At 66.6% G+C, this 115,343-nt stretch carries 84 protein-coding genes, 1 other RNA gene and 1 pseudogene (2 of these 86 running past the window's edge); 22 read left to right on the top strand and 64 right to left on the bottom strand.

What is annotated here, in order from left to right; all coding sequences use genetic code 11:
- The 7 genes from pflB to AC1AZA_RS03530 form a co-directional block, all read right to left on the bottom strand.
- Positions 1–1,947: the 5' portion of a formate C-acetyltransferase gene (gene pflB / locus AC1AZA_RS03560; protein WP_476513365.1), read on the bottom strand. 429 nt of this gene lie to the left of the window's left edge; 1,947 of the gene's 2,376 nt are visible here — the first part of the coding sequence; the start codon lies at positions 1,945–1,947; its stop codon lies beyond the left edge, outside the window.
- Positions 1,948–2,120: 173 nt separating this feature from the next.
- Entirely contained in the window at positions 2,121–2,366 is a 246-nt protein-coding gene (locus AC1AZA_RS03555; RefSeq protein ID WP_476513364.1) for a hypothetical protein, read from the bottom strand.
- A gap of 101 nt (positions 2,367–2,467) precedes the next feature.
- A complete protein-coding gene (locus AC1AZA_RS03550; protein WP_476513363.1) occupies positions 2,468–4,216 on the bottom strand; it encodes an NAD+ synthase in 1,749 nt (582 codons plus the stop codon).
- 48 nt (positions 4,217–4,264) lie between these two features.
- Positions 4,265–5,461, bottom strand: coding sequence for a M20 metallopeptidase family protein (locus tag AC1AZA_RS03545; protein WP_476513362.1), 1,197 nt, complete (start codon positions 5,459–5,461; stop codon positions 4,265–4,267).
- A gap of 135 nt (positions 5,462–5,596) precedes the next feature.
- On the bottom strand, positions 5,597–6,286 hold the full coding sequence (locus AC1AZA_RS03540; RefSeq protein ID WP_476513361.1) for a methionine ABC transporter permease: 690 nt from the start codon (positions 6,284–6,286) through the stop codon (positions 5,597–5,599).
- Positions 6,283–7,455, bottom strand: a complete 1,173-nt coding sequence (locus tag AC1AZA_RS03535) for a methionine ABC transporter ATP-binding protein (RefSeq protein ID WP_476513360.1) — start codon at positions 7,453–7,455, stop codon at positions 6,283–6,285. The genes AC1AZA_RS03540 and AC1AZA_RS03535 overlap by 4 nt, the downstream gene beginning before the upstream one ends.
- Positions 7,456–7,562: 107 nt before the next feature.
- Positions 7,563–8,528 (bottom strand): MetQ/NlpA family ABC transporter substrate-binding protein, encoded by a 966-nt coding sequence (locus AC1AZA_RS03530; RefSeq protein ID WP_476513359.1) that lies wholly within the window; start codon positions 8,526–8,528, stop codon positions 7,563–7,565.
- Positions 8,529–8,841: 313 nt separating this feature from the next.
- On the opposite strand from AC1AZA_RS03530, the gene AC1AZA_RS03525 reads away from it, so the two are divergent.
- The 4 genes from AC1AZA_RS03525 to AC1AZA_RS03510 all read left to right on the top strand — a co-directional run bounded on the left by AC1AZA_RS03525 (position 8,842) and on the right by AC1AZA_RS03510 (position 13,417).
- On the top strand, positions 8,842–10,401 hold the full coding sequence (locus AC1AZA_RS03525) for an MFS transporter (RefSeq protein WP_476513358.1): 1,560 nt from the start codon (positions 8,842–8,844) through the stop codon (positions 10,399–10,401).
- 402 nt (positions 10,402–10,803) lie between these two features.
- Complete coding sequence (locus AC1AZA_RS03520; protein ID WP_476513357.1) at positions 10,804–11,640, top strand: Cof-type HAD-IIB family hydrolase; 837 nt, start codon at positions 10,804–10,806, stop codon at positions 11,638–11,640.
- 111 nt (positions 11,641–11,751) lie between these two features.
- A complete protein-coding gene (locus AC1AZA_RS03515) occupies positions 11,752–12,291 on the top strand; it encodes a peptidylprolyl isomerase (RefSeq protein WP_476513356.1) in 540 nt (179 codons plus the stop codon).
- Positions 12,292–12,403: 112 nt separating this feature from the next.
- Entirely contained in the window at positions 12,404–13,417 is a 1,014-nt protein-coding gene (locus AC1AZA_RS03510) for a Gfo/Idh/MocA family protein (protein ID WP_476513355.1), read from the top strand.
- An 18-nt stretch (positions 13,418–13,435) separates the two neighbouring features.
- Here AC1AZA_RS03510 and AC1AZA_RS03505 read toward each other — a convergent pair whose 3' ends face one another.
- From AC1AZA_RS03505 to AC1AZA_RS03480, 6 genes are all read right to left on the bottom strand, one after another.
- Positions 13,436–14,452 carry a D-2-hydroxyacid dehydrogenase gene (locus AC1AZA_RS03505; RefSeq protein ID WP_476513354.1) on the bottom strand — a complete coding sequence of 339 codons (1,017 nt, stop codon included), beginning with the start codon at positions 14,450–14,452 and terminating at the stop codon, positions 13,436–13,438.
- A gap of 96 nt (positions 14,453–14,548) precedes the next feature.
- Positions 14,549–15,724: an aminotransferase class I/II-fold pyridoxal phosphate-dependent enzyme gene (locus tag AC1AZA_RS03500; protein ID WP_476513495.1), complete on the bottom strand. Its 1,176-nt coding sequence runs from the start codon at positions 15,722–15,724 to the stop codon at positions 14,549–14,551.
- A gap of 92 nt (positions 15,725–15,816) precedes the next feature.
- Positions 15,817–16,395, bottom strand: coding sequence for a haloacid dehalogenase-like hydrolase (locus AC1AZA_RS03495; RefSeq protein WP_476513353.1), 579 nt, complete (start codon positions 16,393–16,395; stop codon positions 15,817–15,819).
- Positions 16,396–16,882: 487 nt separating this feature from the next.
- Positions 16,883–17,395 (bottom strand): very short patch repair endonuclease, encoded by a 513-nt coding sequence (locus tag AC1AZA_RS03490; protein ID WP_476513352.1) that lies wholly within the window; start codon positions 17,393–17,395, stop codon positions 16,883–16,885.
- A gap of 50 nt (positions 17,396–17,445) precedes the next feature.
- On the bottom strand, positions 17,446–18,921 hold the full coding sequence (locus AC1AZA_RS03485; RefSeq protein ID WP_476513351.1) for an MFS transporter: 1,476 nt from the start codon (positions 18,919–18,921) through the stop codon (positions 17,446–17,448).
- Between the two features lie 117 nt (positions 18,922–19,038).
- Positions 19,039–20,436 carry a replication-associated recombination protein A gene (locus AC1AZA_RS03480; RefSeq protein ID WP_476513350.1) on the bottom strand — a complete coding sequence of 466 codons (1,398 nt, stop codon included), beginning with the start codon at positions 20,434–20,436 and terminating at the stop codon, positions 19,039–19,041.
- Between the two features lie 87 nt (positions 20,437–20,523).
- Here AC1AZA_RS03480 and AC1AZA_RS03475 point away from each other — a divergent pair, with 87 nt between their 5' ends.
- Positions 20,524–23,109 carry a DEAD/DEAH box helicase gene (locus tag AC1AZA_RS03475; RefSeq protein WP_476513349.1) on the top strand — a complete coding sequence of 862 codons (2,586 nt, stop codon included), beginning with the start codon at positions 20,524–20,526 and terminating at the stop codon, positions 23,107–23,109.
- Between the two features lie 179 nt (positions 23,110–23,288).
- Here AC1AZA_RS03475 and AC1AZA_RS03470 read toward each other — a convergent pair whose 3' ends face one another.
- Entirely contained in the window at positions 23,289–24,326 is a 1,038-nt protein-coding gene (locus tag AC1AZA_RS03470) for a PPK2 family polyphosphate kinase (RefSeq protein WP_476513348.1), read from the bottom strand.
- A gap of 115 nt (positions 24,327–24,441) precedes the next feature.
- Between AC1AZA_RS03470 and AC1AZA_RS03465 the strand changes: the two genes are divergently transcribed.
- Positions 24,442–25,500, top strand: coding sequence for a LacI family DNA-binding transcriptional regulator (locus AC1AZA_RS03465; protein ID WP_476513347.1), 1,059 nt, complete (start codon positions 24,442–24,444; stop codon positions 25,498–25,500).
- Positions 25,501–25,572: 72 nt separating this feature from the next.
- On the opposite strand, the gene AC1AZA_RS03460 is transcribed toward AC1AZA_RS03465, so the two are convergent.
- The 8 genes from AC1AZA_RS03460 to hisS all read right to left on the bottom strand — a co-directional run bounded on the left by AC1AZA_RS03460 (position 25,573) and on the right by hisS (position 37,491).
- Entirely contained in the window at positions 25,573–27,729 is a 2,157-nt protein-coding gene (locus AC1AZA_RS03460; protein ID WP_476513346.1) for a glycosyl hydrolase 115 family protein, read from the bottom strand.
- A gap of 46 nt (positions 27,730–27,775) precedes the next feature.
- Entirely contained in the window at positions 27,776–28,501 is a 726-nt protein-coding gene (locus AC1AZA_RS03455) for an SGNH/GDSL hydrolase family protein (protein WP_476513345.1), read from the bottom strand.
- Between the two features lie 156 nt (positions 28,502–28,657).
- Positions 28,658–29,974 carry an ABC transporter substrate-binding protein gene (locus AC1AZA_RS03450; protein WP_476513344.1) on the bottom strand — a complete coding sequence of 439 codons (1,317 nt, stop codon included), beginning with the start codon at positions 29,972–29,974 and terminating at the stop codon, positions 28,658–28,660.
- 258 nt (positions 29,975–30,232) lie between these two features.
- Positions 30,233–31,177 (bottom strand): carbohydrate ABC transporter permease, encoded by a 945-nt coding sequence (locus tag AC1AZA_RS03445; RefSeq protein ID WP_476513343.1) that lies wholly within the window; start codon positions 31,175–31,177, stop codon positions 30,233–30,235.
- A gap of 40 nt (positions 31,178–31,217) precedes the next feature.
- A complete protein-coding gene (locus AC1AZA_RS03440; RefSeq protein WP_476513342.1) occupies positions 31,218–32,147 on the bottom strand; it encodes a carbohydrate ABC transporter permease in 930 nt (309 codons plus the stop codon).
- Between the two features lie 1,190 nt (positions 32,148–33,337).
- Positions 33,338–33,889, bottom strand: a complete 552-nt coding sequence (locus tag AC1AZA_RS03435) for a YbaK/EbsC family protein (protein WP_476513341.1) — start codon at positions 33,887–33,889, stop codon at positions 33,338–33,340.
- Positions 33,890–34,261: 372 nt separating this feature from the next.
- On the bottom strand, positions 34,262–36,055 hold the full coding sequence (gene aspS, locus AC1AZA_RS03430; protein ID WP_476513340.1) for an aspartate--tRNA ligase: 1,794 nt from the start codon (positions 36,053–36,055) through the stop codon (positions 34,262–34,264).
- Positions 36,056–36,105: 50 nt separating this feature from the next.
- Positions 36,106–37,491 (bottom strand): histidine--tRNA ligase, encoded by a 1,386-nt coding sequence (gene hisS / locus AC1AZA_RS03425; protein WP_476513339.1) that lies wholly within the window; start codon positions 37,489–37,491, stop codon positions 36,106–36,108.
- A gap of 85 nt (positions 37,492–37,576) precedes the next feature.
- On the opposite strand from hisS, the gene AC1AZA_RS03420 reads away from it, so the two are divergent.
- Complete coding sequence (locus AC1AZA_RS03420) at positions 37,577–39,091, top strand: DUF349 domain-containing protein (protein ID WP_476513338.1); 1,515 nt, start codon at positions 37,577–37,579, stop codon at positions 39,089–39,091.
- A 604-nt stretch (positions 39,092–39,695) separates the two neighbouring features.
- Here AC1AZA_RS03420 and AC1AZA_RS03415 read toward each other — a convergent pair.
- The 3 genes from AC1AZA_RS03415 to AC1AZA_RS03405 all read right to left on the bottom strand — a co-directional run bounded on the left by AC1AZA_RS03415 (position 39,696) and on the right by AC1AZA_RS03405 (position 42,916).
- Positions 39,696–42,017, bottom strand: coding sequence for a RelA/SpoT family protein (locus AC1AZA_RS03415; protein WP_476513494.1), 2,322 nt, complete (start codon positions 42,015–42,017; stop codon positions 39,696–39,698).
- 127 nt (positions 42,018–42,144) lie between these two features.
- Positions 42,145–42,621 (bottom strand): dUTP diphosphatase, encoded by a 477-nt coding sequence (gene dut, locus AC1AZA_RS03410; protein ID WP_476513337.1) that lies wholly within the window; start codon positions 42,619–42,621, stop codon positions 42,145–42,147.
- Position 42,622: 1 nt separating this feature from the next.
- Complete coding sequence (locus AC1AZA_RS03405) at positions 42,623–42,916, bottom strand: DUF4193 domain-containing protein (RefSeq protein WP_476513336.1); 294 nt, start codon at positions 42,914–42,916, stop codon at positions 42,623–42,625.
- Between the two features lie 213 nt (positions 42,917–43,129).
- Between AC1AZA_RS03405 and sepH the strand changes: the two genes are divergently transcribed.
- Positions 43,130–44,524, top strand: a complete 1,395-nt coding sequence (gene sepH, locus AC1AZA_RS03400; RefSeq protein WP_476513335.1) for a septation protein SepH — start codon at positions 43,130–43,132, stop codon at positions 44,522–44,524.
- Positions 44,525–44,584: 60 nt separating this feature from the next.
- On the opposite strand, the gene AC1AZA_RS03395 is transcribed toward sepH, so the two are convergent.
- Positions 44,585–45,889 carry an alkaline phosphatase family protein gene (locus AC1AZA_RS03395; protein ID WP_476513334.1) on the bottom strand — a complete coding sequence of 435 codons (1,305 nt, stop codon included), beginning with the start codon at positions 45,887–45,889 and terminating at the stop codon, positions 44,585–44,587.
- Positions 45,890–46,029: 140 nt separating this feature from the next.
- On the opposite strand from AC1AZA_RS03395, the gene AC1AZA_RS03390 reads away from it, so the two are divergent.
- Positions 46,030–48,684 (top strand): DNA gyrase/topoisomerase IV subunit A, encoded by a 2,655-nt coding sequence (locus tag AC1AZA_RS03390; RefSeq protein WP_476513333.1) that lies wholly within the window; start codon positions 46,030–46,032, stop codon positions 48,682–48,684.
- 57 nt (positions 48,685–48,741) lie between these two features.
- Here the strand turns inward: AC1AZA_RS03390 and AC1AZA_RS03385 are convergent, their stop codons facing one another.
- Together AC1AZA_RS03385 and AC1AZA_RS03380 are read right to left on the bottom strand one after the other, a co-directional pair.
- Complete coding sequence (locus tag AC1AZA_RS03385; protein ID WP_476513332.1) at positions 48,742–53,736, bottom strand: DEAD/DEAH box helicase; 4,995 nt, start codon at positions 53,734–53,736, stop codon at positions 48,742–48,744.
- Positions 53,737–53,858: 122 nt separating this feature from the next.
- The gene (locus AC1AZA_RS03380; protein WP_476513331.1) at positions 53,859–55,073 is read right to left on the bottom strand and encodes an MFS transporter; all 1,215 of its coding nucleotides are present in this window, start codon (positions 55,071–55,073) and stop codon (positions 53,859–53,861) included.
- A gap of 169 nt (positions 55,074–55,242) precedes the next feature.
- Between AC1AZA_RS03380 and AC1AZA_RS03375 the strand changes: the two genes are divergently transcribed.
- Positions 55,243–56,685, top strand: a complete 1,443-nt coding sequence (locus AC1AZA_RS03375) for an aspartate ammonia-lyase (protein WP_476513330.1) — start codon at positions 55,243–55,245, stop codon at positions 56,683–56,685.
- On the opposite strand, the gene AC1AZA_RS03370 is transcribed toward AC1AZA_RS03375, so the two are convergent.
- Together AC1AZA_RS03370 and AC1AZA_RS03365 are read right to left on the bottom strand one after the other, a co-directional pair.
- A complete protein-coding gene (locus AC1AZA_RS03370) occupies positions 56,682–56,900 on the bottom strand; it encodes a helix-turn-helix domain-containing protein (protein WP_476513329.1) in 219 nt (72 codons plus the stop codon). The two genes, AC1AZA_RS03375 and AC1AZA_RS03370, sit on opposite strands and share 4 nt — an antisense overlap.
- Complete coding sequence (locus AC1AZA_RS03365) at positions 56,901–57,431, bottom strand: DUF2975 domain-containing protein (protein WP_476513328.1); 531 nt, start codon at positions 57,429–57,431, stop codon at positions 56,901–56,903.
- Between the two features lie 145 nt (positions 57,432–57,576).
- Between AC1AZA_RS03365 and AC1AZA_RS03360 the strand changes: the two genes are divergently transcribed.
- On the top strand, positions 57,577–59,013 hold the full coding sequence (locus tag AC1AZA_RS03360) for a DUF4153 domain-containing protein (protein WP_476513327.1): 1,437 nt from the start codon (positions 57,577–57,579) through the stop codon (positions 59,011–59,013).
- Positions 59,014–59,238: 225 nt separating this feature from the next.
- Here AC1AZA_RS03360 and AC1AZA_RS03355 read toward each other — a convergent pair whose 3' ends face one another.
- From AC1AZA_RS03355 to AC1AZA_RS03345, 3 genes are all read right to left on the bottom strand, one after another.
- Positions 59,239–61,578: a DNA gyrase/topoisomerase IV subunit B gene (locus AC1AZA_RS03355; RefSeq protein WP_476513326.1), complete on the bottom strand. Its 2,340-nt coding sequence runs from the start codon at positions 61,576–61,578 to the stop codon at positions 59,239–59,241.
- Positions 61,579–61,725: 147 nt separating this feature from the next.
- Positions 61,726–63,213, bottom strand: coding sequence for an RNA polymerase sigma factor (locus AC1AZA_RS03350; RefSeq protein WP_476513325.1), 1,488 nt, complete (start codon positions 63,211–63,213; stop codon positions 61,726–61,728).
- 113 nt (positions 63,214–63,326) lie between these two features.
- The gene (locus AC1AZA_RS03345; protein ID WP_476513324.1) at positions 63,327–64,064 is read right to left on the bottom strand and encodes a DUF4192 domain-containing protein; all 738 of its coding nucleotides are present in this window, start codon (positions 64,062–64,064) and stop codon (positions 63,327–63,329) included.
- Positions 64,065–64,290: 226 nt separating this feature from the next.
- Between AC1AZA_RS03345 and AC1AZA_RS03340 the strand changes: the two genes are divergently transcribed.
- Together AC1AZA_RS03340 and AC1AZA_RS03335 are read left to right on the top strand one after the other, a co-directional pair.
- Positions 64,291–65,439: a polyprenyl synthetase family protein gene (locus AC1AZA_RS03340; protein ID WP_476513323.1), complete on the top strand. Its 1,149-nt coding sequence runs from the start codon at positions 64,291–64,293 to the stop codon at positions 65,437–65,439.
- 114 nt (positions 65,440–65,553) lie between these two features.
- A complete protein-coding gene (locus AC1AZA_RS03335) occupies positions 65,554–67,794 on the top strand; it encodes a protein kinase domain-containing protein (RefSeq protein WP_476513322.1) in 2,241 nt (746 codons plus the stop codon).
- Between the two features lie 58 nt (positions 67,795–67,852).
- Here AC1AZA_RS03335 and AC1AZA_RS03330 read toward each other — a convergent pair whose 3' ends face one another.
- Positions 67,853–68,563 carry a lysophospholipid acyltransferase family protein gene (locus AC1AZA_RS03330; protein WP_476513321.1) on the bottom strand — a complete coding sequence of 237 codons (711 nt, stop codon included), beginning with the start codon at positions 68,561–68,563 and terminating at the stop codon, positions 67,853–67,855.
- Positions 68,564–68,602: 39 nt separating this feature from the next.
- On the opposite strand from AC1AZA_RS03330, the gene AC1AZA_RS03325 reads away from it, so the two are divergent.
- Positions 68,603–69,145 (top strand): hypothetical protein, encoded by a 543-nt coding sequence (locus AC1AZA_RS03325; RefSeq protein ID WP_476513320.1) that lies wholly within the window; start codon positions 68,603–68,605, stop codon positions 69,143–69,145.
- Positions 69,146–69,170: 25 nt separating this feature from the next.
- Here the strand turns inward: AC1AZA_RS03325 and trpD are convergent, their stop codons facing one another.
- The 3 genes from trpD to hpf all read right to left on the bottom strand — a co-directional run bounded on the left by trpD (position 69,171) and on the right by hpf (position 74,184).
- Positions 69,171–70,232: an anthranilate phosphoribosyltransferase gene (gene trpD / locus AC1AZA_RS03320; RefSeq protein WP_476513319.1), complete on the bottom strand. Its 1,062-nt coding sequence runs from the start codon at positions 70,230–70,232 to the stop codon at positions 69,171–69,173.
- A gap of 197 nt (positions 70,233–70,429) precedes the next feature.
- Positions 70,430–73,366, bottom strand: coding sequence for a preprotein translocase subunit SecA (secA, locus tag AC1AZA_RS03315; protein ID WP_476513318.1), 2,937 nt, complete (start codon positions 73,364–73,366; stop codon positions 70,430–70,432).
- Between the two features lie 149 nt (positions 73,367–73,515).
- The gene (gene hpf / locus AC1AZA_RS03310) at positions 73,516–74,184 is read right to left on the bottom strand and encodes a ribosome hibernation-promoting factor, HPF/YfiA family (RefSeq protein WP_476513317.1); all 669 of its coding nucleotides are present in this window, start codon (positions 74,182–74,184) and stop codon (positions 73,516–73,518) included.
- Positions 74,185–74,362: 178 nt separating this feature from the next.
- Here hpf and rnpB point away from each other — a divergent pair.
- Positions 74,363–74,732: RNase P RNA component class A (rnpB, locus tag AC1AZA_RS03305), an RNA gene on the top strand.
- Positions 74,733–74,862: 130 nt separating this feature from the next.
- On the opposite strand, the gene AC1AZA_RS03300 is transcribed toward rnpB, so the two are convergent.
- The 9 genes from AC1AZA_RS03300 to miaB form a co-directional block, all read right to left on the bottom strand.
- Positions 74,863–75,606 (bottom strand): regulatory protein RecX, encoded by a 744-nt coding sequence (locus tag AC1AZA_RS03300; RefSeq protein WP_476513493.1) that lies wholly within the window; start codon positions 75,604–75,606, stop codon positions 74,863–74,865.
- A 114-nt stretch (positions 75,607–75,720) separates the two neighbouring features.
- Complete coding sequence (gene recA, locus AC1AZA_RS03295) at positions 75,721–76,902, bottom strand: recombinase RecA (RefSeq protein ID WP_476513316.1); 1,182 nt, start codon at positions 76,900–76,902, stop codon at positions 75,721–75,723.
- Between the two features lie 256 nt (positions 76,903–77,158).
- Positions 77,159–77,407, bottom strand: coding sequence for a DUF3046 domain-containing protein (locus tag AC1AZA_RS03290; RefSeq protein ID WP_476513315.1), 249 nt, complete (start codon positions 77,405–77,407; stop codon positions 77,159–77,161).
- A 109-nt stretch (positions 77,408–77,516) separates the two neighbouring features.
- Positions 77,517–78,029: a helix-turn-helix domain-containing protein gene (locus AC1AZA_RS03285; protein ID WP_476513492.1), complete on the bottom strand. Its 513-nt coding sequence runs from the start codon at positions 78,027–78,029 to the stop codon at positions 77,517–77,519.
- A gap of 142 nt (positions 78,030–78,171) precedes the next feature.
- Positions 78,172–78,729, bottom strand: a complete 558-nt coding sequence (locus tag AC1AZA_RS03280) for a CinA family protein (protein WP_476513314.1) — start codon at positions 78,727–78,729, stop codon at positions 78,172–78,174.
- On the bottom strand, positions 78,729–79,433 hold the full coding sequence (pgsA, locus tag AC1AZA_RS03275) for a CDP-diacylglycerol--glycerol-3-phosphate 3-phosphatidyltransferase (protein WP_476513313.1): 705 nt from the start codon (positions 79,431–79,433) through the stop codon (positions 78,729–78,731). Before pgsA ends, AC1AZA_RS03280 begins: the two co-directional genes overlap by 1 nt.
- Before the next feature lie 116 nt (positions 79,434–79,549).
- A complete protein-coding gene (locus AC1AZA_RS03270) occupies positions 79,550–82,468 on the bottom strand; it encodes a DNA translocase FtsK (protein ID WP_476513312.1) in 2,919 nt (972 codons plus the stop codon).
- Positions 82,469–82,573: 105 nt separating this feature from the next.
- Positions 82,574–83,587 carry a tRNA (adenosine(37)-N6)-dimethylallyltransferase MiaA gene (gene miaA / locus AC1AZA_RS03265; RefSeq protein WP_476513311.1) on the bottom strand — a complete coding sequence of 338 codons (1,014 nt, stop codon included), beginning with the start codon at positions 83,585–83,587 and terminating at the stop codon, positions 82,574–82,576.
- On the bottom strand, positions 83,571–85,025 hold the full coding sequence (gene miaB, locus AC1AZA_RS03260) for a tRNA (N6-isopentenyl adenosine(37)-C2)-methylthiotransferase MiaB (RefSeq protein WP_476513310.1): 1,455 nt from the start codon (positions 85,023–85,025) through the stop codon (positions 83,571–83,573). The genes miaA and miaB overlap by 17 nt, the downstream gene beginning before the upstream one ends.
- Before the next feature lie 115 nt (positions 85,026–85,140).
- Between miaB and AC1AZA_RS03255 the strand changes: the two genes are divergently transcribed.
- Complete coding sequence (locus AC1AZA_RS03255; protein ID WP_476513309.1) at positions 85,141–85,875, top strand: GTP pyrophosphokinase; 735 nt, start codon at positions 85,141–85,143, stop codon at positions 85,873–85,875.
- Positions 85,876–85,914: 39 nt separating this feature from the next.
- Here AC1AZA_RS03255 and AC1AZA_RS03250 read toward each other — a convergent pair whose 3' ends face one another.
- The gene (locus tag AC1AZA_RS03250) at positions 85,915–86,757 is read right to left on the bottom strand and encodes an aldo/keto reductase (protein WP_476513308.1); all 843 of its coding nucleotides are present in this window, start codon (positions 86,755–86,757) and stop codon (positions 85,915–85,917) included.
- Positions 86,758–86,938: 181 nt separating this feature from the next.
- Here AC1AZA_RS03250 and AC1AZA_RS03245 point away from each other — a divergent pair, with 181 nt between their 5' ends.
- The 3 genes and pseudogenes from AC1AZA_RS03245 (at position 86,939) to dtd (ending at position 89,593) form a co-directional block, all read left to right on the top strand.
- Positions 86,939–87,805, top strand: a complete 867-nt coding sequence (locus AC1AZA_RS03245; protein WP_476513307.1) for a Bax inhibitor-1/YccA family protein — start codon at positions 86,939–86,941, stop codon at positions 87,803–87,805.
- Positions 87,806–88,043: 238 nt separating this feature from the next.
- A pseudogene (locus AC1AZA_RS03240) lies at positions 88,044–88,940 on the top strand (DMT family transporter); the annotation flags it as partial.
- Positions 88,941–89,116: 176 nt separating this feature from the next.
- The gene (gene dtd, locus AC1AZA_RS03235; protein ID WP_476513306.1) at positions 89,117–89,593 is read left to right on the top strand and encodes a D-aminoacyl-tRNA deacylase; all 477 of its coding nucleotides are present in this window, start codon (positions 89,117–89,119) and stop codon (positions 89,591–89,593) included.
- Between the two features lie 160 nt (positions 89,594–89,753).
- Here the strand turns inward: dtd and AC1AZA_RS03230 are convergent, their stop codons facing one another.
- From AC1AZA_RS03230 to mraZ, 12 genes are all read right to left on the bottom strand, one after another.
- Positions 89,754–91,235 (bottom strand): cell division protein FtsQ/DivIB, encoded by a 1,482-nt coding sequence (locus tag AC1AZA_RS03230; RefSeq protein WP_476513305.1) that lies wholly within the window; start codon positions 91,233–91,235, stop codon positions 89,754–89,756.
- Positions 91,232–92,827: a UDP-N-acetylmuramate--L-alanine ligase gene (gene murC / locus AC1AZA_RS03225; protein ID WP_476513304.1), complete on the bottom strand. Its 1,596-nt coding sequence runs from the start codon at positions 92,825–92,827 to the stop codon at positions 91,232–91,234. The genes AC1AZA_RS03230 and murC overlap by 4 nt, the downstream gene beginning before the upstream one ends.
- A gap of 160 nt (positions 92,828–92,987) precedes the next feature.
- Entirely contained in the window at positions 92,988–94,166 is a 1,179-nt protein-coding gene (locus AC1AZA_RS03220) for a UDP-N-acetylglucosamine--N-acetylmuramyl-(pentapeptide) pyrophosphoryl-undecaprenol N-acetylglucosamine transferase (RefSeq protein WP_476513303.1), read from the bottom strand.
- A gap of 122 nt (positions 94,167–94,288) precedes the next feature.
- Entirely contained in the window at positions 94,289–95,488 is a 1,200-nt protein-coding gene (locus tag AC1AZA_RS03215) for a peptidoglycan glycosyltransferase FtsW (protein ID WP_476513302.1), read from the bottom strand.
- The gene (gene murD / locus AC1AZA_RS03210; RefSeq protein ID WP_476513301.1) at positions 95,472–96,923 is read right to left on the bottom strand and encodes a UDP-N-acetylmuramoyl-L-alanine--D-glutamate ligase; all 1,452 of its coding nucleotides are present in this window, start codon (positions 96,921–96,923) and stop codon (positions 95,472–95,474) included. The genes AC1AZA_RS03215 and murD overlap by 17 nt, the downstream gene beginning before the upstream one ends.
- Before the next feature lie 82 nt (positions 96,924–97,005).
- Entirely contained in the window at positions 97,006–98,106 is a 1,101-nt protein-coding gene (gene mraY / locus AC1AZA_RS03205; protein ID WP_476513300.1) for a phospho-N-acetylmuramoyl-pentapeptide-transferase, read from the bottom strand.
- Positions 98,107–98,146: 40 nt separating this feature from the next.
- Positions 98,147–99,631, bottom strand: a complete 1,485-nt coding sequence (locus tag AC1AZA_RS03200; protein WP_476513491.1) for a UDP-N-acetylmuramoyl-tripeptide--D-alanyl-D-alanine ligase — start codon at positions 99,629–99,631, stop codon at positions 98,147–98,149.
- 133 nt (positions 99,632–99,764) lie between these two features.
- Entirely contained in the window at positions 99,765–100,652 is an 888-nt protein-coding gene (locus AC1AZA_RS03195; RefSeq protein ID WP_476513299.1) for a UDP-N-acetylmuramyl peptide synthase, read from the bottom strand.
- 102 nt (positions 100,653–100,754) lie between these two features.
- Positions 100,755–102,560 (bottom strand): peptidoglycan D,D-transpeptidase FtsI family protein, encoded by a 1,806-nt coding sequence (locus tag AC1AZA_RS03190; protein WP_476513298.1) that lies wholly within the window; start codon positions 102,558–102,560, stop codon positions 100,755–100,757.
- Positions 102,560–103,162: a cell division protein FtsL gene (ftsL, locus tag AC1AZA_RS03185; protein ID WP_476513297.1), complete on the bottom strand. Its 603-nt coding sequence runs from the start codon at positions 103,160–103,162 to the stop codon at positions 102,560–102,562. Before ftsL ends, AC1AZA_RS03190 begins: the two co-directional genes overlap by 1 nt.
- Positions 103,162–104,247 (bottom strand): 16S rRNA (cytosine(1402)-N(4))-methyltransferase RsmH, encoded by a 1,086-nt coding sequence (gene rsmH / locus AC1AZA_RS03180; protein WP_476513490.1) that lies wholly within the window; start codon positions 104,245–104,247, stop codon positions 103,162–103,164. The genes ftsL and rsmH overlap by 1 nt, the downstream gene beginning before the upstream one ends.
- Positions 104,248–104,276: 29 nt before the next feature.
- The gene (gene mraZ / locus AC1AZA_RS03175) at positions 104,277–104,753 is read right to left on the bottom strand and encodes a division/cell wall cluster transcriptional repressor MraZ (protein ID WP_476513296.1); all 477 of its coding nucleotides are present in this window, start codon (positions 104,751–104,753) and stop codon (positions 104,277–104,279) included.
- Positions 104,754–105,252: 499 nt separating this feature from the next.
- Between mraZ and AC1AZA_RS03170 the strand changes: the two genes are divergently transcribed.
- Both AC1AZA_RS03170 and serA read left to right on the top strand, forming a co-directional pair.
- On the top strand, positions 105,253–107,532 hold the full coding sequence (locus AC1AZA_RS03170) for a HelD family protein (RefSeq protein ID WP_476513295.1): 2,280 nt from the start codon (positions 105,253–105,255) through the stop codon (positions 107,530–107,532).
- A 10-nt stretch (positions 107,533–107,542) separates the two neighbouring features.
- Positions 107,543–108,742 carry a phosphoglycerate dehydrogenase gene (serA, locus tag AC1AZA_RS03165; RefSeq protein ID WP_476513294.1) on the top strand — a complete coding sequence of 400 codons (1,200 nt, stop codon included), beginning with the start codon at positions 107,543–107,545 and terminating at the stop codon, positions 108,740–108,742.
- Between the two features lie 120 nt (positions 108,743–108,862).
- Here the strand turns inward: serA and nrdR are convergent, their stop codons facing one another.
- Together nrdR and AC1AZA_RS03155 are read right to left on the bottom strand one after the other, a co-directional pair.
- The gene (gene nrdR, locus AC1AZA_RS03160) at positions 108,863–109,333 is read right to left on the bottom strand and encodes a transcriptional regulator NrdR (protein ID WP_476513293.1); all 471 of its coding nucleotides are present in this window, start codon (positions 109,331–109,333) and stop codon (positions 108,863–108,865) included.
- Between the two features lie 50 nt (positions 109,334–109,383).
- Positions 109,384–109,611, bottom strand: coding sequence for a LysM peptidoglycan-binding domain-containing protein (locus AC1AZA_RS03155; RefSeq protein WP_476513292.1), 228 nt, complete (start codon positions 109,609–109,611; stop codon positions 109,384–109,386).
- Positions 109,612–109,879: 268 nt separating this feature from the next.
- On the opposite strand from AC1AZA_RS03155, the gene lexA reads away from it, so the two are divergent.
- Positions 109,880–110,638: a transcriptional repressor LexA gene (gene lexA / locus AC1AZA_RS03150; RefSeq protein ID WP_476513291.1), complete on the top strand. Its 759-nt coding sequence runs from the start codon at positions 109,880–109,882 to the stop codon at positions 110,636–110,638.
- A 126-nt stretch (positions 110,639–110,764) separates the two neighbouring features.
- Here the strand turns inward: lexA and AC1AZA_RS03145 are convergent, their stop codons facing one another.
- The 3 genes from AC1AZA_RS03145 to AC1AZA_RS03135 all read right to left on the bottom strand — a co-directional run.
- Positions 110,765–112,828, bottom strand: coding sequence for an ABC transporter ATP-binding protein (locus tag AC1AZA_RS03145; protein WP_476513290.1), 2,064 nt, complete (start codon positions 112,826–112,828; stop codon positions 110,765–110,767).
- Entirely contained in the window at positions 112,818–114,767 is a 1,950-nt protein-coding gene (locus AC1AZA_RS03140; protein ID WP_476513289.1) for an ABC transporter ATP-binding protein, read from the bottom strand. The genes AC1AZA_RS03145 and AC1AZA_RS03140 overlap by 11 nt, the downstream gene beginning before the upstream one ends.
- A gap of 166 nt (positions 114,768–114,933) precedes the next feature.
- Positions 114,934–115,343, bottom strand: the 3' end of a protein-coding gene (locus AC1AZA_RS03135) for a cation diffusion facilitator family transporter (protein ID WP_476513288.1). It continues 562 nt past the right edge of the window; 410 of the gene's 972 nt are visible here — the last part of the coding sequence; the start codon falls outside the window, past its right edge; it ends in the stop codon at positions 114,934–114,936.

The following is a 115,343-nucleotide window of genomic DNA, read 5'->3' as shown; positions in this document are numbered from 1 at the left end:
GTTCTTGCCGTACTCGACGTTGGAGGTGATGGTCAGGATGGACTGGGTCGGGACGGCGCCACGGTACACGGGCAGACGCTTGACCTGGCCCATCACGGTGGACACAACCCACTTGGCGATGGAGTCGGCGCGATCGTCGTCGTTGCCGTAGATCGGGAACTCGCCCTCGGTGCGGTAGCCCACGACCAGATCGTCGTCGGCGCCCTCAACGTACTCGTACTCGTGACCCTCAAGGTTCTTGGCGTCCTTGTTGTAGATCGGGTACACCTTGGCGTACTTGCAGGCGGACAGCGAGTCGGCGGCGATGGACAGACCGGACATACCGCAACCAAGGGTACGGTACACTTCCTTGTCGTGCAGAGCCATCTCGATGGACTCGTAGGCGTACTTATCGTGCATGTAGTGGATGATGTTCAGGGCCTTGACGTAGGTCTCGGACAGCCACTCGAGAGCCTTCTCGTAGTTGGCCTTGACCTTCTCGTAGTCCAGGGTGCCGTCAGCTTCCGGAGCAATCGGCTCGATGACGCCCTTGTCGATGACCTGCATGCCGGTCATCTCATCACGGCCGCCGTTGATGGCGTACAGCAGGGCCTTGGCGGAGTTCACGCGGGCCGCGAAGAACTGCATCTGCTTGCCGACGCGCATCGGGGAGACGCAGCAGGCGATGGCGGCGTCGTCGCCCCAGTGAGCACGAATCTGCTTGTCGGACTCGTACTGGATGGCGGAGGTGTCGATGGAGATCTTGGCGCAGAAGCGCTTGTAGCCTTCCGGCAGCTTCGGATCCCAGAAGATGGTGATGTTCGGCTCCGGGCCAGGTCCGAGGTGCTCAAGGGTCAGGGTGTTGAGCAGACGGAAGGAGGTCTTGGTGACCAGCGGACGGCCGTCGTCGGCGAAACCGGCATCGGACCAGGTTGCCCAGTAGGGGTCACCGGAGAAGATGTTGTCGTAGTCCTTGGTGCGCAGGAAGCGGACGATGCGCAGCTTCATCACGATGTTGTCGATGATCTCCTGAGCATCGGTCTCGGTGATGAGGCCGTTCTTCAGATCGCGCTCGAAGTAGCAATCGAAGAAGGCGGAGTTGCGGCCGAAGGACATGGCGGCGCCATCCTGGGACTTGATGGAGGCCAGGTAGCCCATGTAGGTCCACTGCACGGCTTCGTGAGCGTTCTGAGCCGGACGGGACAGGTCCAGACCGTACTCGGCGCCCAGCTTGATGAGCTGCTTGAGGGCCTTGATCTGCTCGTCGTGCTCCTCACGGAAGCGGATCCAGTGCTCGATCTCCGGCTCGGTGAAGTCGTTGCGGTAGGGGATGGAGTCCTTGTCGCGCTGCTTGAACTTGATCAGGGTGTTCACGCCGTACAGGGCGACACGACGGTAGTCGCCGATGATGCGGCCACGGCCGTAGGCGTCCGGCAGACCGGTGAGGATCTTGTTGTGGCGGGCGATCTTGATGTCCTTGGTGTAGACACCGAACACGCCGTCGTTGTGGGTCTTGCGGTAGACGGTGAAGATCTTCTTGACCTCGGGGTCAACTTCCTTGCCGGCTTCCTTGATGGCCTGCTCGACCATACGCCAACCGCCGTTCGGCATCATGGCGCGCTTGCAGGGGACGTCGGTCTGCAAGCCGACGATCACGTTGTCGACCTCCGGGGAGTCGATGTAGCCAGCCGGGAAAGCGGTGATGCCAGCCGGGGTGTGGGTGTCCACGTCGTAGACGCGCTGCTTGCGCTCGACGGCCAGGTAGTTGTCGTCGAGGTAGTTCCACAGGTGCTTGGTCTTCTCGGTGGCGTTCGCCAGGAAGGACTCGTCACCCTCGTACGGGGTGTAGTTCTTCTGGATGAAGTCACGAACGTCGATGTCCTTCTGCCAGTTACCCTCGGTGAAGCCAGCCCAGGCCTTGGCCTCGAGCTCTTCCTGAGAGACTGCGGTTTGTTCAACTGCTGCCATGCTCACTCCTTGGTGATTATCGTTGGCGCTTCCACGCGCCTCCGTCAATTGACTAGTGTACCGGGAATGCTGGGGAAAACCTTGGATTTTGCCGTGATGTATATCACATTTGTCGGTTTTGTGACAAGCGTCACAGATCGGCGGCGTTCCAAGGTTTTCATGAGGGTGACGGCTTACGCGGCGTAGGGCGCCGAACCCTCGCCGGTATCCTCTCCCACGCCTGAGCCAGGCTGAGGCACGTCCCCGCGCCACACGGCGTCCTGACGGTCCCACTTGCGGTTGCGTTCGCGCACGATGTCCCATGCCTTGAGCGCCTCCTCGCGGGAGCGGTACGGCCCCATGCGCCGGGAGATCGGCGAGATCTTGCCCAGTTCGGGTTCACCGGTCACCGTGTTGAAATACCATTCCTCGCCTGCCATTGGTTCCCCTTTCCTTGCGGATTGCTGTCTGCAAAGCCCCATGCCACATGGTATATGACAAGGCCCGCCCCGAGGGGAGCGGGCCCGACGTCCGTGCGCCGCTATTCGCGGAACGCGCTCGTGACCGGAAGCCTGCGGTCGCGCCCGAACGCGAGGGCTGTCACCTTGGGACCGAGCGGATACTGGCGGCGCTTCCATTCGGCGCGGTCCACCAGCCGCATCACCGTGTCCACGGTGCGGGCGTCGAACCCGTCGGCCAGCAGGTCGGCGCGGCCGTGCGCGTGCTCGATGTACGCGGCGAGCACCCGGTCGAGCAATGCGTACTCGGGCAGTGAATCGGAGTCCTTCTGCCCCGGGCGCAGCTCGGCGCTGGGCGCCTTCTCGATCGAATTGACGGGGATCATCACGCCGCCGGGAAGCGGCACGCCGGGATTGCCCGCCTCGTTGCCCACCACGTGCAGTCCGCCGATGCCCATGCCGGCGGCAGCGGCACGGTTGCGCCAGCGGGACAGCTCCCACACGCGCGTCTTGAGCAGGTCCTTGATGGGCGCATAGCCGCCCACCGCGTCGCCGTAGATGGTGGAGTAGCCGCAGGCCAGCTCCGACTTGTTGCCGGTGGCCACGGCGAGCAGCCCCTTGGAGTTCGAGTAGGCCATGACGATCACGCCGCGGATGCGGGCCTGCAGGTTCTCGGCCGCCACGTCGTGCAGGTCAAGCTGGTTCTGGAAGGCGTGGAACAGCGGTTCGATCGGCTGCACGTCGTAATGAGCGCCCAGATTGCGCGCAAGGTCCGCGGCGTCGTCCTTGGAGCCGTCCGAGGAGTACATGCTCGGCATGGAGATGCCCCACACGTTCGCCCCTCCGCACGCGTCCGCGGCCATGGCGGCCACGAGCGCGGAGTCGATGCCGCCGGAAAGGCCCAGGCACACCCCGGTGAACCGGTTCTTGACCATATAGTCCTTCAGTCCCAGCACGCAGGCGGTGTAGACCTCCTCGTCCGGATCGAGCGCCGGGGCCATCTCGCCCGGCAGCGCATCGCCGCGTGCGTCCAGCGTGACCAGGCTCAGGTCCTCCACGAACTGGGGCGAGCGCTGGACCATCGTGCCGTCGGCAGCGAGCGTGAAGGAACCGCCGTCGAACACCAGATCGTCCTGACCGCCCACCTGATTGACGTAGATGACCGGCGCATGCACCTCGGCGGCGCGCTTGGCGGCGATCTCGCGGCGCACATGGGTCTTGCCCTCCTCGTACGGGCTGCCGTTGATGGTGACGAGCACGTCGATGCGCTCGTTGGCAAGCTCGGCGACCGGGCCGCCGTCCTGCCAGATGTCCTCGCAGATCGCCACGCCAAGCTTCCTGCCGTTCACCTCGAACGTGACGGACCGCTCGCCGGGCGTGAAGATGCGGAACTCGTCGAACACGCCGTAGTTGGGCAGGAAATGCTTGTCATACCCGGTCCATACCACGCCTGCGTGCAGCACCACGAGACGGTTCGTGGGCTTGGCGTCACGCGGATCGCCGCCCACCGCCCTGTCCGCCGCGCCCGATGTGCCGGCTGCGGTGCCCACCGTGCCGGCCACCACGTAGAGGTCGCCCAGTCCGTCCGCCTCAAGCTCCACGGCCAGCCAGTTGGCCTTGTCCCATGCAGCCCTGCGGAACGTGGCGCGCAGGGCCAGGTCCTCGATCGGGTATCCGGTCAGCGTCATCTCGGGGAAGACCACCACCTGCGCACCGCGCTTGGCGGCCCGATGGGCGTAGTCGAGGACCTTGTCGGCATTGCCGTCCAGATCGCCCACGCAGGTGTCGATCTGGGCCAGCGCGAAACGAATCTCACTGTTGGAAGCACTCATGGCATCCCAGTGTAATTCGCCCACCGGCCCGCCGCCGCCCGCCGCCGCTCAGCCGGCCAGTTCCCCCAGCAGGCGCAACGCGGCGTTGACGTAGAAGCTGGCGGCCGGACCGATCGCCCCGTCCAGTCCGATGAAGTTCGGGCTGTGCCAGTCGGGGCATCCGGGCTCGCCGTTGGAACCGATGAAGGCGAAGGCCACCGGAATACGGTGCGAGAACTCCTCGAAGTCCTCGCCGGCCATGGACGGGCGGATGGGCCTGAGCTTGGCGTAGGCGGGTACGTCGTCCGCAATCTTCTCGCTGAGCGCAGGGTCCCCCACGAGCGGACGCTGGATCACGTCCCAGTCCACATCCGCACTGATGCCGTACGCACGGGCCGTGTCCTCCACCTGCGCACGGAACCGGCGGGAGACGACCGTTTCGTCGTCCGGGTCGAAGAAGCGCACGGTACCCTGGAATCCGGCCTCGGCGGGCACCACGTTCCACACGTCTCCGCCGTACACCTGCGTGATGGAGACCACCACCGCGTGGAACGGCGAGATGTTGCGGCTCACAATGGTCTGCAGGGCAAGGATCATGCTGGCGAGCGCCTCGAGCGGGCCGGTGCCCTTGTGCGGGTAGCCGGCGTGGGTGCCGGTGGCATGCAGGTTCACGCGGAACTTCACGCAGCCGGCCATCATGGGCTCCACGCCCACGGCAACCTCGCCGGGCTTGTAGTTCGGGTTGTTGTGCGTGCCCACGATCGCATCGAGATCGTCCGCCACGCCGGCCTCGACGCACCGGGCCGCGCCCTCCCCCAGTTCCTCGGCGGGCTGGAAGACGAGCTTGACCGAACCGGCGAACCGGTCACGGTGCTGGGCCAGCCAGAACGCGGCACCGAGCAGGCCGGTCATGTGGAAGTCATGGCCGCAGGCGTGCATCACGCCCTCGTTGACGGAGGCGTACGGCAGACCGGTTTCCTCGTGCACCGGCAGGCCGTCGATATCCGCCCTGAGCCCCACGCGCGGGCCGGGGCCGGCGGTGCCCTCGATCAGGCCGATCACGCCGGTCTCGAGCGGCTCGGGCAGATCGAGCACCTGAATGCCGTGGTCCCTGAGCTGGCCGGCGAGGTACTTGCTGGTTTCGAATTCCTTGAAACTGCGCTCCGGGTGGGCATGCAGGTAGTGACGGATCCCGATAAGCTCGGGGTCCGCGTCGATGCGCACGGGGGTGAAGGATGTTGCGGATGTTGCGGATGCAGCGGTCATGATTGCGATTCCGGTCCTAGTGTACGTTTTCGTATCAGCTGATATGTTTTACGCCATCTGGAGGTCGCCGGCGTACGTTTCCGTATCGGAGGATATGAAAACGTACGTGAAGGAGGCGGTCAGACGGCGTGGAGCTCACTGCCCGCGCTTGAGCAGACGCTTGGCGATGGCGTTGGCGATGCCCTGCACCACCTGCACGAGCACTATCATGATGACCACGGCCGTCCAAGTGACGCCCTGATCGAACTTCTGGTAGCCGTAGGCGATGGCGAAGTTGCCGAGACCGCCGCCGCCGATGTAGCCGGCCATGGCGGACATGTCGAGCACGCCGATGAACAGGAACGCGTAGGCGAGGATAAGCGGGGCGAGCGCCTCGGGGATGAGCACGGTCCACACGATGGTGAGCTTGGAGGCGCCCATGGAACGTGCCGCCTCGATGATGCCCGGATCTACGGTCACGAGGTTCTGTTCCACAAGCCTCGAGGTGGCCATGGTGCACATCACGCACATGGGGAAGATCGCGGCGAGCGTGCCGATCGACGTGCCCACCACGGCGATGGTGACCGGCTGCATGGCCGCCAGGAAGATGATGAACGGGATGGGCCGGATGAGGTTGATGATGAAGTCGAGGATGCGGTAGACGATCGCGTTCTCGAACAGGTTGCCCGGGCGCGTGCCGTACAGGATCACGCCGAGCACGAGGCCCAGGAACCCGCCCACGACGAGCGTGGTGAGGACCATCTGCAGGGTCTGCACGACGGATTGCGCGAGGAGGGGCTTCAGGACCTCCCAGTTGGTGGTCGTGGCGTTGGCGAGGGTGATCATCGCGCGGCTCCTTCCTGCTGCGTGCGCTGCGGCGCGTGCTGCGTGCGCGGATTGGCGACGGCCCGCGCGTAGGGCACCGGGCTGTCCGCGGTGCCAAAGTCGACCAGATCGCTAGCCGAGGCAAGGTCGTCGAGGAACGCCCCGAGTTCCGCCTCGGGTCCGGTGAATTCGTAGGTGATGGCACCGATGCCCTGGCCGCTGACCGTGTCGATGCCGCCGTACAGCATGGACGTGGCGACGGACGGGTGGCGGGCGATGGTGCCGGAGATGTTCTGGCCGGAGGCGGGCAGGACTCCCTCCTCGCGGGCGACGTCCTGCTGGCGGATGATCACGGAGACGATACGCCCGGCGTTGTCCCGGTGCATGCGTTCCACGCGTTCCTCGTCCGGCAGACCCCGTAAAGCGGTGGCGATGAACCGCTTGGTGACGGGCTGGCTCGGGGCGGCGAATACGTCGTACACGTCGCCGCGCTCCACCACGCGGCCCGCGCTCATGACGGCCACCCGGTTGGCGATCTGCTGGACCACGTTCATCTGGTGGGTGATGAGCACGATGGTGATGCCGAACTGCGCGTTGACGCGCTTCAGAAGGTCCAGTACCTCGCTGGTGGTTTCCGGGTCGAGCGCACTCGTGGCCTCGTCCGCCAGCAGGATCTGCGGGTTCGTGGCGAGGGCCCGGGCGATGCCGACGCGCTGCTTCTGGCCGCCGGACAGCTGCGCCGGGTACTTGCCGGCCTGATCGGCAAGGCCGACGAACTCGAGCAGCTCGGCCACGCGGCGGTCCTGATAGTCCTTGCGCCAGTGGTCAAGCTTCAGGGGGTAGGCCACGTTCTGCGCCACGGTCTTGGTGGAGAACAGGTTGAACTGCTGGAAGATCATGCCGATCTTCTGGCGGATGGGTCTGAGCTTCGCCTCGCTCAGCGACGTGATGTCCGTGCCGAGCACGGTGACCGTGCCGCCGGTGGGGCGTTCGAGCGCGTTGATGAGGCGCACGAGCGTGGACTTGCCGGCACCCGAGTAGCCGATGATGCCGAAGATGTCACCCCGGTTGATGGTCAGCGACACGTCGTCCACGGCACGCATGACCTTGCCGCCGCCAGCGCCACGCTGCCTGAATTCCTTGACCGCATGGTCGAAGACGATGATCGGTTCGCCCGTCGCTTGGGTCATCGTAGGTCCTTCCTTGCTCTGTTGGCTTCCGGTGCGCACGCGTGCCGTCAGGCGGCGCACCCGGTGATGGCCGGGCGGCCGCCTGACGGCATGCTAGCGGTCCAAGGTTACTTCTTCGCGTCCGCTTCGATGTCCGCGAGGAAGCCCTGCAGCTGCTCGGCGGTGTATTCGTTCGCGGAGATGGCGGTGTTGCCGGACTTCTCCTGCAGCGCGGCCTGGACGTCCTTGGAGTCCTGGAAGATCTTGACGAGCTTCAGGTACGTCGGGTTGTTCACGTCCGCCTTGCGGGCCACGAACACGTTGATGTACGGGCGGGATTCGACGCCCTTGGCCTCGTCCTTGAACACGGATTCGTCGAGCTTCAGACCGGCGTCCGCCACATAGTCGTTGTTGATGATACCGCCGGTGACCTGCGGGTCGCTCAGCGAGTTGGCCACCTGCTCGGCCTTGAGCGGGGTCACCTTGACCTTGCTCTTGGCGGTGTCGATGTCGGCCGGGGTGCTGAACGCGGTCCAGTCGCCCTTGAGCTCGATGAGGCCGGCGGTCTTGAGCACGCCGATGGCGCGGGCCTGATTGGTCTCGTCGTTCGGAATGGTGATGGTGTCGCCCTGCTTGATCTCGTCCACGGACTTGACCTTCTTGGAGTACAGGGACAGCGGATAGGTGGCGGTGCCGCCGATCGGCTGGAGGTCCTTGTTGTTCTTCACGTTGTAGTTGGCGAGGTACAGCAGGTGCTGGAACTCGTTCAGGTCAAGCTCGCCGGAGTCGAGCGCCGGGTTTTCCGACGTGTAGTCCTGGAAATCGACGAAGTCGACGTAGATGCCCTGCTTCTCCGCCTCGGCCTTGAAGGCCACGAAGTCCGGGTCGGTGGCGCCCACCACGCCGATCTTGACCGGATTGTCCTTGGAGCCCTTGGCCGCCGCGTCCTTGCCGCCGGCGAACGCACGGTAGCCGAAGAATCCGGCGAGTACCACGGCCACCACCACGACGATGGCGATGATCGCGTTGCGCAGGGTGTGATTGACGCGGACCGGTTCCTGCGGGTTCACCGGCTGCTGGGTTGCTGCTGTCATGATTGTTTCCTCTCTCACCCGCCCCCTTCTTGGGCGAAGCTGGTATCTAGGCTACGCGAACGATGCGCAAAAACGGCGCAATTCGGCCGATTCTCCTATACACACTGCTTATGACCGCTTCACGAACATTGCGACCGCGGGGGTTGATAGCCCGTTGCAACCCGGCCGCAGCCGCCGATTGTCTCATATTTACCGTCCGCATTCCGGACCTCTATGGCGATCCCGCGGCAATCTCGCGACAATCCGGCCGTCCCGTGGCAATACACGGCAATCAGCGCACGCCGATACCCCGGACGCCGCTACAATCAACGTAATGATCAGCGAGGATTCACGGCACGACGCTCCCGGCGGCGCACGCACCATCACCATCGGCAGCAGCATCGGTTTCGGCATCGGCGACTTCTACGGCGGCGGCCAGCTGACCCTGACCGCCACATACCTGTCCCTGTTCTGGACGCGCTTCTGCGGACTGGACATCCAGACCGCGCAGGGCATCATCGGCGGATGCACCGCGCTGGGAGCCTTCTTCGCCCTGTTCTTCGGCGCCTTGTCCGACAATCTCTACCGATTCGCCATAGGCCGACGGTTCGGCAGGAGGCGCCTCCTGCTGCTCATCATGTCGCCCTCGCTGCTCATAGGCGTGCTGCTGTGGATCCCCGGCATGCCCACCGCACTCTACTGCGCAGCCTACATGGTGTGGATCATGGCCTTCCAGATCTTCATGACCGCCTACAACGCGCTTCCCGGGGAGATGACCACCGATTTCCGGGGGCGCACGCGCCTGAGTGCCACGCGCCTGTACATTTCCAACGCCGCCGGCACCATAGTTCCGTTGACCGGTTCCGCCGTCCTGGCCATATTCGGCGAGAACGCCGCCTCGAGCTACCAGCTGTTCACCATGACGTTCACCGTGATATTCGCGATCGCCATGTTCGTCTGCTGGCGCACCACCTGGGAGATGACCCCGGAAGAGGCGGGATTCGGCGCATTCGTCCATGGAGCCAGCACCCCGCTGCACGTGGGATTCGCCGTCTGGGCTCACCGCGTGGGCACACTCGCGCGCGAATACGCCTCCACGCTGCGCATCCGCGCATTCCGCCAGCACCTCGGCATCTACCTGATGCTCATGTGCGCGATGGACGTGTTCGGGCAGACCTTTGCCTACTTCGTGATCTTTGACTGGGGACAGAGCGCGGCATTCGCCTCGCTGCTGCTCACGTTCACCGTGCTGGCGCTGCCGCTCATGCCGGCGTGCAACTGGCTGCTCCTGCGGTTCGGGCCGCGCACGGTATACGCCGCGGGATTCGTAGGGATGGGCGTCGGAGCGGTCATGATGCTGGGCGCGTGGCTGCTGCATGCATCCGGCCTGCTTTCCGGGGCGGCGTGGACCTCGTTCGCCGTCGTCAGCACGGTGGTGTTCTTCGCCTTCCGCACGTCCGCCGGCTTCACGCCGTGGCAGGTGTTTCCGCTCATTGCGGACGTGGATCGGATCGTCACCGAGCGCAGCCGGTCTGCCACCTTCGCCGGCGTACAGGCGTTCTTCCGCCAGCTGTGCTCCGGCATCGTGGCCGTGAGCGTGGGCGGCGTGCTTTCATGGACCGGGTTCGACCCTTCGCTGGACGCTCAGCCGTTCAGCGCACAGATTGCACTGGCCTGCTCCACGGCCGGCATCTATCTGCTGGCCGTGGCGGTGGCATGGACCGTTGCACGCCGCATGACGCTCAACCGGCGCACCGACATGGAGCTGCTCGGGGAGATCGACCGGCTGGAATCCGGTGGCGCCAAGCGGGACGTGGACCCGCACGTGCGGCGAACCGTGGAGGAGCTCACCGGCGTGGACTATCGGGACGTCTGGCCCGATGCGAAGGCCTGACCGGCGAGTGCGAAGGCTTGGCCGGCGAGCCCACAAGGCACGGCAACGCCCCAACCGGCGATCCTGTTCCAACGCAGCACTACCCTGACCACGGCACTACTCTGACCGGCACATTACTCTGACCGACGCACTGCCGGTCCAGCCGGGCCAATGCGACCTTTGTACAACTACGACTATTCGGCGATGCGGTGCAAAATACGGGCTGCGCAGACCGAAATCGACGGTTCGCAGCATTATCGGGTCGCGAATCGGGCAAAAAACGACCCGATAGCGCTGCGAATCGCGGATTTCGGCCCGCAGAGCCCGTATTTTGGCGGCCGCCACGCAACCGGGCACGCCGGGAGCACCCGAAGGCACCGTTCGGCAGAACGCGGTACGGCGGGCACGCCGTACAATGAGCCTATGCGCTTCACCTCCGCGTTCTTCGACATCGACGGCACGCTGACCAGCTTCACCGCGCACGCGGTTCCCGACTCCACGCTTGCTGCGCTGCAGGCCCTGCGCGAGGCCGGCGTACGCATCTTCATCTGCACCGGCCGCTCCCCCAGCCAGGCCGTCAAGGTATTGGACACGATCCCGCTCGCCTTCGACGGATACGTGACGTTCAACGGCCAGTACTGTCTGCTGGACGACCGGCCGGATCTTGGCGGCACTGCGGCGGATGGCATTCGCCGCAGCCGAGTGATATCCGAGCACGCGCTGGAACGCGAGGATCTGGCGATCATCCTCGACTGGCTGGCCGCCCGCCCGCATGTGGTGAGCAACTTCGGGGAAAGCGACTACGTGTACTTCAACCATGTGGACGAGCACATGCGCGCCACGTGGAGGAGCCTCGGCAAAACCGCGCCGCCCGTCTACGTGGACGATCCGGCACGCGCCCTCACCCACCCCACGTATCAGGTGAGCCCGTACATCACGCCCGCCGAAGAGGCCGAACTGGTCACCATGCTCCCGCATACGACCGGCGTGCGCTGGCACCCCGCATTCACCGACCTCATCCCCGCGGACGGCGGCAAGCCGGCGGGCATGCGCGCGTTCGCCGCACAGCTGGGACTGGACATGGACCGCACGATCGCGTTCGGAGACGGCGGCAACGACATCGCGATGCTGCGCGCGGCGGGCACGGGCGTGGCCATGGGCAATGCTGCCGACGACGTGAAGGCGGCCGCGGATCTGGTCACCGACGACGTGGACCACGCGGGCATAGCGAACGCGCTCGAACGGCTCGGAGCGATCTGAGCGTAACCGACCGAGCCGCAACTGCCGCAACCCGATCGCGGGCCGCACGCGACGGGCGCGAGCAACGGTTGCATGCGGCGATTGTATGCGGCGCGTGAGAGACTGAACCCCATGACTACCGTTATCATGCACACCTCCGAAGGTGACATCAGGATCAACCTGTTCGACGACAAGGCCCCCGAAACCGTGAAGAACTTCGTGGGTCTGGCCACCGGCTCCAAGGAATGGACCGACCCGATCACCGGCGAGAAGAGCCACGAGCCGTTCTACAACGGCCTGACCTTCCACCGCATCATCAAGGACTTCATGATTCAGGGCGGCTGCCCGCTGGGCAACGGCACCGGCGGCCCCGGCTACAACTTCGACGACGAGATCGATCCGTCGCTCACCTTCGACCGTCCCTACCTGCTGGCCATGGCGAACGCCGGCCTGCGCCGCAACCCGTTCACCGGCGAGGTGCACGGCACCAACGGCTCCCAGTTCTTCATCACCACCGTGCCCACCACGTGGCTCAACGGGCATCACACCATCTTCGGCGAGGTGGCCGATGACGAGTCCAAGGCCGTGGTGGACAAGCTCGAAGCCCTGCCGACCGACCGTTCCGACGCGCCGCTCGAACCGGCGATGATCGAAACCGTCGAAGTGCTCTGATCTTTCCCCGCATTCCAGCCCCTCGGCTTCCGCCCTCGGCCCCTTCGCACGAAGGGGCCGTTCTTGTCCCGATATCCGTCAGCCGACCATCCGCCTCAAGGAGCGCATTCCAATGTCCCATTTCGTTTCCCGCGTCAACGTGGCGATCCTCGGCGCAGGCCGCATCGCGCAAGCCATGGCGAACACGCTCGTGAAGATGGCGTCCGATCCGCGCTATGCCGATCTCGTGAACCCGTATGCGGTGGCCGCGCGCGACGGAGAGCGCGCCCGCACGTTCGCCGACCGCTACGGGATCGGGGTCTCCTACGGCTCGTACGAGGAGCTCGTCGCCGATCCGAACGTGGACCTGGTCTACATCGCCACGCCGCACAGCCTGCACGCCGAGCAGGCAATGCTGTGCATCGAGGCAGGCAAGGCGACGCTCGTGGAGAAATCGTTCGCGGCGAACGAGGCACAGGCGCGCACGGTGCTGGATGCCGCACAGAAGGCCAGGGTGCTGTGCACGGAGGCAATCTGGACGCGCTACATGCCCTCGCGCGCCATGATCGACGAGATCGTGGATGCGGGGATCATCGGCGAGGTGCGTTCCCTGAGCGCGGACCTGAGCTATCCGACCACCGGCAAGGCGCGTATGACCGATCCGGCGCTGGCCGGCGGCGCACTGCTCGACGTGGGCGTCTACCCGCTCAACTTCATCGACATGGCGATGCGCGGCCGCGCACCCGAACGCGTCGAAACCTCGTACGTGACTTACGAGACCGGCGTGGACGAGCAGAACGCGACCACGCTGTACTACGCGGGCAACGTGATGGCAACGGCCACCAGCTCCATGTCCGCCGTGGGCGATCGACTCGGCGTGATCCGCGGCACCGAAGGCTACGTAGTGTGCGAGAACATCAACAACGTGGAGCGCATCGGCGTGTTCGGCCGCGACCACCGTCCCGTCGTGACCCGCGACGTGCCCGAACAGCTCACCGGCTACGAGTACGAGGTGGCGGCCGCCGCCCGCGCGCTGCTCGCCGGCAAGACCGAATGCGAGGAGATGCCGCACGCGGACACGCTGCGCATCATGGCGCTCATGGACCGCATCCGCGGCGCGTGGGGACTGCGCTTCCCGTTCGAGTGACGTCCCGGCCGGGCTCACTCACTTCCTCACGTTGACGAGCTCCCGGCCGGCAACGTAATTGGCCACGTTCTCTAGTGCGATCGCGATGATGCGTCTCTCCGTGGTCTCAAGGTGCATGCCGCCGGCCACGTGCGGGGTGATGATGCACCGGGGTTCGCGCCACAGCGGATGGTCGGCGGGCAGCGGTTCCGGCTCGGTCACGTCGAGACCGGCTCCGGCGATCCGTTCCGCGTGCAGCGCCTCCAGCAGGGCGTCCGGGTCGATCGCATCGCCGCGTCCGGCGTTGAGCAGGATGGCAGTCGGCTTCATGAGCGCCAACCGACCTGCACCGATGAGATGGTGGGTCTGCGGCGTGGACGGCACGATGGACACCACTACGTCCGCGGACGGCAGCAGGGCATCCAGCTCGTCAACGCCGTGGATCTCGGCAAATCCGGGAACGAGCCGTGCCACTGCGGCATGCCGGCGCACGCCGACCACATGCGCGCCTACGGCCGTTGCGAGCCGGGCGAAATGCGAGCCGATGTCCCCCGTGCCTATCACCAGCACGTTCGCGCCCGCCGGGCTCATGGCACGACCCAGATCATGCCACCGCCCGAGCCGCTGCTGATCGCGGTACGCCGGCAGATGCCGCATGAGCGCCCACATAAGCGCGAACAGATGCTCGGAGACGCTCTGACCGTAGGCGCCCGAGGCACTGGTCACCCGCACGCCGTCCGGCAACGCGCCCTCGGCCACGTACCGGTCCACGCCGGCGGACCAGGTCTGCACCCATTCGAGACGCGGATACTGCGGGGCATCCGCCACGGGGAAGTTACCTATCACCGCGGTCGCACGGCCGCGCAGTTGAGGCGGCACCGTGGCGGTCCACGTCATCGAGCCGCGCTGGGACGGCTCGCCCGTGAACTCCTGCGCCACGCCGGCCGCGGCCTCGCGGAACCGTTCGCGCTCCGACTCGGTGAGCGGCAGGCAGTTGACGATCAGGCGTTCGACGTTCGCAGGCATGTGCCCGTGCTTCACGGATTCGTCGGTCATGTTCCCATCCTTCCTATGAGCCCGTTCATGGCACGCGCAGTGCGTCCACGGTTCACTCAGCGCGTCCGCTGTGTTTTCAGTGCATTCGCAGTGTTTTCAGTGCATTCGCAGTGCGGCCACGAAATTGCCGAGCCGTTCGATGCCCTCGGTCAGGGCCTCGCGCGAAGCGGCATAGCTCAGCCGCACGTGGGTACGCGCGGTCGCCTCGCCGAAATCCCGCCCCGGGGTGAGTGCCACATGCGCCTCCTCAAGCGCGCGTTCGCAGAACGTCCATGCGTCCAGTCCCGTCGATTCCACGGAGAAATACGCGTAGAACGCGCCGTTCGGCTCCACCTCCAGCGGCAGGCCGATGCGCTTGAGCCCGTCGACCACAAGACGGCGACGACCGAGCAGCTCCTGCCGCCGTTGTTCGCACACCTCCAGCGTTTCCGGCGTGAAGCAGGCGAGCGCCGCATACTGCGTGGGCGTGTGCGCGCACAGGAAGTAGTTGGTGGCCAGATCGTCCACCGCGTGCAGCATGTATTCGGGCAGCACGGCCCATCCAAGGCGCCAGCCGGTCATGCCGAAGAACTTGGAGAAGCTGTTGAGCGTGATGGCGTCCGGGTCGGCGGCGAGCACGGTCTTCACCTCGGAGCCGTCGGATTCGCGGTCCGCAAGGTCCAGATAGGTTTCGTCCACGATGCGCCAGGCCGCGCGCTCCCGGGCCAAGTCGCACACGCCCTTGAGCGTGTCGAAGGCGATGGTGGTACCGGTCGGGTTGGACGGCGAGGTGATCATCACGGCCTTGGTGCGCTCCGACCAGTGCGCGTCCACGCTTTCAGGGGTCAGATGGAATCGGGTGGCGGCGCTCGTGGGCACGTCCACCACCACACCGCCGAACGATTTGACCAGTTCGCGGTTGCACGGGTAGGACGGGTCGGCCACGATCACCTCGTCGCCCGGATCCACGGTGGCGGCCACGGACAGCAGAAGCGCCGTGGAGCCGCCTGCGGTGATGATGATGCGCTTGGGGTCGATGTCCACGCCGTGACGGTCGCGGTAGAAGCCGGAAATGGCCCGGCGCAGCTGCGGCAGGCCGAATGCGGCGGTGTAGGGCAGCGGGCGGCCGTCGTAGAGTTCACGCATGGCGTCGCGCACGGCGGGCGGGGCGCCGAAGTCCGGCTCGCCCAGCGACAGTTTGATCACATCGATGCCGGAGGCGATCATGGCGTCGGCCCTCTCGCCGAACACCATGGCGCGGAACGGTTCGGATTCGATCGCGCGCCGCGACATGGCGGGGTGGGGCTGCTGCTGTGCGGGCATCGTTGATTCACTCATGGTTCGAGTTCTATCCGCCGCGTCAGACATCGGCGCCGCGTTCACGGCTATTTGACGCGCCGGACGCGTTCGCCCTTGACCAGATAGGCGCGTTCGGCCATGTCGATCATGGGCTTGTCGTAGAGGGCGTCGGTGTAGAACTCGTCCACGCGCGTATTCGCTCCGAGCACCTGACGCAACCGAACGAGCTTGTTGCTGCCGAAGTTGAGCCACGTGAGTTCGTTGGTATCCATGTCGACCTCGGAGGCGATGCACGTGTTGACGCCGAGCCTGCGGCATGCCTCCTTCACAATCACGTCGAAGGAGGCGGTGAGCACCACGTCGTCCGGCCGGGGCGTGTACCACGCCTTGATGCGGTGGATGTTGCGGTCCCAGTATTCCTCTACAAGGCCTCGCACGTCGGTGTCGGGGATGGAGTCGAGCGCGTCGAGGTAGCGGTGGCCCACCTGGGCGATCGCGATCTCCAAACGGTCCAGACTGGCCCGGTTGAGCTTGTAGTCGATGGCGTTGCGCAGCACCGGCGGCATGACGGTGAGCACCTTCGGATAGCGCCGTGCAGTGAACAGGTAGAAGTCGAACAGGCTTTCACCGCGGTACACGGTTCCGTCGAAGTCCACCACGCGCATGAGTCACCCTCCTTGTTCCGCCACCCGTCCGGCGGATTCGGCCGATCCGGCCGTCCGTTTCCTTTCAGCACCATAGCATCGATCGTCTTGGGCGGCGCCAAGACGCCGTTGGAAGACGGCGAGAGGCCTGTTTTCCGTCACAAAACCATCACATTCGTGCTGAGGGTCTACCCGCATATCGCACCGCATCCGTCACCATGTCTGCATCACACCGTGTCTGCACCACACCGTGTCTGCATCTGCCGTGGCGTTCGCGATGCGCGGTGACAGCGTGGGCACTCCGTGGGCACAACGTGGGCACAGTGTCACCAGCAAATCGCGAGCGTCTTTGCATTCTCCGGGACGTCCGGCGGCAGTCGGAGGAAACCCGACGGAAAGTCAACGGAAACTGCCAAAAACCAACGGAACCAGACGGCGAATCCGTCAAACCAATGCGGTCAGACCGTCAGGCAGCCAGACGGTTCCGGCAGCCAGACAGTTCCGACAGTCAGCCGATTCGACGATCAGCCGGATCGACGTCCGGCTCCGACGCTTCCGCATTCACTTGGGATTCCTCCGGTCGCGCCTCGGGCTCGGTGATGTCCCGATAGAGCTTCTCAAGACGTGCCTCGCATACCGGCTTGGCCAGTTCGCATTCCCACACGGTGAGAACCCGCCATCCCATGGCTTCCAATGCCGCATGCTGGGACACATCACGCTCGTGGTTGCGCACGAGCTTGGCGGTCCAGAATTCCACGTTGGATTTGGGCATGGAGCACTTGGCACAGCCGGCGTGCATGTGCCAGAAGCAGCCGTTGACGAACACGACCGTATGCCATCGCGGCAACACCACGTCCGGGCGTCCCGGATAGCGGCGGTCGTTCTTGCGGAACCGCAGCCCGCGGGCGAACAGGTAGCGCCGGACCATCACTTCGATGGACGTGTCTTTGCCGTGGATGCGCGACATGATGTAGCTGCGCGACCCACGTTCGTAGCGTTCCGGCGTATTCGACTTGCTCACACGCCCATCCTACCGACCGGTACGCTTGGCGCCGGCCCGCGCGACGATCGTTACCGTCTCGCGGCCCGAATGCGGAACGCGAAGGCGAGGCACACCCAGCCGATCACGCAGATCAGCGTCATGACCCCGAACGTCCACATGCCGCCGACCGCGGTGGCATGGGCGAACTGCGGCGTGCCTTCGCCGAATCCGCCGGCCGTGGCGCTCGCCTGCGCCATGGACAGGATGGTGGAGAACAGCGCGGTGCCGGCCGCACCGCCGAACTGCAGCGCGGTGTTGAACATGGCGTTGCCGTCGGGCGTGAACTCGCGGGGAATCTCGCTCAGCGCGCTGGTCATGACGTTCGGATTGCCGAGCGCGTAGAAGAAGCCGAAGATGAAGTAGAAGCCGGCGAGCAACCCCGGCGTGAGTCGCAGGGCGAACACGCACAGCAGCAGCGGGCCGACGGTAGCGATGGCCAGTGGGGTCAGGATCGGTCGTACCGCGCCGAACCGGTCGTACAGCCACCCGCCAAACGGCGAGCACACCGCGCCGATGAGCGCACCGGGCAGCACGAGCGCGCCGGCGAGGAACGCATCGGTGCCGAGCGCCAGCTGCGCCACGTTGGTGATGACGTAGCCGAAGCCGATGCCGACGATGGGCAGCAGCAGATATTCGATCCAATGCAGCAGCACGACCGGATCGCGCAGGATGCCGAGCCGCAGCAGCGGGGAGAACGACCGCCGGGACACCAGACAGAAGGCGATGAGCGAACCGAGCCCGACGATCAGGCTCACCACGGCCACGATGCCGGCCCTGAGCGCGGATCCGCCGGACACGAGCGCGCTCACGGCGACGCCGCCCTGATTCAGGGCGAGGATCATACCGACCAACGCCAGCACGATGGCGATGAGCTGGACCGGCTCGAGGAAGGCGTCTTCCGTGGGCGTCTTCTGCTCGATGCACGCCATGCCCAGCGCGGCGGCGAGCAGGATGAGCGGCACGGCGGCGATGAAGATCGCCCGCCACGGCAGCACGCTGGTGACCGCGCCACCCACGGTGGGGCCTATGGCCGGGGCCACGGTGATGACCAGCGAGCCGACGCCCATGAGCCGGCCGATCTTGCTGCGCGGCGACTGCTCGAGAATGATGTTGACCATGAGCGGCGTGGCGATACCGGAGCCGATGCCCTGAATGATGCGCGCCACGATGAGCACGGGGAACACCGTGGCGAAGATCATGATGAGCGAGCCGACGATCGCCAGGATCACTGCGGCGGCGAACAGCGGTTTCAGCCGGAAGCGGCGCTTGAGGAACGAGGAGACCGGCATGGTGGCGGCCACGGCGAGCAGGTAGATCGTGGTGATCCACTGCACGGTGGCGGTATCCACGTGGAATTCGACCATGAGCTGCGGGAACAGCACGGTCATGACCGTTTCGGTCAGGATGCCGATGAAGGCGAGCGAGCCGACGGCGATGATGGCGCCGATGAGCTTGCCCGGGATGCGTTCGGACGCGGCGGAAGACGAAAGCGCATGGTCTGACATGGTTCACCTCATGGAGTTCGAAAGGGTTGCAACGATTGGAATGTGAGGCTTGCCAGCCGGCGCGAGGCCACGCATCAGTGTAGCATCACACGGTCCGGCGGTCGGCGTGTCGCCCGGTCAGCCATTGCCATCCGGACGAGCTCCACTTTCCGGCGCCTGCCGCAGGATGGAACGGATGCGCTCCAGTCGCGGCCCGAGTTCGCGTTCGTAGCCGCGGTCGTTGGGATGGTAATACTCGCGTCCCACGAGCTCGTCCGGCATGTATTGCTGCGGAGCGATGGCATCCGGGGCGTCATGCGCATACTGGTAGCCCTCGTGGTTGCCCCAGCTTTTCATGAGTGCGGTGGGAGCGTTCCTCAGATGCAGCGGCACCTGACCGATGTTGCCGGCGTCCACGTCCGCGAGCGCCTGATTGATGGCCTTGTAGCTGGCGTTCGACTTGGGCGCGGTGGCCACGGCGAGCGTCGCCTCGGCGAGGATGAGCCGCCCCTCCGGCATGCCGACCATGGCGACGGCCTGCGCGGCGGCGACCGTCACCTGCAGCACCTGAGGTGCGGCCATGCCCACCTCCTCGGCGGCGGCGATCATGATGCGCCGGGCGATGAACCGCGGGTCCTCCCCCGCGCGGATCATACGCGCCAGCCAGTGCAGGGCTGCGTCCGGATCGGAGCCGCGCATCGACTTGATGAAGGCGGAGATCACGTCGTAATGGTCGTCGCCCGCCTTGTCGTAGCGCACGGTGGCCACGTCCATCACGTTGCCCACCACGTCCGGCGTGATGACGGGCTTGCGCGCCCCCTTGACGCGCTTCCGATCCCCGGTGACCGCACCGGCAGCCGCTTCGAGGATGGTGAGCGTCTTGCGCGCGTCTCCCCCGGCCATGCGGACGATCTCGTCGATCGCCTCGTCCGTGGCCTTCACTTCGCCCTTGAGCCCGCGCCGGTCCGCGAGCGCCCGTTCGATGAGCGTGCGCAGATCCCGCGGCGACAGCGATTCGAGCTTGACGACCACCGAGCGGGACAGCAGCGGCTTGATGATCGAGAAGCTCGGGTTCTCGGTGGTGGCGCCGATGAACGTGACGTCCCGGTTCTCCACGCTGGGCAGCAGCGCATCCTGCTGCGATTTGGAGAAGCGATGCACCTCGTCGATGAACAGCACGGTCTCCCGCCCCTCGGCCACGAGCCGCTGCCGGGCGCGGGCGAGCACGTCCCGCACGTCCTTGACGCCGGATGTGACGGCGGACAGCTCCTCGAACACGCGCCCGGACTGCTTGGCCACGATGTAGGCGAGCGTGGTCTTGCCCACGCCGGGAGGGCCGAACAGGATGATCGAGCTCGGGGCCGTCAGCGACCCGCGGGAGGCCGGATTGGCCAGCCGGCGCAACGGAGACCCGTCGCCGAGCACGTGCGACTGGCCCACCACCTCGTCTACGGTGGAGGGTCTCATGCGCACGGCCAGCGGCCGCGTCACGTCCTCGGGCGCATCCGCAGCCCCAAACAGATCCTGTTCGCTCATGCAGGCCATCATAGCGCAAGGGCTCGAACAAGCGTTCGACTCCGGATGTCGCCACCCCGTAGCCGGCGGCGGGTAAACTCGGGGAACATGGCTGAGGACAAGGAAAACGCAACATACGGTTCGCTGGGCGCACTGGCCCCGAGCTGGGACGGCGAAGAGGCACGCAACATCGATGCGGACGAGATCTACGAACGCTTCTTCGGCTGGGTGACGGACGTCAAGGGCATCGAACCGTGGCCGCATCAGGAGGAGGCCATCATGGACATCCTCGCCGGCGACCACGTGATCCTCAACACGCCCACCGGCTCGGGCAAGTCCCTGGTGGCGCTCGGCATGCATTTCGCCGCGCTGTGCACCGGGCGACGGTCATACTACACGGCCCCCATCAAGGCGCTCGTCTCCGAGAAGTTCTTCGACCTCGTGGAGGTGTTCGGCCGCGACAACGTGGGCATGGTCACCGGCGACAGCCACATCAACGCGGACGCGCCGATCATCTGCTGCACGGCGGAGATCCTCGCCAACCAAGCGCTGCGCGAGGGCGTGCACGCGGACGTGGGACTGGTGGCCATGGACGAATTCCATTATTACGGCGACCCGGAGCGCGGCTGGGCGTGGCAGGTGCCGCTGCTCACGCTGCCCCAGACGCAGTTCCTGCTCATGAGCGCCACGCTGGGCAACGTGGACGCCATTGCGGACAAGCTCGCGGACCTCAACGACACGCCGGACGTGGACGTGATCGCCAACGCCCCGCGCCCGGTGCCGCTGAGCTACGAGTACACGCTCGACCCGCTGGAAAAGACCGTGGAGCTCGCGTTCCGCGGTGGTGAAACCCCCATCTACGTGGTGCATTTCTCGCAGGACGCCGCTCTGGAGACCGCGCAGGCGCTCGCCTCCACGGGGGTGTCCAGCAAGGAGCAGCGGGCGGCCATCGCCGAGGCGATCAAGGGCGTGAAGTTCACCACCGCGTTCGGCAAGATCCTCCAGCGGCTCCTGAGGACCGGCGTGGGCATCCACCACGCGGGCATGCTGCCGCGCTACCGGCGCCTGGTGGAGCAGCTCGCCCAGCAGGGGCTGCTGCCGGTGATCTGCGGCACGGACACGCTGGGCGTGGGCATCAACGTGCCCATCCATTCGGTGGTGCTCACCGCGCTCACGAAATTCGACGGCACCCACATGCGCAAACTGCGCGCCCGCGAATTCCATCAGATCGCCGGGCGTGCGGGCCGCATGGGCTTCGACACGGAGGGTCTGGTGATCGCCGAGGCCCCGGAGTTCGAGATCGAAAACCAGAAGGCCGTGGCCAAGGCCGGCAACGATCCGAAGAAGCTCAAGAAGATCAAGCGCAAGAAGGCTCCGGAGGGGTTCGTCACGTGGAACGAGAACACGTTCGACAAGCTCATCGACGCCGCCCCGGAAACGCTGGTCCCGCACCTCAAGATCACGCATTCCATGGTGCTCAACGAGGTGGCGCAGGGCGGCGACGCACGCCGGCGGGTGGACGAGCTCATCGACGATTCCGCGCAGACCCCGGAGCAGAAGGAGCATCTGCATCAGCGCGCCGACGAGATCTTCCAGACCCTGTTCGACACCGAGGTGATCGAAACCGAGGATCGCGACGACGGCGGCAAGAACTACTACATGACCGTGGACATGCCGGACGACTTCGCGCTCGACCAGCCCCTCTCCCCCTTCCTGTTGGCCGCGCTCGAACTGCTCGGCCCGGACTCTCCCACTTACGCACTGGACGTGATCTCCATGGTGGAGGCCACGCTCGAGGACCCGAAGCAGGTGCTGCGCGCGCAGGAACGCTCCGCGAGGGACAAGGCCATGGCGGACATGAAGGCCGACGGCCTCGACTACGACGAGCGCATGGACCGCCTGCAGGAGATCACCTACCCCAAGCCGCTGGAGGACATGCTGCAGGCCGCGTTCGACCAGTACCGCCACGACGTGCCGTGGGCCAACGACTACTGGCTGAGCCCCAAGTCGGTTGTGCGGGACATGGTGGAGACCGCCTCGGACTTCACCGGGTACATCGCCCGCTACAACATCGCCCGCTCGGAGGGCACGCTGCTGCGCTACCTGTCGGACGCCTACCGTTCGCTCGCCCGCACGGTGCCGCCGGAGAAGCGCGACGAGCAGCTGGACGACATCATCGCCTGGCTGCGCGTGCTGGTGCGTTCCATCGATTCGAGCCTCGTGGACGAATGGGAGAACGCCGGTAATCCGGACGCCTCGCAGGACGCCTCCGAAGCCGCGGCGACGCTCGCCGCACCCGGTCGCCGGGCCGCCGTGGTGGAGGATCGTCGAGGGCTCACCGTGCTGGTGAGGAACGCCCTGTTCCGCCGCGTGCAGCTCATGGACCTGGACGACCCGGACACGCTGGGCGCGCTCGACAAGGACTGGGGCTACGGCGTGCACGAGTGGGAGGACGTGCTCGACGACTTCTACGACGAGCACGAGTACGTGAACACGGATGCCAAGGCTCGCAGCGGCGAATGGTTCATTCTGGACGACTCCCTGGAGGACAGGGAGCACATCTGGAAGGTGCGGCAGGTCATCTGCGATTCGGACGGGGACAACGACTGGGCCATCACCGGTTCGGTGGATCTGGACGCCACGCAGGAGTCCGGCGAGGTGGTGTTCGTGGACTATCGGGTCGACCAGCAGTGAGCCTGACCGACATTCCGGTTCACACGATGTTTTGCAAGTCAACGTGTGAACCGGAATGTCCAGACCTCCCTCGTTGCCGTTTGCCCGGAATTCCAAGGAAACCCGACGCACCGGACCGGTGACGGACAGGTGATTTCCGGTTCACACGTTTTTCGGCGGTTCAACGCGTGAACCGGAAATCAGCGTTCCAGCCGCCGCCGTGCCTCGGCCACGTCCACATCGGCATCGAAACCGGGCCACGCCAGTCCCATGCCCGCGATCGCGGTGCGCAGCAGCTCGGAGACCACGGCCCGCGAATACCAACGGTTGTCCGCCGGAACCACATGCCAGGGCGCCTCATCGGTAGAGGTGAGCTCGAACGTCTCCTGCCATGCCGCCATGTAGTCGTCCCATCGTTCGCGCGCCTCGAGGTCGCTCATGGCGAACTTCCAGTGCTTGGTCGGGTCGGTAAGGCGGCTCAGGAAGTGCCGGCGCTGCTCCTCCCGGCTCACGGCGAGGAAAATCTTGATGATCACGCACCCGTCGGCGGCCAGTTCCCGTTCGAACTCCACGATCCGCCCGTACCGGGACCGCCATTGGCTTTCCGGCAGGGTGCCCCACACGTGCGGCATGATCACGTCCTCGTAGTGCGACCGGTCGAACACGGCGATCCACCCGGGCTCCGGCAGTTCACGTTCCACACGCCACAGGAAGTCGTGCGCGCGCTCCTCGGCGGTGGGCGCGGCGAATCCGTGGTAGTGCATGCCCATCGGATCGCCCTGCCGGAACACGTGCTTGACGAGACTGCCCTTGCCGGACGCATCCATGCCCTGCAGCACGATGAGCACGCGACGGCGTGAACCCTTGAGCCCATTGGCGTACAGGAGCCGCTGGTAGCGGGCGATCTCGGAGGCGCTGACGGCGATGAACCGCTCGCCGTCATCCCTGTCTCCGTCGAAGCCCGGCGTGGACGACCCGATCGCATCTGCAAGGCTCCAATCTGCCCCGAACCGCAACCGCACGGCAGGCGGACTGCTCCATACGGAACTCAGGAGTGCGCTGGCCTTGGCGGCCTGCTCGAGCCGATCGCCGGCACTCGCGTAGGATCCGTCGCCGTGAATGGCGTCAAGGGATTCAAGACCCCGTTCGGCCTTGTCAAGCGCCTTGTCAATAGCCTTGCCGTTGGTTCTGCCGTTGGTTTTGCCGGCAGTCTTGGTTCGCTTCGTTGCGTCATTCATGAAGCCATTGTAATGAAAACGCGTGCGCCACGCCGCGAGTGTCCCCGATACGATTCGTACAATGGTAGGAACCGGTGTGCGTTTCCCGCCGGCACCCTTTCTCGATGGAGTCGAAGTGAGCACAGCAGACAAGCAGCCCAGACGCCGCATCACCCGCAACCATGCCACCAGCAAGGACGTGGCGGCATTGGCCGGCGTGGCGCAGAGCACCGTGTCGTACGCACTGACCGGTTCGCGTCCGGTGTCCAAGGCGGCCCGCGAGCGCATCGAAGCGGCGATGAAGCAGCTCAACTACCATCCGAATTCGAGCGCTCGCACACTGCGTACCTCGCGCACGCAGCTCATCGGACTGATCGAGCAGATCGACGTGGATTCCGACGGCGTGGGCATTCCCCCCTATCTGTCCACGATCGTCACCGAGTCGCGCAAGCACGACTACGACGTGATCCTCAACACCATGGCGGAGGGCGCGGACGTGCTCAAGCGCCTGTCCGGGCGCGCGGTGTGCGACGGGTTCATCATCATGGACATCACGCATGCCGATCCCCGCATCCCCATGGCGGCGGAGATCGGCATGCCCACGGTGCTGTTCGGTATGCCGGACGACGCGCAGGGCCTTGATTATACGTATTTCGATTATGCGGCCGCGGCGGACGTCATCGTCGACGCCATGGCGGATTCCGGGCACCGCCACGTGGTATTCGTGGGCGAAACGCCGAGTTCGTCGTTCGGCCAGTTCCTCATCTACGACCAGTATGTGCGCCACGCTCGCGAGCGCGCGGCCAATCGCGGCTTGGATTTCAAAGTGGTCAATCCCCCCGTCTCCGGCGTGGCGGGCGTGGAGCGAATGGCTTCGGCGCTGCTGTCCGACTGCGACGACCGTCTGGCGTTGGTCTGCCGCGGCCCGCTCACCACCGACTGGGTGAGCCGCGTGCTGGAGAAGAACGGCATCCTGCCCGGCAAGGACGTCTCGCTGGTGGGCGTGGTGGACGATCACACGGCGACGAGCGCCAAGGTGGCCCTGACCAACGTATCCCCCCGTCCGCAGGCCATTTCGAGGCTGGCTGTGCAGATGCTCGTCGACCGCATCAACGATCCCACGCTGCCCCAGCAGATCAAGCCGATGTACCCGAACGCGATCTCGTTCCGCGCCAGCAGCGTGGACTGGGAGTAACCGTCCTAAAAAAACGACGGGGACTTCCCATGACGGAAGTCCCCGGTTGCACACCGAATCCGTTGACAGGGCTCAGTGCTGGAAGCGCGGGCGCATAGCGTCGAAGATCTCGTCGTCGGTCAGGTGGTTCTCCACGTTGAGCAGGGTGAGCACCTTCTTGCTGTCCTTCGAGTAGATGAATTCGCGCTGCCACTGGTAGAAGTGCGGGCCGTCGTCCACGTTGCGCAGGAAGGCCATGAGGTAGCCCATCACCCATGCGCTCTGCGCCACGTCCGCCAAGCATTCGTTGGCATAGAAATTGCGCCATACGCCGTGCTCCGCCTCGTCCATGGCGTGCCGGGCAGCACGGTATTCCTCTCGTGCCTCGCCGGCCAGATAGAACGCGTGTGCCCAATCCAGCAGGGTGTCGGCGTTGCGGGCACGCTTCTCGAAGGCGTCGAACGCTTCGAGCATGGCCCGGCATGCCTGCTGCGCACCGCGTGCACTGTGCAGCTGGATGCGCGCCTGCAGCAGCACAGTGTCGTCGAACAGCCGGCGCGCCCGGCCCGGTTCCAGCTCCAGCCGACGGCGCTCCAGATCCTCCGTCAGGGACGTATAGCTGGCATTCCCCCGCGTGCACAGGCCGAGATACCATTCCGTCTGCGCGCGCAGATCGGCGGCATCCGTGGCCCAGGCGAGGCCCGGCTCCGCCGCATGCCGGTCACGCACGAACTGCGAGACCAGCATGCGCGCCACATGGTTCCAGAACTGCTCGCCGGCGTGGTCGTCCCAGTGGGAGCCGTATGGCACGGCGTGGTCGAAGTACGTCCGGTAGGCTCCGGCCACCACATCCGGATTCTGCGGCGTGAAGTACGTGGCGGCGAAGCGCAGGGCGTGATCGTTCACGATCCGCTCGAGCGCCTCGCGGGCGCCCTCCCCGTCGCCGAGCGCCTCGGCCGGCACACCACTGCGCCAGAGCTCAGCCATGAGGTCGAGATAGTACAGGTGAGGCTTCACGTTGGAGGAGTTGATGATCCAGTAATCATTGCCCCCGTTGGCCAGCATCTGGCCGAGTTCGCGCACAATGTCTTCAGGCTGGTTGGGCAGCGCGGTGATGTGGTTGGCCGCCTGAAGGTCGTAGAACGAGGCATGGTAGTAGATACCTTGCGCACCCGGATCGCTCGGATTGGGCATGGCGGGCACGCGCGGATTGTGGTTGCCCTGACGGCGGGTGACCATGCGGCCGAAACCGTTGTCGGACCAGACCTTGATCACGTCGTCCGGCAGGTTCAGGCAGCCCTTGGAATACAGCTCCATGGTTTCGCCGTACAGGTAGACGCACATCTGCGCGTGCGGATTGTCTTGAAGCAGCATGGCGCGCTGCGTGCGAATGATGTCCCCCATGAGCCGGCCGCGCGACTCGTCGGTATCGTACGTGGGATCGCTGTGCCAGAACGGGGAATCGCCCTGGCCGCGGAAGCCCACGTTCCAGATCATCCGCTGCCCGCGGTGACGGCGGATCGAATCGGCCCACAGCGCCTTGAACTTGTCCGCGTGCAGGTCCCATGAGGGCTTCAGATCCGGGTATGCGGTGGAGAACATGGTGGCGCCCAGCGGTTCGGCGTGGTGTTGGGCGATGGCGAGCCCTCGCGAGACGGCCAGGGGCACGTGCTCCTCCACGTTGAGCCCGGTGCCGGGGATCACCATGTTGCCGCCGCAGCGCAGCAGCGCCTCGAAGGCCATGCGCCACGGTTCGAGCGGATCGTTGTCGATCTGCCAGCCGAGCAGCAGCACTTCGTCGTTGATGAACCAGCCGCGGTCGCGCACGGCGAACGGCTTGGAGGCATACGTGTAGCCGTCCGGCACCTCCACGGCGGCAGCGCGGTATTCGGGCGTCCAGTCGGTCCAGAACCAGAAGTCCGGTACGCCGAGCAACTCGCGGCTCACGTGGTACAGCCCGTAGACGAGCCCCAGATCATCCGGGGCGGTGACGGTGAGGCGGCGGGCGGCGGCATCGAGCGTTACGCGGAAGGTCTGCTCCGGCATGGCGTCGGCGGTGTCGCGGTTCGCGTCGTAGGCAAGATCGATTGCGCCGATCGTCTCTCTCGCACCGTCCGTGCCGTCCGTCGCGTTGCCACATTCCCCGGCGGCAAGCACGGTGTTCAGATCCCGACGAAGGTCGGCGGCGGCGAGACGCACCGCTTCGGCGTCAAGCGCGCCTTCGATCGCAACGTTCTGCATGAGTTTCATGAGATTTCTTCTCCCTTGGCTGATCGTGAACAGTCTCAAACGGTTCCTAGCGAACGCCCGCCACGGCAGGCACGGCTATCGGGGCATCTGCTTCCTTGAGTTCGTCCGCCAGCGTGAGGCCGAGTGAGCGGATGCCGTCAGCCACCATGCGGGCCACGACCTGCGCACCCAAGGCGTTGAGGTGCGCGTCGTCGTCCACGCCTTGCGGATAGTTGACGAGTTCGCCACGCCGACCGTGCAGGTACAGCGAGCGGCTGCGCAACGGCCCCCATTCGGCGAGCAATGCGGCCATGCGGGCATACACGTCGATGAGCGCAGCATTGCGGCGCGCCGCGATCTTACGTACACTGGCGGAAAAGACGGTATCCGTGTCGATGAGCACGCCGTTGGCGTCGAAGCGTCGGCGGGCGATCGGGGTGAGCAGCACGGCGACCGCCTTGGCGGATTGCGCGGCATCCACGATCGCGTCCACGCTGTATTCGAACATGGCGATGTCCTGTACGGACGGACTGCGGAGCCCCGCGAATCCCACGGCGGCGTCGTCAACGGCGAAGTCGATGAACAGCCAATCCCCGGATCTGAGGCCGTTGCGGAGGCGAAGATACTCCTCGCCGGCCGCATAACGTACGACGTCCATGTCGTTAACGGCCAGATTGCGAACCAGTTCCGGATTGGCGAAGCAGTCCGGGAAGCGTTCCGCCCATGCGGTTTCCGGGCGATACTTGGTTTCCTTGCGTGCCGCGGAGGAACCACCGACGATGACGATGGCCATGAGCTTCTCCTTTCTGCAAAACGAATGGTTGCAGCGCATACGCTGCGAGTGAACGGGCGAAGGCCGAGCGGAGCGGAATTGCTTCCCGTTCCGTCCGGCCTTCGGCTTTATTGGGTTATTGGAGCTATTGCCGCATCACGATCTTCCGGACCGGGATCAGGCGGCGGAGTCGATCGCGGACTGCAGTTCGGCGATCATTTCCTTGGCGGCGTCGGCAGAGGACTTCTGGCCGAAGTAGACCTGCTGCTCGTAGCGGGAGATGGTCTTGTCCAGATCGGAAGCGCCGTTCGGGGTGATTTCCGGAGCGTCGCCGATGGTGTCGGAGATGGCGGACGGGAACTCAAGGGCCTTCTTGTCGGTGCCGCTGGCGGAGGAGGCGAGCTCATCGCGCAGCTTGTTGTTGCCCGGCAGACCACGGTCGGTACCGAGGGTCTTGACGGCGTCCTCGTTGTTGATGAGGAAGTCGATGAGCTTGGCGGCCTCGGCCGGGTGCTCGGTCTTGCCGCCCATGGCCCAGTACATGCCGGGCTTGAGGTAGCTGTACTTGGCGTTCTTGCCGAGGTTCGGCATCGGGACGAGGCTCATGTCCGCACCAGAGGCCTTGGCGTAGGTACCGATCTGGGCAGCCTGCGTGAAGGTCATGGCCTGCTTGCCCTGAGCCATGTCGCCCTGATCAACGGTGCCGGCGGAGTTCTCGGCCAGACGGTCCGGGGTGCCGGCAATCTGGTCGCCGTGGGTCCAGTCGTAGGCCATCTGCAGGTAGCTGGTCAGCGTGCCTTCGGAGATGGAGACCTTGCCGTCCTTGAACAGGGACTCGTTGTTCTGGCGGGCCCACAGCTGCAGGCTCATGCCGTTGTTGAGCGGGGCGATGCCGGTGATCTCGCCGTTGGACTTCTCAACCACCTGCTTGGCGAAGTCGATCAGGTCGTCCCATGTCCACTTCGAGGTGTCCGGCAGGGTCAGACCGAGCTGCTTGAGCAGATCGTTGTTCACGAGCACGCCCATCGGGGTGGTGGAGATCGGGGCCGCGTACTGGGTGCCGCCCACCTTGCCCATGTCTCGCAGGGAGGAATCCATCTGGTTGAGATCGAGGAACTCGGAGGTCTTGCCCAGATCGTACAGGGTGCCCTGGGATGCGTAGGAGGCGAGGTACAGCTCATCCATCTGGATCACGTCGGGCATGTCGCCACCGGCGATGTGCGTGGCCAGGTTGTCCCAGTAGCCGGACCAGTCCTTGTATTCCCTCTCCACCTTGATGTTCGGGTTCGCGGCCTCGAACTTGGAGATGACGTCCTCGGTCATCTTGACGCGGGTGTCGGAACCCCACCATGCGATGTGCAGGGTCACCGGCTCCTCAGACAGCTTGACGTCGCCGCCGCCGGCGGTGTCGCCGCCGGCACCGCAGCCGGCGAGAGCCATGGCCGCCGCAGCGATGGCGGCCGGAACGGCGAGATGCTTCCTTGCAATCCTCATTGTTTTCTCCTTTTTCTTGTTGATCTTCGAGCGAAGAATCACATTTCGTTATTGCTGGATGGGATGACAGTGGATACGTATCGATCCTGCGTGTGAATGTACGCAACGGTCGATTGCGCATCGGCTGGAAGTGGAGGCCGCGGCCCGTCTCCGTAAGGAAAGGAACGAAAAACGGTGACGGACCGCGAGTTGTTGGGTTATCCAGTCCCGTCTTGCGGCGGGAAGACTGTGTCGTCTGCCGGCCGGTCCGTTTGGTGTTTACTTTCCGCCGGTGGTGGCGATGCCTTCGACGAGGTATTTCTGGCCGAAGCAGAACACGATGAACAACGGGATGATCGACAGCACGCTCATCGCGAACATCGGACCATAGGAGGACTGGGACTGCGCGTCGATGAACGTACGCAGGGCGATCGGCACCGTGTACATCCTGGGCTTGGTCAGGTAGATCAGCTGGCTGAAGAAATCGTTCCACGTCCACATGAACGTGAACACCGCGGTCGTACCGATCGCAGGCTTCATCAACGGCAGCAGCACCTGGAAGAAGATCCTCGCATGCCCCGCACCGTCGATCTTCGCCGCCTCGTCCAGATCCCTGGGAAGCCCGCGCACGAACTGGTAGAACAGGAACGTGAAGAACCCGTCCATCGCCAGGAACTTCGGCAGCACCAACGGCACGAACGTGTTCACCAGACCCAGGTTGTTCCAGATGATGTACTGCGGGATGATCACCACATGGATCGGCACCATCAGCATCAACAGCATGAACCCGAACATGAGCCCCCGGAACCGGAAGTTCAAACGCGCGAACGCGTACGCCGCCATCGAACACGTCACGATGTTGCCCACGATCGCGAAGCACACGATCAGCAGCGAGTTCAGGAAGTACCGGGTGAACGGGTACGTCAGCGCGTTCCACCCGTCCGAATAGTTGCTCCACAACGGGTCCGACACCCACAAACCCATGTTCGTGAAGATCTCGTCCGGCCGACGCAGCGAGCTCGCGACCATCCACAGGATCGGATACAGCATCAGCAGCGCGAACACGAGCACCACCACCTGCTTGACCACCTGCAAGACCACCCGGCGGGTCCTGCCCTCGTCCCGGCGCTCGACCACCGGCGCCTTCGCGATCTCCGGATCCGACGCGTTCACGCCCGCGACCCCCACGTTGGAGGAAGCATTCGAAGCGGTTGCATCACTCATCACAATCACACCTTTCCCTAGCAAGCATTCCCGTACCGACTCAGTCGTCGTAGTGGACCCAGTACCTCGACACGGCGAAGTTCACCAGCGTGAACACCGCCACGATCAGCACCAGGATCCACGCCATCGCCGCCGCGTACCCCATCTTCATCTGACCGAACCCCTGCGTATACAGGTACAGCGTATAGAACAGCGTCGAATCCGACGGGCCGCCCGTGCCGCCCGACACGATGAACGCCTGCGTGAACGTCTGGAAACTGTTGATGATGCTCATCACCAGATTGAAGAACACGATCGGAGACAGCATCGGCAGCGTGATCGACACGAACTGCCGCCACCTGCCCGCACCATCCACCGAGGCCGCCTCGTACAGTTCGCGCGGGATCTGGCGCAGGCCCGCCAGGAAGATCACCATCGGGCTACCGAACTGCCAGATATGCAGCACGATCAGCGTCCAGTTCGCCGTCGCCGGATTCGCCACCCACGACTGCGTGAGCCCCAAACCGAACACGTTCATGAACCGGTTGAACAGACCGTCCGCACCGAACACCATCTTCCACAACACCGCGATAGCAACCGAACCGCCCATCATCGAAGGCAGATAGAACGCCGAACGGTAGAACGTGAGCCCCCGCATGCCACGGTCCAGGACCACCGCCAGGGCGAGCGCGGCCAGCAGCTGGAGCGGGACCGAGACGATCACGTACGTGAACGTGACCTGCAGGGAATGCAGATACCTGGTGTCCTTCATCAGGTTCGCGAAATTCTGCACCCCGATGAACCTCGGGCTCGTGAGCATGTTGTACTTCGTGAACGACAGATACACCGACACGATCATCGGCAACAGCGACAGGCACACCGCGCCCAGAATCCACGGGGCAAGGAACGCGTACGCGGGCCTGTTGTCCGTATACGAATCATGCTTCCCCCGGTTCTTCACCAACGACGCAAACTCAGCAGCATAACTCATGCCACCACACCTCCTAGCAGTACGGGCGGCGCTCCGTTGATCGCCGTCTTCTCGCCTTCGACGTCCCCGTTTCCGCGCGAGAACACCGATCTCCCAAATCGATCGATACGTATCGACTTAGCCACTGAACATCCGACTGTCATTGCAGAGCTCAAACATCGAGCCTTCAACGATAATCGTCAGTGCCTTACGATTCCTTGGCGACCGCTCGTCCTGCACCACCACTGGTACAGCGCGGATCAGTCGCACGAGTCAATCTTCCGATCACCCGAGACCAGAGGATCTCCTCTTCGGTTTCGCCCTATTCAACTGTCCTTTCAGTTTAGGTCGATACGAATCAATTCGATTCGTATTTATAAAATACCATGAGACTCCACTGCGACACGCCGATGTCTGTGCACAGGTCTGGAAACCGTCCGGCCGCACCACCACCCTGTCCGCCGCGGATCACCGACCGGAATGTGCCGCCGCCCCTATGGAGTACATGCATACACTCACACTGAGTCCACTCTCCATGGCGCAGCACATACAACCAACAGGCCGCCGACCCATACATCCATACGCAAACTCTGCAAGTCATCTCCTCAGGGGCCAGGCATACCAGTACGTTACGTTCGACTGAGCACGTTGCTGCCATCGCCTCCCCCATGAGCAACATCATTCGACGAATTCCCGCAGAGGAGCACACAGCCGCACACTCCTCTTCCCCCTCCACACACAGCAGAGAGCCGTGCTGCATGCGATGCCGCACGGCTCTTACCGCCAAAACCTTATCTGCACCGATAGCGAATGCCGGCGCAATTACGGTACGGAACCGCACTCCACGACCGACCACAAACCAACTGGCACCGCCACGATCACGAATCAGCTCCACAAACGTGCGCTATCTGTCATCGTGGGGTACATTTGCTCGATTGCAACGAGCTTTCTGCGTTCGTGGGGTATCTCGAGGATGGGACACGTCGCACGAAGGTAGCCTTCCATGTCCGAGATTGGCTGAACGAAGCCATTCTTCACTATCGACGAAGTGCTCCATGACCGTTATACGCCTGTCAAAGTACCCCAGGAACGCAGATAGCACTCCGCATACGCCGAATTGCACCCCCAGACGCAAGATAGTCGTGCTGAGGTCGAGCACATGGGCAACAAGCCAGCGGAACCAATGCGACGCAAACGCCCCGCACCCTTCGCTATTCGCGCGGTCTGCCCAGTGCCGGCACGAACTGCACGCCGGGAAGGTCCGCGAAGATGGAGCCGGAGACCACGAGTTTGGACGGCCGGATGCCGGAACCGATGTACAGCTTGGGAATGGCGAGGATGTGCTGGTCGACCAGAATCGGCCAGCCTGTCGGCAGGCCTATGGGAGACATACCTCCCGATTCCATGCCGGTGGCTTCCACGGCCGCGGCAATGGGTGCGAAGCTAACCTTGGATACCTCGAGCGTGTGCTTGACCACGCCGTTGAGATCGGCGCGGGTGTCCGCAGTGACCAGCGCCGCGGCGAATTCCGGCGGCGCCTTGCGGGTCTTGTGCGTATGCACCACGACCACGTTGCCGGTGGAGCCGAACGGAATGCCGTACCTAGGGCACCACAGATCCGTGTCCGACTCCTCGTCGGAGTTGATGGTGACGCCGAAAATCTTGCTTTCCGGCACGCCCGAGGCAACCAATCCCCTCAACGCCTCGAACACCGGCGGTGCCAGCAGATCGCCATCGTGCCAATCGAGAATCTCCAACGCCATTCGCCTTCCCCCTTGTGTTCAAGTCCCCTTGCCGGGAACTTGGGTTCAGCGTACCGCCGTTGCACCCGGGCAACGCCGCCCGTCCTATAGGCGTTGATTATGGCGTCCTATCGCAACGCTGATCGCGTAAAAACACCGATCGCGCAAATCAGGCAGATCCTGCAACGCAGGCCGAATCGGGATCCGCCGCGATGGATTTCCCCATTCCGGGGTGCAGCACCCCGCAGTGCAGTCCCTCCCACGTGGGGAGCCCAAACCAGTCGGCAAACCACGTGCGAATATGCGAAAGCCCGGTGCGCATGGGCGATCATGCACACCGGGCCTGAGACAACGCCATATCGCTATGACGGCGCTTCTCGCTTGTTTTCTCGCTTATTCCTCGTCCGGATCGTAGTCCACGCCGGTCTCGGCGCGCTGCTCGTCCGTGATCGGAGCCGGGGCGCCGGTCAGCGGATCGCGGCCGCCGCCGGCCTTCGGGAAGGCGATGACGTCGCGGATGGTATCCGCGCCGGCAAGGATCGACACGGTGCGATCCCAGCCGAGGGCGATGCCCGCGTGCGGCGGGGCGCCGTACTTGAACGCGTCGAGCAGGAAGCCGAACTTTTCCTTGGCCTCCTCCGGGGAGATGCCGAGAACGTTGAGCACACGGTCCTGAATGTCGTCGCGGTGGATACGCACCGAACCGCCGCCCATCTCCTCGCCGTTGCAGACGATGTCGTAGGAGTCGGACATGGCGTGCTCCGGGTCCTTGTCGAACTTGTCGATCCAGTCCGCGGACGGCATGGTGAACGGGTGATGCATGGACGTCCACTTGGAGTGGCCCACGGCCACGTCGTCGTCGTCCGGATCGTCGGTCGGCTTGAACAGCGGGAAGTCCACGACCCACGTGAAGGCGAACTTCTTCGGGTCGAGCAGCCCCTCGCGGCGGGCGAGCTCGACGCGCACCGCGCCGAGCAGCAGCTGGGCGGATTCACGGCGACCGGCGGCGAAGAACACCGCGTCGCCCGGTTCGGCGCCCACGGCTTCGCGCAGGCCGGCGCGCTCTTCTTCGGACAGGTTCTTGGCGACGGGCCCCTTGAGCTCGCCGTCCTCGGCGAAGACCACGTACGCGAGGCCCTTGGCGCCGCGCTGCTTGGCCCACTCCTGCCAGGCGTCGAACTGACGGCGAGGCGTGGCGGCACCGCCCTTGAACAGGACGGCGCCCACGTACGGGGCCTGGAACACGCGGAACGGCGTGTTCTTGAAGTAGTCGGTGAGCTCCACCAGCGGGTTGCCGAAGCGCAGATCCGGCTTGTCGGAGCCGTACTTGTCCATGGCGTCCTGCCAGGAGATGCGCGCGATCGGCAGCTTGACTTCGTAGCCGGCGGTCTTCCAGATGGCGGCGATGACCTTCTCGGCCATGGCCATCACGTCCTCCTGATCCACGAACGCCATCTCCATGTCCAGCTGGGTGAACTCGGGCTGGCGGTCGGCACGGAAGTCCTCGTCGCGGTAGCAGCGGGCGAGCTGGTAGTAGCGCTCCACGCCGGAGACCATGAGGAGCTGCTTGAGCAGCTGCGGAGACTGCGGCAGTGCGTACCAAGAGCCCGGCACCAGACGGGCCGGCACCAGGAAGTCGCGGGCGCCTTCCGGGGTGGACTTGATGAACGTCGGGGTCTCCACCTCGGTGAAGTTCATCTCCTCGAGCGCGTGGCGGGCGGCCTTGGTCATGTCGGAGCGCAGCTTGAGGTTGCGCTGCATGGACGGGCGGCGCAGGTCGAGGTAGCGGTACTTGAGGCGCACGTCCTCGCCGGGCAGCTTGTTCTCGGACTCGTTCTCGAGGGCGGTGGACACCTGGAACGGCAGGGCGTCGGCCTTGGCGAGCACGGTGATGGACTCGGCGACGACCTCGATCTTGCCGGTGGCCAGATGGGTGTTCTCGTTGCCGTCCGGGCGCAGGCGGACATCTCCGGTCACCTGGATCACGTATTCGCTGCGCAGCGGGCGGGCCATCTCCTCGTCGTAGATGACGACCTGCACCAGGCCGGTGTTGTCGCGAAGGTCGATGAAGGCGACGCCGCCGTGATCGCGGCGACGGTCCACCCAACCAGCGAGCGTGACCTTCTGACCGACGAGCGCCTCCGTCACGTCGGTCGCATGATGTGTGCGATAAGCCGTCTGGCCCATGTTTTCCCTACTCCTTGTATGTCGATCCCGTGGAATTCCAAGCCCTGAAGTCACTCGACGACCACGGTCTGCCGGGCAACCACAGTATCCGGCTCCCAAGACCGTGCGTCGGCCGGCGTCTGGTCGCCGGAAACGATGTCCTTCACCTCGTCGCCGGCCCCGTCCTGACCGGGGAACCACACGTACGGAATGCCCAGCTTGTCCGCGTACTTGATCTGCTTGCCGAGCTTGGCGGCGGTGGGCGCCACGTCCGCGGCGATGCCGCGCTCGCGCAGTGCGGAGGCGATGCGGTTGGATGCGGCACGCTCGTCCTCGTTCCACACGGCCACCATTACGACGGCCGGGGAAACGCGGTTCGCGTGGGCGCCCGCGGTGTGCAGCATGTAGCTCACCAGTCGGGACAGGCCGATGGACAGGCCCACGCCCGGGTACTTGCGGTTGCCTTGGGAGGCGAGGTTGTCGTAACGGCCGCCGGAGCAGATGGAGCCGAGCGAGGCGGCGCCGTCGAGGAACGTCTCGTACACGGAGCCGGTGTAGTAGTCCAGTCCGCGGGCGATCTTGAGGTCCGCGATCACCGCGCCCGGACGGATGCGCGCAGCCTCGTCCACGATCATGGCGAGCGTGTCCAGCCCCTGACGGGCCAGCGCGTACGACTCGTCCGAGCCGTCGGTCGCGATGCCGTGCGCAGCGCACAGGGCGTCGAACTTCTCCTTGAGCTCGTTGCCGTCCGCCGCGGTCAGCTCGGCGAGTTCCAGACACGCCTTGGCCTGCGCCTCGCTGGCGCCGCAGCCTTCGACGAGCAGCTTGGAGACCTCGTCCGCGCCGATCTTGTCCAGCTTGTCGATCTCGCGCAGCACGCCTTCGATGTCCGTTAGGCCCAGACCGCGGTAGAAGCCCTCGGACAGCTTGCGGTTGTTGGCGTGCACGGTCGCCTTGGGCAGGCCGAACGCGCGCAGGCGCTCCAGCGCGGAGACCATGACGAGCGGCAACTCCACCTCGTAGTGCTCCGGCAGCTCGCCGTTGCCCACCACGTCGATGTCCGCCTGGACAAACTCGCGGAAGCGGCCCTCCTGCGGGCGCTCGCCGCGCCACACCTTCTGGATCTGCCAACGCTTGAACGGGAACGCCAGATCGCCCGAATGCTCCACCACGTACCGGCTCAGCGGCACCGTGAGGTCGAAGTGCAGGCCGAGACGCTCCTCCACCGGGGTGTCGTTCTCCTGCCCCACCTCCTGCAGACGGCTCAGCAGGTAGATCTCCTTGCTGGTCTCGCCCTTCTTGAGCAGGCTCGAGCCCTGCTCCACGGCACGCGTTTCGATGCCGACGAAGCCGTTGAGCTCGAACACGCTGCGCAACGTGTCGATCACACGCTGCTCCACGACACGCTCCGAGGGGAGCCACTCCGGAAATCCTGATAAAGATGCACCTTTAGCCACGAGTCTTTATAATAGGTGAAGTTGCGACAAAACAATCCGTTGCGCCGCAATGCGACACCACCCCACAAGCTTGCAAGGAGCTGACATGGCCGACGAAACCGTGACCGAACCCAACAACACCACTGAACCCGACGTGCAGGCGGAGGCGACCGCCGCCCCGGAACCGGCCACCGCAGCCCCCGAACCGCAGAGCGCGGAACCTCAGAACGCGGAGGCGAGCCCCGCCGCGCCGAAGCCGGCCGCCCCCAAGCCCGCGCCCATCCCGAAGCCGCACGCCCCCTCCCCAGCCGCGTTCGCGCACAAGGGCACCAAGCCGGGCGTCAAGCCCGCCCCCGTGGCCGCCGCGGCCTCCTATTCCGAGGCCGACGTGAAGGCCGCCGAGGCGTTCGGCCGCGTGGACGACAACGGCACCGTGTTCGTCAAGGACGGCGAAGCCGAGCGCGAGGTCGGCCAGTTCCCGGACGCCTCCAAGGAGGAGGCGCTCACCCTGTACGCCCGCCGCTATCTGGAGCTCAAGGCCAAGCTGGACGTGCTGGAGAACCGCCTGAAGGCCGCGAACATCAAGCCGCGCGAGATCGACGAAGCCTTGAAGACCCTCGGTCAGGAAGTGGCCGAGCCGCCGGTCGTGGGCGACATCGCCGCCCTGAAGGCGCAGTTCGAGGCCCTCAAGGCCGAGGGCGCCGCCAAGAAGGCCGCCATCTCCGAGGCCCGCAAGGCCGCCGTCGCCAAGGCGCTGGCCGAGCGCACGAAGATCGTGGAGAAGGCCGAATCCCTCGCTTCCTCGCTGGACGAGCGCACCAACTGGCGTTCCACCGCGGACAAGTTCCGCGCCCTGTTCGACCAGTGGCAGCAGCACCAGCGCACCACCGTCCGCATCGACCGCGCCGACGCGGACGCCCTGTGGAAGCGTTTCTCCGCCGCCCGCACCACCTTCAATCAGGGCCGTCGCAAGTGGGCCCAGGAGCGCGACCTCGAACAGTCGCAGGCGAAGAGCGTCAAGGAGGCCATCATCAAGGAGGCGGAGGAGCTCAAGGACTCCACCGCATGGGGCGAGACCTCCCGCAAGTTCAACGATCTCATGGACCGTTGGAAGAAGGCCGGCCGCGCCGGTCACAACGAGGACGACGCCCTGTGGGCCCGTTTCCGCGAGGCGGCGGACACGTTCTTCAACGCCCGTCAGGCCGACCGCGACCAGATCAACACCTCCGAGCGCGAGAACCTCGCCAAGAAGGAGGAGTTGCTGGTCAAGGCCGAGGCGCTCCTGCCGGTGAAGACCGAGGCGGAGGCCAAGAAGGCCCGCGAGGCGCTGGGTGAGATTCAGGACGAGTGGGATCAGATCGGCTACGTGCCGCGCGACGCCGTGCACCGCATCGAAAGCCGCCTGGACGCGGTGGACAAGCAGATCAAGGCCGTGGAGGACGCCGCCTGGAAGAAGTCCGACCCGGAGGCCGACGCCCGCAAGTCCAGCTTCGAGGAGCAGCTCAACGCGCAGCTCGCCGAGCTGTCCGAGAAGATCGCCGCCGAGACCGATCCGAAGAAGAAGGCCGCGCTCGAGGCGGAGAAGGCCACCAAGGAGCAGTGGCTCAACGCCATTCAGTGAGAGGTCGGTACACGTGGCATCCGTTATACGGGTGAGATTCCGGCCGCGGGACGCAGCGCGCACGCTCGTGCATAGCGATGCTACGTCCCGTGGCCGGATCGGCACGGGTCACTGACATGGATTGAGCGAATCCATTGCCGCAGCAGGCCGACGGTCTGCGAGCGGCAGTGGATTCTCTTTTTATGCACGGCATACGCACACGGCATGCAAACGATATTTGCCAGCGTGTTTTCCGCGCTTACTCCTCATACGTCGACTGCCCCGAATGAAGCGACCAATCACGCAATGGCTGTGCTCAACCTGCACGCGGCACGCCACAGACCGAGCAGATCCATTGCCCTGCAGCCCAATCTGCCATGCAAGGCATTGGATTCACTCACGGACAGACGGATGACGACCGGACGGCCCGCCTCCCCCGGCAAACCTTCGGGGGTATTTTCTTCCCGATCGCTGAAAGACCAAGGTCCGAAACATCAATACTTCCGAAAGTTTGCCACAACACCATGTTGTCCGGACAAACTTCCGAGGGCATTCCACGGTCGAACCCCGTCATTCCAACGCCCGGGCGAAAAATCCCCCGGAAAGTTTGTCATTCCAAGGCCGCTCAGCGCATCTGACGCAGGCGGGGCTCGGCGGAATCCTTGGACCCGGTCAGGCGGTACACGTCGAACACGGCGTCGATCTTGCGCACGGCCGCCAGCAGCGTGTTGAGATGCTGCGGATCGGCCATCTCGAACGTGAACTGGCTGGTGGCCACGCGGTCCCGGCCGGTGGCGATGGACCCGGAGATGATGTTCACGCCGTGGTCCGACAGCACACGCGTCACGTCGGAGAGCAGGTGCGGACGGTCGAGCGCCTCCACCTGGATCTTGACCATGAACGTGCCCTTGGTGTTCGTCCATGCCACGTCCACCACGCGCTCGGGATGGTGCTTCTGGAGGTCCACCATGTTCTGGCAGTCGGTGCGGTGCACGGACACGCCCTGATTGCGCGTGATGAAGCCGATGATCGAGTCGCCCGGCACCGGCGTGCAGCAGCGGGCCAGCTTGACCCACACGTCGCCCACGCCCTTGACGGAGATGCCCAGCGAGCTCGTGGTGGTCTTCTTGCGCTCCACCTCCTTGAGCGGCAGCACCTCCTGCTCCACCTCGGCGTCCACCTCGTCCGCGCCGGCGTCCTTGACCAGACGGGAGATGACGTTCTGCGTGGAGATCTGCCCGTCGCCGATCGCCGCGAACACGGCATCGGCGTTGGCGAAGTTCAGCTCGTCCGCCACGCCCACCAGCGCCTCGGGAGTGAGCAGGGCGGCGATCGGCAGACCGCGCTTGCGCATGGCGCGCGTCAGCTCGTCGCGGCCCTCGTCGATGGCCTCCGAACGGCGCTCCTTGCTGAACCACTGGCGGATCTTGTTGCGGGCCTTGGGGCTCTTCACGAAGCTCAGCCAGTCGCGCGACGGGCCGGCCGTGTCCGACTTGGAGGTCAGCACCTCCACCGTGTCGCCGTTCTCCAGTTTGGTGTCCAGCGGGACCAGACGGCCGTTGACGCGCGCGCCCATGGTGCGGTGGCCCACCTCGGTGTGCACCGCGTAGGCGAAGTCGATGGGGGTTGCGGCCGCGGGCAGGGAGATGATCTTGCCCTTCGGCGTGAAGACATACACCTCCGCCGCGCCGAGATCCTCCTTGAGGGAACCGAGGAATTCGTTGGAGTCCGGCGTTTCGCTCGTCCAGTCGGCAAGCTGCTGGATCCACTTGAGGTTGTCCGCCTCGGAAAGCTCCTGATTCTCGCCGCTCTCGCGCTTGCGGTCGGCGCTGTCCGGGGAACTCAGCGCGCGGCCGGCCTGCCCGTTCTCCTTGTACTTCCAGTGCGCGGCGATGCCGAATTCGGCGCGCCGGTGCATGTCCCACGTGCGGATCTGGATCTCCACGGGCTTGCCGCCGGGGCCCACCACCGTGGTGTGCAGGCTCTGGTACATGTTGAGCTTCGGCATGGCGATGTAGTCCTTGAAGCGTCCCGGCACGGGGCTCCACCGCGCATGCACCGCGCCCAGCGCGGCGTAGCAGTCCTGAATGGTGTCGACGATGATGCGCACGCCGACCAGATCGTAGATGTTCTCGAAATCGTGGCCGCGCACGATCATCTTCTGATAGATGGAGAAGTAGTCCTTCGGCCGGCCCGTCACGTAGCCCTTGATGCCCTGCTCGTCGAGATCCTCGTTGATCTCAGCCAGAATCTGCTTGAGGTACACGTCGCGCTGGCCGGCGCGGCGGGCCACGAGCACCACGATCTCGTTGTAGATCTTCGGGTAGAGGACCTTGAAGCTCAGTTCCTCCAGCTCGGTCTTGATGGCGTTCATGCCGAGGCGGTTGGCGAGCGGCGCGTACACGTCCAGCGTTTCGCGCGCCTTCTTCTGCGCGTTGGACGCCTTGACGTAGCGCCACGTGCGCGCGTTGTGCACGCGGTCCGCGAGCTTGACCACGAGCACGCGCACGTCCCGGCTCATGGCCACGACCATCTTGCGGATCGTCTCGGCCTGCGCGGAATCGCCGTATTCCATCTTGCTCAGCTTGGTCACGCCGTCCACGAGCCCGGCCACCGTGTCGCCGAACTCGTCGCGGCATTCCTCGAGCGTGTAGTCGGTGTCCTCCACCGTGTCGTGCAGCAGGCCGGCCGCCACCACGAGCGGACCCATGCCCAGATCCGCGAGGATCTGCGCCACGGCCAGCGGATGGATGATGTACGGTTCGCCGGACTTGCGCCGCTGCACGGCGTGCTGGCGGACCGCCCGGGCGTAGGCGCGCTTGAGGATGCTCAGATCCTTGTCCGGATGGTGGGATTCGCACACCTGCCAGATGGGCAGCAGGGGGTTGAGCGGGTCGGCGCTGATCTCGCAGCCCAACGTGCGCGCGGAGAAGTCCTCGGTCGCCATGTCCTCGTCCGTCTTGTTGCCAGACATCGATCGATCCTCCCTCGTGCCGCTCATAGTCTTACCATCCTAACGCCTTCCCCGTGCCGCGCCCCGCCGTCAGCGGCGGAACGGGCGGATTCGCCGGGTTTCAGGAGGCGACGCCCGTCGATCCGAACCCGCGTTCCGCACGGTCCGACCCGGGCAGCTGCCGGGCCTCGACGAACCGGGCCTCCACGTACCGCTGGATGACCAGCTGCGCGATGCGATCGCCCTTGCGGAAGACCGCCGTATGCTCCGGATCCAGATTGATGAGCGGCACCTTGACCTCGCCGCGATAGCCGGCGTCGATGGTTCCAGGCGCGTTGAGCACGGTGACGCCCTGCTTGGCGGCGAGCCCGCTGCGCGGATGAACCAGCGCGACGTAGCCGGCCGGCAGCGCGATGGCGATGCCCGTGGGCACGAGGGCGCGCTGGAACGGCTTCAATTCGAAGTCCTCGGCGGTCTTCAGGTCCGCGCCCGCATCGCCGGCATGGGCGTAGTGCAGGTCCGGCGTCACGTCGTCGCGCAGCGCCTTGACCAGCACCTCGGTGTTTTCCGGCTCGTTGTAGGTCTCGTCGAAGGCCATGTCAGGCAGCGCACTCCTCGCACACCGGCTGGCCGTCCTCGGTGGTGTAGGCCAGCTGGCTGCGGTGCTTGACCAGATAGCACTCCGAGCAGATGAACTCGTCGCCCTGCATCGGGATGACGGTCACGGACGCGTCCTCGTTGCTCAGATCCGCGCCGGGCAGCTCGTAATCCTCGGCGATGGCGTTCTCGTCATCGTCGATGTCGCTGGACGAATTCTGCGCGGACTTCCCCAGCTCCTGCAGCGACTCCTCGTCTTCGTCCTTGTTGCGCGGCGAATCGTAATCCTGAGCCATCGTTTTCCTTCCTCTTGCCAACGGATACGGCTTGCACTGCGCCATAGGATACACGATGAAGAGGCGTTCCGCGTGTCAACTCGCGCACCGGCGAAACGACGGACGGGGGCGATGCTCGGTACATGGCCGGAAATGCCCGTGAAATGATCGTAAAATACGTGATGATGCGGCACAATGGAGACACGGAAACAATGCGAAGGATAGGTGCGCGATATGCCTGACGATCAGCTGAGGGAAGCCCGGTTCGACCATGTCAACGAACGGGGCGATCTGGTGTTCGAGGCGATGAGCCGGCATTTCACCGTTCGCGTGACCGACGCCTTGGAACGCGGCATCCTGGAAGCCCGTCAGGTGCGTGCGGAGCTCGAGGGGACGCCGCAGCCCCAGGCCGCCGCCGCATTGCCCATCTCGCAGATCCAGTCGCTCATCCGCTCCGGCTCCTCCGTCCAGCAGGTGGCCGGCCAGTTCAACGTGTCCGAGGCGCTGGTACGCCGGTTCGCGGCCCCCGTGGAGACGGAGAAGAAGTACGCGATCGACCAGTTCCTGTCCATGGGCGCCGGACGGGCCGCGCGCGGGCAGCAGTCCAACGCGGACATCATCGCCGAGGCGCTGCAGACCTCGCGCATCGGCATGGACGCACTCACGTGGAAGGCCACGCGGCGCGGGCACGAGCCGTGGCGCATCGAGGCCACGTTCGAATCCTCCAACCGGACGCTGCGGGCCGACTGGTCCTGGAACATGCGGGACAATACGGTCGTCTCGCTCAACAGCATCGCCAAGCGCCTGCTCGGGGAAACGGTGACGCCAGTACCGGGTCTCATGGACGATCGCACGGGAGCCGGATCCGGTGCGACGGGCAAGGCGATGGACGGCAGGCCCGTTTCGTTCTGGACCGATGCCGCGACGGCGACGGTCACACCGGAACCTGCCACGGCCGCCGGCGCGTACGCGGGGAATGCCGGGACTGCCGGGGCTACCGGGACCGCTGGGACCGACCGGAACGGAACGGATGCCTATGCCTACGCGCAGACGGCAAGCGCGGCGGGGACGGGCGCGCAGAGTGCGGCCGATGCGTCCGGTGCGACGGCAATCGGTTCGGACGCCGGAACGGCGAGCGCAGGGCCGGCGGAGACCGGATCAGTGAACGCAACGGCCGGTGCCGATACGGTGCGTGACGGCACTGCACGGAATACCACCGTGCAGAACGGCACCGTGCGCAATGGCGTTGCGTCAGGCGATTCCGCGCAAAGCGGCGGCGCAACCGGCAACGGAACCGTCTCCGTGACCCCAAGCAACGACGCGCCGAACGCCGGAACCGCGAATGCCGCAACCCCGGCGAACGCTGCGGCATCGTCGCCTCGCAAGGCGGGCGGTTCGGCCGGCAATCCGATGACCGCATGGCTGTACGGCGGCTCGCGGAAGGCGAAGGACGAACGCACGAGCGAACCGGGAACCTCGGGAGCCGGTGCCGGCAGTGCCGATCGGGCGGCTTCCGCGACGGCTCAGCCCCAGATCGGAGACAAGGGCGATTCCGGCACACAGCAGCCGAAGCGCAAGTCCACGCGCTCGGCCGTCCCCAGCTGGGACGAAATCCTCTTCGGCGAGTGATGCGACGCACGGACTGGTCGGGCCAACCGGTCTGATCGGTCTGATCGAGCCAGCCCCGGATCAGACCAGATCGACGAGGAACGGGATGTCCATCTCCAGCAGGGTCTGGGAGCCATGCACGCTGGGCAGGTGGGTGGCCTTGTCGGTCTGGATGCGCGAATCCACGATGGTGACCGCGCCGGCGGCCTGCACGAGCACATCGCCGATCATCGGCCGCACGCGATCGTCCATCGGCCCGTACACGCCGTCGCGCACCGCATCGTCGCACAGCCGCACCAACGCCCTCTCCCCCAGCCGGTCGCGCCAACGGGCGGCGATGTCCCGCGGGTCCACGCCATCGGCCGCATAGAGCATGAGCGAACGCGGTTCCCCGCCCACCATGGCCACCCCGTCCGCCAGCTGCGGTTCCAAGGCGATGTCGATGCGCTCGTCCGGGTCGACGCTCACCATGCCGTGATCGGCCACGATCACGATGAGCGTGCCCTTCGGCGCGCTGCGGCGCAGCAGGCCCAGCTGCGCGTCGATGCGCTCGAACGTGCCGATCCACCTGTCGGAATCCCAGCCGTAGTTGTGCCCCACCTTGTCCGCGTCGCGCAGGTACAGGTACGTGAGCCCCGGCGTGCGCGCGGCCTCGGCGGCGGCGAACACGCGGTCGTTCGGCCGTGCGTTGGCCACGTAGTGCGCGCCTCGGAACGCGGCGACGGTCAACGGGGATGCGGCGAACTTCGGCAGGCCCGAACTGGTGACGCGCACGTCCTGCGCGCTCAGGGTCTCGAAGATCGTGGGCTGGCGTTGCAGTTCGAGCGGCGGGATGGCGTTCCTGAAGGCGATGAGCTGCGCCAGTTCGCCGGTCTCCGTGTTGCGCTGCGTGTAGCCGGTCATGCCCGTCAGCCCCGGGCAGGTTCCCGTGCCGAACGTGGCCATGGCGGCGACGGTGGTGCTCGGCGCGCACGTGGAGATGGGCCGCTGGTTGGCGGGCTCGCCCATGAGCGAACGCAGGTAGGGAGCGTGGCCGAGGCGCATGGCGAGATTCCAGAAGCCGAGGCCGTCGACGAGCACCACGATCGCGGACGACGCCTGCGGCAATCCCAGCGCCTGCCGCAGGGCTTCCGGGTCGGCGTGCACGGCGGTGGGGACCGGATGCCCGATGACGGCGGTGAGCGCCGGCAGGACGGACGACAGGTGGCGGGCGTAGCCGCGGACGGGCTCATGCGTTCCGGCACTTCCGGCTCCGGCGGCTGCACCCTCTTCCGGCGTTTCCGGCGCGTTCCCGTCAGATGCGGGCGCGCGATCCCCGTACTGCGCGGTTGCGGTCAGGCGCAGCAATTCCTCCATGTCCGGCACTTCAATTCCCATACGCTCCATTCAAGCACTGGACGCGCCGTTGCGCAGACGCGGACTCGCCCGCGGATCTCCGGCCGCAGGTCTGGCCGGGGTTCCCTGGCCACACGGCACGATAAAATGGCGAAGTTTGGAATGCAACGGGAGTCGGCAGAGGGAGTCGCATGGCATCACACCGCAAGCCGGCCGCGCCGGGCTATGATCCGCGCACGGTCAAGGAGCACATCGTCGAAACGCCGCTGGGCGAGGAGATGAGCAAGTCGTTCCTCGAATACGCGTATTCGGTGATCTACGCGCGTGCCCTGCCCGACGCCCGCGACGGTCTGAAGCCCGTGCAGCGCCGCATCGTCTACCAGATGGGCCAGATGAATCTCACGCCCGACCGCCCGTACATGAAGTCCGCCCGCGTGGTGGGCGAGGTGATGGGCAAGCTGCATCCGCACGGCGACTCCGCGATCTACGAGGCCATGGTGCGCCTCGCCCAGCCGTTCGCCATGCGTCTGCCGCTCGTGGACGGCCACGGCAACTTCGGTTCGCTGGACGACGGTCCGGCCGCCTCACGTTACACCGAGGCGCGTCTGGCCCCGGCGGCGCTCGGCATGAACGCGGACATCGATCAGGATACCGTCGACTTCACGCCCAACTACGACAACAAGCTCAAGGAGCCGACCGTCCTGCCGAGCGCCATCCCGAACCTGCTGGTCAACGGCGGTTCGGGCATCGCGGTCGGCATGGCCACCAACATGCCCACGCACAATCTGGGCGAGGTGGTGGCCGCGGCGAAGCATCTCATGGCGCATCCGGACGCCACGCTCGAGGAGCTGATGCGCTTCGTGCCCGGGCCGGACCTGCCCACCGGCGGCATCATCATCGGCCGGGACGGCATCCGCGAGGCGTACGAGACCGGCCGCGGCATGTTCACCACCCGTTCGGCCACGCACATCGAGAACGTGACCGCGCGCAAGAAGGCGATCGTGGTGACCGAGCTGCCGTTCATGGTGGGGCCCGAACGCGTGCTCGAGCGCATTTCCGAGGGCATCAAGAACCGCAAGCTGGAAGGCATTTCCGGCGCCATCGACCTGACGGACCGGCACAACGGCACCCGTCTGGTGATCGAGATCAAGACCGGGTTCGACCCGAACGCCGTGCTCGCTCAGCTGTTCCGCCATACGCCGCTTCAGGACAACTTCTCCATTAACAACGTAGCGCTCGTGGACGGCCGCCCGCACACCATGGGTCTCAAGGAGCTGCTCACCGTGTGGATCGACCACCGCCGTGTGGTGGTGCGCCGCCGCAGCGAGTTCCGCCGCAGGAAGGCGCAGGAGCGGCTGCATCTCGTGGAGGGTTTGCTGCTCGCCATGGTGGACATTGACGAGGTGATTCAGGTGATCCGCACCTCCGACGATGCTGACGCGGCGAAGACCCGATTGATGGCGGTATTCGACTTGGACGAGATCCAGGCGCAGTACATTCTGGACCTGCGTCTGCGCAGGCTCACGCGCATGAGCCGCATCGAGCTGGAGGCCGAGCGGGACGATCTCAAGCGGCAGATCGAGGAGCTGGCGCGGATTCTGGCGTCCGGCGAGGAGCTGGACCGCGTGGTGGTCGAGGAGATGGACAAGGCCGTGGCCACATGGGGTTCACCCCGGCGCACGGTGATTCTGGACGAAGACGCCGACGGTTCGCTGCACCCGGTGCAGGCGCACGGCGAATCCGGAGTGTCCGCGTCCGCGCTGGCCGCCGTCCGGGCCGCCGGGTCCGTGTCCGATGCCGCCGATGCCGCTCAGGCCGCAGCTGCCGCCAAGAAGGCCGGTGAGGAGGAAGCCGCATCCGCCTTGCTGCAGATGGCCGACGAGCCCTGCACGGTGATGATGACCGCGACCGGTCTCATCGCGCGCTCCGGAGCCGGAGCCTTGGATGTGTGGCAGTCCAGGACTGCGGGCAAGCGCGCCGCGGAGGACGTGATCACGTCGATCTTCGCCACTACGACGCGCGCCTCCTACGGACTGGTCACGTCCGCGGGGCGTCTGGTGCTCGCCCATGTGGCGGATCTGCCGGCACTGCCCGTTGCCGACGCACTGTCCGTGGCGGGCGGTGTGAAGGCCGACGAACTGGTGTCGGCCACGGAGAACACCGATCCGGTACACGGCGAGCGTGTGATCGCGGCCGTGTCCATGGCGGAAGGCGAACCGCCGCTGGCGATCGGTACGCGGGACGGTGTGGTGAAGCGGTGGAACCGTGAGGCGCCCACGACCATGGATTCGTGGCCGGTCATCGACCTCAAGGACGGCGACGAGGCATTGTTCGCGGCTCCCGCGGCCGATGCGGACCGTCTGGTGTTCGTCTCCTCCGACGCCTCGCTGCTCACGTTCGAGGCGTCCAACGTGCGCCCGCAGGGCCGTACCGCGGGAGGCATGGCAGGTATCCGACTGGCCGAAGGCGCGCACGTGGTGGCGTTCGCCGTGGTACCGGCCGGCAAGATCGCGTGGACGTACGAGGAGGGCGACAACGGCATGAGCGCTGCGTCCGGCGCGGTGGTGCTCACCGTGGCCGGCGACGAGGATGCCCTGCCAGGCACGGAGAACGGCTGTGCCAAGGTGACACCGCTGGAGATGTACCCGACCAAGGGACGTGCGACCGGCGGCGTGCGTTCGCAGCGTTTCCTCAAGGGACAGAACACGCTCATCGCTGCATGCGTGGGTGCCTACCCGCTGCACGCGTCCACCGCGTCCGGCAAGCCGGTGGAGCTGCCGAAGCCGGATATGCGCCGCGACGGATCCGGCGAGGATCTTGCCGCGCCGATCGCCTTCGTGGGCTGACGCCGTTCGGCCGCGTCCGGTTACCGCGCGCAATGCCGGATGTGATGCCGGCTGCGCTCACCGGTACAGCTTCATGCCTTGCGGGCACGGCGTGAAGCCGGCGGCGTGCAGGATGCGTGTGACATCGCCGCGACGGGTGAGCGGATCGCCGTTGAGGTCGGCGAACGTGGCGGAAACGCCCTGCCGCTGCAGTGCATAGGCGAGTTCCGTGCAGGCGGGACGGAGTACGGTTTCGGTACGGTCGAACGCGAGCAGCCGGTGGCTGCGCGGCGCGGCGTAGACGACGGGCCTGCCTTGGGAAAGGACCACGATCGTGCCGGCGCGACGCACCGGTTTCGCCGGCTTGGCCGCAGCTGGTTCGGACGCGGTTGACACAGCCATGGCGGATTCGTCCTCGTCCGTAGCTGGTTCGTCCGCGTCTGACTTGGCCGTAACGGGGACGTGCGGCCAGTCGATCGCCGCACCGGTGAGGTTGGCCGGGTCGGTGGTGTCGAGTGCCACGTTCGACAGGCTGTGCCACCACTTTCCGTCGCGCAATGCGTCCACGGTGTCCCTGGTGGCGAACTGGGCCGCGCCGAATCCGCGTACGAACATGCCGCGTACCAGCATGCCATGGTCCTCCATGCGCCGCAGGACCGGGTAGAGGGCGGAGAATCCGCCGGGCAGGTCCTCCCGGTTCGTCGTCGGCTGGGCGATCACGCCGTACCGATCGAGCAGCGTTTCCGCACGGTCTATGAGCAGACGCTCGGGCGTGGCCTCCTCCCCGGTCGCGGCCGACGTTCCCGCGACCGCAGACCACAGGCCGGTCAGCGTCGTGGGCAAGGCATCCACGGACCGCACGCGCACGCGCCGGCGTACGGCCCTGGCCGGTGCCCGTACGCTGTGCGCGGGTGCGGTGGCGACCCGCACGGGAGCGAACGAACTGTTGGTGACCTTGCCCTGCCAGACCAGCGACCACAGGGCCTGCGCGAACTGGTCCTGCGACCATGCCTGCGGCGGCTGAATCTCTCCGGTAAGAGGATCCACCAGTTCGTTGCCGGGGGCATCCTGCCAGCGTTCGCGGGCCATCGCCGCCAGCTGCCCGGCGTGGTAGGCACCGCCGGAATCCAGTACGGCAAGGATGGCGTCGGGAATGGTCAGCGGCGCATCGGGCGTGTCTCCCGCCGTCTTGGCCGTCGCCGTTTCATGCGTCGCCGTTCCGGCCGTCGTACCGGATGCCGCGCCGTTCGCGGCCCCGGACGACGCGGCCCCGGACGACGCGACCCCGGACGACGCGACCCCGGACGACGTAGCATCGGCACAGCCGGGAATCAGCGGCGAATCGGCGGGATAGAATGCAATGCGGCCCGCTGCTGCGGTCGCTCCGGAACGGGAACGGCCGGGCCGGGCATGGCCGTCTCCGTCGGTGCCTTCACCGGCGTTCCCGCCGCCATGTCCGCCGTCTCCGGACGTCTCGGCCGTGCCGACGCCGACCCACACGGCCTCTCCCCCGGCAAGCAGTTCGTCCAGCATGGCCGGCGTGTAGTCGGCCACGCGCGCGGGAAACACGGCGTTCTCCCATACGCCCGCAGGCAGGGCGACGCCCTCGAGCTGTTCGATGACGCGCATGAGCCCGTCCGCGCCTTCGTACCGTTCCCCGCCGACCGGTCCCACGCCCTGCCGGTCCAGCAGGAACGCCTGATAGACGGCCGGATCCACCGGCCTGACGGCTTTGCGCGCTCTGGCGAGCGACAGCGACCGGATGCGCTTGAACACGTCCCGGTGCAGCCATTGGACGGCCTTGCCGCCGGAGTCGGAGCCGGCACCGACGACATCGGAATCGTCCGATGCATCGCGCAGGAACGTGCCGCGCATGAGGTCGCCCCGGGCTTGCAGTCCGTCCAGCGCATGCACGGCGTCCTCGGCGGGCAGGCCCGTGTCCGCGATGAGCCGTTCCGCCGTGAACGGTCCGTGGGTCTTGGCGTACCGGGTGACGCGGCCCGTGACGTCGTCGTCCGCCAGATCGTTCCAGAACGTGCGATCGGCGAGTTGCGCCTCCGTCTGCCGAATCACGTCCGGATCGAGGACGGCAGCCATGTCGGTGCCGCCGAGCAGTCGTTCCAGCACCTGCGGGTCCACGGACAGCAGCTGTGCGCTGCGCTCGGCCTGAGGAACGTCGTATTGGTACATCACCTTGCCCACGAAGCCGAACAGCAGGTTCTCCGCGAAGGGCGATGGCACCTGCGTGGTCACATCCTTCAGTCCGATGGTTCCGGCGTTGAGCCCGGTCATGAGCTCGCACAGGGCGGGAAGGTCGTAGACGTCCTGCAGGCATTCACGCGCGGTTTCCAAGAGGAGCGGGAAGTTGCGCTTCAGCCGTGCCGCGGTGAGCAGCTGAGCCGCCCTGAGCCGCTGCTGCCACAGGGGAACGCGCCTGCCGGGTTCGGTGCGCGGCAGAAAGAGCGAGCGGGCTGCGCATTCGCGGAACCGCGCGGCGAAGAGCACACTCTCCCCCACCTGGGTTTCCACGGCGTGCCGCAGCTCGTCCGGGTCGAAGAGCAGCAGTTCGCGCAGAGGTATATGCCCTTCCCCTTCGGGCAGGCGCAGAACGATGCCGTCGTCGGCCGCATACGCCTGACCGTCGAAGCCGTAGCGCTGCCTGAGCCGGTTGGTGACGGCCATGGCCCACGGCTCATGCACGCGGCTGCCGAACGGGGAATGCAGGATGATGCGCCAATCGCCTTCCTCGTCCGGGCAACGTTCGATCACGAGCTCCCGGTCGCAGGGCATGACGCCGGTGGCGGCCCGCTGTTCGGCGAGCAGACGGGCGAGGTTGCCGATGGCATTGCCGTCCAGACCGTCAGCACGCAGCCGGCGTTCGACGGACGCGGCGAACCGTGGTCCGTATTCCGTCGAAACGCTCTCCGGCGGCACATCCTCCCCCGTAGCCTCGCCCGACGTTCCGTGCTCCGCCGCGGCGGCAGACCCGGACGAGTCAACCGTTCCGTACGTCTCCTGCAGCCCGTGCGTCACCTCGCGCAGGAACCGTCCCTTCGCCCGGCCGAAGTCGGCGTCCCGTCCGCTGCCTTCGCCATGCCAGAACGGCAGCCGCGCGGTGCGTCCGGGCGCGGGTGCCACGACGACCCGATCGCGCGTGATCTCCTGAATCTGCCATGTGGAAGTGCCGAGCGTGATCACATCGCCGACGCGCGACTCGTAGACCATTTCCTCATCCAGCTCGCCCACGCGCCGGGGACCGGGCCCGGCGTCCGCCTCGGGCAGCACGACCGTGTACAGACCGCGGTCCGGGATGGTGCCTCCGCTGGTGACGGCGAGCCGCTGCGCGCCGGGACGGGCGGAAATGACGTCCTGTTCCCGGTTCCAGACGAGCGGCGGACGGAACGCGGAGAAGTCCTCGCTGTTGTAGGCGCCGGTCATCATGCCCATGACCGCGTCGAACGTGTCCCGGTCGAGTTCGGCGAACGGGGCCGAGCGCCGGACCGTGGCGTACCAGTCGGACGGCGTGAGATCATCCATCGCGGCGGCGGCCACGGTCTGCTGGGCCAGAATGTCCAGCGGATTGCGCGGCACGTGCAGCGGTTCCAGATCCCCGGCGCGCATGCTTTCGATGCTCGCGGCCACACCGACGATCTGCTCGCGCGTGAGCGGATAGAACAGGGCGTGCGAGACGCCTCCCACATGATGGTCGGCGCGCCCCACGCGCTGCAGGCCCGAGGAGACCGACAGCGGCGGCGACACCTGAATGACGAGGTCCACCGAGCCCATGTCGATGCCGAGTTCGAGGCTGCTCGTGGCCACGACGCACCGCAGACGGCCTTCCTTGAGTCGCTCCTCGATCTGCTTGCGCCGGTCCTTGGACACCGATCCATGGTGCGCCATGGCGATCGCATCGCCCTCCTCGTGCGATGCGACCAGCATGGTGGTGGAGCCGACCACCGCGTCGTAATGCCGCGCGAATCCCTCCCGTCCCTCCGGGGATCCATGGCTTTGCGGGCCGTGCCCCCGGCTTTCGGCGTACAGGTCGTTGAGCCGTGCGGTGAGCCTTTCCGCCAGTCCGCGCGAGTTGACGAACACCAGCGTGGTGCGGTGGGCGAGGATCTCGTCGAGGATGCTGCGTTCCACGACCGGCCAGATCGATCCGCCGGCGCGGTCGCCAGGCGCGCCCGTGATCGCCGTGCTCTCCGCGCGTTCCGGCGCGAGCCCCTTGCGCTCGGCGAGCCGCTGCATGGCCGGAGTCACGCCCGAGATGCGCGGGGAAGCGGACAACCGTGCGTCCGCGGCGCCGGCACGGCTGCCCACGTTGGCCGATTGGAGGTCACGCATGTTCTCCAGCGGCTCGATCACCTTGAGGTCCATGTCCGGCCGACCGCCCGGGTTGACGACGGTGACCGGATGCACGCCGCCCAGGAACCGCGCCGCCTCGGACGGCGGGTTGACCGTGGCGGACAGGCCTATGCGCTGGGCGTGCCCGCCGGCGAGCGCGTCCAGCCGCTCGAGGCTCAGCGCCAGATGCGCGCCGCGTTTGCCGCCGGCGAGCGCATGCACCTCGTCCACGATCACCGTGTCCACGGTCTTCAGGATTCGCCTAGCCTTGGAGGTGAGCAGCAGGTACAGCGATTCCGGCGTGGTGACGAGAATGTCCGGCGGATGGGAGACGATCGCCCGCCGTTCCCGTGCGCCGGTGTCCCCGGTGCGCATGGCCACGCGGATGGATGGCGGCGTGACGCCCCGCGCCCTGCATTCGGCGCCGATGTCCTCGAGCGGCCGTTCGAGGTTCTTCGCCACGTCCACGGCCAGCGCCTTGAGCGGGGAGACATACAGCACCGTGACGCCTTGCGGCTTCCGTACGCGGTCCCCGTGCGCCATGAGCCGGTCGATCGCCGAAAGGAACGCGGCCAGCGTCTTGCCCGAGCCCGTCGGCGCGATCACCAGCACGTCGCCTCCCGAGCGGATGGCCGGCCACGCCTCGCGCTGCACCCCGGTCGGCGCTGCGAACGCATGTTCGAACCAGCTTCGGGTTGGCTCCGTGAACAAGCTCAAGCAATCGTACATGTGTTCGATTATGCAAGACTCCCGGGACAACCGCGGCGCCCGGGGACACGCCGAGGACCCCCGCCGGCCCTCGACCGAATCGAGACCGGACCGCGTCCGGACAGACGCGGGACAGCCGCCGATCAGCCGCGCTCGGCCCGCAGGCGCTCATGCATCCAGACCATCAGCGCCAGAAAGACCAGGAGATAGAACGGGTAGAGCGAGATCGTGACGTATTGGGCGAGCATGCCGAACAGCGGCGGCATGGCGAGCGAACCGACATAGGCGCTGGCCATCTGCACGCCGACGATGGCCTGCGAGTGCTCCTCGCCGAAATAGGCGGGCGTGGAGTGGATGACGCACGGGTAGATGGGCGCGCACCCCAGGCCGAGGACCACCAGACCGGCGGCACTGCCCCACGAGCCGAACAGCGGCAGCGCGACGAGGACCGCGCCCGCGGCGAGCACCGCCTGACCGATGCGGATCATGGTCGGATCGTCGAAGCGCATGGTCATGAAGCCGCTGAGCGCCCGGCCGACGGTGATGCCCACGTAGAACAGGCTGGCGAGACTGGCGGCGGCCACGGAATCCACGCCGCGGTGCATCACCATGTAGCTGCTCGCCCACAGGCCGGCCGTCGATTCGATCGCGCAGTAGCAGAAGAACATCACGAGGATCTCCTTGGCGCCGCGGATGACCAGCACGCCCTTGAGTCCCAGAGGCTTGCGCGCTGGAGCCCCGTCCCGGTCCCCGCAGTCCGCCGGCCGCCCCGCGCTGCCGTCGGAGCCGGGCACGGCCGCCCCGGTCTCCCGCCGGCTCCTCCACAGCGGCAGGCTCAGGACGAGGACTGCCGTGAGCGCCACCTGCAGGATGGCGATGTACCGGTAGCCCCACGACCATCCCTGCCCCCCGGCGAGCGCATAGCCCATCACGTAGGGCCCGAGCGACGCGCCGATGCCCCACATGCAGTGCAGCCAGCTCATGTGCCGGCTCTCGTAGTGGATGGCTACGTAGTTGTTCAGCGCCGCATCCACGCCGCCCGCACCGAGGCCGTACGGCACGGCGAGGGCGATGAGCGTCCAGTAGTTCGGCGCCACGGAGAATCCGACCAGCGCGACGGCGGTGAGCCCCACGGACACGGCGGTGACGCGGCCGGGCCCGAATCGCAGGGTCATGCGGTCGCTCAGGAGCGCGGAGACGATCGTGCCGGCGGAGATGACCATGGAGATGCCGCCCGCCCACGAGACCGGCGCGCCGAGGTCTCGGCTCATGGTGGGCCATGCGGCCCCGAGCAGCGCGTCGGGCAGTCCAAGACTGACGAAGGCTACGTAGATTACGGCGAGCAGCAGGTTGGCCACGGTGTCATCCTCCTCGATTGCTAGGTACGATCGCTATGTACGACCGTGCATAACTTAGCCCAACGGCCCCGGCAACACGCCGATTCGCGTTGGGCGCAACGTTGGCGCGCCGCGTCCAAACACGCGAAGATAGAGGGAGATACGAAACCGCACGAGGAGCGAGACACACATGACCACGAACGCAACGCACGCCACTCGACTCGAACACGACTGCATCGGCGAACTCGAGGTTCCCGCGAACGTCTACTGGGGCATCCACACGCAACGCGCGATCGGCAACTTCACGGTCTCCGGCCTGCCGGATTCCTCGCACCCGCAGCTCGTGCGCGCCTACGCGACCGTCAAGCGCGCCTGCGCCGAGGCGAACGAGGAGCTGGGACTGCTCCCCCACGACAAGGCGCGCGCGATCGTCGCCGCCTGCCAGGAGATCGAGTCGGGCAAACTGCTCGACCAGTTCCCGGTCGACGTGCTGCAGGGCGGCGCCGGCACGTCCACGAACATGAATGCCAACGAGGTGATCGCCAACCGCGCGCTGGAGATCGCCGGCCACCGCCGCGGCGACTACCACTACATCCACCCCAACGACGACGTGAACCACTCCCAGTCCACCAACGACACGTACCCGGCCGCCTGCAAGCTCGCCCTCATCGACGCGATCGGCCCGCTGGCGGAGGAGACCAGGAAGCTCGCACGCGCCTTCCATGACCTTGCGGACCGGCACGCCGACGACGTGACGATCGGCCGCACGCAGCTGCAGGACGCGGTGCCCATGACGTACGGCCAGGAATTCCACGCCTTCGCCAGCTTCCTCAAGGCGGACACGGCGGCGCTGGAGCGCGTGGTACCGCTGCTCATGAGCCTCAACCTCGGGGCGACGGCCATCGGCACCGGCATCTGCGCGGACCTGCGCTTCCGCAAGGCCGCCACCGAGCATCTGGCGCGCATCACCGGCCTGCCGATCACCGCCGCACCGGATCCGATCGCCGCCATGACGGACATGAGCTCGTACATCGCCGTCTCGCAGACCGCCAAGAACCTCGCCATCCACCTGAAGAAGGCGGCCGACGACCTGCGCTTGCTCAACTCCGGCCCGCACGACGGCTTCAACGACCTCAACGTGCCCGCCCGCCAAGCCGGCAGCAGCATCATGCCCGGCAAGGTGAACCCGGTGATCCCCGAATGCGTGGATCAGGTGTGCTTCCGCGTGTTCGGCATGGACACGACCGTCACGTGGGCCGCCTCGGAGGGCCAGCTGCAGCTCAATGCGTTCGACCCGGTGATCATCCACGAACTGCTCAAGGGCATCGACCTGCTCACCCACGCCATGGCCATGTTCCGCGAGCGCTGCGTGGAGGGCATCACCGTCAACGCGGAGGTCGGCCGCCGGTACGCCGCCCTTTCGCCGTCGATCTCCGCGGCGCTCAACCCGCTGATCGGCTACGAGCGTTCGGTGGACATCGCCAAGGAGGCCGCCGAATCCGGCCGGACCGTGCGCGAGGTGGCCGGCGAGCGCACCGACCTGCCCGCCGAGCAGCTGGACGAGCTGCTGGACACGACCGCGCTGGCCCGGCGCCTCGGCCAGACTTGCCGGGATCACCGGCAGGATCGCTAGCCCTCCGTCCCGTCCTCCACCCGCTCGAGGATGTCGCCGGGCTGGCAGTCCAGCACACGGCAGATGGCCTCGAGCGTGGTGAAGCGGATGGCCTTGGCGCGCCCGTTCTTCAAGATCGACACGTTGGCCGGGGTGATGCCGATCGCCTCGGCCAAGTCGTTCACGCCCATGCGACGCTTGGCCATCATGACGTCCAGATTCACGCGAATGGCCATTCAGATCACCGCCTCGAGCTCGCGGCGCTGGGCGATCGCCTGCGTGAGCAGCGAACGCATGACCAGCATGAGCAGCACGAACGCGGCGATGAGCAGCAGGGCCACGAGCAGCGCGAGCACGAACGGCGGACTGGCTAACGCCGCCGGAACCGTCTCATGCGTGACCGGATTGACGTATTCGCGGTTGATGTTGGAGAAGACGAGTACGAAGAGCACCAGCACGCCTTCCGCGCACGCGCAGCCGATGATGAGGTCGGTCCAGCGGATGGCCCTGCCGGAGAAGATGTCCCTGTTACGGGTGAGCGTGAGCAGCGGCCAGACGGCGGCGAGCGCCACCTCGAAGCACAAGATGCCCAGTACGCCCGCGATCCGGTACGGCCACAGGGCGGGCGCGGTCTCGGGCACCTGCTCCACCACATAGGCGGACAGGGCGAACACGGCATACTGGCCGAAAACGCAAATCGCCTCGAACAGCACGATCAGCACCTTGAGCGCCCCGATGGCGACGGGGTGGTATTCCTCACCGTTCATGCCGATTCCTTTCCTCACGGGTCCTTTCACGGGTCACATGGACTTCGATTATCGATAATAATCGATCGAAAAACAATATGCTCATTCGGTGAAGAATTGTTTCACGATAGATTCATATCGTTTTTCGATAGCCTATGCTGGGAGCATGACCGATTTGGAACCACACGACGCTAAGCACAATGCCGCGCACGAGATCACCGACGCCAACGCCAACACCGGGGAGACCGCACAGCCGGCCGCGCAATCCGCCACAACCCCGCTTCCCCGCCGTCTCGCCATTCTGGCCGCGGCCTTCGCCATTCCGTTCCTGTTCGACCGCCTGTGGTTCGCCGCCCCGTTCTCCCATGCCGGCTCGCAGTGGACCTACTGGGCCGTGCTGTGCCTCGCCATCGCAGCCATCGACCTGCCGCTGTTCGCCCGCCGCGCACACCGCACGCCCCTGTGGTGGGTGACGCTCGCCGCCGTCGTCGCACTCGCCGTGTGGCTCATCGCGTTCGCGCCGCCGTTCGAATGGATGGGAGGCGGCGCGAACCTGACGTACGCGGTCCTCACCGGTCCGATCGTACTGCCCGCGTTGCTCATGACGCTGCTGCAGCTGTCCGACGGACGCTTCGACCCGTACCGGCCGTCCGCACTGGTCACGGCCTGGCTCAGGGGCTGGGCGATCGATCCGTTCACGCATTGGAAGCCGCTGGGACGCACGCTTCGCGAGATTTGGGCGCGTCTGGCCGGAGGCGACCGCAACGGCACACGGACCGGGAACGGCAACGATGCCGGCGGCAGCCGCATCAGGCGCATCGGCCTCGCGCTGATCATCGCCGCCGGTCTGCTGCTGGTGCTCGTGCCGCTGCTCATGAGCGCCGACGAGGTGTTCGACTACGCGGTTACACGGATCGTCGGCGACATCGACATCACGGCCGTCGTCCAACACATCATGCTCGTGGCCGTTCCCGCGCCGTTCGTCTTCTCGCTCATCATGGCCGTGGAGGCGCGCGGCGGCATCCCGACGGCGTTGCAGACCGCAGCGGTTCCGCACCACGAGCCACGGCCGCGCCGCCCGTTCGATCCGCTCGTCGTCGCCGTGGCGCTCGGCATCGTGCTCGCCCTGTACGCCGCGTTCTGCCTGATCCAGTTCACGTTCCTGTTCGCCGGAGCCGGACTGCCCGCCGGCACCACGTACGCCGAGTATGCGCGCAGCGGATTCTTCCAGCTGCTGTTCGCGGCCTCGCTGAATCTCGCGGGTTTCGGACTGGTCCTGCGGTTCACGCCGCGCCGCATGCCGATCGTCGCCATGCAGGCGGGTCTGCTCGCCGCCACGGGCGTGCTGCTCGCCTCCGCATTCACGCGCCTCAACCTGTACATCCACGTCTACGGACTCACCTGGCTGCGTTACGCGTCGGTCACGTTCATCGCGCTGCTCGCCGCGCTGCTTCTGCTCGCGCTGGCCCGTCTGTTCACCGCACGCATTCCGCTCGTCGCGGTCGGCTTCGTGATGCTGCTCGTCTGGTGGATCGCCATCGGATACGCCGATCCCGGCCGCGTCATTGACTGGTGGAACGCCTCCCACGGCCTCGAGGTCTGACCGAGCGTCTGCACGCCCGGATCCGGCTTCCCACCGTCAAGCCGCCCATTCGTGCATTCGGTCCAACCTGTACGCCCTGAAGCACAGATTGGACCGAATGGTAGAAAAAACAGGCTTCCGGAGGCCGTTTTTTCGCATGATCGGTCCAAGCTGCGAAAACGGGGACGCAGGTTGGACCGATCATGCGATCCAGCGCGATCCAGCGCGATCCCGCGCGATCCCCGATCAGGTGTCGATCTTGGAGCGGTCGAAGTCGTCGGCGTTGTCCACGATGAACTGCTTGCGCGGCGGCACGTCGTCGCCCATGAGCAGGCTGAACACCTCCGCGGCCTTGGCGGCGTCCTCCATGCGGATGCGCCTCAGCATGCGCGTGCGCGGGTCCATGGTGGTGTCCGCGAGCTGGTCGGCGTCCATCTCGCCCAGACCCTTGTAGCGCTGGATGTCGTCGGCGTACCCGATGCGCTTACTGTCGAGCTCGTCGAGCCTGGCGGCCAGCTCGTCGTCCGAATACGTGTAGATGTACTCGCCCTTGTGCGAACCGGTGAGCGCGATGCGGTGCAGCGGCGGCACGGCCGCGTACACGTACCCGTGCTCGATGAGCGGGCGCATGTAGCGGTAGAACAGGGTGAGCAGCAGGATGCGGATGTGCGCGCCGTCCACGTCGGCATCGGTCATCATGATGACCTTGTGGTAGCGCGACTGCTCGATGTCGAAGCTCGCGCCGGAGCCCGCGCCCACCACCTGGATGATCGCCGCACACTCCTTGTTGTTGAGCATCTGGCTCAGCGACGCCTTCTGCACGTTGAGGATCTTGCCTCGGATGGGCAGCAGGGCCTGGAAACCGGCGTTGCGCGCGGCCTTGGCGGTGCCGAGTGCCGAGTCGCCCTCCACGATGAACAGTTCGGCCACGTCGTCGTTGCCCGGCTGGCAGTCGGACAGCTTGGCCGGCATGGACGCGGATTCAAGCGCGTTCTTGCGGCGGGTGACCTCCTTGGTCTTGCGCGCCTGGATGCGGGCGTGCATCTCGCCGACGATCTTCTCCAGCACGCGGCCGGACTGCTCCTTGAACCCGCGCCGGGAGCCGGAGATCATCTCGCCGAACTGACGGTCGGTCAGGCGCGTGACGATCGGCTTGACCTGCGCGGTGCCGAGCACGTCCTTGGTCTGCCCCTGGAACTGCGGTTCGGCGATGCGCACGGTCACCACGGCCACGAGGCCGGCCATGATGTCGTCGCGCTCGACCTTCATGGCGCCGTCCTTGAGGTTCACCTTGAGCCTGCGGGCGTTGTCCTCCACGGCCTTGCGGATCTGCCGGGTGAGCCCCGCGAGGAAACCGTCCACGTGTGTGCCGCCGCCGGGCGTCTCCACCACGTTGACGAAGCTCACGAGCGTGGTGTCGTAGCCGTCGGTCCACCGCAGGGCGATGTCGACCGCGCATTCGCGTTCGATCTGTTCGGCGTGCAGTTCGCCGCCGGCGCCCACGGCCTGTGTCTCCTCCCTGTAGGTGCCGGAGCCCTGGATGCGCCAGATGTCGGAAACGGGCGCACCCTTGGACAGGAAGTCCACGAAGTCCTTCACGCCGCCGGTGTGGAGGAACTCCTCGACGCGGGCGTGCGCGGGCTGATCGCCGAACGGACCGCAGTCCACGGTTCCCTCGCGCCGGGCAACGATCGCAGACGCGGCAGAATCCGCGTCGGACGAAGCCGGTTCGGCAGGCTCGCCGGCGACCCCGTCCGCAGCAGTCTCGTCCGCAGCAGCCTCATCCGGAACCTGTACAGTGCCGTCCGCAGCCGCCGTTGCCGAGACGGCCGGAGCGTCCATTTCGAGCAGATCGTCCACCGCGGCGTCACCGGTTTCGGGAATGTTCTCGTCCACGACCGTGATCTTCAGGCCGGGCACGAGGAAACTGGTCTGGCGGATGCGTTCGATGAGCTGATCGTAGGCGAAGTGCGCGGTGCTGTTGAAGATCTCCGGGTCCGCCCAGTAGCGGATGCGCGTGCCGGTGGTCTTCGGGCTCACCTTGCCGACGATCTCCAGCTCGGTGGGACGGTTCTTGCGCGTGCGCTTGAACGGCGAGTCTGGCGAGGGATGTGCCGGATCGGCGTCCGAGTACACGCCCGGATGACCCTGATGGAACGCCATGTGATGCGTTCTGCCGTCGCGGTCCACCTCCACGTCGAGTCTGGAGCTCAGCGCGTTGACCACGGACGAACCGACGCCGTGCAAGCCGCCCGCCGCATTGTAGGAGGCGTTGCCGAACTTCGCACCGGCGTGCAGCTTGGTGAGCACCACCTCCACGCCGGTGAGCTTGGTCTTGGGCTCCACGTCCACCGGAATGCCGCGGCCGTTGTCCGCCACCTCGATCGAACCGTCGGTGTGCAGGGTGACGGTGATGTGGTCGCAGGCCCCGGCCAGCGCCTCGTCGACGGAGTTGTCGATGATCTCCCACAGGCAGTGCATGAGGCCCTGACTGTCGGTCGTGCCGATGTACATACCTGGGCGCTTGCGTACCGCGTCGAGGCCCTCGAGCACGGTAAGGCTGTCGGCGCCGTAGGATTCGGGCATGGCTCTCCTTCGCTGTTGCGGGTAACGCACGCCGCGCTCCCCGCAAGGTCGGACGGCCCGATGACTCGACGGACCGCCGCTTCGCGGGGAACGCGGCGTGCGGATGATGGTTCGCCGGCGGGCCGAACGGGTCCGCCGGACTTGAGGTCACTGGTCGAGGAAGTCGCGCAGGGTCTGCGAGCGCGAGGGGTGACGCAGCTTGGACATGGTCTTCGACTCGATCTGGCGGATGCGCTCGCGGGTCACGCCGTACACGCGGCCGATGTCGTCCAGCGTCTTGGGCTGGCCGTCCTCCAAGCCGTAGCGCATCTTGATCACGCCGGCCTCGCGCGGGGACAGGGTCTCGAGCACCTGCTTGAACTGCTCCTGCAGCAGGGAGAACGCAACGGCGTCGGACGGGGCGATGGCGTCGGTGTCCTCGATGAGGTCGCCGAACTCGGAGTCGCCGTCCTCGCCGAGCGGCGTGTGCAGGGAGATCGGCTCGCGGCCGTACTTCTGCACCTCCTGCACCTTCTCGACGGGCATGTCGAGCTCGCGGGCCAGCTCGTCCGGTGTGGGTTCGCGGCCCAGATCCTGCAGCATCTGGCGCTGCACGCGGGAGAGCTTGTTGATGACCTCGACCATGTGCACGGGCACGCGGATGGTGCGCGCCTGATCGGCCATGGCGCGGGTGATGGCCTGACGGATCCACCACGTGGCGTACGTGGAGAACTTGAAGCCCTTCTTCCAGTCGAATTTCTCGACGGCGCGGATCAGGCCCAGATTGCCTTCCTGAATGAGGTCGAGGAACAGCATGCCGCGGCCGGTGTAGCGCTTGGCCAGGGAGACGACGAGGCGCAGGTTGGCCTCCAGCAGGTGATCCTTGGCCTTCTTGCCGTCGGAGGCTGCCCACTTGAGCTCGCGCTTGCGTTTGAAGTCCATCTTGTCGGACTCGGTGTCCAGCAGGTGCTGGGCGTACAGGCCCGCCTCGATGCGCTCGGAGAGGTCCACCTCCTGTTCGGCGTTGAGCAGGCTCACGCGGCCGATCTGCTTGAGGTAGTCCTTGACCGGGTCGGCGGTGGCGCCCGCGGCGATCACACGGCGCTTGGGGTTGCCGGACGGCGTGAGGTTGTCGTCATCGTCGTCGTCGCGCACGATGAACGCACCCTTGGCCCGCGGGGGGATCTCCTCCTCCGGCTTGGGCTTGGCTTCCTCCTCGCCGTCCGCGTCTTCCTCCTCGTCCTCGCCGTCCGCGTCATCGTCGTCGGTCTCGTCGTCGTCCACGTCGAGATCGTCGTCGTCCACGTCGTCCAGATCGTCCTCGAGATCGGCGTCCACGTCGTCGAGGTCGTCGGTCTCCTCGACGTCCTCGTCCACCTCGATGGGCTTGGCGAGCTTCTCCTCGTCCTCCTTCACGGCCTTCGCCGCGGACGACTTGGACGACTTGGACGACTTGGCGGTCTCGGACTTCGCCGCGGTCTTCCTCGCGGACGACGCGGTACGCCTGCGCGTGGTCTTCTTCTTGGCCTTCGCGGCTTCCTGCACGCCTTCGGCCTGCACGTCGCCGTTCTCCGGCGCGGCGTCGACGGCCTTGCGGGACTTCCCGGCAGTCTTCGCGGCAGCGGTGGTTTTCTGAGCAGCGCTCTTCGTGGCCAACTTATCCTCCTGGCTTTTCCGCCCATCCCCCAAACGGCGCCCTATAGCATACGGGCACACTTCTGGCAAGGGCAAATCGTCAACTCATAGAGTCAACCACGTTCCAAGGACTATTATTCCCCGGGACCGTCTTCCGCGCCGCCGGCCGAGGCACCGGCCGAGGCACCGGCCCCGCCGTCCGAACCGTCATCCGCCGCGCCGGCGGCCACGCCAGTCGTCCCGCCGCCGGAGCCGACCGTCCACGCGGGCGCGATGCCCCGCTCAGCCGCGGACAGCACGATGAGCGCCAGATTGCACCGCCCGTCACCCGCGGCTGCCAGCGCCGCATAGGCCACGGCCCGCGGGTCGCCCATCCACCACAGCACGTAGGCGATGACCGCCATGGGCTGCACGCGGAAGTCCGCCGGAACCGCCCGGACGATCTGCGCCAGCGCATACAGCCCCCTCTCGCAGCGCGTCTCGTCCGGAACGGCCTTCGGGTCGCGGAAGGCGTCTCCCAGGGCGCGCGACAGGTACGCCACGCTGCCCGGCCGGTGCGGCCGCGCCCCGAGTTCCAGCAGTTCCCCGCGACGCGCCCCCGCGCACACCAGGGAGACGATGAGCGCGTCGCGGAACGCCAGCTTCTCGCGCATGCCCACCGCCAGTCCGGCGACCGATTCGCGTTCGAGCCCCTCGCCGGTCCCGTTCAGGCAGGCCAGCCAGTCGTCCAGCGGGCCGGAGAACCACGCCTCGTCGGAATCCTCCACGCCCATGCGCCGTCGCTGGGCGCGGAAGAGCCGCACCACCTGCGTCATCTCGTCGTCGTTCAATGCCTCGCAGACGTACGCCGTCTGCCCATCCTGCCACTGCATCGCATATTCCCTTACCTCCCCCAAGCACGTTCTTCGTATGTTGCCGTACCGCCGCGTCCTGCATGCACGCCGGTCATTCAACTATGCCGCACCCGCATCCGCCCCGTCCAGCCGAACGGGCCCATGTGGTCGAACGTGGCCCCCGGACGGACGCTTCGGCGTGTCCTTGGCGAAATTTCGGGCAAAATCACGTTCGGTCGCCCCAATTGTGGATAACCTCGTAGGTATGGATAACGCCGAAGCACTGCCCGCACTCGAATCGCGCATCGCCACGCTGGTGGCGCACCACGCCGGAATTCCGGACGGCATGACGGTCCCCCGCGCATGCCTGTCCGTCATGGACGCCGTGGCCGCGCAGGGCGTCACCTCCAGCGAGGGAGGCAAACGCCTGCGCGCCCGGCTCGCCCTGGCGGCCTTCGACGCGGCCCGGGCCACGGACGGTGCGTCGGCTGCGACGGGCGACGCCGCGGACCGGGCCCGCGCGGCGGCCACCGATCTGGCCTGCGCCATCGAGGTGTTCCAGACCGCGGCGCTCGTGCACGACGACATCATCGACGACTCCGACCTTCGCCGCGGCAAGCCGTCGGCCCACCGCGCGCTGGCCGCCTCACTGGGCGACGACCCGCAGGCCGACCACGTGGGACGCGGGCTGGGCATCATGCTCGGCGATCTGCTCGCCACCGCCTCCGTCGCCATCGCGCACGACGCGGCCGCCGCGCTGCCCAAGACCGAGGCCCTCGTGCGCGTCTTCCTGCGCATGCACCGCGAGGTGGAGATCGGACAGGTGCTCGACCTCGCCGTCGAGGAAACCCCGCTGGACCGTCCCGAGGCGCTCGCATCCGCCTCGCTGGGCGTGTTCCGCTGGAAGACCGCCAGCTACACCACCATCGCCCCCATCGAGCTCGGACTGCTCGCCGCGGGCGTCAAGACCGCGAAGGCGCATGCCATCGCGGATTCCGTCGGCATGCCGCTGGGCCTGGCGTTCCAGCTCGCCGACGACCTCATCGACGTGATCGGCTCCAGCGCATCCACCGGCAAGCCCGTGGGCGGCGACATCCGCGAAGGCAAGCGCACGGTGCTGCTCGCCGACGCGCTTGCGGGCGCGGACGAAGCCGGCCGCGGCGAGCTCGTCCGCTTGTTCGAGGCGCCCCGGCGCTCCGCGGACGACGTTTCCCGTGCGATCGCGCTGTTCTCCTCCACCGGCGCGATCGACCGTTCGCGCGAGCGCATCGCCACGCTGTGGCGCGCGGCCGCCTCCGCGGTGGACGAGGCCGCCGCGATGCTCGGGCTGGCCGACGACCGCCGTACCCTGCTGTTCGCCGCGTGCGAGCGCTTCCTGCCCGCCTCGCTGCGCACCCGTCAGCCGGCGCGATAGGCGGGCGGCCGCCGGAACCCGCGAACCGCGCCCGTGTGGACTTTTCGTTGCGTTTTCGTTGCGAACCCCGGTCACCGCGCCGCGTTGTGACGGGCGAACCTTACGATGGGAACCATGAGTGAAGCGGCGAATCAGCCCGTGGGGCAGCGAATCGAGGGACGGTACCGCGTCGTGCGGAAAATCGCCGAGGGCGGCATGGCCACCGTGTACGAGGCGATGGACGAGCGTCTGTCACGCCCGGTGGCGATCAAGATCATGCACGTCCAGCTGGCGCAGGGGCCGCACCGCGCGCAGTTCCAGGAACGCTTCCGCCGCGAGGCCCGGTCCGCCGCCGCCATCGCCAACCCGCACATCGTGCAGGTGTACGACACGGGCGAGTTCAACGGGCTCGACTATCTGGTCATGGAATACGTGCACGGCGTGAACCTGCGCCGCGAAATGAACGTGGAGGGCACGTTCACCGTGCGCGAGACGCTGCGCATCGTCGGCGAGATCCTCGACGGTCTGTCCGCCGCCCACCGCGCCGGCGTGGTGCACCGGGACATCAAGCCGGAGAACATCCTCGTCAACGACCGCGGCCATGTGCAGATCACCGACTTCGGCCTGGCCAAGGCCGCCTCGCAGGCCACGCTCTCCTCCACCGGCATGCTGCTCGGTACGGCCGCCTACCTTGCCCCGGAAATGATCGAGCAGAACCGCGCAACCCCGCAGGGCGACCTGTACGCGGTGGGCATCATCGCATGGGAGATGCTCGCCGGGCACGTGCCGTTCCTGTCGGACAATCCGGTCACCGTGGTGTTCAAGCACGTGCACGAGGACGTACCCTCGCTGGCCGACGCATGCCCGGGCATCGCACCCGAAGTGGCCGCATTCGTGGCCAGACTGGCCGCACGGGCGGTGGACGACCGGCCCGCGGACGCGATGGCGGCGGCCGAACTGCTCGACGCGCTCAACGCCTCGCTGGACCGGGACCGGCTCCTGTTCCGCATGCCCGTGCCGCAGGGGTTCGAGCCGGAAACGCCCGGCGCCCCGCAGCCGGTCACCGCACGGGTGGACCGGGAGCGGCAGCCCGGCATGGTGGACAACGCGGACGGTACGGCCAACACGGACGGTACGGTCCATTCAGCCGGTTCAGGCGATGCGGCCAACGCAGACGGCGCGACGCAGCCACTTCCTCCGCTCGATTCCCAGGCCACGCGACGGCTGTCCATGCCGCCGGAGGACGTGGGCGCCAATCCGACGCGCAGCTTCGCCGAGCTCATGCACGAGAACTTCGACGAGTCGGACCCGTCGGACGCCGGCCGGATCCGTTCCCGGCAGCACGTGGCCGGCGACGACGCGGGGGACGACGCGGTTCGCGGCGCAACCGCACGCCGCGGCGGGCGACGCACCGTGCTGATCGCTTCTACGCTGCTGGCCGCGCTCGCCTGCGGAGGCGGCGGATACGCCTGGTGGTTTTACCTCGGCCCGGGCAGCTACTGGACGCTGCCGGCCGCCGCGGACGTGACCTGCGCACAAGACGCGGCATGCTCGATCGTGGGCGCACAGGCGAAGGACTATCTAAGCACGCTCACCGTGGCGGGCATCCCGTACACGCAGAGCGAGGACTACAGCGATTCGCTGCCTGCCGGAACCATCATCAGCGCCGATCCGTCCGACGTGGGCGCACACGTGTCCAAACGCAACGGCCAGCAGGTGAACGTCGTGATCTCCAAGGGGGCACGCCAGGCCACGGTGCCGAGCGACATCAAGGACGCGACCACGGCGCACGGTAAGGATCCGCTCGCCGCCCTGCGCGAAGCCGGATTCGACAACGTCACGCACGACGCCGAGAACGACGCCTATTCGCTCACCGTGCCCCAGGGGGCGCTTCTTTCGCTGAACGCGGAACCGGGCCGCGCGTACCACCACAACACGGCGATCACGGTCACCCTGTCCAAGGGACTCAAGCCGGTGGAGATGCCGAACGTGGTGGGCAGCACCGTGGACGATGCCAAGGCGGCCCTGTCCGCGCTGAACCTCACGGCCAACGTCACCGAGACATTCGACGACAGGATCGAAGCCGGCAAGGTGATTTCCGCTTCCGTGGAGGCCGGCAAGCAGCTCAAGTGGAACGATGCCGTGGATCTGGTCGTCTCCAAGGGTCCGCAGATGGCGACCGTGCCCAACGTGGTGGGTCAGCAGTACGACGATGCGGAGAAAGCCCTCAAGGCGTTGGGCTTCGACGTGAAGAAGTCCGCACCGCTCGGCGACTGGACGCACATCGTACGCGTGCAGAGCCTCGAGGCGAACAGTTCCGTGCGCGTGCGCGACGAGAACGGCGTCGCCACGGTGATCACGCTGACCGTGGCGTGAGCGCGGCTGATCGGGCGAGCGGATGGCCTGCCCCGCCCGTTCAGCTGTCCCGTGCGTGCTACTCGGTCTTTCCGGCGGCCTTGCGGGCCTTCTGTTCCTCAAGCTCCTTCTTGACCACCTGTGCATACACGTCCACGTATTCCTGCCCGGAATGCTCGTGGATGGCCTGCATCATACGGTTGGTGAGCGTGCGCAGCTGCTCGTGGGTGATCTCGTCCTCCGGGATCCTGTCCACCGGGATCGGCTTGCAGAAGATCACCGTGGTCTTGCCCTTCTTGGGGATCACCTGACCGGGCACCTGCATCTCGCGCGTGCCGATGATGGCCACGGGGATGATGGGCGAGCCGGTTTCGAGGGCCAGACGCGCCACGCCGGTGTGCCCGCGGTACAGGCGACCGTCCGGGCTGCGCGTGCCCTCCGGGTGGATGCCGAACAGATGACCCTGCTCGAGGATGTGGCGGGCGGTGAGCAGACCGCCGAGCGACTTCGAGCCGCCGGAACGGTCCACGGGGAACACGCCCACGGACGTGAACCACCACTTCTTGAACTTGCCCTTGAAGCCCTTGCCCTCGAAGTATTCCGCCTTGCCCATGAAGTGGATCATGCGGGGGCTGACGAGCGGCAGCAGGCCGTCGTCGATGACGGCGAGATGGTTGGCCGCGATGATCGCCGCACCATGCTTCGGAATGTTCTCCAGCCCGTGCACGGTGGGCTTGAACCACACGCGGGCGATGGGTCCGAGCAGTTTCACAAAGAACCAGTACAGCATCGCGTCTCCTTGGCGTCCAGTATCGCTACAGTTGAGGGTATGACCGACCACAAGGATAGCAACGCGCCCCGAGACGATTCAACCCAGCGTTCCGGGGATTCGGACGACCGTGCCTGGCAGGATTTCGTCGCCGCACACAGCGATGACCTCGATGCGGTGGAGCGATCGCGTACGGGCAGGAAGTTCGAGCGCGAGGCGAAGCGCCGGGAGAAGGAGGCGCTGCTGAGCGTGGACGACCTGACGCCGGACGCCTTCGCGGGCGGTTCCGCGCGCACGGCCGGTCCGAGGGATTTCACCGGCCGCAGCTGGCTGGACACGGACGACGTGATGGATCAGGGTTCCGATTTCGTGCCGCCGAACCCGCAGATCGGGCATGTGCGCACGTCAAAGCTGGTGCTGTGGGCCATGGTGGTGATCGGCGTGGCGGGATTGGTGGGCTGCGTGCTGGTCCCCTCGCTGTCCACGCTGCTGGGGGCGCTGGGAGGCGCGCTCACCATGCTGGGGGCGGCCGGACTGCTCATGCTGCACAAGGGGCATACGCAAACGCGCGCCGACGAATTCGACGACGGCGCGCGCGTATAGCGATTGACAGGTTGTCCCGCCCCGGTCACTCGGCCTTGGCGGCCTTCGCGACGGCGATCCAGCGGTCGAGCAGCGCCGCGGCCTTGCCGGAGTCGACCGCGTCGGCGGCCAGCGCGTAGGCGGCCTTGAACCGATCGGCCAGCGAGGCGTCCGGGTCGGGCAACAGATGGGCGTCGGCCACGATGGCGGAGGCGGCGTTGAGCAGCGCGGTGGAGCGGAACGGCACTTCCTTGCCGGCGAGGAAGTCGCGCATAGCCTGCGCGTTGACGGCCGGTTCGCCGCCGCGGAGGTCGTCCACTGTCACCTTGGCGAGCCCCAGCTCCACGGTCGGGTCGAACTCGGTTTCGGTCACCTTACCGTCGCCGCGGAACTCCCAGACGGAGACCGGACCGGTGGGGGCCATCTCGTCCAAGCCTTCATGCGAGGTGTAGACCATGCCGGTCTGGCCGTTGGCGGCGTACACGGACGCCATGATGGGGCTCATGGCGCGCTTGGCGCAGCCGATGGCCACATGCTTCGGGTTGGCCGGGTTGGTCAGCGGGCCGAGCACGTTGAACACGCACGGAATGCCGAGCGCGGCGCGGATGGGGCCGACAAAGCGCATGGCCGGGTGGAAGGTCTTGGCGAACGCGAAGGTGATGCCCACCTCGTCGCCCACCTTGCCGACGGCTTCGGGCGTAAGGTCAAGCGGCAGGCCCAGCTCCTCCAGACAGTCGGCGGCACCGCACTTGGACGAGGCCGCACGGTTGCCGTGCTTGACGATGGTGACGCCGGCAGCGGCGGCCACGACGGAGCCCATGGTGGACAGGTTCACGGTGGCGGCGCCGTCGCCGCCGGTGCCGACGATGTCCGTGCTCTCCTTGGCCACCTTGAGCGGCACGGCGTGCGCAACCATGGCCTTGGCGGCGCCACGCACCTCCTCGGCGGTGAGCCCCAGCTGCTGCTGGGTGGCCAGCACCGCGCCCACAGCGGCCGGATTGGCGTTGCCCTGCATGAGGTCGTCCACGAACCACTCGGATTCCTCGGCGGTGAGATGATCGCCGTCGACCAGCTTCGTCAGAATCGATTTCCACGTGAACTCGGCCATAATGCCTCCTCTTGCGCGTGCAACGGCACGCTGTGAACATAACGCGGCCCATTGTAGTGTGCCCGCGTTACGCACATTTCCCGGTTCCATATGCCGGGCAGGAATACGTGAAGCGCCGGGCCATGCCTCCACATGGCCCGGCGCTTCACGTCTGGATGCCGGAACGGTTCAGACGGCCGGTTCCGGCCGGGGTGCATTCACTGCTCGTTCTGGCCGTGGCACATCTTGTACTTGCGGCCGGAACCGCAGGGGCACTGCGCGTTCTTCGGCGTGCCGGGGAAGGTGCGGCCGTCCGCCCACGGCGTCCTGAGCTCCTCGCTCTTGGGACGCTTGGACGCGGGTACCTTGCCATCCGCGTGGCTCATCGGCGCAGGGCCGACGATCGCTTCCGGCTCGGACTTCTCGGACGCTTCGGACTCAAGTTCCTCGGCGGCCTCGGATTCGGCCTCCTCCTCGGCGGCGTCGGCCTCGTCCCTGTTCTCGTCCTCGGTTTCCGGCTCGGCCGGGGCGCTCAGGCTTTCGGCTTCGGCAGCGTCCTCGGCCGGCTTGGCCTCCTCGATGCCCACGGTCGCCTCGGCGGCGTCCACCGCGGCGTCCTCATCCTTGTTGGAGTCGATGTCCTCGGTGCGGGCGATCTGCTCGATGTCCACGTGGAACAGCAGCTGGATGCTCTCCTCCTTGATCGCCTCGATCATGGAGTTGTACATCTGGTAGCCCTCGCGCTGGTATTCGACCAGCGGGTCGCGCTGGCCCATGCCGCGCAGGCCGATGCCGTCCTTGAGGTAGTCCATCTCGTACAGGTGCTCGCGCCACTTGCGGTCGAGCACGGCGAGCACCACGCGGCGCTCGAGCTGACGGGTGCCTTCCTCGCCGAGCTTGGACTCGCGGGCGGCGTACTGTTCCTTGGCGTCCTTGACGATGAGCTCGACGACGGCCTCCTGGGCCTTCTCGCCCTTCTTGCCCTCGGCGGCGGCCTTGGCGTCGTCCACGCTCACCTTCACGGGGAACACGGTGCCGAGCGCCTTGAACAGGCCATCCCAATCCCAGTCGGCAGGCTTGTCGGAGCCATTGTTCGCGCCGCGCACGTAGGAGGCGACGGTGTCCGTGATGAAGCGCTCGATGTCCTCGTGGATGTCCTCGCCCTGCAGCACGGCCTGACGCTCCTGATAGATGACGGTACGCTGCTTGTTCATCACGTCGTCGTACTTGAGCACGTTCTTGCGGATCTCGAAGTTGCGGGATTCCACGGCCTTCTGCGCGTTGCGCACGCCCTTGGAAACGCTCTTCGACTCGATCGGCTCGCCCTCCGGCATGCCCTTGGCCATCACGCGGGCCACGAGCTGCGTGTTGAACAGACGCATGAGGTCATCCTCGAGGGACAGGTAGAAGCGAGATTCTCCCGGATCGCCCTGACGGCCGGAACGACCGCGCAGCTGGTTGTCGATACGGCGGGATTCATGGCGTTCGGTGCCGAGCACGTACAGGCCACCGAGCTTCTTGACCTCCTCGTGCTCGTCCTTGACCTGCGCCTTGACGGCGGCGAGGGTCTCGGGCCACAGGCGCTCGTAGTCCTCCGGGGTGTCCTCCGGGGAATAGCCCTGCGCCTTGAGCTTGGCGTCGGCGAGAAACTCGACGTTGCCGCCGAGCATGATGTCGGTACCGCGGCCGGCCATGTTGGTGGCCACGGTGACGGCTCCCTTGCGGCCGGCGACCGCGACGACTGCGGCCTCCTTGGCGTGCTGCTTGGCGTTGAGCACCTGATGCGGAATGCCGGCCACGTCGAGCAGCGAGGAGACGACCTCGGAGGATTCCACGGACGCGGTACCCAGCAGCACCGGCTGGCCGGTGGCGTGGCGCTTGGCCACGTCGCGCACGATCGCGGTCAGCTTCTCCTTCTTGGTGCGATAGATGAGGTCGTCCTGATCCTTGCGGATCATCGGACGGTTGGTCGGAATGGGCAGCACGCCGAGCTTGTAGGTACCCATGAACTCGGCTGCCTCGGTCTCGGCCGTACCGGTCATGCCGGCGAGCTTGTCGTACATGCGGAAGTAGTTCTGCAGGGTGATGGTGGCGAAGGTCTGATTCTCGGCCTTGACCTCCACGCCTTCCTTGGCCTCGATGGCCTGATGCAGGCCCTCGTTGTAGCGGCGGCCCGGCAGGATGCGGCCGGTGTGCTCGTCGACGATGAGCACCTCGCCGTTGGTGACCACGTAGTCGCGGTCGCGCAGGAACAGTTCCTTGGCCTTGATGGCGTTGTTGAGGTAGCCGATCAGGGCGGTGTTGCTCGGCTCGTACAGGTTGTCGATGCCGAGGTAGTCCTCCACCTTGCTGATGCCCGGGTCGAGGATGCCGACGACCTTCTTCTTCTCGTCCACCTCGTAGTCCTCGTCGCGGGTGAGCTTGAGGACCAGACGCGCGAACTGGCGGTACCAGCGGCTCACGTCGCCCTCGGCGGGCCCGGAGATGATGAGCGGGGTACGGGCCTCGTCGATGAGGATGGAATCGACCTCGTCCACGATGGCGAAGTGGTGGCCGCGCTGGACCAGATCCGACTTCTCCCACGCCATGTTGTCGCGCAGGTAGTCGAAGCCGAACTCGTTGTTGGTGCCGTAGGTGATGTCCGCGTTGTACTGCTTGCGGCGCTCCGGGGGCTTCTGATCGGTGATGATGCAACCGACCGACATGCCGAGGAAGCGGTAGATGCGGCCCATGAGCTCGCTCTGGTAGCTGGCGAGGTAGTCGTTGACGGTGACGACGTGCACGCCCTTGCCTTCGAGCGCGTTGAGGTAGCTCGGCAGCGTGGCGACAAGGGTCTTGCCTTCGCCGGTCTTCATTTCCGCGATGTTGCCCCAGTGCAGGGCGGCGCCGCCCATGAGCTGCACGTCGAAGTGACGCTGGCCCAGCGTGCGCTTGGAGACCTCGCGCACGGTGGCGAACGCCTCCGGCATCAGGGAATCCAGCGATTCGCCGTTCTCAATGCGCTGCTTGAACTTGCCGGTCTGCGCCTTGAGATCCTCGTCGCTGAGGGCGGAAATCTCCTCTTCCTTGGCGTTCACCGCCTTGGCCACATTCTCGAGCTTCTTGATCTGGTGGCCTTCGCCCATGCGCAGGGCTTTGTCCAGGATGTTTACCACGTTATGCTCCTCATTGCTGTCCGTCAGGCACAAACTTCGACCATACTACGCGAACGCTGGGATTTTCGCTCCTACCGGTCCACGGCATGAAAAATCCCGCGCCGCAGGGTGCGACGCGGGACATGCGGTTCATGTGCCGCCCTGTCGAATCAGGCCTCGGCCTTCTTCACGTTCTCCGGGGTATCGATCTCGAACACGCCGTAGCTCCAGCCGTGACGGTGGTAGACGACGGAGGGACGGCCGGTCTCCTTGTTGACGAACAGGAAGAAGTCATGGCCGATGAGCTCCATCTCGTACAGCGCCTCGTCGATGCTCATGGGCTCGGCGATGTGCAACTTGCGGCGGATGACGATCGGGGTGTCGCCCACCTGCACCTCCACGGATTCGCCCGGTCCCAGATCGGATGCCACCGCGGCGGCCGGGCTGTTGTTCGGCTCCTCCTCCGGCTCCTCGGGCTCCTCTTGGGGCGCGACGACGCCCAGATCCACCGGCACCGGGTTGGTGTAGCCGCGGCGATGGTCCTTGCGACGGTCACGCGTGCGGCGCAGGCGCAGGGTGAGCTTGTCCAGCGCCATGTCCAGCGCGCTGAACTCGTCGGTGCTCGAAGCCTCGGCACGCACCACGGTCCGACCGGCGATCACGGTGATCTCCACGCGCTTGGCGGTGTCGGCCTGACGCGGGTTGCCTTCGTGCGTCAGCACGATCTGCGCGCGGGAAGCGTCCGGGGCGATGGTGGTCACACGATTCATCTTGCTTTCGACGACGTCACGGAACCTCTGCTTGACCTGAGTGTGCCGGCCGGTAACGACGATTTCCATGGTGACCTCCTATAGCTCAAGCGGTTGCCCGCTCTGTGTGCCGGATCGGCGTCCTCGCCGTCCGGGTAATTGTTCATTGTAGCCGAACGCCGGGTTACATACGGGAAAACTCGCCCGAGTTTTGCTGGGAAAATACCGCGATTCCACTTGGCCGTCGGCTCTGGTATGCTGGACCATTTGAGACCCCTTGATGGCCGCGGCCCCGCCCTCGTGGCGGGACTGAGGAACTTCCGGGCTCCGCAGAGCACGATGGCGGATAACGTCCGCCCAGGGCGACCTGAGAGATAGCGCAGCAGAGAACAGACCGCCTTCCGGCTTCGGCCGGACGGTAAGGGTGAAACGGCGGTGTAAGAGACCACCGGGCCTCCGGCAACGGCAGGCCGCATGGCAAGCCTCATCGGGAGCAAGGCCAAGCAGAGGACTATTGGGTTGCTCGCCCGCGTCCTCGGGTAGGCTGCTAGAGCCTGGCGGCAACGTCAGGTCGAGATGGATGGCCATCCGCGCGCTTCGGCGCGTGACAGAACCCGGGGTATAAGGGGTCTCACATCCTTATCTTTCCGCGTGGTGCCGCATGGTGCCGCATGGTGCCGCGCTGCGCCAACGTACTTGCGCAATGCACTGCACGTCATATCGCATGATCGGTCCAACCCATGCCCTCTATGGCGCGGATTGGACCGATCAGCCGAACAACGCACGGGCGACGGCACGCAGCTCTTCGGGACTGTGCCCCCTGCGCCCGCCGGCCGACCAGAAGCGGCGGTAGCGCACCTCGCGGTCCAGACCGGCGGTCTTGGCGGCAACCTGACGGCCAAGCTCCCAAGCGCATTCCTCGAACACGCCACGCTCGCCCGCTTCGCTCACCGTACGTGCGGCCAGCGCCGGATCCACACCCTTGCGCCGCAATTCCTGCAAGGCGCCCCTCGCTCCCATGTTGCGGGCGATGCAGGTGCGCAGCACCGATTGCGCATAGGCCTCGTCATCCAGCAGGCTGACCTCGATGAGTCGGGCGATCACCCGGTCCACCACGGCCGGCTCGTACCCCTTGCCACGCAGCCGTTCCGCCAACGCCCCGGAGGCACGCGGGGCCGCGTCGAGCAGGGTCAGCGCCGCCTCGCGGCAGGCATCCTCATCGCCCGGGTCGTCCGGCAGCCGTGTTCCCTGGAATGACAGACGTCCACCATGTTCGTCGTGCTCGTCGCCCGTATATCCGGCATCAGAAACTCCGCCATCCGCCGGAGCTTCGTCGGCCGGACCGTCACCGCCTCCCCTCCGGCTGGCGGCGTACCATCGTTCCGACCCGCGTGCACGCGACCGGCGGGGGAATCCGGTACGTCGACCCGAACGGCTGCGACGGGCGAAAAGACCGTCGTCCGACCCGTCATGCACGCTTCCGAACGAGCCGGCATGACTCACAGAACCCATAGGGCTCGCGCCACCGGCGTCCGACGCATCCGGCCCGGCCTCCTTGCGGGGCTGCCGGACCGGATGCGCGGCAAGGAACTGCTCCACGCTGATCATGCGTCGACGGTCCCTGCACTACTTGGTTGCGGCAGCGGCACCGGCCTTCGCGTCCGCCGAAGCGCCGGCATCCGTGCCAGTGGACGTTGCGGCCTCGGCCGAGGCACCAGCATCCTTCGCCTCGCCCGTGCCGTCGCCAGACGTCCCGTCAGCCTCGCCCGCTTCGGCATCCGGGTCGGGCAGCAGACCGAACTTGATCTTGATCTTGTTCTCCAGCTCCTCGCGCAGTTCGGGGTTGTCCTTGAGGAACTGACGGGCCTTCTCGCGGCCCTGACCGAGCTGACCGTCCTCGTAGAGCAACCACGAGCCGGACTTCTTGATGATGCCCACCTGCTGGCCCAGATCGAGCACCGAGCCTTCCTCGGAGATGCCCTGACCGTAGAGCATGTCGAATTCGGCGACCTTGAAGGGCGGGGCCATCTTGTTCTTCACCACCTTGACCTTGGTGCGGTTGCCGATGGCCTCCTCGCCGTTCTTGATGGTTTGGATACGGCGGATGTCCAGTCGGACCGAAGCGTAGAACTTGAGTGCCTTGCCGCCGGTGGTGGTCTCCGGGCTGCCGAAGAACACGCCGATCTTCTCGCGCAGCTGGTTGATGAAGATGGCCGTCGTGCCGGCCTGTGCCAGCGCACCGGTCATCTTGCGCAGCGCCTGGCTCATGAGCCTGGCCTGCAGGCCGACGTGGCTGTCACCCATGTCGCCGTCGATCTCCGCCTTGGGCACCAGGGCCGCGACCGAGTCGATGACGATCACGTCCAGCGCGCCGGAGCGGATGAGCATGTCCGCGATTTCCAGCGCCTGTTCGCCATTGTCCGGCTGGGAGACGATGAGCGAATCCGTGTCCACACCCAGCTTGCGCGCGTACTCCGGATCAAGCGCATGCTCGGCGTCGATGAACGCCGCCACGCCGCCACCGCGCTGTGCATTGGCGACCACCTGCAGCGCGAGCGTGGTCTTGCCGGAGGATTCCGGACCGTACACCTCCACGATGCGGCCCTTGGGCAGTCCCCCGATGCCCAGCGCCATGTCCAGCGCGAGCGAACCAGTCGAGATGACCTCGACGTTCTGCAACGGCTTGTCCCCCAGGCGCATGGCCGACCCCTTGCCGAAGCTCTTCTCCACTTGGGCCAAGGCGGTGTCCAGCGCGGCCTTGCGCTTGTCCGCCGCAGCCTGTTCCTTCTTGTCTGTCTGCTGTGCCATCCGGCTCTCCTTGCGTTCGTTGTCCAGCAACCGCTTTCCCACGGTACGATCGCCCGGTGTCCGCATTCAAGCCGGACGGGGCACTGTGGTCGAATGTGCCCCTCCGAAGCGGGTTTCGGGCGTGTCGCACCGCGGACATATCCACATGTGGACGACTGGTACCCGACTATAGCGCAAGGTACGAACAGATGTTCGAATAGACACGCCGATAGCCATGGACGACCGGTACGCCCGCAGCCCCCATGCGCAGCGCTGATCAGCCGCGGAATCCGTGAGGCTTAGGCGGTGCCGTATGGTCATGGTCATGCCCCCAACGCCGGGAGTCGGGCACGTCCATCTGGTCACACAGCACGTTCCAGACGGTGCGCGGCTCCTCCCCCGCGGCCAGCGCCTCCACCACGGTCATCGACCCCAGAGCGGTCAGCTGCTGGTCATGGGCGATGGACCGGCCGTAGGACCGGCCGAACACTTCCTCGAGCAGCTGCCAGAATTCACGTTCATGCACGTGCGCCAGTGTACGTGCACTACCCGAAACCGCAAATTTGCCATGTTGCGCATCCTACAGACCTCAAACGGCCCGCAGGATGCGCAACATCGCAAATCTGCGAGATCGGTCAGCCTTCGAAGGACTCGAGGTAGTCCGCCACCATGCGCAGCATCTGCGAGACGCTCACGCCGAGCGATTCGGCGATGGAGCTCAGCAGTTCGGAGCTGGCCTCCTTCTGGCCGCGCTCCACCTCGGACAGGTAACCGAGCGACACGCCGGCCTTGGCGGACACTTCGCGCAGGGTCTTGCGATCCTTGGTGCGCAGGTCACGCAGCACGTGGCCAATCGCCCCGCGAAGGGACACGGACTGCTCGCGGCGGCGATCCTCACCGTCACGGCGCATCGGCTCGGAGGCGGAGGACGGGGAATGCACGCCGCCTTCCTCCAGACCCCACATGCGGTTCTTCGCCGCGTCGCGCTCGTCCTTGGCCTTCTTGGCCGCACGGGCGCGCAGCACCTGCTGCTGGGCGAACAGTACCGCGCGTTGTTGCGCCGGGGTCAGGTCACGCATACGGGTTCCCGTCTCGCGTGCCACGGGCTTGACGCACGTGCAGGTGGTCGCATCGGATGAAGGACTCATCGCCATGGTTTCGGTCGCCGTCATCGCATACCCCTTTCATCGGTTTCACTAATCCGGTCAACACTGCCCGCAGCATGATTATTCCCAAGGAGAACGCCAACGTGACGCAGTTCACATCCGCAGGACGCGCCCGTCGCACCCGTCACCGAGCGCGCGGAGCCACGGGAGGCACGGCGGACAGGGACGTGGTCAGATGGCGCAGCACATGCAGAACAGTACTCAGGCGGACCGCCTCGCGCGATCCGTTGAGATGCAGTTCGTAGGTCTCGACGCCGAGCGCGCCGGTGGCGTCCGGAATCGCCAGACCGACGTACACCAGACCGGCTGGCTTGTCCCCGTCCGGCCCTGGCCCGGCCACCCCTGTGGTGGACAGTCCGATGACGTGCCCCTCACGGCCGGGACGCGTATACAGTCCGGCCGTACCTGCCGCCATCTGCGCGGCCACGTCGGCCTGCACGGCACCGCCCTCGGCGAGCAGCCCGGCGTCCACGCCGAGGATCGCGGCCTTGGCGGCGATGTCGTAGGTGACCGCGGAGCCGAGGAACACCCTGGAGGCACCGGGAATGCGCACGAATGCGTCGGCGAGGAGCCCGCCGGTGAGCGATTCGGAGGCCGCGATATACAACCCTCTGCGTTCGCACATGTTGAGTGCCATGGTCGCGAGTTCGTCGCGGCGGGGCTGGGCGCTGTCGCCGGCCATCAGTCACGCCCCTTGTCCCGGGCCGCGCCGGCGGCCTGCACGGTCTTGACCACGTATTCGAGCCCGGAATACCAGCACAGCACGAGGGCCACCACGAGCAGCAGCATGCCGATCGCATAGAATCCGCGCACCGCCCCATCCGAAAGCCAGCCGAGCGACCACGCCGGGGCGAGCAGCATGGTCAGGGCGATGCACTGGAAGAGCGTCTTGAGCTTGCCGGGCCATGCGGCGGCGATCACCTTGCCGCCCGTGTCGATCACGAGGAAGCGCATGACGGTGATGCCGATCTCGCGCACCAGGAACAGCACGGTGATCCACCACGCCACCTCGCCGAATGCGGAGAGCACGATGAGCGTGACCAGCACGAGCAGCTTGTCCGCGATGGGATCCATGAGCTTGCCGAGTTCGGTGACCGCATTGGTGCGGCGGGCGAGCCAGCCGTCAAGCTTGTCGGTCGAGGCGGCCACGAGGAACACCGCTGCGCAGGCCCAGCGCAGCGTCACGTTGACGCCCGTGCCGGACAGCGCATCGCCTACGGGCAGGCCGAACCGTCCGGGATTCGCCAGCTCGGCGGTGGGCTGGGCCCCGGCGAGAACGAGCAGCACCACAAACACCGCCACCAGCAGGATGCGCGCGTAGGTGACCAGATTCGGCGCACTGTTCCAGCCCTCCAGCAGCGAGCGCCTTTCGTTGCGTTCCGCCACGGCGTCTCCTTTCCGTTTCAGTTCATGTCCCGCGGTATCGCGGGGACGATGGCAGGTCCCGGCAAGTTCAGGAAGCCGGAACCACGCCTCCCACGGTATCGCGGGGACGCTACGTTTCAGTCAACACCTGCGCCGGAAACGTCGTACCCGGCATCCGCTTGCGCACCCGGCTGAACGCCTGCGGACGCGGGAGCCCGGACGGACGACTGCAACGAGCTCGTCTCGCCGCGGATGAACGCCAGCACGGCCGGCAGGTCCTGCGGCTGGACGAGCACCTCGCGCGCCTTGGAGCCTTCCGAAGGGCCCACCACGCCGCGCGATTCGAGCAGGTCCATGAGTCGGCCCGCCTTGGCGAAGCCGACGCGCAGCTTGCGCTGGAGCATGGAGGTGGACCCGAACTGCGAGGTGACCACGAGTTCGGCGGCCTGCAGCAGGAGCTCCATGTCGTCGCCGATCTCCTCGTCCGGCTCCACGGCGGCCTTCTCCGCATCCTTGGCCATCTGTTCGATGTCCTCGCGATAGTGGGGCTTGCGCTGCGTGCGCACGAACTCCACGGCCTTGCGGATCTCCGATTCGGACACCCACGAGCCCTGCACACGCACCGGCTTGGCCTCGCCCATGGGCAGGAACAGCGCGTCGCCCTGACCGATCAGCGTCTCCGCGCCCACTGTGTCGAGGATCACGCGCGAATCGGTGGCCGAGGAGGTGGCGAACGCCAGACGGGACGGGATGTTCGCCTTGATGAGACCGGTGACCACGTCCACGCTCGGGCGCTGCGTGGCGAGCACCAGATGCACCCCGGCCGCACGAGCCAGCTGGGTGATGCGCTGGATGGAGCTTTCCACGTCGTTCTTGGCGACCATCATGAGGTCGGCCATCTCGTCCACCACCACGAGGATGTACGGGTAGGGCGCCACCTTGCGGTTCGAGCCAGCGGGCGCGTGGACCTTGCCGGCGCGCACGGCCTCGTTGAAGTCCTTGACGTGGCGGAAGCCGAAGAACTCAAGGTCCGAGTAGCGTGCGTCCATCTCCTTGACCACCCATTCGAGGGCCTGCGCGGCCTTCTTCGGGTCGGTGATGATGGGCGTGAGCAGATGCGGGATACCCGCGTAGGCGGACAGCTCCACGCGCTTGGGGTCGACCATGATGAGCCGCACCTGCTCCGGCGTGGCGCGCATGATGATCGACGTGAGCATGGAGTTGATGAAGCTGGACTTGCCCGAGCCGGTGGCGCCGGCGACGAGCAGGTGCGGCATCTTGGTCAGGTCCGCGGTGACGAACTTGCCCTCCACGTCCTTGCCCACGCCGGTGAGCATGGGGTTGGGGTCGTTGCGGGCCTTGTCGGAGCGCAGCACGTCGCCCAGATGGACGATCTCGCGGTCCACGTTGGGGATTTCGATGCCGATGGCGGACTTGCCGGGGATGGGTGAGAGGATGCGCACGTCCGAGCTGGCGACCGCGTAGGCGATGTTCTTCTGGAGGTTGGTGACCTTCTCGACCTTGACGCCGGGACCGAGCTCCACCTCGTACTGGGTGACCGAAGGCCCGCGCAGGAAGCCGACGACCTTGGCGTCCACGTTGAACTGCTGGAACGTGGATGTCAGGGCGGCGATCACGCGGTCGTTGGCAGGCGTGCGCGCCTGATGCGGCTGGCCCTGCACGAGGATGTTCAGGTCCGGCAGGCGGTAGACCGACGGGTCGGAGTCCAGATCGCTTCGACCGTCCTGAATATCCGGACCGTCCGAGCCGTTCTGGCCGTCGGCTGCGTCCATGGAGGTCTGGTCCGCGGAGGATGCGGGCATGGCGGCCGTTTCGCCGGCCGGGCCGATGTCCCACGGATCGACAGCGGACGGCACCGGTGCCATCGCTGCGGTTGGGGCCTCACCCGTCCCGTCCGCGGCGGGGGTCTGATGCGGTTCGCCGGAGCGGACCGAGCGTGCGGACGGCTGCAGGAACTCGGGCAGCGCAGCGGTCCTGCCGTCCGACTGTGCGGACCGCGGCATGGACTGGGACACGGCTTGGGACATGGATTCGGCAGCAGACAGGCCTGCGGAGGAAGCCGTGCGCGGCACGAGCGGGGTCTCCGCACTCTGGCCGTGATGGACGGCGGCATGCTCGAACGCCTCGTCGCCGGCGTACCGGTCGAGCGAACGATCGTCGCCATCCTTGGGGCGTCGCCTGAACAGGCGGGAGAACCATGACGGCTTGGCAACCGAATCGTCGGGCTCGTCCGTGCCGTCGTGCGCGGGCACCCCATCCGCAAGGGCAAGCGTGGTGTCCCCCAGACGCACCTCGTTGGGGAACTGCTCGGTTCCGTCGTCCGCACCCCGGCTGGCGGAGGAGGAGCGGACGCGGCCCAGTCGCTCGGCGATGTCGTGCGCCTTGTCGGGCAGATCGGTGACGTGCGAGCGGGTGATGAGCAGCAGGGAGAACAGCGCCACGACCACGAATACCACGATCGCGAACGCCTTGGAAAGCCCCCACGCCAGCGGCGAGCCGAGCACGAAGCCGAGCAGGCCGCCCGCGTTCTGCAGCGCGCGGATGTCGAAGCCGCGCACGTCGGAGGCGCCGGCCGCGTCGATGATCGAGCAGACGGACCACAGCAGCAGCACCCAGCCGCTCACCACGCGCGGATTGTCCGAGCCCTTGCCGGAATTGCGCATCAGGCGCACGGCCACGATCATGAGCAGGACCGGCAGCACCACGCTCATCACGCCGAACACCCCGGAGGCCACGGCGTGCAGGGCCAGTCCGAGCGCACCCTGGACGCGGAACCATTCGCTCGCCACGAAGAAGATCGCCAGCACGATGAGCACGAAGCACAGGCCGTCGCGGCGGTAGACCGGATCGTACTCCCCCACGCCGGTGAGCGAGCGGACCATAGCGCCAAGCTGCCTGGGAACGAACAGCAGAGCGCGTTTGCCCAGCGACTCCTGCATGCCGTCCTGTGCGGAGGGTCGCGGCGAGGAGGCCCCGCCCCTGCTGCCGGCCGCGGACCCGTTCCCCTTCTTCGATGATGATGCTTCTCGTGCCATAACGTCCCCTAGCGTACCCGACCGGCTCGGCATGGCGCCGGCTCGCGGCGGATTCGCCACAAAATCCGACGTGCGCAAGGCGGCGGGACGCACAGCGGACCTGCGTCAGTCCTGAACGTCTCCCAGATGATGCTGGACGTACTCGTCGGCCTTGGCGTCGATGGCGTCGTAGTTGCCGGCGTCCGCGTGGTCGATGATGGCGAGCGCGTTGTCCAGCAGCGCGGGATTCAGGGCCTGCAACCAGTGGATGCGCGGGTCGCGGCCGAACCAGCCCATCTGCTTGCGGGCCAGACGGCAGGTCTTCTGCGCCACGTCGGCGAACGCCTCGTCCTCGTCCGTCAGGCCGCCGAGCACGTCGATCATCTGCTGGTAGCCGAGCGCGCGCCCGGCCGTGAATCCGAGCCGCGGACGCAGCCGGCGCACCTCGTCGAGGAATCCCTGCTCGCGCATGAGCCGGGTGCGTAGCGCGATGCGGCGATCCAGCTCGCGCCGGTCCATGTCGAGGCCTATCTGCACGCACGGGATCACGTACCGGTAGCGCGGCAGGCTCGCCGAATACGGCCGGCCGGTGATGGCGATGACCTCCAGCGCACGCACGGTACGGCGCACGTTGTGCGGGTCCATGCGGGAAGCGGCCTCGGGATCCTTGGCCTTCAGCTCGTCGAACAGCAGGCCAGATCCCTCCGTCTCGGCGCGGCGCTCCAGACCGGCGCGCACCTGCGGGTCCGTGCCGGGGAAGGAGATGTCGTCGATGGCGGCACGCGCGTACAGGCCGGAGCCGCCCACCAGAATGGGCCTGACGCCGCGCGACTGCAGGTCGCGGATGCATGCGCGCGCCAGTGTCTGGAAGCGCGCCACGCTCATGGCATCGTCCGGCTCGATAATGTCGATGAGGTGGTGCGGCACGGCGGCCCGCTCCTCCGGACTTGGCTTCGCGGTGCCGATGTCCATGCCGCGGTACATCTGGTAGGCGTCCGCATTGACGATCTCGGCCCGCTCGCCCCGCTCGGCGAGCGCCCGCGCGACGGCAATGCCGAGGCCGGTCTTGCCGGATGCGGTGGGTCCGACGATCGAGACGACGCGGGGCGCGGCGCAGGACGGCTCAGCGGCGGACGGCATAGGTCTGCCCCGCCTTCGGATCGGGATCGGCGATGAGGTTGTGGCGCGCCGCATGGGTGACCGTGGCGATGACGAAATCGCCCACCTGCGGCTCCGGGAAGCCCTCCGGCACGCCGATGTGCACCAGCACGCCGGTGCGTTCACGCCCGGTGACGCGCTTGGTGGCGGCGTCCTTCTTGCCGTGCGTGCCGGTGATCATCACCTCCACGTCGCGCCCCTCGAATTTCTTCATCCCCTCCTCGGTGATGCGCTCCTGCAGGGCGAGCAGACGGTCGAAGCGGGCCTGCACCACGTCCTTGGGCACCTGCGGCATGGAGGCGGCGGGCGTGCCGGGGCGCGGCGAGTACTCGAACGTGAACGCGGAGGAGAACCGAGCCTCCTCGACCACGCGCATGGTGTCCTCGAAGTCCTCCTCCGTCTCCCCGGGGAAGCCGACGATGATGTCGGTGGAGATCTGCGCGTCCGGCATGGCCTCGCGCACCTTGCCCAGGATGGCCATGAACTTGGCCGTGCGGTAGCTGCGGTGCATGGCCCTGAGGATCCTGTCCGAGCCCGACTGCAGCGGCATGTGCAGCTGGTGCATCACGTTGGGCGTCTCGGCCATGGCGGCGATCACGTCGTCGGTGAACGCGGCCGGGTGCGGGGACGTGAATCGCACGCGTTCCAGGCCGTCGATCTCGCCGCACGCGCGCAGCAGCTTCGAGAACGCATACCGGTCGCCCATGGCGTAGCCGAACGAGTTCACGTTCTGGCCCAGCAGCGTGACCTCCTTGGCGCCGTTGTCCACGCACCGGCGCACCTCGTCGAGGATGTCCCCGGGGCGGCGGTCCCGCTCGCGGCCGCGCGTGGTGGGCACGATGCAGAACGTGCACGTGTTGTTGCATCCCACGGAGATGGACACCCACGCGCTCACCCTGGAGGCGCGGGCGGCGGGCAGCTGGCTCGGAAAAACGGTGAGCCGGTCGCTCACCTCGGTCTGGGGCAGACCGGTCGCGCGGTTCTGTTCGAGCAGCGCCGGCAGGCTGCCGATGTTCTTCGTGCCGAACACGGCGGCCGTCCACGGGGCGCGGGCGGCGATGCGCTCGCGGTCCAGCTGGGCCATGCAGCCGCCCACGGCGATCTGCAGGTTGGGCCGCTGGCGCTTGCGCTCCGCCCACAGGCCCAGCGTGCCGTACATGCGTTCGGCGGCGTTCTCGCGCACCGCGCACGTGTTGAGCACGATGAGGTCCACGTCGCAGTCGGCGGCCTGCTCCTGCGTGGCGGCCACGTAGCCGGCCTGTTCGAGTACGCCGGCGATGCGCTCGGAATCGTGCACGTTCATCTGGCATCCCAGGGTGTGCACGGTGAACACGCCCTTGCCGCGGCCGGCCCGTGCGCTTTCGCCGGCGTCGGAGGTCTTCGAGGCGCGCTCCGCCTCGGTCATCATCGCTTCGTCCATAACGGCCCATCCTATCCGCGGGGGTTGAACAGCAGCGCGACCACACCGGCGGGAGGTGTCGATTGTTCCCAGTGAACGCTCAGGAAACCGGTTTGATCCCCGGTACAATGGTGGCGTGATTCTAGACCGACACAGCCGTATCAACACCTCCGAAATCCAGGCCCGTCTGAAGAGCATCAACCTTGGCGATGCGCGCTTCGACCCCGCGGAAGTCGGCAGGTTCATCGACATGATGCAGATCTACGAAGGCGCCATGTACGAGATCAGCACCAAGCTGGAAATCCTCGACGACGAATTCCAGGTGCGCTTCAGCCATGATCCGGTCCACCACATGGAGCGCCGGCTCAAATCCGTCAACTCGATCATCGGCAAGCTCGAGCGCAAGGGGCTGCCCGTCTCCGTCGCCTCCGTGCGCGACCACCTGTTCGACGTGGCCGGCATCCGCGTAATCTGCAACTACCGGGACGACGTCTACTCCGTATCCAACTACCTGTCCGCCCAGTCCGACATCCAGGTGCTGCGCGTCAAGGACTACATCAAGAACCCCAAGGTGAACGGGTACCGGTCCCTGCACGTCATCTACGCCGTGCCCGTGTTCCTGTCCTCCGGACCGCACTACACGCCCGTGGAGGTGCAGTTCCGCACCATCGCCATGGACTACTGGGCCAGTCTGGAGCACGCCCTGCGCTACAAGACCGACCTGCCGGACGCCAAGCTCAACGAGCATTCGCAGACGCTGCTCGACTGTGCGCGCAGCCTGCAGAACATCGAGGTGCAGATGCAGAACATCCACCGCGACATCAACGGCGCGCCCCGCATGGAAGGGCAATCGCCGGCGGCCGGGCACTGATTCGCCGGACCGCCGGCGGAAACGCCGGAAGCCGAAGCGCTAGAAGTCGAAGTTGTCCGGGTCGGAGCCCTGACGGCGGTTGATGCCGAGGTTGGACAGGGCGTGCATGTCCTGATCGGAGAGCTCGAAGTCGAAGACGTCGAAGTTCTGACGGATGCGCTCCTCGTGGATGGACTTGGGGATCACCACCACCCCGCGCTGCAGGTGCCAGCGGATGATCGCCTGTGCCGGGGACTTGCCGTACTTCGCGGCCACTGCGGCCACGGTCGGGTTGCCGAGCAGGCTGCCGCCGGTGCCGCCGAGCGGGCTCCACGCCTCCACGGCAATGCCCTGCGCGTGGTCCCAGTCGATGAGTTCCTGGTTCGGGAACTGCGGGCTGGACTCGATCTGGTCGGCCGCCGGGGTCAGGTCGGAGAAGGAACGCAGCTCCTCGATGTGGTGGCGGTGGAAGTTGCTCACGCCGACCGCGCGGATGCGGCGCTCGTTGTACAGCTCCTCCAGCTGCTCCCACGCCTTCTGCCAGCCGTCCGCCGGCCAGTGGATGAGGTAGAGGTCCACGTAGTCGGTGCCGAGGCGGTCGAGGCTTTCGAAGAACGCGTCGCGGGCACGGCCGTCGCGCACGTCCTGGTTCCACAGCTTGGTGGTCAGGAAGATGTCGCGGCGCTTCACGCCGGACTCGCGGATGCCCTGTCCCACGGACTCCTCGTTGTTATAGGCGCGGGCGGTGTCGATGTGCCGGTAGCCGGCCTCGAGCGCCCAGCGCACCGCGTCGACGGTCTCCTCTCCCGCCTTGGTACGGAACACGCCCAGACCGAGCTGCGGGATCGTGATGCCGTTGTTCAACGTGACGACGGGCTGGTTGACGGTGGGCTCATCGGCCATGACTGCCTCCTTGTGACTGATCCGCGTGCGGCGGATGCGGGTGCCTCCATGATATCCGGGGCGGGGCCGAACCGGCAGGCCATTGCACGCGGTTGCCGGGCTTGCGCTCAGGGCATATTCATCATTTCGTAAGGTTGCACCCGTAGGATGGCAGGTACTTGGACAACGAGAAGGAGCCAACATGTCGTTCGGTCGCATTCCCGACAGCAATCAGGGCCAGACCCCGTACGGCCAGCCGTACGCCGGGCCGCAGCCCCAGCAGACGCAATACCAGCAGGCGCCGTACCAGCAGCCGTACAACCCCAACTACGCCGCGCAGCCCGGCGCAGGCACCGCTACCATGGACGCGGGGGTGGCCTATTCGCATGACACGTTCGAGAAGGCCCGCCGCGTATCCATCACCAAGGCCTACGGCGAGATGACCCTCGGCCTGCTCGTGACGGCCGCGGTGGCCGTGCTCACGCAGGTCACCGGCGCGCTGTACGCGTACCTGTCCGTCACTGGCGGCCTTGGCTGGATCCTTCTGGCCGTGGCTCAGGTGGGACTGGCCATCTTCCTTGGCGCGCGCATCATGAAGCTCTCCCCCGGCGCGGCCCGCGCCATGTTCTACGCATATGCCGCGCTCATGGGCTTCACCCTGAGCTCCATCTTTGCGGTGTACGACCTCGGCAGCATCGGCATCGTCCTGCTCCTGTGCGCCGGATTCTTCTTCGCCCTGACCATGCTGGGCCTGACCACCAAGGTGGACATGCTCAAGGCCGGGCCGATCCTCATGGTGGCGCTCATCGTGCTCATCGTCTCCCAGCTGCTTGTCATGTGGCTGTTCCCGTCCGACGGCGCCATGCAGCTCATCGCCGCGATCGGCGTGGTGCTGTTCGCCGGCATGACCGTGTACGACGCCCAGGCCACGCGCGCCATCTTCCGCCAGTACCAGAACCAGGGCCCGGAGATGGTGCAGCGGGTGTCGATCATCTGCGCGCTGAACCTGTACCTCGACTTCGTGAACATGTTCCTATACCTGCTGCAGCTGTTCGGCAACCGCGACTGACGGTCATAACGGTCCGGACCGCGCGGACCTGCGTTCCAGCGGTCTGAGCCGTCCGTCAATGGCCCGGTTCCCGCACCGTTTCGTGCGGAGCCGGGCCATTGCCATATTTCATGCGAGCATCGTTGCAGGCTTTCCGAGGCACGCTCATGCGCGGATGATTGCCATGCGGACGCGGTGCGATCGGCCGTCACATGCACGGGTTAGCGTGGGACGAATGAGAAGCAAGGAACCGGTCGGCATGCTGTGCCTGCTGCTGACCGCATTGATCTGGGGATTCGCGTTCGTCTCCCAAGTGCAGGGCATGGATTACATGACGCCCCTGTTCTTCAACGCCGTTCGGTTCACGTTGGGCGCGATCTCGCTGTTGCCCATCCTCATCGTCACCGGCAGGCGACGCCGGAGCCCGAGCCCGCCGCAGGGCAAGGCGGGCATTGGATCGCGGCGGGACTGGCGTACGAATCCCGCCGTCGTGGGCGGCATCTGCGGCGTCATCCTGTTCACCGCGAGCACGTTGCAGCAGTACGGCATCCTCTACGGGCGCTCGGCCGGCAGGGCCGGTTTCATCACGGCGCTGTACATCGTGCTCGTGCCGTTGCTGGCCTTCGCCTTCCTGCGCCGCCGCATCACCGTGACGGTCGTGGCGAGCGTGGCCATCGCCGTGACGGGCTTCTACCTTCTGTGCATCACCGACGGCTTCGGTTCGCTCACCCTCGCGGATCTGCTGCTTCTGTTCACCGCGTTCCTGTTCGCCGCGCACATCCTCGTCATCGACGAGCTCGGCTCCGCAGTGGACGCCCTGCAGCTCTCGTTCGCCCAATTCGCCGTCACCGCCGTGCTGAGCTGGATCGGCTCGCTCGTCCAAGGCTCGGTGGACTGGCCGGGCGCCGCCTCGGCGTGGATTCCCATCCTGTACGCCGGCATCGGGTCGGTGGGCATCGCCTACACGCTGCAGGCGGTGGGCCAGCAATGGGTGCCGCCCACCCGCGCCTCGCTCATCATGAGCCTTGAATCGTTCTTCTCGGTGGTCGGCGGCGCGCTGTTTCTGGGTGAGACCATGACCGTGCGCGGATACCTCGGCTGCGCGCTCATCTTCGCCGGCACGATGTTGGCCCAGGCGCCGGCCCGGCTGCCCAAGCCGTTCGGGCGGCGGTCAGCGCAAACCGAGCAAGCAGAGCAATCCGCGCAAACCGAGCAAGCAGAGCAAACCGAGCAGGACGCACAACCTAAGCCGTCCGAGCTGCCGGAACCGTCCGAACCATCCGCATCATCCATGGGCGCAACGGCGCCGAACACAACCCCGGGGAGGCAATCATGAGAGTCGTACTGCAGCGCGTCAGCCAGGCCAGCGTGGACGTGGTGAACGAGGCCAGCGGCGAGGTCGATCCCACGTTCGAACCGCAGCAGATCGGGCTCGGATATCTGCTGCTCGTCGGCGTGGCGGACGCGGACGGCGAGCGTGAGATCGCATGGTTGGCGCACAAGATCGCCAACCTGCGGGTGTTCGAGGACGCGCAGGGCAAGATGAACCGGTCCATTCAGGATGTGGGCGGGGAGATCCTGTCGATCTCCCAGTTCACCCTGTTCGCGGACGTGCGCCGCGGCAACCGGCCGAGCTTCGTGAAGGCCGGCAAACCGGAGCATGCGGACATCACGTGGATCAAGTTCAACGAGGCGCTGCGCTCGTGCGGCATCCCGGTGCGCGAGGGCCGGTTCGGCGCGCATATGCGCGTGGGACTCGTCAACGACGGCCCGGTCACCATCGTCGTGGACACCGACGAACTGCTCTGACGAGCTGCTCTACCCGCCGCCTAGCCACCAGCCGCCGTGGTCATTCTTTCCAGTCTGTGCCCCGCAACTCGCAGATTGGAAGGATTGACCGCGAAATCCACCCTCGGAGAGCCCTTTTTGCGGTCATTCTTTCCAATTTGCGACAAACGGGACGCGGAGGTTATTTGATGATGGGCTTTCGCGGCGAGGTCACGTCGACCTGATGCTTGTCCCCGATGACGGCCGGATCACCCAGAATCTTGTTCACCTCCGCCTTCTTGAGCGTCAGCTGCGAGGCGTCGCCCCAGACGATCGTGTAGTTGCCGCCGTCGAGGACGGTGGTGACCGAGTCCTGCGTCTTCGCGGTGACCGAACCGATGCGCTGACGCATCGACTCGGGCAGGGACGCGAGGATCTGCAGCGCCTGCTGCACGGCGCGGTTCTCCAGCCCGGCGGAGACGCTGTCCACGTCAATCACCGGGATGCCGGCCACGGAGGCACCCACGGCGTTGAGCACACGCGCCTGGCTGTCCACGGCGGTCATGGCGCCGTCCGCCGACTTGAGCACGGCTGCTGGCTTCTGCGCGGCCACGGTGATGGTGAGGCCATGCGGCCATCGCTTGTCCACCTGCGCGGACGTGACGCCGGGCATGGCCTTGAGCCGGTCGGCAATGGTACCCGTGGACACCACGATGAGCGATCGACCTGCCTGTTCGGCCGCGATGGACGACACCTGTTCGGCGCTCACCCACTCGTTGGCGCCCTGCACGCTGATCCGTTCGGGCTGCAGCTTCAGCACCGGGGAGAAGAACAGCAGCCAGACCAGCGCGGCGACGAGCGCGGCCGCCAGCGCGGCGATGCCGACGCGGATGAGCACGGTGAGCGTGCGGGCCTTGCGTTCCTCCCGGGCGCGCGCGGTGAAACCGATGATCTTGGGGCGGCGGAACGGGCCGGAGCCGTCGTCGGAGCGCAGCCGCTCCCCCACCGCCCTGTCCGTCCTGAGACCGCGGGCGTCCACGAAGCCGCCCGGCAGAGAACGCGTGGGGCGGCGGTCCGGCACGGTATCCGAGCCCGCGGAGGCGGCTGCGGATCCGTTGCGGCGTGCGGCCGTGGAGGATGACGCGTAAGCGGGTGACGGGGACAGTCCGGCCGAAGCGGCCGACGCAGCCGGGCGCGACGAACGCGGCGTGCGCTGTGCCTTCGTGACGCGCGGATGGCGGACGAACCTGCGCACACCGGTGTCGGCGGCATCCGAACCGCCATGACCTGCCACGGTTCCGCCGACACCGCCGGACGGTTCAACCCGATCGGGCCGGTTCACGCGACCGGACTGCATGGTCCGTCCGGTCTGCCTGACCTTGCCGTCGCGTCCGGTCCGGCCAAGCTTGCCGGATTGCCCGGCCGTGCGAGCCTTTCCGCTGCCGCCGGCCTGTCCTGCACCGCCGGGTTGCCCCGTACCGTCATTCCGCCCGTTCAGGTCGGTCTGCCCCATGCGGCTTGCGGCGGAACGCGCGATGCGGCCGCTGCCGTTGCCGACCGACCGCCCGGAGCGGACACCACGGTTCCGCGCGGAAGCGGAGGAGTGGCCGGAGGAGGAGGAAGCGTCAGAGGAGGAAGCGCGCGGATCGTTCTCGCCGCCGGATGTGACGACGCGTCCGGTCATTGCCGCTCCGCGTCGGCGGCGGAGGCGTGGACCTGATGCATCTCGCGGTGCGCCTCGAGCACACGCAGCATGACGGTAGCCATCTGGGTCACGTCGCCGGCGCCGACGGTGAACAGCACGTCGCCGCGATGGGCGCGCATGCACAGCATCTTGGCCGCCTGGCACATGTCCGGCACGGCCCGGATCCAATCGACCGGATCGTGTTCGATGCCGGCCGCCGCGTCCACCACGGTCTGCCCGCCGACGCCCGGGAAGTTCTCTGCCTTTTCGCGCGCGGGGAAGATACAGGTGACGATCACGTCGTCCGCCTTGGCGAGCGCCTGGGCGAACTCGCGGGCGAAGAACTGCGTGCGGGAGAACAGGTGCGGCTGGAACAGCACGCGCAGCGTGGACTCCGGGTAGCGGCGGCGGGCCGCGTCGAGCAGGGCGGCGATTTCGGTGGGGTGGTGCGCGTAATCGTCCACCACGGTCACGCCTTCCACGCTGCCGCGGATCTGGAAGCGACGCGCGGCACCCTTGAAATCGGCGGCGGCCCGGGCTGCGACGTCCGGATCCATGCCGAGCAGCGTGGCCGCAAGGATGGCGGCGGTGGCGTTGCGCGCGTTGTGGATGCCGGGGATGGCGAGACTCACCGGCACGTCGCGCGCCGCGGAGCCTTCGCCGGCAAATCCCGCGGGAAGGTGGACGGTGAAGCGCTCGGCGCCGGATTCTGCCGCCTCTCGCTCGTGTTCGATGGCGACGACGGCCTCGAGCGATCCGCGCACCGCGTCGGGCAATTCCCGGCCGCCTTCGCCGGTGGTGTACACGATGGTCCGTGCGGCGACTTCGGCCGGCAGCTGCGCCAGCACGTCGCGCGCACCGGCGTCGTCGCCGCAGACGATCACGTGGTCCTGCGCATGACCGGCGTGCTCCACGAATGCGGCATGGTAGTGCGCGGCGTCGCCGTAGTGGTCCAGATGGTCCGGCTCGGCGTTGGTGATGATGGCGATGGCCGGACGGTACTTCTCGAAGCTGCCGTCGGACTCGTCCGCCTCGGCCACGAGCACGTCGCCACGGCCCGCGTGGCCGCCATCCATGACGCCGCCGTCAGGGCCCTGAATCGACCCGCCGATCGCGTAGCTCGGGTCCGCGAGTGCACCGGTGCCCGCATGCACCAGAATGTGCGCCAGCAGGGCGCTGGTGGTGGTCTTGCCGTGCGCGCCGGCCACGGTCACGCCGCGCTTGGCGGAAAGCAGAAGGGCAAGGATGTCGCTGCGGTGCACGATGCGTGTGCCGGCGGCCGCGGCGGCGACGATCTCCGGATTGTCCGGCTTGATGGCACTGGAGAACACCACAGTCTGCGCGCCGGCCACATTGCCGGCCTGCTGGCCGATGCTCACGCCGATGCCGAGCGCCTTGAGCCGTTGCGTCTTGCCGCTTTCCTCGCGGTCCGACCCCTGAACGGTCACGCCTTCCTCGTGGAGCATCTCGGCGAGCACGCTCATGCCCGCCCCGCCGATGCCGATGAAATGCGTAACGCCCAGATCCGCCACGGTTTCATCGGGGGCAAAGGACGCATGGGTGGGATCAAGCACGATGGTGGATTCGGTCACGGGACAACTCTCCTTGCACGTTTTGTCTTGGCGCTAGCGTGCGGCACCGCACTCCGGGTGCCGCGCAACGGGCCGTAGTTCATTATGGCCGCGCCACGCGACCGAACGCCCACCGGTCACCGAACGAACGGCGAGGCGGCCGGCGGGCGTGCAAACGCGACTACTCGCGCACCAGAGCCAGCACGCGGTCGGCCATGACGGCGGCGGCGTCTCGGATGCCATATCCCCACGCTGCCTTGCCCATGGCGGCGAGACGGTCATGGTCTGCCAGCAGGGCGGGCACATGGTCGAGCACCCAGCGCACGGTGAAATCGGAATCGGTGACCATGATGCCGCCTCCCGCCTCGACCACCGGCTGCGCGTTGAAACGCTGTTCGCCGTTGCCGATGGGCAGCGGCACATAGACGGCCGGCAGACCCAGTGCGGCGATCTCGCTGACAGATCCGGCGCCGGAGCGGCAGATCACCAGATCGGCGCAGGCGAACGCGAGGTCGATGCGTTCCAGATACTCGACGGCATGGTAGTCGCCCTGCCCGAGCCGATCGATGCCGAGTCCGTTGAGCACGTCCGGGCCCGCGGACCCCGCGACGAGCCGCCTGACCTCCTCGAGCTTGCCCCTGCCGGTCAGATGGACCACCTGGGCGTGGGCGAGCAGCTCACGCGCACTGCCGGCCACGGCCTCGTTGAGGCTCTGCGCGCCGAGCGAACCGCCGGTGACGAGCACGAGCGGACGGGTCGGGTCCACGCCCAGCTGGGAGGCCGCCTCCACACGGGCGAGCTGCGGGTCATGCTCCAGCCGTGCGGCCAGCGTGGCGATGGCCGGGCGCAGCGGCAGTCCCACCCGCTCGGTGACGGTCTTCGGCCCGGGTTTCAATCCCGTGCCGTCATAGGCGGTGCCGATAAAATCCGCCCAGCGGGCGCCCAGCTTGTTGGCCATGCCGGCGCGCGCGTTCTGCTCGTGGATGGCCATGGGCAGGCCCATGCGGTGCGCCGCGCGGTAGACGGGCGCGGAGATGTAGCCGCCGAATCCGCACACCACGTCCGCCTCACGGGCGGTCAGAATGGCCTTGACCTTGCGCACCTCGCGCGTCCAGCGCACCGGGAAGGTCAGGGCCGCCGCGTTGAGGGCGCGCGGGAACGGCACCTTCTCGATGGTGTCCATCTCGTAGCCGGCGGCGGGAACCAGCTGGTTCTCGAGTCCGGTGGTGCCGCCCAGCACGGTGACGACGGCGTCGGGACGGGCGACACGGATGGCGTTGGCGACGCTCAGCAACGGATTGACATGCCCCGCCGTGCCGCCACCGGCCAGGACCACATGTACCTTCTTCGTTTCACTCATGCAAGACAGCATAATCCCTTGGCGGCGCGTTCGCCGCATATGCGCCGCCAAATGCGCCGTCGCATGCGCCACCCCATAAACGACGGCCCGCCACCGTGCCGACGGCTAGCGCGGATCACCGGTCAGGCCTTGTCCAGCGCCGCGCTGATGTCTTGCTGCGAACGCATCATGCGCACCGCCACGCCGGAGGCGCCCAGACACATGATGAGCGCTGAACCTCCGGAGGACACGAACGGCATGGGCAGGCCCATGACCGGCAGCAGCCCCAGCACGACGGCGATGTTGATGAGTGCCTGACCGACGATCCACCCGCCGATGCACACCATGACCATGCTCGCGTAGGTGTCCCGGCACTGCAGCGCCACGCATACCAGACACCAGCCCATGGCCATGAAGCCGACGATGAGCAGGCCGGCGCCCACGAAGCCGAGTTCCTCGCCGATGATCGCGAAGATGAAGTCGTTGTGCGCCTCGGGCAGGTAATTCCACTTTTCGCGCGAGTTGCCGAGCCCCACGCCGAACAGGCCACCGGAACCCATGGCGAAGTTGCCGTGAATGGACTGGAAGCACACGCTCTGCGCGTCCTCCGCACTGCACGTGCCGTACGTGGCGAGGATGCGGGACATGCGGTTGCTGCTGCCGAGCACGAACACGCCTACAATGCTCACCGCGCCGACCAGCCCCACGCCGGCAAGCCATTTGATCGGGAAGCCGCCGATGAGGAAGGCGATCGCGCAGATGAGCACAATGATCATGCCGGTGCCCAGATCCTTGCCGACCATGACCAGCGCGAAGCTGACGACGGCCACGACGATCGGCAGCAGGTATGCCTTGTACCACGGCATGGAACGCATGCGACGCTGGGCGAGGATCATGCTCCCGGGCAGCCAGATGCACAGGGCGAGCTTCAGGAATTCGGCGGGCTGGAAGGAGACGCCCCCCACGCCGATCCAACCGGCGTTGCCGCCGGCGCCCACCTTCAGGGGCGTCATGGTGAGGGACTGCAGGATCCAGGCCCCACCGATGATGAACACCCCGAACCGCTGGTAGATTGCCTTAGGCACGCGATTGGCGACGGCGGCGAAGATGCAGCCGATGACGCAGAAGAGAAGTTGATCGCGCAACTCGCTCCACGGGGATTCCTTCTTGGCAACCGAATCCACGGTGGAACTCGAGAACACCATGAGCAGACCGAAGATGGTGACCACGGCCACGGCAGCCATGAACCCCCAGTAGCACCACAGCGGATTGAACAGCGTGCGCCAGCCGGTGTAGCGTCGTTCCCCGGCCGGGCGGCGGGACGGCTCAGCGTTCGCCGGCATGCTCACGCACCCAACGCGTCGCGGCGGCGGCGAAGCGGTCACCTCGATCCGCGTACGACTTGAACTGGTCGAACGAGGCGCATGCGGGCGCCATAAGCACCACGCTGCCGGGACGGGCGTACGCGCCGGCCGCATCCACGGCACGTTCCATCACGGTGGCGTCGTCCCCGTCCGGATCGATGACGGTCAGGGGGATGTCCGGGGCGCCGGCGGCGAAGGCATCGAGCATGGGCCTCTGGTCCTTGCCGATGATCACGGCGGCGGCGATGGTGTGCGCCTGATCGGCCACGAGGTCCTCGAACCGGCTGCCCTTGGCCAGTCCTCCGGCGATCCACACCACGGACTTGGGTGCGAAGCTGGACAGGGAGGCATGCGCGGCATGCGCGTTGGTGGCCTTGGAATCGTCCACGAAACGGATGGCGTCGGTGCCCTTGGGATCCGAGCCTGGCAGCGTGGCGACGGTGACGATGCGGTGGCCGCCGGGGGCGAAGTCCTGCAGCGCGCGGACGGCCGGCTCGACGCCGATGCCGTAGCCGAGCGACAGCGCCAGGGCAGTCAGGCCGTCGGCCAGAAGGTGCGGGTAGACGGTGCCGTCCGGTTCGGTCAGGTGACGGAAGGAGGAGACGGGGGCGAGTCGGTTCGCCTCGCCTGCGACGCCGCCCGCCACGCCGCTCATGTCGACCACCCAGCCGTCCTCCACGCCGATCTGCCCGGCCTGGGGAGTGCCGAGCGTGAAGCCGATCCGGCGGCATCCGGGCGCCGGTTCGGCGGCATGGGCGATGGCGGTGACGCGCTCATCGTCCGCGTTGTAGACCAGCGCGCGTTTGACGCCGCGATACACCTTGGACTTGTCGTGCGCATAGTTGTCGAACCCACCATGCCAGTCGAGGTGATCGTCTGCCAGATTGGTGATGGCCGCACAGTCGAGCTGCAGCGAATCGGTGAAGTGCATCTGGAAGGAGCTCAGCTCCACGCACAGCGCGTCGTGCGCCGGGTCTACGGCGGCGTGGGAGACGGCCTTGCCGATGTTGCCCACGGCGGGCGCGTCAAGACCGGCGGCGGTGAGCATGGCGGATGTCATTTCGGTGGTGGAGGTCTTGCCGTTGGTGCCGGTGATGCCGATCCACCCCGCGGGGGAACCGGTCTTCGCATTGTTCGTACGTAGCATCCACGCGATCTCCACCTCGCTGACGACGGGAATGCCGCGGCGCTGCGCCTCGAGGATGAACGGGGTGCGCGGGTTGAACACGGGCGAGGTCATGACGAGGTCCACGTCGTCCCACGGGATCGCGTCAAAGGATTGCAGATCGGCATCGTCGCGATGCTCGTCCACGCCGATCACCCGCTTCGCGCGGCTCGCCAGCACGCTGCGCACGCTGCGCCCGGACACGCCGAGTCCGGCGACCACCACGGTCTTGTCACTCATATCGATCATCGTCAAACCTCCGTCAATCATGCCTCGTTCAACGTTTCCGCCACTGGTCTAGCATGCCCCGGGCCGGCACGCCACGGACCGATCACACCAGACCGCTGCGTGCGGCCCAATCCCAGTAGAACAGCACCAGGGCGAGCAGCACGAAGATGAGCTCGATCATCCAGAAGCGCACCACCACGCGGGTTTCCGGCCATCCGCACAACTCGAAGTGATGGTGGATGGGCGCCATCTTGAACACGCGGCGGTGAACAAGATGGAACGAGGTGATCTGAATGACGTCCGAGCACACCTCGATCACGAACAGGCCGCCCAGGATGATGGCCAGGAATTCGGTGTGCGTGGCGATGGACAGCGCCGCGAACAGGCCGCCCAGCGCCAGCGAGCCGGTGTCTCCCATGAAGATCTCCGCCGGGTTGGCGTTGTACCACAGGAACCCGAAACAGGCCACGGCGGCGCACACGGCGATGATGGTCAGGTCCAGCGGGTCGGACACCGCATAGGAGAAGCCTTCGTGGCTGCCGCCCTTGATGTGGTAGCTCTCCCAGAACGCGATGATGGCGAAGCCGACGAACGCGATCATCGAGCTGCCCGCCGCCAGACCGTCGAGACCGTCGGTGAGGTTCACGGCATTGGTCCAGGCTGTCATGAGCAGGTTGACCCAGACGACGAACAGCACGATGGCCACCGCACGGCCGGCGAAGTCGAAGGTGAGGAACGGCGTTTCGATGAAGCTCATGCCCGGCTGGGCGCTCGGCATGCCGGATTTGGTGGGCACGAGCAGGGCCAGCACGGCGTACGCGGTGGCGAAGATGAACTGGCCGATGAACTTGCCGTGAATGGTCAGGCCCTCGTTCTGCTTCTTACGCACCTTGGCGAAGTCGTCGATGAAGCCCAGCACGCCCATGGACAGCATGGCGAAGAGCACGAGCACCGCGGACCAGGACGGCACGTCGCCGGTGCGCAGGTACCGGTAGAGCGCGGAGGCGCCCCAGCCGAGCAGGATGGCCAGATTGATGACCACACCGCCGAGCGTGGGCGTGCCGCGCTTGACCTGATGGGACTTCGGCCCGTCCTGACGGATGTACTGGCCGTAATGGAGCTTGTGCACCAGCCTGATGAGCAGCGGCGTGCACACCAGCGTCACGACGAGGGACACCAGCATTCCGATGATGAGCGCAATCACAGTTCTTTCCTTCTTGCTTGTTGCGACCTGTTTGCCGTTGCTACGCCCAGCGCTCAGCCAGCGCGCTCAGGCCGGAGGCATGCGATCCCTTGAGCAGCACCACCGGGTCGGCCGCGCCGGCCGCGAAGGCGGTCACAGCCCGGTCGGCCGCATCCACGTCATGCACCCATGCTACCGATACGTCACGCCCGGACGCCTCGCCGGCCTCGCGTGCGCCGGCGGCGATGTCCCCGGCGAGCGCGTCCAGCGCGGGGTCCGAGGCCGAACCGACGGCGACCACGGCATCCAGACCGAGCCGTGCCGCGTAGGCGCCGGTTTCGCGGTGCAGGCGGGAAGCGTCCTCGCCGAGCTCCAGCATGGCGCCGAGCACGGCCATGCGCGCGGGGGTCGGCTCGCGGGAGGCGCCCCACGCGGCCAGACCGTCGAGGCCGGCGCGCATGGAATCCGGGTTCGCGTTGAACGAGTCGTCGATGAGCGTGAAGGCCGCTCCCCCGCGCTCCACGCGGCTGACGGCCATGCGGTGGGGGCTGATGTGTCGCTGATCCTCCAGCACGCGGGCGATCCGCTCCACCGGCAGGCCGAGACGCCTGGCCACGGTGGCGGCGGCGAGCGCGTTGATCACGTTGTGGTCGCCGCAGATCGCCAGATGCACGGCCGCGGACGCGGTGCCGTCGGTGAGGGTGAAGGACGGATGGTCGAGTTCGTCGTGGTGCACGTCCATGGCCTGAAGGTCCGTGGCGCGGCCGTCGTGCCCGTCCTTGCGGCCGAACCAGACCACGTCTCCGGGGGCGATGGAGCGCATGGCGGCCACGTGCTCGTCGTCCGCGTTGAGCACCGTCACGCCGCCGGGCAGCTCGCCGCGCACGATCTCGCTCTTGGCCTGCGCGATGCGTTCCACCGAGCCGAACTCGCCCAGATGGGCCACGCCCACCTTGAGCACCACGGCCATGTCCGGCGGCACGATACCGGTCAGGTACGCGATCTCCCCCACGTGGTTGGCGCCCATCTCCGCCACGAAGTAGCGCGTGCCCGCGTTGACCTTGAGCGCGGTGAGCGGCAGGCCGATCTCGTTGTTGAACGAGCCGACGGGAGCCACGGTGGGGCCGAGTTCGGCGAGCATGGCCTTCAGCAGATCCTTGGTGGTGGTCTTGCCCACGGAGCCGGTGATGCCGACGACGGTGAACGGTTCGCCGGTCGCGCGCCGGCGCTCGATGTTGTGTCGGGCGAGCGCGCCCAGTGCCGTGACGCTGGCGTCCACGATGATCTGGGCGATCGGCGCGCCGGGCACCTCATGCTCGACGATCGCGGCCACGGCGCCCTTGTCGGCCAAGGAGGCCACGTAGTCGTGCCCGTCCACGCGCTCGCCGCGGATGGCCACGAACACCGAGCCCTCGCCGGCCTGACGGGAGTCGCTCACCGCGCTCGTGGCGAGGAGCGCCGCGGTATCGCGCACGGCGGCGGTTTCGGGCACGGTCAGCCGCCCGGCGACCGCGCGGGCGATCTCGCCGAGGGACATGGGCATCATCGTGGATTCGGATGACTGGGACGGTTCACACACGGTGGTCATCAACCTTTCAGACATTGTGCGTATCGATTTGTTCGTATCGGTTTGTTCGTATCGGTGACGGTGGGGGTTACCCGCGTTCATGACGGTTCGCTCACGACAGCTCCCGGGAGACGCGCAAGGCGTTCCTGATGTTCCCGCGGCGCACTCCGGCCGCCATCACCATGGCGATGCTGGTGGACAGCCGGGCGACGCTCGCCGGATCGTCCGTGCCGCTCGCCTGCTTGGCCAGAGCGTCGGAATCGGCGTTCCGCCACGTCAGATGGGTGTCCTCCCCGATGGGGAAGCCGTAGTCGTCGGCGGAGGCCTCGAGCAGCTGGCGCTGCGTGTCCACGCTCATCCCGGCCGCATCTGCCACGGCGATCACGTCCATGTTCACCGAGCTCAGCGCCCCGGGACGCAAGGTACCGGGTTCCACGGCAACCACCACGGCGGCCGCCCCGTCCTCCGCGCACACGGCGAGTTCGTGCTGCACCTCGAACGTGCCGAGCGGACAGCGGTGGTCGAGCTCACGGTCCAGCGAATATGATCCGCCGGCGCTCACGCGGCCCACGGGATTGCCGAGCACGTGCAGGAATTCGGACAGGACGCGAATGGTTTCGTCCGCCCCGGGGCCGACCACACCGAACATGGCGAGCGCGTCGGACGGCTTGCCCGCCAGATCCGCGGCGAGTTCGCCCAGCCGCCGGGCGTCAAGATCGCCATAGAGCACCGGCAGGTCCGCATCGGCCAGAAAACCGCGCATGGACACAGGCACGAGCACGGCGTAGGCGCCGCGGTTCAGGGCGCGGCGCAGCAGTTCCGGGGTCACCTCCTCGCCGAGCGGCACAAACAGGGTGCCGGGACGCACGGAGGAGATGTCGTCCGCAAGGGCGGTGACGGTCACGGGGGACGCGCAGGCGGGACTGACGGTCAGCCCGTACCGGCTGCACAGCGTCTCCAGCGTCGTGCGCTGCATCAACGATTCGTTCACCGCGCCCATGTCTTCCGCCTTTCCGCCCCGGCAGTCCGTCTGCCGCAATACCTTGCCACCATTGTCATCGTCTCCTCGGACCCTTCCCGTATTCCATCTTCGCCCGGTCGCTCACCAGTCCGTCGGAATCGCGTCCGTGCGCGGCGCAGAGGGCGCCACCTCGTACTTCTGCATGAGGAACTGGGCGATCTGCGCGAACACGGGGCCCGCGGTCACGCCGCCGTAGGTGCCGGTCGGATCCTTGAGCACCACGGTGATCACGTACTGGGGATTGTCCGCCGGAATGATGCCCAGCCAGTCGGCCACGATGGAGGTGAGCGCGCCGGAATCGCCGGCCACCTCGGCGGTACCCGTCTTGGCGGCCACGCGATAGCCGGGCACGGAGACCGTCTTGGAGTAGCTCTCCGCCACGGATTCCATGGCGTTGAGCACGTCGTTGGCCGCGTGCTCGTCCACCACGCGCGTGCCCGCCTCGCTCCGGTTCTCGGTTTCCTTGCCGTTGGCGTCGATCACCGAGCGGATGAGCCGCTGCTGGGGCTTGACGCCGTGGTTGGCGAACGTCTCGCCGATGCTGTTGAGCTGCAGCGCGGTCACGGAATAGCCCTGACCGAACAGCACGGTGTTGCGCGTACGGCGGTCCCACCGGTCAGCGGAGGTCAGGGCGCCCGGGGACTCGCCGGGCAGACCCAAGCCGGATGTCTTGCCCACGCCGAACTTGGCGAGGTAGTCGTAGCGCAGATCGTCCGCGTAGTTCTTGGAGGCCATGATCATGCCCACGTTCGAGGAGTTCTGCAGGATTCCGGCGAGCGTCCACCTGCTGGTGCCGTGCTCGTGCGAATCCTTGTACGTCTGGCCGTCCTCGGTGATGGTGGACGGCACGGAGAACTGGTCTGACGCCTGGTGCAGGCCCTCCTGCAGCAGTCCGGCCATGGTGATGACCTTGCCGGTGGAGCCCGGGTCGAACAGTTCGGTGCCCACGCGCGAGGTATGCATCTTGGCGTCGGAGCTGCCGGCCTGATACTGGTCGGAGTCCGCCATGGCGAGAATGTCCCCGTTCACGTTGGAGACCACGGCCATGGCCCATTTCGCGTTGTACTTGGCCTTGGCGTCCTTCAGCGCGTTCTCCACGTACCATTGCACGTCGCGGTCGATGGTGAGCCTGACCGTCGAGCCGTTGACCGGGTCCACGGACTGGGTCTGCGTGCCGGGGATCTTCTGGCCCAGATTGCCGCGCTGGTAGATCTGGTAGCCGTCGGTGCCGGTGAGCTGGTCATTCTCCATCTGTTCGAGTCCGGAGACGCCGGAGCCGGAGTCGTCCACGCCGCCGAGCAGCGTGCCGAGCAGTGCCCCGTTGGGGTACGTGCGCTGGCTGGCGTTCTGCGCGCTGACCACGCTGCTGATGTGCAACGCGTCGATCTGGCGCTTGACGGCGGGTTCCACGTCCTTGGCGAGCACAACGTAGCGGCCGGTGCCGGTGAGTTTGGCGCCCAGCTCCATGGCGTTCATGCCGAGCACGGGGGCAAGCAGGCGCGCCACGGCGGCCGGCCCGGTCTGGCCCACGTTCTGGCCGTCGATGCTGTGGCAGTAGCCGTACTGGCTGGCCTTGGCCGTGCCGCAGTCCACGGGTTCGAAGGTGCTGGCGACGAGCGGGTCTCCGATGATGGTGTAGCGCTCCACGCTCTGGGCCAGTACGTTGCCGTTCACGTCCACGATCGAGCCGCGCTGGGCGGTCAGGGTGACCTTGGTGGTGCGGCTGTTCGTGGCGGCCTGCGCGGTGGACGACCCCTCCAGCAGCTGCATGTACGCGAGCTTGCCCAACGCCGTGCATGCGATGACCGCGAAGACGAGGGAGATGGCCATCACGCGGTTGAAGAACGGCGTGTGCCTGGCAAGGATGCGCTTGAACGGTCCGCCCATCACTGTCCTTCCTTGGATTGCTCGGTCTGTTGCGTCTGCTGTTGCGCGGCGTTCGCAGCCTCGTCGTCCGCAGGCGGCTGGTAGCCCTGCAGGTCGATGGACAGCGTGCCCTGCTGGGGCACCATGCCCATCTGCGTGGCGCGCTCGGGCAACTGGGCCTCCAGCCGGTCCAGCTCGCTCTGGTAGGTCTGTGCGTCCTGGGTGAGCATGGCGATCGACCGGCTCACGCGGGCCGATTCAAACGAGTATTCGACCATCTGCGTACGCAGGGCCAGCGTGCCGAGCAGCGTGCCGCCCAGAAACGCCGCTGCGACGACGACGGTGAGGAACGGCGAACGTCGGCCGGTCACCCAGGCGAAGAGGCGCTGGAAGCCATCCGTCACGGCCTCGGCGCCGGGTTGGCGCTTACGGCCCTGAATCACGTGCAGTTCGGGTCTGCGGGTGGCGGCGGGCTGCGTGCGGGGACGCGGTTCGGCAGTGCGGGCCGGCGTGGAACGAGAGGCCTGGACGCGGGCGGTCTCGCCGGAATTCGGTGCGGCGGCGGAGACGGAACGGGCCGTGCGGGCCGGCGTGGAACGGGTCTTGCGCAGTGCTGCGGGCATCATCTCCTCCTTTCCGAACGGACATTGCGTGCCGGACGCGCGGTTGCGGACTGCGGACGTCCATGATGGGCAGGGCCTGCAACGGCGGCGCGGGCAAACTGCCGGATCCACCGCTCGGGCAGGGGGCGGGTGAGCTCCACGGCCCGCAGGCGCACGGACGCCGAACGCGGGTTCGCGGCGATCTCCGCCTCGTCGGCCTTGACCGCGCCATGCGTCAGATCGCGGAAGAACGGCAGGGCGTCCTCGGGAATGACCGGCAGACCGGCGGGCACGTCCGCGGTGAGCCCCTGCGCCATGAATCGCTTGACCGTGCGGTCCTCGAGCGAGTGGTACGACTCGACGACGATCCTGCCACCCACGGCCAGATGCGCGGCGGCCTGCGGCAAGGTGCGCGCCAGCTTGTCCAGCTCGCCGTTGACCTCGATGCGCAACGCCTGGAACACGCGCTTGGCGGGGTTGCCGGCCGGGCGGTGCGCCTGGGGCACCACGTCGTCCACGAGCCGGTTGAGCTGGCCGGAGGTGGTGAGCGGCTCGCGCTCCCGGTCGTGCACGATGCGCGCGGCGATCCTGGATGCGAAACGCTCCTCCCCGTATTCACGGAAGATGCGTGTCAGGTCCCGCACGTCGTAGCGGGCCAGCACATCCGCTGCAGTGAGCGGCTGGGAGGCGTCCATGCGCATGTCGAGCGGAGCGTCGTGCGAGTAGGAGAAGCCGCGGTCGGTCTCGTCGATCTGCAGGCTGGACAGGCCCAGATCCATGAAGACCGCATCCACGACCGTCACGCCGAGCCGGTCGAGCACGTCGCCCATCGCGTCGAAGGCGGCGTGCACCGGGGTGAACCGGTCGGCCAACCCGGCCTCACGCAGGCGGCGGGTGGCCAGGGCCAGGGCCTCGGCGTCGCGATCGATGCCGATGAGCCGGGCCTCGGGAGCAGCCTTGAGGAACGCGGTGGAATGCCCCGCCAGTCCCAGGGTGCAGTCGACCACGGTCGCGCCGGGGCGACGGGTCAGCGCCGGGGCGACGAGATCCACGCAATCCTCCAGAAGCACGGGCTTGTGGATGCGGGCGATGTCGGGGTCGTTCATCACGGATTCATTCATTGCAGGTTCACTCATCAGAAATCCACCACCGGCAGTACGTCATCGGCAATATCGGAATACGCCTCTTCCTTCTCGTTGAGGTAGGCCTCCCACGCGGTGCGGTTCCACACCTCGGCACGGGTGCCCACGCCGATCACCACGATGTCGTCGCCCAGATCGGCGTAGTCGCGCAGCATCTGCGGCACGAGCACGCGGCCCTGACGGTCGGGGACCTCGTCCGTGGCACCGGACAGAAACACGCGCAGATATTCGCGGGCGGCCTTGTTGCCGAGCGACGTGCGCTGGATCTGCGCGGCCACGCGGCGAAATTCGCTGATGGGCAGCAGGTAGACGCAGCGTTCCTGGCCGCGGGCCATCACCAGACCGGAGCCCAGTTGGGAGCGGAACTTGGCGGGCAGCGCCATGCGGCCCTTCGCATCGATCTTCGGCGTGTACGTGCCCAGCAGGAGCGGGGGAAACGCGTCGAATGCGTCGCTGGATTCGTCGGACATATCCCCACCTCCTTGAAATTGTTGAACACGCGGCCATGAGCATGAGCCGGATGTACGGTCCGGCACAACGATCCATGCACACCGAATTTGGGTACACTGCTCGCAACGTTCCCCACTTTACCCCACTTATCCCCAAAGTTCCCCACTGTGAGGCGAAAATCATCCTCAATTCTGCACAACACGGGTCGTGCCGTCAATGGCGGGGACGACTGCGCCCGGAGTTATCCACCGTGCTGCCGGCTCGCGCGCTCACGAAGGCACGCTCACGCACCGTCGGGTCGCGGCCCCACATACTCACGCAGGCGGAATGCCTCCTGCGGAATTCACGAAAAGTTCAATCCGGCGGCGTCTGCGGCCCCTCTGCCGTAGAGAGGTGGGAGTACATTGGTTTTCCTAGTTTTTGCCGATGCGCCGCACCGCAGGAGCCCCGGCACCGTCTTTCCGACCGTGCCGCATGCCTGTGCAACCGCGCCACCGTAAGGGAGAGGGAACGAAGTCTATGTCCGGTTACGCGTCCCAGTTGAGCGAGGAGCAGGAGTCCGTCGACAGAGCCTACGGCAGGCTCGACGACCTGCGAGCCCAGGCCCGCGAGCGCCTGAGCGCCGTCCGCGCGGCCGGCTCGCACGGCTCCCCCACCCAGCGCACGGAGCGTGACTCGTTCGCCACCATGTACGAGGACCGTCTCTCCCAGCTGCGGGCCGTGGAGGACCGTCTGGTGTTCGGCAGGCTCGATACGTCCACCGGCGAACGGCGGTACATCGGGCGCATCGGCCTGTCCGACGAGAGCCACGAGCCGATCCTGACCGACTGGCGCGCCGAAGCCGCCCGCCCGTTCTACGAGGCAACGCCGTCGAGCCACGGGGACATCGTGATGCGCCGGCACATCACGCTGAGCTTCCGCAAGGTGGTGAGCGTGGAGGACGAAGTGCTGGACGTGCATTCCGATCAGGTGGGCGCGGCCTCCAGCGCGGGCACGCTGACCGGCGAGGGGGCGCTGCTCGCCTCGCTGAGCTCGCGGCGCACCGGCAAGATGACGGACATCGTGGCCACCATCCAGGCCGAGCAGGACCGGATCATCCGCACCGAGCTCAATCGCGCGGTGGTGGTGCAGGGAGGTCCCGGCACCGGCAAGACGGCCGTGGCGCTGCACCGCGCGGCCTACCTGCTGTACACGCACCGGCGTGCGCTGGAGCATTCCGGCGTGCTCGTGGTGGGTCCGTCCTCCGCGTTCCTGCACTACATCGATCAGGTGCTGCCGTCCCTGGGCGAGACCGGCGTAGTAAGCCGTACCATTGCGGACCTCATTCCGGGAGTGGATGCGAAGGCGGTTGATTCTCCCGCCGCGGCCCGGCTCAAGGGCGACCGTCGCATGGCGAACGCCGTGGCGAACGCCGTGGCGGCCCGCGTGCGCGTGCCCGGTAACCTGCCGACCGTCTCGGTCAACGGGTTCCGCGTGCCCATGACGGCGGCGGACATCGAACAGGCGCAGCTGGACGCCCGGCGTACGCGCCAGCAGCACAACAAGGCGCGCGAGACGTTCGTCAAGAGCATGCTGCGCGCCATGACGGCCCGGTACGCCGAGCAGCTGGACTACACGCCGGAGCAGTCGGAACTGAGCCGCGTCACGTCGCTGCTGCGCATGAACGACAAGGTGCGTACCACGCTGAATCTGGCGTGGTTGCCGATGAACCCCGAATGGCTCATTGACAACATGTTCTCCAAGGCGAAGCGGCTCAAGCGGTTTGCGCCGTGGCTGTCGGACGAGGAAGTGTCGGAGCTGACGCGAGCCCAGGGTTCCGCCCTGACCCGTTCGGACGTGCCCCTGCTGGACGAGGCGTACGAGCTGCTGGGTCCGGACCCGAAGCTGGCGAACCGGAACGCCGCAGCGGACGCACAGCGAGCCGCGGAGGAGCAGTATGCACGCGATACGCTGGCACAGGCGGGCATCGGCTCGGGCATCGTCACCTCGCAGATGCTCATCGACCAGATCAACGGCATGGACGACGAGACGGCGGCGCAGCGTGCGGCTTCGGACCGCGAGTGGACTTACGGGCACATCGTGGTGGACGAGGCGCAGGAGCTGACGGCCATGGATTGGCGCATGCTCATCCGTCGCTGCCCGTCGCGCTCGTTCACGATCGTGGGCGATGTGGCACAGACCTCCGCGTTGGGCGGCACCCGGCACTGGGCGAAGACGCTGGATCCGCTGTTCGGCGCGGACAACTGGGATCTCAACGAGCTGACGATCAACTACCGCAATCCGCAGGAGGTTTCCGACATGGCGGCCCGCTTCGCCACGGCGGAGGGCCTGTACATTTCCACGGTGAATGCGGTCAGGCAGGTGCCGGGTTCGGTGCAGCGCCTGCTGGCGGAGGACGGCGACGATCTGGTACGGCGCGCGGCGAAGACGGCGGCGCGGCTCGCCCAGGAGTTCGTGTCCGCGGACGGCACCGGCCGCGTGGCGGTCATCGCCCCGACGGGACGTCTGGGCGCGTTGCGCAGGGCCGTGGCCAAGGCGGTGACGAAGACGCTGGGCGAGTCGAACGCGAAGCGTCTGGCGGAACAGGGCGCCTGGGACCGTCAGGTGGTGGTGTGCGACACGGAAGCCGTGAAGGGCCTCGAATACGACGCGGTCGTGGTGGTGCAGCCCGGGGAGATCGAGAACGAGGCGGCCTCCCGTCTGGTGGCGGCTTCGGACCTGTACGTGGCGATGACACGCCCGACCCAGAGGCTGACCATAGTGCGGACCGAACGCGACTCGGACGACCTCCCCCTCTAGAGTAGGTGCCATGGCTAAAGCGTTATTGTTGGAGAACATCCATCCCTTCGCCGCCGAGAGTCTGCGCAATCATGGTTTTGAGGTCGAAACCATGAAGGGCGCGCTCGGCGAGGACGAGCTCATCGACGCGCTGGACGGCGTGGACCTGCTGGGCGTGCGGTCCAAGACGAACGTCACGGACCGCGTGCTGGCCGCACGGCCGAACCTTACGGCCGTGGGCTGCTTCTGCATCGGCACGAATCAGGTCGACCTGCCCGCCGCGGGCCGTAGGGGCATCGCCGTGTTCAACGCCCCGTATTCCAACACGCGTTCGGTGGTGGAGCTGGTGATCTGCGACATCATCTGCCTGATGCGCCGCATTCCGGCCCACACCCATCACATCAAGCAGGGCGTGTGGGATAAGTCCGCGTCCGGTTCGCACGAGGTGCGCGGCAAGACGCTGGGCATCATCGGCTACGGCAACATCGGCTCCCAGCTGTCGGTGCTGGCCGAGGCGCTGGGCATGCGCGTGGTGTTCTACGACCTGGAGGAGAAGCTGGCGCTGGGCAACGCAGCTCGCTGCGGCACGCTCAACGAGCTGCTCGAGCAGTCCGACGCCGTCACGCTGCATGTGGACGGCCGCAAGTCAAACACCGGGTTCTTCGGCGAGGACCAGTTCGCCCACATGAAGCCGGGTGCCATCTTCATCAACCTGTCGCGCGGGTTCGTGGCCGATCTCGATGCGCTCAAGCGCCACCTCGATTCCGGTCACATCGCCGGCGCCGCCGTGGACGTGTTCCCCGTCGAGCCGAAGAAGAGCGGCGATCCGTTCCATACGCCGCTGGCGAACGAGGACAACATGATCCTCACCCCGCACATCGGCGGCTCCACGCTGGAGGCCCAGGAGTCGATCGGCCACTTCGTCTCGCAGCGCCTCGAGGACTACGTGGAGAAGGGCTCGACCGCCCTGTCCGTGAACCTGCCCCAGCTCAATCTGGGTCCGCACACCGGCGTGGCACGCATCGCCCACCTGCACGAGAACCTGCCCGGCGTGCTGGCCCGCGTGAACCACGTGCTCGGCGCCGAGAACATCAACATCTCCGCGCAGTCCCTGGCCACCGAAGGCGAGCTTGGTTACGTGGTCACCGACGTGGCCACCATGCCGAGCGAGACCACGCTCGACAAGCTGGCCCACCTCGAAGGCACCATCCGCATGCGCATCGTGCGCTGAATCAACGTGAACCGATCAGGCCTTCCGCTCTTCGGTTCACGTTGATTGCACTCTCCGCCGCAGACGCCCGTTCTCCCGTATGCCATGCCGGGGAGCGGGCGTTTTCATATGCTCCGGTTTTCAGCTCTCCTGAACCGCATGGCCCTCGCGCAAGGCCTTGAGCTCGTGGATGGCGTTTTCGAAATCGGCAAGGTTGCTGAAATTCCGGTACACGCTGGCGAACCGCAGGTACGCCACTTCGTCCAGATCGCGCAACGGTTTGAGGATGGCCCTGCCGACCTCGTCCGAATCGATCTGCGCCAATCCGCGCGAGCGAAGGTCCTCCTCCACGCGCTGCCCCAGCATCTTGAGATCCTCCTCGCGGATCGGCCTGCCTTGACACGCCTTGCGCACGCCGGAGATGACCTTGTCGCGGCTGAAGGGCTCCACGTTGCCGGATCGTTTCACGACCAGAAGCGTGGACGTCTCCATCGTGGTGAAGCGCTTGCCGCACTTCGGGCATTCGCGGCGCCGACGGATCGCATGGCCATCATCGCTGATGCGCGTATCGACGACTTTGGTGTCGGGGTTCTGACAAAAAGGACAATGCATGTACCTACAGTAACCCGTCACCCCTGCCGATCGCCACCGGCGGGTTGCATTCATGCCGATTCCGTGGCCGGGACCACGATGCGCTGCCCCACCGAAAGCTGTGCCGAGTCGAGATGGTTGAGCCGCATGAGCTCATCCAACGTGTCGTTCACATCCCCTCCGGCAGGCGTGGCCTCGGCCGCGAAAGCCCACAGCGTATCCCCCGGACGGACGATATAGCTGACCACCGTGCCGGAGGCCTGAGCGGATTGCATGCCCGGCACGACAAGTGCGTACATGCCCGCCACAGCTATTGCAAACGCTGCGATCACGGTCATCAGACGCTCTCCCATTGTGAGCCGCAAAGCGTTCCCCTTCGCAGCAGTCTTGTGTCCCCTTACCATCGGACCACTCCTTTCGAACACTTGTACCATAGAACGTATGTTTGATTATGGCACACTTGTTCGACGACACGCCCGACACGCTTCGAACAGATGTTTGATCTTTTGTGAAAAACACGCTAGGCTGGTGACAAGCACATGAAAGGAGCCCCCGAAAGGAGCCACAGTGAGTACCATCCCGTTCGACGCCTCACGCAGCAGCACCCGCAAGGACGAGCGGACGCTCACCGACCGTCAGCACAAGGTGCTGGACGCCATCCGCACGCACATGACCCAGCATGGCTTCGTGCCGTCCTTCCGCGAGATCGGAGAGGCCGCCGGCCTCAAGAGCCCATCCTCGGTCAAGCATCAGTTGCAGGCCTTGGAGGAAAAGGGCTACATCCGCATGAACGCCAATAAGGGTCGTGCCATCGAGCTCATCGACCAGCCGACCGCAACGGATGCGGATGCAGCCTCGAACGCCGCAGCGCAGGGCGGTCAGCGCACGGCCGCGATCCTACCCTTCCCGGCGGTTCTGCATCAGGACGGGGACGAGTCGGAATCGATCATGCGCTCGCACGACGTGCCTCTGGTCGGCCGCATTGCGGCCGGCGTGCCCATCACCGCCGAACAGCACGTGGAGGACGTCATGCGCCTGCCGGAACGGCTCACCGGTACCGGCGACCTGTTCATGCTGGAAGTCCACGGAAACTCCATGATCGATGCGGCGATCTGCGACGGCGACTTCGTCGTCGTACGCGAGCAGCACACGGCGGTGAACGGGGATATAGTGGCCGCACTGCTGGACGGCGAAGCCACCGTGAAAACCTTCCGCAAGGAGAACGGACACGTCTGGCTCATTCCGCACAACCCATCCTTCTCCCCCATCGACGGCACGCACGCCGAGATCATGGGCAAAGTCGTCACCGTCCTTCGCAAGATCTGACCGTTGTATATGCCATTGGTCCTGCGTAATCAGCCATTTCGCAGAACCAATGCCCCCGATTCGCGGTCTGATTCATTCGCCGGATTGGGATCCCCGTTGCACATCGCAGGCCTGCGCATCGGTGTCCTATACCCCGGCACCCCGAGCGGCGCCTTGGTCTGAGTCGTGCACGTTGTCGGTGTCGGTGGCGTTGCCGGCGTCAGCGGTGTTGTCGGTGTAGTACTTGGCTTGTGCGTGCCAGAGCTGCCAGTACTTGCCGGTGTGGTCGGCCACGAGTTGGTCGTGGCTGCCGGTCTGGACGATGCGTCCGTGGTCGAATACGGCGATCCGGTCGCAGAACCGGCACGAGGAGAGGCGGTGGCTGATGTACACGGCGGTCCGGTCCGTGGCGATCCGGTCGAACCCCGCGTAGATCGCGGCCTCCGCGACCGGGTCGAGGGCGGCGGTGGGCTCGTCGAGCACGATGAACGGGGCGTCCCTGTACAGGGCGCGGGCGATCGCGATCCGCTGGGCCTGTCCGCCGGACACGTCCACGCCGTGCGCGTCGAGCTCGCGGTACAGGGGCGTGCCGAGCCCGGCGGGCAGGCCGGCGAGCCGTCCGTCCGGGTCGGCGCGTTCCAGGCAGTCGCGCACGAGCGCCGGGTCGTAGCGGGCGCTTCCGGCCACGTTCTGGCCCAGCGGGAGGGCGAGGAGGCGGAAGTCCTGGAAGACGACGGAGAACAGGCGCATGTATTCGTCGTACCGGTATTTGCGGATGTCGATGCCGTTGAGGAGGATCTCGCCCTCGGTGGGGTCGTACAGGCGGGTGAGGAGCTTGATGAACGTGGTCTTGCCGGACCCGTTCTCGCCGACGACGGCGAGCCTGCCGCCGATGCGGAAGCGCAGGCTGACGTGGCGAAGGGCCCACGCGTCGGCGGGCGTGCCGGGGTAGCGGAAGGACACGTCGCGGAACTCGACGTCGTACTGGCGGTCCGCGCGTTTCTCCGTGGTCAGCGATCCCTGGTACATCAGGTTCGGCGTGTCCAGGAACCCGAACAGACGACGCAGGAACGGACCGTTCGCCGTTACGTCGCCCGCCCGGTCCAGCACCGTCTGCACGCCGGCGAACGTGGCCGTGATCGCGCCCACGTACTGGGTGACGGCTCCCACGCCGAACGCCCCGCCCCATGCCTTGAGGCACACGAACGCATACACGAAGCCTGTCATCAGCACGCTGATCGCAGCCGAGGCGGCGATCCGCAGCCCCATGGAACGCTGGATCAGCATGGCCTCCCGAGAATGCGCGCTGAACGGATTGTTCGCATCCCAGAACGGCACGGAGACCCGCTCGTACTGGCGGTACAGGCGCAGGTCCAGCGCGCGCGTGCGGTCGCGGTACAGCATGCCGAAGAAGGCGTACACGCGGTTGCCGAACCGGCCCATGTCGTCGAACCGGGCCCAGCATGCCACGGCCCTGGCATAGCACAGGGACGCCAGCGCCACATCCGCGATCAGCAGCGCGAACAGCGCCGCGCCCGCCGCGGGATGGTTGAGCGCCGTCAGCCATGCCACGTCCGTCGCATCCGGAACCGGGGAGAGGAACAGGCCCGCGGACAGCGCAAGGCCTCCCGCGACCTGGAACACGCCCGGCAGCGCCTCGCCGAACGTGCGCGTCACGCTGCGCAGACCCTTGCCGCTGATCTGATCGCTCTGCCTGATGTGCGACGTCACGTCGGAGGTATGCTGGTCGTCGAGAATCTGGAAATCCAGCGTCGACAGCTTGTCCGCCAGCACCTGCTGCTGCTCCAGCAGCTCCATCGTCTCGTCCTCGGCGGCCCGCCACCGGGCGAACGCTCCGGCGGCCAGGCCCATGACCAATCCCACGGCCAGGATCAGGATCACCCACATGCGCAGGCGGTCAGGGTCGCGCGCCCCGGCGAGCTCGTCGATCAGCCGCGCGGAGAACCAGATCGTCGCGTACGGCAGCGCGGCCTTGAGCAGCGCGTCGCCGACCGTCGCCACGAACCACGAGGGACGCAGCCTCCAGCACAGGCCGAGGGCACGCCACTCCAGCCGCCAGGCCTGTCCCGCGGAAACCTCCGGTTCCACGGTATGGTCCGGTTTCACGGCACGCTCCGCCTTCGCGGCATCCGTCCCGGTCGCAGCCGCGTCTTCGCCGTGCTGCATCGGCGTCGGTTCGTCACTTGCCATCGTAGGTCTCCTTCCCGTCATGCTCCCCATCGGTCTTTCCTGCGGCGTTGCGATGCCGCCCGCCGTCGGCCTGCGTGGCTGCCTCGGTTGTGGCTGCCGTCGTCTTGCCCGTGTCCGTGTGTGGTTCTGTCGTGGGGTTGTCCCGGTAGTATTTGCTTTGCACGGCGAACAGGCGTGCGTATTCGCCGCCGGCGGCGAGCAGCTGCCCGTGCGTGCCTTCCTCGGCTATCCGCCCGTCCGCCAGAAGCACGATCCGGTCGCAGAACCGGGTCGAGGCCAGCCGGTGCGAGATGAACACCGACGTGCGTCCCTCGGTCATGCGCGCGTAATGCCGGTAGATGTCGTCCTCCGCGATCGGGTCCAGGGCCGCGGTCGGCTCGTCCAATACCAGGATCGGCGCGTCGCGGTACAGGGCGCGGGCGAGCATGAGCCGCTGGACCTGCCCGCCGGACAGGTCCGTGCCGTCCTCGTACACCTCGCGTCCCAGATGCGCGTCCAGGCCGCCCGGCAGGCGGTCCACGAGCCCAGTCAGGCCCGCGGCCGCAAGGCATTCGGCCACGCGCGCCCGGTCCATGCCCGTCACGCACTGGGCGACGTTCTGCGCGAGCGTGGAGTCCAGGACGCTGAACTCCTGGAACACGGCCGCGAACAGCCGGTAGTAGTCGCGCCGGTCGTAGTCGCGGATGTCCCTGCCGTCGAGCAGGACGCGGCCCGAGTCGGGGTCGAGCAGACCGCAGGCGAGCTTGACGAGCGTGGTCTTGCCCGCCCCGTTGAGGCCGACCAGGGCGAGGCGCTCCCCGGCCCGGACCGTCAGGCTCAAATCGTGCAGCGTGTCCTCGGCGGCGCCCGGGTACCGGTAGGAGACGTGGTCGAGCCGGATCTCGTACGCGTGGCCGGGCGTACGTTGGATCGGGCGGCCGCCTGTGAGGTTGAAGGGTTCGGGCCAGTCGAGGAACTCGCGGACCTGCGCGATGTCCTGGCTTTCCCTGTTGAGTTCGCCGAACTGGTCGAGGATGCCCGTGATCCACGTGCCGAACCCGCTCACCGCCGTGAAATACAACAGGAACTGCGACGCGCTCAAGCCCTGCGCCAACGTCAACCAAATCAGATACGCATACGCCACGCCATTACGCAGCAGCATGAGGACCGTGTCGATCACGCTCGCCCACATGGCGTTGGCCTCGCGCCTGGCATAGAACGCCGCAACCGCACGCAACGCACGCTCGCGCAGCTCCAGAATCCACGGGCGCAGGTTGAAGATGCGCACGTCCTTGGCATACTCACGCTCGCCGAAGACGTCGTTGAGGTAGCCGTACCGCTTGAGCCCATCCTGCTCCTGCGCGCGATGCCGGTACGCCCACTCGTTGATGCGCTTGCTCGCCGCGTACCCGACGCCCGCCGTGACCAGCACCAGCAGGATCATCCACACGCTGAGATTCGCCAGCACGAACAGGTACGCCACGAATCCGAGCACGTTGGTGAGGATCTCGGTCCACGTGCGCCAGAACTTCTCCGTGGGAGCGTCGTTGCTGTTGCAGCTCAGGTAGCTTTTCTCCTCCAGGGCGCGGAATCGCGCGTCCAGCGTATTGGGATAGGAGGTGCCGGAGGATTTCAGGCCGATGCGTTTGATGATGCTGACCCGCACATCGATGTTGCCGAAGCCCGAGAGCTGGTCGAAGTAGTCATGCGCCGCCGCCAGCGCCACCAGTCCGGCGGTGAACGCCACGATGGCCAGCACGAGGCTTTCGAGCGGCGCATGCGTCTCGATGCGGTTCAGGATCACCGGCGCAATGAACAGTTCCGTGACCGTCTTTCCCGCAGCCGTCACCGCCATGGCCACCGCGACGAACGGAACGCCCCGTGCCGCCTGCCATGCGACGGACAGCATGAACCGGGTATTGCTCCACATGCCGTACCGCGGCTTGCCCGTTATTGCCATGAATGCCCTTTCTCGATTCCGATCCGTACGATCGTCACGATCGGTTGTATCTCGGAATCGGTCGCCATGCCGGGTTCCGGGGACGAAACGCGAAAAATCGGGGACGAATTGCATGGCGGACCGTCTCTGCACGGCGTGTCGCAGGACTGCGGCCGAGGTTCGGGATTCAGGAGTGGATGGCCTCCTCCGGGTTGCGCGCCTCGTAACCGTCGGGCTCGAGCTGGAACGTGGTGTGCTCGATCGCCACGGGGAAATGCTCGCGCAGGCAGTCCTGCAGCTGGTGCAGCACGTCGGCCGCCTGCTCCATGGTCAGTCCGCGTTCCACCACCACGTGCGCGGTGAGGCGCGGCATGCCGGTCGCCACGGTGCTGGCATGCAGATCGTGGACGGCCACCACGTGCGGCACGCCTTCGAGGTGCCGGCGCACGGCGTCCAGATCGAGGCCTTGCGGCGTCTCCTCGAGCAGCACCTGCACGGCGTTGTGGAGCAGCTTGACGGCGCGGGGGATCATGAGGACCGCGATCACGCCGCCGGCCACCGCATCGAACCCGCTCCAGCCGGTGGACATCATGACCA

It is taken from the genome of Bifidobacterium sp. LH_389 (assembly GCF_056357235.1).
Note: the sequence above shows the minus strand (reverse complement) of the source record. Positions and strands in the feature narration are given on the sequence as shown.

Bases quoted from the DNA above. Each gene is read 5' to 3' on its own strand.
- rsmH (WP_476513490.1), bottom strand. From the start codon at position 104,247: ATGAACGACCCCGACATCGCCCGCATCCACAAGCCCGTGCTTCTGGAG.
- AC1AZA_RS03370 (WP_476513329.1), bottom strand. From the start codon at position 56,900: ATGGCCATTCGCGTGAATCTGGACGTCATGATGGCCAAGCGTCGCATG.
- AC1AZA_RS03340 (WP_476513323.1), top strand. From the start codon at position 64,291: ATGGATAACGCCGAAGCACTGCCCGCACTCGAATCGCGCATCGCCACG.
- AC1AZA_RS03325 (WP_476513320.1), top strand. From the start codon at position 68,603: ATGACCGACCACAAGGATAGCAACGCGCCCCGAGACGATTCAACCCAG.
- AC1AZA_RS03480 (WP_476513350.1), bottom strand. From the start codon at position 20,436: ATGAGCGAACAGGATCTGTTTGGGGCTGCGGATGCGCCCGAGGACGTG.
- AC1AZA_RS03220 (WP_476513303.1), bottom strand. From the start codon at position 94,166: ATGAGTGAAACGAAGAAGGTACATGTGGTCCTGGCCGGTGGCGGCACG.
- sepH (WP_476513335.1), top strand. From the start codon at position 43,130: ATGCCTGACGATCAGCTGAGGGAAGCCCGGTTCGACCATGTCAACGAA.
- AC1AZA_RS03140 (WP_476513289.1), bottom strand. From the start codon at position 114,767: ATGGCAATAACGGGCAAGCCGCGGTACGGCATGTGGAGCAATACCCGG.
- AC1AZA_RS03470 (WP_476513348.1), bottom strand. From the start codon at position 24,326: ATGAATGACGCAACGAAGCGAACCAAGACTGCCGGCAAAACCAACGGC.
- mraZ (WP_476513296.1), bottom strand. From the start codon at position 104,753: ATGTCCGACGAATCCAGCGACGCATTCGACGCGTTTCCCCCGCTCCTG.
- AC1AZA_RS03145 (WP_476513290.1), bottom strand. From the start codon at position 112,828: ATGGCAAGTGACGAACCGACGCCGATGCAGCACGGCGAAGACGCGGCT.
- AC1AZA_RS03285 (WP_476513492.1), bottom strand. From the start codon at position 78,029: ATGAGTCCTTCATCCGATGCGACCACCTGCACGTGCGTCAAGCCCGTG.
- AC1AZA_RS03345 (WP_476513324.1), bottom strand. From the start codon at position 64,064: ATGCAGTGGCAGGATGGGCAGACGGCGTACGTCTGCGAGGCATTGAAC.
- AC1AZA_RS03475 (WP_476513349.1), top strand. From the start codon at position 20,524: ATGGCTGAGGACAAGGAAAACGCAACATACGGTTCGCTGGGCGCACTG.
- AC1AZA_RS03540 (WP_476513361.1), bottom strand. From the start codon at position 6,286: ATGATCACCCTCGCCAACGCCACGACCACCAACTGGGAGGTCCTGAAG.
- AC1AZA_RS03280 (WP_476513314.1), bottom strand. From the start codon at position 78,729: ATGGCCGGCGACAGCGCCCAGCCCCGCCGCGACGAACTCGCGACCATG.
- AC1AZA_RS03520 (WP_476513357.1), top strand. From the start codon at position 10,804: ATGCGCTTCACCTCCGCGTTCTTCGACATCGACGGCACGCTGACCAGC.
- AC1AZA_RS03200 (WP_476513491.1), bottom strand. From the start codon at position 99,631: ATGATGCCCATGTCCCTCGGCGAGATCGCCCGCGCGGTCGCCGGGCGG.
- dut (WP_476513337.1), bottom strand. From the start codon at position 42,621: ATGGCCTTCGACGAGACCTACAACGAGCCGGAAAACACCGAGGTGCTG.
- AC1AZA_RS03550 (WP_476513363.1), bottom strand. From the start codon at position 4,216: ATGAGTGCTTCCAACAGTGAGATTCGTTTCGCGCTGGCCCAGATCGAC.
- dtd (WP_476513306.1), top strand. From the start codon at position 89,117: ATGAGAGTCGTACTGCAGCGCGTCAGCCAGGCCAGCGTGGACGTGGTG.
- AC1AZA_RS03195 (WP_476513299.1), bottom strand. From the start codon at position 100,652: ATGGGCGCGGTGAACGAATCGTTGATGCAGCGCACGACGCTGGAGACG.
- AC1AZA_RS03385 (WP_476513332.1), bottom strand. From the start codon at position 53,736: ATGTACGATTGCTTGAGCTTGTTCACGGAGCCAACCCGAAGCTGGTTC.
- miaA (WP_476513311.1), bottom strand. From the start codon at position 83,587: ATGCCGTCCGCCGCTGAGCCGTCCTGCGCCGCGCCCCGCGTCGTCTCG.
- recA (WP_476513316.1), bottom strand. From the start codon at position 76,902: ATGGCACAGCAGACAGACAAGAAGGAACAGGCTGCGGCGGACAAGCGC.
- AC1AZA_RS03360 (WP_476513327.1), top strand. From the start codon at position 57,577: ATGACCGATTTGGAACCACACGACGCTAAGCACAATGCCGCGCACGAG.
- nrdR (WP_476513293.1), bottom strand. From the start codon at position 109,333: ATGCATTGTCCTTTTTGTCAGAACCCCGACACCAAAGTCGTCGATACG.
- AC1AZA_RS03415 (WP_476513494.1), bottom strand. From the start codon at position 42,017: ATGGCGACCGAGGACTTCTCCGCGCGCACGTTGGGCTGCGAGATCAGC.
- trpD (WP_476513319.1), bottom strand. From the start codon at position 70,232: ATGGCCGAGTTCACGTGGAAATCGATTCTGACGAAGCTGGTCGACGGC.
- AC1AZA_RS03375 (WP_476513330.1), top strand. From the start codon at position 55,243: ATGACCACGAACGCAACGCACGCCACTCGACTCGAACACGACTGCATC.
- AC1AZA_RS03405 (WP_476513336.1), bottom strand. From the start codon at position 42,916: ATGGCTCAGGATTACGATTCGCCGCGCAACAAGGACGAAGACGAGGAG.
- AC1AZA_RS03450 (WP_476513344.1), bottom strand. From the start codon at position 29,974: ATGAGGATTGCAAGGAAGCATCTCGCCGTTCCGGCCGCCATCGCTGCG.
- AC1AZA_RS03485 (WP_476513351.1), bottom strand. From the start codon at position 18,921: ATGTCAGACCATGCGCTTTCGTCTTCCGCCGCGTCCGAACGCATCCCG.
- AC1AZA_RS03245 (WP_476513307.1), top strand. From the start codon at position 86,939: ATGTCGTTCGGTCGCATTCCCGACAGCAATCAGGGCCAGACCCCGTAC.
- serA (WP_476513294.1), top strand. From the start codon at position 107,543: ATGGCTAAAGCGTTATTGTTGGAGAACATCCATCCCTTCGCCGCCGAG.
- aspS (WP_476513340.1), bottom strand. From the start codon at position 36,055: ATGGGCCAGACGGCTTATCGCACACATCATGCGACCGACGTGACGGAG.
- AC1AZA_RS03455 (WP_476513345.1), bottom strand. From the start codon at position 28,501: ATGGCCATCGTCATCGTCGGTGGTTCCTCCGCGGCACGCAAGGAAACC.
- AC1AZA_RS03215 (WP_476513302.1), bottom strand. From the start codon at position 95,488: ATGCCGGCGAACGCTGAGCCGTCCCGCCGCCCGGCCGGGGAACGACGC.
- AC1AZA_RS03435 (WP_476513341.1), bottom strand. From the start codon at position 33,889: ATGGCGTTGGAGATTCTCGATTGGCACGATGGCGATCTGCTGGCACCG.
- AC1AZA_RS03505 (WP_476513354.1), bottom strand. From the start codon at position 14,452: ATGACCGACGAATCCGTGAAGCACGGGCACATGCCTGCGAACGTCGAA.
- AC1AZA_RS03190 (WP_476513298.1), bottom strand. From the start codon at position 102,560: ATGGGCGGACCGTTCAAGCGCATCCTTGCCAGGCACACGCCGTTCTTC.
- AC1AZA_RS03445 (WP_476513343.1), bottom strand. From the start codon at position 31,177: ATGAGTGATGCAACCGCTTCGAATGCTTCCTCCAACGTGGGGGTCGCG.
- AC1AZA_RS03170 (WP_476513295.1), top strand. From the start codon at position 105,253: ATGTCCGGTTACGCGTCCCAGTTGAGCGAGGAGCAGGAGTCCGTCGAC.
- AC1AZA_RS03555 (WP_476513364.1), bottom strand. From the start codon at position 2,366: ATGGCAGGCGAGGAATGGTATTTCAACACGGTGACCGGTGAACCCGAA.
- AC1AZA_RS03390 (WP_476513333.1), top strand. From the start codon at position 46,030: ATGGCATCACACCGCAAGCCGGCCGCGCCGGGCTATGATCCGCGCACG.
- AC1AZA_RS03330 (WP_476513321.1), bottom strand. From the start codon at position 68,563: ATGCTGTACTGGTTCTTTGTGAAACTGCTCGGACCCATCGCCCGCGTG.
- hpf (WP_476513317.1), bottom strand. From the start codon at position 74,184: ATGGAAATCGTCGTTACCGGCCGGCACACTCAGGTCAAGCAGAGGTTC.
- AC1AZA_RS03270 (WP_476513312.1), bottom strand. From the start codon at position 82,468: ATGGCACGAGAAGCATCATCATCGAAGAAGGGGAACGGGTCCGCGGCC.
- AC1AZA_RS03495 (WP_476513353.1), bottom strand. From the start codon at position 16,395: ATGCGCGTGGTGGACTTCGACGGAACCGTGTACCGCGGTGAAAGCCTG.
- AC1AZA_RS03365 (WP_476513328.1), bottom strand. From the start codon at position 57,431: ATGAACGGTGAGGAATACCACCCCGTCGCCATCGGGGCGCTCAAGGTG.
- AC1AZA_RS03155 (WP_476513292.1), bottom strand. From the start codon at position 109,611: ATGTACGCACTTGTCGTGCCGGGCATGCAATCCGCTCAGGCCTCCGGC.
- AC1AZA_RS03420 (WP_476513338.1), top strand. From the start codon at position 37,577: ATGGCCGACGAAACCGTGACCGAACCCAACAACACCACTGAACCCGAC.
- AC1AZA_RS03535 (WP_476513360.1), bottom strand. From the start codon at position 7,455: ATGACCCAAGCGACGGGCGAACCGATCATCGTCTTCGACCATGCGGTC.
- AC1AZA_RS03355 (WP_476513326.1), bottom strand. From the start codon at position 61,578: ATGCCCGAATCCTACGGCGCCGACAGCCTTACCGTGCTCGAGGGCCTC.
- AC1AZA_RS03395 (WP_476513334.1), bottom strand. From the start codon at position 45,889: ATGGAGCGTATGGGAATTGAAGTGCCGGACATGGAGGAATTGCTGCGC.
- AC1AZA_RS03440 (WP_476513342.1), bottom strand. From the start codon at position 32,147: ATGAGTTATGCTGCTGAGTTTGCGTCGTTGGTGAAGAACCGGGGGAAG.
- AC1AZA_RS03230 (WP_476513305.1), bottom strand. From the start codon at position 91,235: ATGACCGGACGCGTCGTCACATCCGGCGGCGAGAACGATCCGCGCGCT.
- ftsL (WP_476513297.1), bottom strand. From the start codon at position 103,162: ATGCCCGCAGCACTGCGCAAGACCCGTTCCACGCCGGCCCGCACGGCC.
- AC1AZA_RS03335 (WP_476513322.1), top strand. From the start codon at position 65,554: ATGAGTGAAGCGGCGAATCAGCCCGTGGGGCAGCGAATCGAGGGACGG.
- AC1AZA_RS03300 (WP_476513493.1), bottom strand. From the start codon at position 75,606: ATGGGTTCTGTGAGTCATGCCGGCTCGTTCGGAAGCGTGCATGACGGG.
- AC1AZA_RS03545 (WP_476513362.1), bottom strand. From the start codon at position 5,461: ATGACCGCTGCATCCGCAACATCCGCAACATCCTTCACCCCCGTGCGC.
- AC1AZA_RS03530 (WP_476513359.1), bottom strand. From the start codon at position 8,528: ATGACAGCAGCAACCCAGCAGCCGGTGAACCCGCAGGAACCGGTCCGC.
- AC1AZA_RS03525 (WP_476513358.1), top strand. From the start codon at position 8,842: ATGATCAGCGAGGATTCACGGCACGACGCTCCCGGCGGCGCACGCACC.
- AC1AZA_RS03500 (WP_476513495.1), bottom strand. From the start codon at position 15,724: ATGTCGCGGCGCGCGATCGAATCCGAACCGTTCCGCGCCATGGTGTTC.
- murD (WP_476513301.1), bottom strand. From the start codon at position 96,923: ATGATCGATATGAGTGACAAGACCGTGGTGGTCGCCGGACTCGGCGTG.
- AC1AZA_RS03510 (WP_476513355.1), top strand. From the start codon at position 12,404: ATGTCCCATTTCGTTTCCCGCGTCAACGTGGCGATCCTCGGCGCAGGC.
- miaB (WP_476513310.1), bottom strand. From the start codon at position 85,025: ATGGACGAAGCGATGATGACCGAGGCGGAGCGCGCCTCGAAGACCTCC.
- AC1AZA_RS03460 (WP_476513346.1), bottom strand. From the start codon at position 27,729: ATGAAACTCATGCAGAACGTTGCGATCGAAGGCGCGCTTGACGCCGAA.
- AC1AZA_RS03515 (WP_476513356.1), top strand. From the start codon at position 11,752: ATGACTACCGTTATCATGCACACCTCCGAAGGTGACATCAGGATCAAC.
- AC1AZA_RS03250 (WP_476513308.1), bottom strand. From the start codon at position 86,757: ATGGCCGATGAGCCCACCGTCAACCAGCCCGTCGTCACGTTGAACAAC.